The sequence below is a fragment of the Sutcliffiella horikoshii genome (genome assembly GCF_008180725.1).
Lineage (GTDB): Bacteria > Bacillota > Bacilli > Bacillales > Bacillaceae_I > Sutcliffiella_A > Sutcliffiella_A horikoshii_B.
Genome location: NZ_VTEV01000005.1, coordinates 458,080 through 573,422, shown reverse-complemented (window position 1 = coordinate 573,422; position 115,343 = coordinate 458,080). Strand labels below are relative to the sequence as shown.

The following is a 115,343-nucleotide window of genomic DNA, read 5'->3' as shown; positions in this document are numbered from 1 at the left end:
AAACAAGACTTGCGTTACGGAGAGAACCCGCATCAACAAGCAGCATTCTACCAAGCACCGTTAGCGTCCGAATTTGCAATTGCATCAGCAGAGCAACTACACGGAAAAGAATTATCCTACAACAATATCAATGATGCAGATGCGGCATTGCAGATTGTAAAAGAATTCAAAGACCCTGCAGTAGTTGCAGTCAAGCATATGAACCCTTGCGGCGTGGGCACTGGCGCAACAACGGTGGAAGCATACCGCCGTGCATATGAAGCAGATCCTGTTTCCATTTTCGGTGGCATCATCGCCTTCAATACAGAAGTAGACAAAGAAACGGCAGAACTTTTACATGAATTGTTCTTAGAGATTGTCATTGCACCGTCCTTTAGTGAGGATGCGTTGGCAGTATTGAAGCAGAAAAAGAATATCAGATTGTTATTGGTTGATATGAACGGGGCAGGCGTGATGCAATCTCGCATGGTATCCGTTCGCGGAGGATTGTTGGTGCAAGATGAGGATCAGTTTGGCTTGGAAGACGCGACGGTTACTATTCCAACGAAACGCGAGCCGACGGAGCAAGAGTGGGCAGACCTGAAACTTGCATGGAAAGTGGTGAAGCATGTGAAATCCAATGCCATCGTGCTTGCAAAAGAAGGGCAGACTGTCGGTGTTGGTGCAGGACAGATGAACCGTGTAGGTGCAGCGAAAATTGCCATTGAGCAAGCTGGCGAAAAAGCGGTAGGCTCCGCGCTGGGATCAGACGCCTTCTTCCCAATGAACGACACCGTCGAAGCAGCAGCAAAAGCCGGCGTCACTGCCATCATCCAACCCGGCGGCTCCATCAAAGACGAAGACTCCATCAAAAAAGCCGATGAATACGGTATTGCGATGGTGTTTACGGGAATGAGACATTTTAAACATTGAGGAAAAAATGTTTTTTGGTAAAAGCAAGACTTTGATTTTTTAAGAACGGTAGCTGTTGATTGGAACACAGGGCGAAGACTCCTGAGGGAGATAGCGGTAGGTGGAGACCTCCGAGGGTTGTGAGGAGGCTCCAGCAGCGCCCCTAGGAAAGCGAAGCCCAGTGCGGAAATCAACAGCGGTGTAAGATGGACACTTTACTCAACACGTCAGGAGGAAAACCCATGAAAGTACTCGTAATCGGAAAAGGCGGCCGCGAACACGCCATCGCCTGGAAATTCGCACAAAGCCCATCCGTAACAGAAGTATTTATAGCACCAGGAAACATCGGCATGGAAACAGTCGGAAATCTTGTTCCGATCCAAGAATCAGACACGGTCTCCTTAATCAATTTTGCAAAAGAAAACCAAATCGACCTTACCATGGTGGGCCCGGAAGTACCTTTACTAAACGGAATTGTGGACGCATTCCAAGCTGCGGGACTTCAAGTATTCGGACCAACCAAGGCAGCGGCTCTCATTGAGGGAAGCAAAGGTTTTGCCAAGGACCTTATGAAAAAATACGGCATCCCGACAGCTGGCTATGAAACGTTCACAGATTACGAAGAAGCAAGAACGTACATCGAAGGCAAGGGCGCACCGATTGTTCTGAAAGCTGACGGACTGGCAGCTGGAAAAGGTGTGGTTGTAGCTATGACGGATGAAGAGGCGTTCGAAGCGGTGCACGAGATGATGGCGGAGTCAAAATTCGGTGCAGCATCCTCTAAGCTTGTCATTGAAGAATTCCTTGAAGGAGAAGAGTTCTCTTTTATGGCATTTGTCAACGGTGAGAAGGTGTATCCGATGGTGATTGCCCAAGATCATAAACGTGCGTTTGACGGGGACAAGGGACCAAACACAGGTGGCATGGGAGCGTACTCGCCAGTGCCTCAAATCCCAAATTCCGTTGTGGAAGAGGCGTTGGAAACGGTACTGCTTCCAACTGCAAAAGCGATGGTAAACGAAGGGCGCCCATTCGTAGGCATTTTATATGCAGGCTTAATTTTAACCAAGCAAGGTCCGAAGGTGATTGAATTTAATGCACGCTTTGGTGATCCAGAAACGCAAGTCGTGTTGCCAAGACTTGAATCAGATTTGGCGGAAGTGTTGACAGGGGTTCTACACGGAGACGATGAGTTGGAGCTTAAATGGTCGAATGAATCTGTTGTTGGAGTAGTAATGGCATCCAAAGGCTATCCAGAAGCATATGAAAATGGTGCAGTGATTGAAGGTGCGGATCAAGTTGGTGAAGGTTTGGTTTTTCATGCCGGAACAGAAGGTCGAGATGGAAAACTTGTAACAAACGGCGGCCGCGTGTTGTTAGTCGCTGCACAAAGCGACAGCTTAGAGCAAGCGCAGAAAAAAGTGTACGAAGAGTTGCGCAAAATAACATGCGATAATCTTTTCTATCGCAAGGACATCGCCCACAAAGCTATTGCGCCCGGCGTTTCTTCTTAACAAACACGTACAAAACAGCAACAATCCCACCAATAATAGTGGCTAACACAAACGACATATCCGTTAAATACTCAAGCATTATTCATACCTCCTTATATTGTTCGACGTGAGTGACGAAAACCCTTTGGGGGTCTGACCCCCAAAGGTGTTTTTTTTATCCTCTCCCCCTCAAGAAGGGTTGTAAGAGTCGGCTCCACCGTCGCCGTTTGCTTTGGCTTCGAAGTCTTCGAAGTCGAAGTTGTAGTGGTTGTTTTCGCTGTTGTGGTCGTTGCGGTATTCTTGGAAGCGTTCGAAGCCTGCTGTTAGCGGGCAGTAGCGCAGGATGCCTTCAGCGATTTTCATGCCTGCAAGGAGTGCGACAAGTTTGTAGGAGTCTCGGTTGGGACGTCGAACCATTTTGCTTGTAATCCACGCCAGTGTAGCAAACCCTGCAGTGATGCGAATCATTGCATTGATGATGCTGATATTTGGTCTTACTTTCATCATAATCCCTCCAACGTATAAATTTTCTTGAGTTAAAGCGCTAAATTGCATTAATTTTCACATAATTATCAAGAACGGTGATGCAAGCAAAACTGTGTTGTGGTAACATGGTAAAAAGAGGTTATATCAAAATAATATTCACTAAATGAACCATACAGATGTGACAAAGACAAAGATACAATCTCACAAAGAGTGGGTGATAAATCATGCATGAACAAGCATATAGATGGAAAAACAAAAAAATACGAGAACAGGTTGCCGTGATTGATGGGAAACAGGCACCAACCTTGGTTCTGACGAATGCAACATACTTAAATGTGCAATTAAAAACGTGGATGACGGCAAATATCTGGGTCCATGAAGATCGAATTGTCTATGTAGGGGACCAGCTACCTACAAATACTGAAAACACGGAAATGGTTAATTGTGAATCGTACTACCTAGTACCGGGTTACATTGAACCGCATGTTCATCCGTTTCAACTTTATAATCCCCTGTCGTTTGCTCAATATGCATCTAAATTAGGAACAACCACCTTCGTTAATGACAACTTGATGCTTACTTTACAGATGTCAAAAAAGAAAGCGTTTTCTTTTATAGGAGAATTGAACAAAACTGCTGCGACGATGTATTGGTGGTGCCGATTTGATGCGCAGACGGAGATAAAAAATGAGGACGAAATTTTCTCGACTCCAAATATGAAAAGTTGGCTAGATCACCCTCTTGTTATGCAGGGAGGGGAATTGACAGCTTGGCCGAAATTAATGGCGGGGGACGATTTAATTTTACATTGGGTCCAAGAAGCGAATGCACGCAAAAAGCCAGTGGAAGGGCATTTTCCTGGTGCTTCGGAAAAGACACTGACCAAAATGCAGCTGCTTGGCATTCACAGTGACCATGAGGCGATGAATGGAGCGGATGTAATTAAACGAATTTCACAGGGGTATCATGCTTCCTTGCGCTATTCGTCAATCAGACCCGACCTACCATTAATTTTAGAAGAGCTTGAAGCTTCAGGTGTTCATTACTATGATCAAACCTTCTTCAATACAGACGGCTCCACACCGAGCTTTTATGAAAGCGGTGTCATAGACCGGACCATCGCCATTGCCCTAGACAAAGGAGTGCCGGCAATAGAGGCATACCGGATGGCTTCCTATAATGCAGCAAAACATTTTGCAATGGATAAGTTGCACGGTAGCATTGCCCCTGGCCGGATAGCAAACATCAACTTCCTGAAGGCAAAAGAAGAACCGACTCCCGTTTCCGTCCTTTCCAAAGGCCAGTGGGTCACTAGGGACAATGAACAGGTCAAGGGAGCTTTTCCTGCCCAGAATTGGTCTGAACTTGGCTTAGAGCCAATGAAACTCGAGTGGAATTTAAGTATGGATGATCTGCAATTTTCTATGGCGCTTGGGATGGAAATGGTCAACGAAGTAATCATTAAGCCATATACTATCTCTGTGGATGTGTCAGGTGACAGCCTGTCGACTTCTCATGATCAGTCGTATCTTATGCTAATTGATCGTAAAGGAAAATGGCGCGTGAACACAATTCTAAAAGGGTTCGGGACACATGTTCAAGGGTTTGCGAGTTCCTATTCCAATACAGGAGATATCGTTCTGATAGGGAAAGACAAGAGCGCCATGGTAAAAGCCTTCCAACATATGAAAGACTTGGGAGGGGGAATGGTGCTGGTGGAAGATGGAGAAGTCATTTGCGACATCCCATTACCGCTTGCAGGTGGATTATCAGATTGTAGCATGGAAGACTTGATGAAGCAGGAAACAGAACTGCGAAATCAGTTGTTTGAAAGAGGCTACAGTTTCAATGATCCTATCTATACATTATTATTTTTATCATCTACACATCTTCCCTATATTAGAATAACACCTAGAGGAATATACGATGTGATGAATAAAACGGTACTCTTTCCGTCAATAATGCGTTAAAATATAAAAGTATGTAAAAATACTAAAGGTTGTGTTTATGTTAGGATGAGTAGGAATAAGATGTTGCTATTGGCAAGCCTTATGCTAATGTTGACAGGCTGTCAAACCAACAATGAAAAAAACGTTGAAACTAGTCAAGAGCAAAGTGAAGAGACCACGAAAGTAGCGATAGAAGAAGAAGAGCAGGTGGGAACAGAGGTTTCTGAACTGACGGAGCAAGCGCCGTTAAGTGGAGAAATGGTGGCGGAGAAAATTGATGCCCGTCCGGTTGCGGTAATGGTGAACAATGATATAAAAGCTAGGCCGCAGTCTGGTTTGCATAAAGCAGATGTTGTTTATGAAGTGCTGGCAGAAGGCGACATAACCAGGCTTCTTGCTATTTTCCACAGTGAAATGCCTGAAACAGTCGGGCCTGTCAGAAGTTCAAGAGCCTATTTTGTAGACCTGGCAAAAGCCTATGACGCCTTGTATGTATTTCATGGTTGGAGTCCTGGTGCCAAAGAAAAGATACAAGCAGGAGAAGTAGATGGAATAAACGGTCTGACCTATGACGGAACACTTTTCAAACGAGCGAGTTTCCGCAAGGCGCCGCATAATTCATACATCAGTTCTGCAAATATCCAAAAAGGCGCAAAGCAGCTAAATTATGAGACACAAGCGGAGGTCGCACCTTTCACATTTTTGAAAAAAGGGCAAATCAATCCTCATGAAGCCACCTCTTTAGAGCACGTAAAAATTGAATACTCATCCAGGCAGGCAACACATGTTGAATATAAATATGATGCTGAGAAAAAAGCATACGTCCGTTATAGCGGCGGCGTGAAACACACGGACCTTGATACAAAGGAAGCGATTGTTGCACATAATGTGTTCCTTGTAGAAGCGACTCATCTTGTGGTCGATAAACAAGGCAGGAGGGAAATTGATATTACCTCAGGCGGCAACGGGGTGCTCATTCAAAATGGAGAGCGCTTCGATGTAGAATGGAAATCGGTGGACGGGAAGATTCTTCCCTACAAAAACGGTGAACAGGTCCCACTTGTCCCTGGTAAAACGTGGATTCAGATTATTCCAGATTTCAATAAGGTCATATACTAGTCTTAATAAGCAAAGGAGAAATCAAACATGCAAATCAATAAACTACGCGGAAAAGAACTGGATCAACTTTTTGAATCTATTCTTTCTTTAAAAGACATGGAAGAGTGCTATCGATTTTTCGATGACCTCTGTACCATCAATGAAATCCAATCTTTAGCACAGCGCCTAGAGGTGGCAAGAATGCTGAGAGAAGGTTTCACGTATCATAAAATCGAAACAGAAACTGGTGCAAGTACTGCGACCATCTCCCGTGTGAAGCGTTGCCTGAATTACGGTAACGATGCTTACGAGATGGCCCTGGAGCGTATTGCAGAAGAAAAGAAGACAAAAGAAGTGTAAAAAGTTTTAAGGTGGCCCGCTGCGCTGGAGTGCAGCGGGCTATTTTTTATAGGGGGCAACATTCTATACGCCCGAACAGAGGGGGATCCCGCAAGAAAAGTCTAATAGAACGGTTCTATACGCCCGACCAGAGAGGGATCCCGCAAGAAAAGTCTAATAGAACGGTTCTATTCGCCCGAACAGAGAGGGATCCCGCAAGAAAAGTCTAATAGAACGGTTCTATTCGCCCGACCAGAGAGGGATCCCGCAAGAAAAGTCTAATAGAACGGTTCTATACGCCCGACCAGAGAGGGATCCCGCAAGAAAAGTCTAATAGAACGGTTCTATACGCCCGAACAGAGAGGGATCCCGCAAGAAAAGTCTAATAGAACGGTTCTATACGCCCGAACAGAGAGAGATCCCGCAAGAAAAGTCTAATAGAACGGTTCTATTCGCCCGAACAGAGGGGGATCCCGCAAGAAAAGTCTAATAGAACGGTTCTATACGCCCGAACACAAAGAAAACCAGCAAGAAAAGTCTAATAGAACGGTTCTATACATTCAAATCGTAAAGAAAAGCCTAAAAATGGTCATAGAGACTACACCCTCCACCGATCAAACAACAAATAACCGCCTCTTATTAAGAAGCGGTTCCATCCAAAAGCAAAGTCCCTTAACAAACCGTGCATCACCTAAAAAACGTATCCTGGTTTGGTTTTACTTGATCGACTGATTGAGAGAGCGAAGCAGAGTCAGCCGACCTCCTTCTTTTTTTCCCAAAATGGTCCACAAGAGCACCAAACAGCAAAAGAATAGCGAAGCCAATAACAAACCATAGCCACATTGGCATGTTGGACACCTCCTTATCACATCATATTTTGAAGCGACTTCGTTATGCATCCATCTATTAAAAAAACAACTATTTTCCTAAGTACGACTAAAGATGTTAGTTATGTAATTCCCCGCTACACGAAAGAAATAACAGCCCAGAGGAAAAAAACTTTTGGTCTACCGGAAAAGATCGTAACTTCCAGTCGACAATCTCCGTTTCTCTTTTTCGTATTAGCTGGGATTTTGCTATAATAGGGGAATGGAAAATTAGAATGGGGGACGTTTGCAGTGTTAATGGAAATACGTGAGTGGAAGCACGTTTTTAAATTGGATCCTAATAAAGAGATATCGGACGAAGATTTAGAGCTTGTGTGTGAATCCGGAACCGATGCAATTCTAGTCGGCGGTACGGACGGGGTCACACTCGACAATGTGCTGAGCCTGATGAGCAGGGTGCGAAGATATTCGTTGCCATGTGCATTGGAGGTTTCCACCATAGAATCGGTCACACCGGGATTTGATTTTTATTTTATCCCAAGTGTGCTGAACAGCAGAAAGACAGAATGGGTCACGGACCTTCACATAGAAGCGTTAAAAGAATACGGCGATATTATGAACTGGGAGGAGATCGTGGCAGAAGGATATTGCATTCTGAATGCTGATTGCAAGGCTGCCAAGCTGACAGAAGCAAACACAGATCTCGACCAAGAAGATGTCATCGCTTATGCAAGACTAGCAGAGAAAATGTTTAATCTGCCTATCTTTTACTTAGAATATAGTGGTACGTACGGGGACGTAGAAATGGTCCAGGCGGCAAAACAAACGTTAGAAAAAACGCAACTGTTCTACGGAGGCGGCATTTCATCAGCAGAACGCGCTAAAGAAATGGCAGCATACGCAGATACCGTCGTAGTAGGGAATGCAGTTTATGATAACTTAAAAGTAGCACTGAAGACAGTTGATGCTGTGAAAAATAAGTAGTAGCAAGATATCTCCGGCTGTGGAAATCAACAGCGGTGTATGCAAATATTCTAAAACTAATAGTAATTCACTACACATTTTAGTATGATAGAAAATAAGAACATATGTTTGTTGGGACGGTGAAAAAATATGCAATATTTAAGTCAGAGGCTTCTTGAGGGACTGAACCCCATGCAAAAAGAAGCCGTAAAAAAAACGGACGGACCCTTACTCATCATGGCCGGAGCGGGAAGTGGAAAAACCAAGGTGTTGACGCATCGAATCGCCTATTTGATGGCGGAAAAACAGGTGGCGCCTTGGAATATCCTCGCGATTACTTTTACCAATAAAGCTGCCCGCGAAATGAAAGATCGTGTGGAAAAGCTGCTCGGACCTGCTGCAGAAGACATCTGGATCTCGACATTCCACTCCATGTGCGTGCGAATCCTGCGCCGTGACATTGACCGAATCGGAATTAACCGCAATTTTACTATTCTTGATACGACTGATCAGTTGTCTGTCATCAAGAATATTTTAAAAGACCGCAATATCGATCCGAAAAAGTTTGAACCGAGAACCATCCTTGGTACCATCAGCTCTGCAAAAAATGAACTGATGAACCCGGAGCAATATGCAAAACAGCCACTTGGTCCTTATGAGCAACAAGTAGCGGAAATCTATACCGACTATCAAAAGAGGCTGAAAAAGAACCAAGCGCTTGATTTTGACGATCTAATCATGACAACCATCCATCTCTTTAAACGTGTACCGGAAGTGCTCGAATACTACCAACGAAAGTTTCAGTACATTCACGTGGATGAGTATCAGGATACGAACAGAGCGCAATATACATTGGTTAACCTTTTGGCGGACCGCTTGAAAAACCTTTGTGTGGTAGGTGATTCTGATCAGTCCATCTATCGCTGGCGTGGAGCGGATATCGCCAATATCCTTTCTTTTGAAAAAGATTATCCAAACGCGGAAGTCGTGCTCCTTGAGCAGAATTATCGTTCTACCAAACGTATCCTAGAAGCGGCAAACAGAGTGATCGAAAACAATATCGGCCGTAAAAAGAAGAACCTTTGGACGGAAAATGACGAAGGGCAAAAAATAATTCACTATCAGGCTGATTCTGAGAAATCTGAAGCACAGTTTGTAGTTGGCAAAATGCGTGAACTAATGCGACAAGACCCAACACGCACGCTTGGCGACTTCGCAATCCTGTACCGTACAAACGCCCAGTCCCGTGTGATGGAGGAAATGCTCCTCATGTCCAACATAAACTACACAATCGTTGGTGGGACAAAGTTCTACGACCGCAAAGAGATCAAGGATATCCTGGCATATCTACGCCTCATTGCCAATCCTGACGACGACATCAGCTTGCAACGAATTGTCAACGTGCCGAAACGTGGCATTGGAGCAACCACCGTTGATAAGATTGCCAATTACGCGGCACAGCATGATATCTCCATCTTCACGGCACTTGCAGAAGTAGACCTGATTGGCGTCAGTGGCCGTGCTACTTCGCAATTGAAAGAGTTCCGTGCGCTGATTGAAGGCTATGTTCAAATGCAAGAGTACATCTCTGTGACGGAACTAGTGGAAGAGGTTCTTGAAAAGTCAGGCTATCGTGAAATGCTGAAAGCTGACAAAACGATTGAATCCCAAAGCAGACTGGAAAACATCGATGAGTTCTTGTCTGTAACGAAGAATTTTGAAGAAAAATATGATGACAAGAGCTTGGTTGCTTTCCTTACAGACCTGGCGCTTGTTGCTGATATTGATAAATTGGACGAGGAAGATCCAGCTCAGCAGGAAGGCGTTATTTTAATGACACTTCATGCTGCAAAAGGACTAGAGTTCCCTATTGTATTTCTAATTGGAATGGAGGAAGGGGTATTCCCTCACAGCCGTTCGTTGTTTGAAGAAGCAGAGATGGAAGAGGAACGCCGTCTGGCTTACGTTGGAATCACGCGTGCTGAAAAGCAACTGTTCATCACAAACGCCCAGATGCGTACCCTGTTCGGCCGTACGAACATCAACCCGCCTTCCCGTTTTATAAAAGAAATTCCGGAAGAATTACTGGAAAGCGAAGAAAACAAAGAAGCAACATCCCGCCCAACGCCATTTGGTGGACGCGGGTCAAGTTTTGGAGGCGGCTCTGCTTCACCATTTGGAGGTAATTCTTCTGCTGGAAGAGCAAGGGCGGCAAGTCTTGCTTCACAAACCGCACGCCGTACCACTGCACCATCCCGCGGGCTGACTGCAACGGGTGGAGAAAGCTTGGACTGGATGGTAGGAGACAAAGCAGAACATAAAAAATGGGGAGTCGGCACCGTTGTCAGCGTTAAAGGTGATGGCGACAGCAAGGAACTCGACATCGCATTCCCAAGCCCAACAGGCATTAAACGCCTATTGGCTAAATTTGCCCCTGTGACGAAGGTTCAACAATAGATAAATGAAAACCGCCAATTAAGAAAGGACGACATTGCATGGAAAGAGAACAAGCTGAAAAACGGGTTCGCGAGCTGCATGATGTGCTGAACCAATATAACTATGAATATCATGTACTGGACAAACCATCCGTTTCAGATGCAGAATACGACTCTCTTTTACAAGAGCTATTAACGCTTGAAAAGGAGCATCCAGAACTGCAAACAGAAGACTCTCCGACTCAGCGTGTGGGAGGGAATATTCTTGAGATGTTCAACAAGGTCGAGCACCGTACCCCGATGCTCAGCCTTGGCAATGCGTTTAACGAAGACGACTTGCGTGATTTCGACCGCCGAGTGAAGCAGGCTGTCGGCGATGATGTGACTTATGTATGCGAGTTGAAAATTGACGGTCTGGCTGTTTCCCTGCGCTATGAGGATGGTTTGTTTGTTCTTGGTGCGACCCGTGGAGATGGGACAACTGGTGAGGACATCACCATGAATCTGAAAACGATCAAATCTATCCCCTTGCGCTTAAAAGAACCGGTGACGATGGAGGTTCGCGGGGAAGCATACATGCCGAAAAATTCTTTTGAAAAGCTAAATGCGGCAAAAATGGAGCGCGAAGAAGAGCCATTTGCCAACCCTCGTAATGCGGCAGCGGGTTCCCTTCGTCAGCTTGATCCGAAAATCGCTGCATCCCGTAACTTGTCCGTGTACGTGTACAGCCTTGCGGACGCGGGAGAAGCAGGTGTGGATTCCCACAGTGAGGGATTAGATTACCTGGATAAACTGGGATTTAAGACGAATACGGAGCGAAAAGTGTGCACGTCGATTGAAGAAGTTTTGGAATATGTCACAGCTTGGCACACAAAACGCCCGGATCTGTCGTATGATATAGACGGTATTGTAATTAAAGTGGACAACACCGAGCATCAGGAACAGCTTGGTTTTACCGCAAAAAGTCCAAGATGGGCCATTGCGTACAAATTCCCTGCAGAAGAAGTGACGACTAAGCTTCTTGATATCGAACTGAATATCGGCCGAACAGGTGTGGTGACGCCAACGGCTATCCTTGAACCTGTGCGTGTAGCAGGTACAACAGTTCAGCGCGCGTCCTTACATAATGAAGACCTCATCCGTGAAAAGGACATCAAGCTTGGTGATACCGTCATCGTCAAAAAAGCCGGTGATATCATCCCGGAAGTGGTGAACGTATTGGTCGAGCAGCGAACAGGCGAAGAACGCGATTTCACTATGCCTACTCACTGCCCGGAATGTGAGAGCGAGCTTGTACGCATTGAAGGGGAAGTGGCCTTGCGCTGTATCAACCCGAAGTGTCCGGCACAAATTCGTGAGGGATTGATACACTTTGTATCTCGAAATGCCATGAATATTGATGGTCTTGGCGAAAAGGTAATTGCTCAACTTTTCAATGAGAATCTGATTGAAGACGTTGCAGATCTTTATAAATTGACAAAAGAACAGCTTTTGGAGCTGGAGCGGATGGGTGAGAAGTCTGCCGATAATTTGATTTCTGCTATTGAAAAAACAAAGGACAACTCACTTGAACGTCTACTGTTTGGCCTTGGAATTCGCTTGGTTGGAGCGAAAGCCGCTAAAACATTGGCACAAGAATTTGATCATATGGACCGTCTTGCAAGCTTATCCAAAGAAGAGCTGACGGCGATTCATGAAATTGGCGACAAGATGGCAGACTCCATTGTGACTTATTTTGAACAGCCGGAAGTGACAGAACTTCTTTCAGAGTTAAAAGAACTTGGGGTCAACATGGCGTATAAAGGACCGAAGCCAGTAAGCGCGGAAGAAGTGGATTCTTATTTTGCAGGAAAAACGATCGTCCTGACAGGAAAGCTGGAAGAAATGTCCCGAAATGATGCGAAAGCAGCCATTGAACAGCTTGGCGGAAAAGTGACCGGAAGCGTCAGCAAAAATACGCATTTAGTTATTGCTGGAGAAGATGCCGGCTCTAAGCTTACAAAAGCACAGGAGCTTGGAATAGAAGTTTGGAATGAAGCACAAATGCTTAAGGAAATACAATCATAAGAGGTGTTGGAAGTGAAAAGGTTTTTGTCGTTGCTCCTTGTTGTTTCTCTTTTTGCCACCGGATGTGTGCCAGGCTTCGAGAAGCAAGAAGAAGTGGTACAAGATCCAGCGCAGCAGGAAAACACGGAACAAGCTATTGTTCCAAGATATAAAATATCAGATGACTTTTACCAAACCATTCTCCCTTATAAGCCCGGGGAAACTCGAGGCCAAATCGCCCCGCGCCTAAACAGCCGGGTCGATGTGGAGGAGTTGGAAACCGGATTGATGCGGATGTCGCAGGAGGTATTTCCTTCCGACAGCTATTTGTATCAGGAAGGGCAGTATATAAAGAGGGATATGATTAGTGCTTGGTTGAAAAGAAAAAATCCTGAAGATGAAGATAGCTTAGGATTGAATCCGGCGGCGGTTAATGGGCCGGACACTGAAAAGAATAATGAAAGCAGCCCAATTTATCTTGCTCATATTCAGGAACAAAACTATTTAATTCGTAAAGGTGAAGACCAGGTAGAGCTTGGGGGTGTATCCATAGGAATTGCGCTTAACTCTGTTCATTATTATAATCTCCTAGATAAAGATGGCGGTTATCCTCGTGAATACCCAATTCCTGATGATAAACTTGAAGCTGAAGGTAAAAAAATAGCGGAAGAAGTTATCAGAAGAGTACGCAGCCTGGAAGGACTTGAGAATGTTCCAATCATTATAGGATTGTATAAACAAAGCCCTGCGAATTCCGTTGTCCCAGGAAGTTTCATCGCAAAAGCGAATGTCGCATCCGGCGATAATTCCGTTGGTAAATGGGAAAAAATAAATGAGGAATATCACCTTTTCCCGAATAGCGATACGACCGAATTATATCGTGATGACGCTGTACGATTTGAGAATTTCAAGTTGGATATTGACGACTATTTTCCTAACCATACAGGTGTAATTGGAACAGGCTATTACCGTGATGGTGAACTCCAACAGCTTTCCATTGAAGTGAATATGGAGTTTAACGGGAAGGCTGAGTTGATTGGTTTCACTCAATATGTAACAGGACTAGTGGTGGAGCACTTCCCGAATTATATCAATCTACAAGTATCCATTTCTTCCATCAGTGGAGAGGAAGCGTTGATTGTAAGGGATGCAGGATCGGAAAAACCGTTTGTTCATATCTATTGATTTTGCCAGAACCTACTATTCTTTATAGGATAGTGGGTTTTTTGTGCTGTGAATGAAGAGACGATGATTGATTGTAACCATTTTTGTGGCTAGTGTGACTTTTTCAGAGGTTATTGTAACTATTTTTGTAGTTATTGTAACTTTTTCAGAGCTTATTATAACTTTTGCAAAAAAAGCGCTCAAAGAGTTAACCGGCCCACATCTAATGCACCATTTCAATGCCTCCAAATTTTTCTTCCGATAAGAATATAAACAATATTTGAAAGACTAGTAATGATAGGGTAGAATGAGAATTGTATGCAAGCGCTTTAGAATGCAAAGGAGGGCGAATGTAATGGTATTACCTTACAAACATGAACCATTTACTGATTTCACTAATGAGGAAAACAAACAAGCTTATCTTGAAGGCTTGAAACTAGTGGATTCTTATTTAGGACAAGATTACGACTTAGTTATTGGTGGAGAGCGTGTTACGACGGAAGATAAAATCGTATCCGTGAACCCTGCAAATAAAGAAGAGGTTATTGGTCGTGTGTCAAAGGCAGATCGTGACTTGGCTGAAAAAGCTATGCAAGTTGCAGACGAAACGTTCAAAACGTGGCGTAAAGTGAAGCCAGAAGTAAGAGCAGACATCTTGTTCCGTGCGGCAGCAATCATTCGCCGTCGTAAGCACGAATTCTCTGCACTTTTAACTAAAGAAGCAGGGAAACCTTGGAATGAAGCGGATGCGGATACAGCGGAAGCAATTGATTTCCTTGAGTACTATGCGCGTCAAATGCTGAAACTAAAAGACGGTATGCCTTTAGAGAGCCGCGTTGGCGAATACAACCGTTATAACTATATTCCACTTGGTGTAGGTGTAATCATCTCTCCTTGGAACTTCCCATTTGCAATCATGGCTGGTACTGCAGTAGCGGCAATTGTAACGGGTAACACAGTACTATTGAAGCCTGCGTCTACAACTCCGGTTGTTGCGGCTAAATTCGTAGAAGTAATGGAAGAGGCTGGCCTGCCTGCTGGCGTACTTAACTTCGTACCAGGTAGCGGCGCGGAAGTAGGGGACTACCTAGTAGACCACCCACGCACTCGCTTCATCTCGTTCACTGGATCTCGTGACGTGGGCTTGCGAATCTATGAGCGTGCTTCTAAAGTGAACCCTGGCCAAATCTGGCTGAAGCGTGTCATCGCTGAAATGGGTGGAAAAGATACGATTGTGGTAGATAGCGAGGGCGACCTTGAGTTAGCAGCGCAATCCATCGTAAAATCTGCATTCGGATTCTCCGGTCAAAAATGTTCTGCGTGCTCCCGTGCGGTAATCGTGGAAGATGTGTATGACCAAGTATTGAACCGTGCAGTAGAATTAACAAAAGAACTGACAGTTGGCGATCCAACAGAAAACCACTACATGGGACCTGTTATCGACCAAGCTGCATTTGATAAAGTAATGAAATATGTTGCTATCGGAAAAGAAGAAGGACGCATTCTTGCAGGTGGAGAAGGAGACAACTCCAAAGGATTCTTCGTTCAGCCGACAATCGTTGCAGACGTAGACCCAGAAGCTCGCCTGATGAAAGAGGAGATCTTCGGACCGGTTGTAGCATTTGCAAAAGCAAAAGACTACAATCATGCGCTTGAAATTGCGAACAACACAGAATACGGTTTGACTGGAGCGGTTATCACAAACAACCGCGACAAAATTGAACAAGCTCGTGAAGACTTCCACGTTGGTAACCTTTACTTCAACCGTGGATGCACAGGTGCAATCGTTGGATACCAACCATTCGGCGGATTCAACATGTCTGGAACGGACTCCAAAGCGGGCGGTCCTGACTACCTATTGCTTCACTTACAAGCAAAAACAACATCTGAAACTCTGTAATAGTTATAATAGAAGGAAGCTGATGCCAGATTGGGTATCAGCTTCTTTTTTTGGTGGTGGGGGATGGGGGTGTACCATAAAAACACTTTGGATGAACTTGGCTGGTTTTGGCATGAACTCGTATCATTTTGGCACGAACCATTTTGGCATCAACTCTCACTGTTTTGGCACGAACTTTGTCTAGCTCTCCTTAAGCTCCACTAAAAATTTGCTAAAACCATCTGAATATCCAAACTTTATTGCTACTTTTTTACATATTTTCCACACGAACCTTTCATACTAACAAATGTGTTCAAAAATAGTATGAAAAGGAGATATAAAATGAAGAAATTCCTTAGTATTTTAACGGTGTTGCTGTTTGTTTTAGGTGGAATGAGCAACTTGGCTGCTGCAAATGCGAATACAGGCAGCAAGCAAGATGCACAAGTCCGTATTCTACATGCATCCCCTGACGCTCCGGCTGTGGACGTATATGTGGATGGAAATGTTGCGGTTGAGGGTGCGAAGTTTAAAGACGCTACTGATTACTTAATGCTTCCAGCAGGCCCACACAAAGTGGAGATCTATCCTGCGGGGAAAAAAGACCAACCAGTAATTGCTCAGCAGCTTGAAGTAGAAGGTGGCAAGGCATACACGGTAGCGGCTGTTAACAAGCTTGCGAACCTTGAAATGATTGCCGTAGAGGATACTAGAAAGGCACCTAAAGGAAAGGCGTTTACACGTGTCGGTCACCTTTCTCCTGATGCTCCACAAGTGGATGTAGGAGTAATTGATGGGGATACTGTATTCAGTGAACTTTCTTTTAAAGACATTTCCGTGTATCAGGAACTTGAGCCTGGAACGTACGATTTGGAAATCAGAACACCTGATAAAAAACAAGTTTTAGACCTTTCTGGAACAAAGCTTGAAAAAGATACAGTGTACAGTGTTTTTGCAGTAAATACAGCTGACAAACTAGAAGTGATCGTGTTGGTGGATAGCGAGAAATAAATAAAAGAGAACCCGTCCAAGTGTACGGGTTCTCTTTTGTATACATTAATCTTTTTTATTCTGTTCTGTTTCCATAGTTTCTTCCATTTCCGTAAAGCCTTCACGTACTTTTTTACGTGGGAAGTTTGTAAGATAACTTACAACAATGACGGCAATTGTACTTAGGATGAACCCTGGAATAATTTCATATAAGAAAGCTGTTAGCGGTTCGCCGTTAATGGTGAATGGACCATAGATCCATAATAGTACCGTGATGGTACCCACTAGCATACCTGCAAGTGCACCCCAACGGTTCATACGTTTCCAGTAAAGACTTAGTATTACCACTGGACCAAATGCTGCACCAAATCCTGCCCATGCGTTACCAACCAGGTTAAGGATGGTGTCGTTTGGTGTTAAGGATAGTGCAATCGCTACTAGTGCAACGATAAGAACGGAGATACGACCGATTAGGACAAGTTCTTTATCCTTTGCTTCACGGCGTAAGAACGTTTTATAAAAGTCTTCTGTCAGCGCACTAGATGTTACAAGTAGCTGAGAAGAAATGGTACTCATGATCGCAGCTAAAATTGCTGCAAGTAAGAATCCACTGATTAGTGGGTGGAACAAGAATTGGGAGAACACAATAAAGATTGTTTCTGAATCGGCCAATTCCATTCCTGTACGGTTCACATAGGCAATACCTACAAGTCCTGTAGCCATCGCACCAATGATGGAAACGATCATCCAGCTCATTCCGATACGACGAGCAGCTTTAAAGTCACGGATGGACTTAATCGCCATAAATCGAACAATGATGTGAGGTTGACCAAAATAACCTAGTCCCCAAGCAAGTAAAGAAATGATACCCAGGACGGTTGTTCCTTTAAAGAAATCAAGGTAAGTTGGGTCGATGGAACGTACTTCATCAAGTGTTACTCCAACACCGCCTAAATCAGTAAATGCTACGATTGGCACTAGTACTAAGGCAAGAAGCATGATGACACCTTGTACAAAGTCAGTTAAACTAACTGCCAAGAATCCTCCGAACAATGTATAAGCTACTACCACACCAGCCGTTACAAACAAACCAGTTTTGTAGTCTAATCCAAATGCACTTTCAAATAGTGTACCACCTGAAACTAAACCAGAGGATGTGTAGAGAGTGAAGAAAATGATGATTACGATCGCTGATACGAAGCGTAATATCCGAGTTCCATCATAAAAACGGTTCTCAAAGAAATCTGGGATTGTAATGGAGTCATTCGCAGTTTCTGTATAAACCCTTAAACGAGGTGCAACGACCAAATAGTTTACATATGCTCCAATTGTAAGACCGATGGCAATCCACATACTGGATACACCGGTAGCATACATGGCACCCGGTAGACCCATTAGCATCCAACCACTCATATCAGATGCCCCGGCAGATAATGCTGTTACTCCAGGTCCTAATTGACGACCACCAAGCATATAGCCTGAAATATCGTCTGTAGATGTTTTATAGGCATATAAACCTATTCCTAGCATGGCGATAAAATAAAGTGCTAGGGAAATAAATACTCCTGTTTCCACAATATCAACTCCTGAATTATCTTTAATTTAGTTAGTACATCAGCAATTCCGGCGCCCCAAATTGCTCTCATAACGGTTACGAGTATTTAAGCTAACAAAGTATTTCCCTTAATTCAAGCGATTGAAACCTTTTTTAATAGGAAGAAAATCACTGTACCCCTTGATATAATGGGCATACCTCCCAATCGAAAAGAAATTAAAGTAAAACTATTCAGAATTATCAATCATGTAATATCTTTGTAATAAGGCTGATATTTTTTAGACCATTTTTCTCTGGTACATGAAGATATTTTATCCAATAAACCTGTGTTATATTTCACATTGACGATCATGGTGGAATAGATAAAAAGATATATCAAGTAAACCGAGGGAGATATCAAGAAATCACAAGATATATCGAGAATTGTTAATACATATCGAGAAAACCGAGGGACATATCAAGAAAAAACCAAATAAATCAAGAATTCGACAAGTTTCGGCAGGTTCCTTTAGTGCTCTAACGCATTGAGGGTCAGACCCCTCTTTACTCCACTAAAGAAAAATCACACCAATATCCCGTGAGAATTGCTTGTGGGGGTTAAAGTTTAGTATGATAGGGGTATTGTGCAAGTTCGATTTTTTGCGGAGGTGAAAGAGGATGTCACGTATTTCGGAGGATCAGGTGAAGCATGTGGCGCATTTGGCCCGTCTTGCGATCAGCGAGGATGAGGCAGTTATGTTCACAAGTCAATTAGATGCAATTATTTCATTCGCGGAGAAGCTGAATGAATTAGATACAGAAAATGTTCAACCAACTTCTCATGTTCTACATATGAAGAATGTCATGAGGGAAGATGTAGCGAAAGAAGGCCTGCCGGTTGATGAGGTATTGAAAAATGCCCCGGACCACAAAAATGGCCAGATTCGCGTACCTAGCATTATTGAATAGGAAAGAGTAAGGAGGGAACCCCATGTCATTGTTTGATAAAAAGCTATCGGAATTACATAGCCTTTTACATAAAAAAGAAATCAGCGTATCTGACCTCGTTGATACATCGTACAAACGCATCAACGAAGTCGACGATAAGGTACAAGCATTCCTGACACTGGATGAAGAGAATGCCCGTAAATATGCAAAAGTCCTCGACCAAGCGTTAGGACTAGAAAAAGAACATGGCCTATTATTTGGCCTTCCGATTGGAGTTAAGGACAATATCGTCACAAAAGGCATTCGCACGACAGCTGCAAGTAAAATACTTGGTGACTTCAACCCAATCTACAATGCAACAGTTGTAGAAAAATTAAACCAAGCGGAAACCGTCACCATCGGTAAAATAAATATGGACGAGTTTGCCATGGGATCATCCAATGAAAACTCTGCCTTTGCTGCAACAAAAAACCCTTGGGACCTTGAGCGTGTTCCTGGTGGATCAAGCGGTGGATCTGCCGCAGCAGTAGCAGCAGGGGAAGTATTCTTCTCCCTGGGATCTGATACAGGAGGATCGATTCGTCAACCTGCAGCATTCTGTGGAGTTGTCGGCCTGAAGCCTACCTATGGACGCGTTTCCCGTTACGGTTTGATCGCATTTGCGTCATCCCTTGATCAAATCGGACCAATTACTCGCACAGTTGAAGACAATGCCTATCTTTTACAAGCGATATCTGGACTGGATCCTATGGATTCAACATCTGCAAACGCCGACGTTCCGGACTTCCTTTCCAGCTTGACAGGTGATATCAAAGGCTTGAAAATCGGTGTGCCGAAAGAGTATCTGGCAGAAGGCGTAAGTGAAAAGGTAAGCCAATCTGTTAAAGATGCCCTGAAAGTTTTAGAAGGGCTAGGTGCAACTTGGGAAGAAGTTTCCCTGCCACACTCTCAATATGCGTTGGCAACTTACTACCTATTGTCATCTTCGGAAGCATCCGCGAACCTTGCCCGTTTTGACGGCGTTCGCTATGGCTACCGCACAGACAATGCGAAGAACCTCATCGACATGTACAAGCAGACGCGCAGCGAAGGCTTCGGACCCGAAGTGAAGCGCCGTATCATGCTTGGAACATATGCTTTGAGCGCAGGACACTATGATGCTTACTATGTAAAAGCACAAAAGGTTCGTACGTTGATCAAGCAGGATTTTGAAGACGTTTTTGAAAAATATGATGTCATCATCGGACCTACTACGCCGACTCCAGCATTTAAAGTGGGCGAAAACACAAAAGATCCACTTACGATGTATGCAAATGATATTCTGACCATCCCAGTGAACCTTGCAGGCGTACCAGGAATCTCTGTACCGGCAGGCTTTGTGGACGGACTGCCAGTAGGCTTGCAAATCATAGGAAATCATTTTGACGAGAGCACCATTTACCGCGTTGCCCATGCTTTTGAGCAGGCAACCGACCATCATAAAAAGAAGCCACAGCTGTAAGGGGTGAAAAATAAACATGAATTTTGAAACGATTATTGGCCTTGAAGTGCACGTAGAATTAAAAACAAGATCTAAAATTTTCTCGGCAAGTCCAAACGAATTTGGTGCAGAGCCGAACTCCAACACAAGTGTCGTGGAACTTGGCTATCCAGGAACCTTGCCTGTACTAAACAAACAGGCGGTGGAATACGCGATGAAGGCTGCAATGGCCCTGAATTGTGAAGTCGCAACCGACACCAAATTCGACCGCAAAAACTACTTTTATCCGGACAACCCGAAGGCTTATCAGATCTCTCAACATGACAAACCGATCGGTGAAAACGGCTGGATTGATATTGAAGTGAACGGAGTGAAGAAGCGCATTGGTATCACGCGCCTTCACCTGGAAGAAGATGCAGGAAAATTGATGCACACAGGCGACGGCTATTCCCTTGTCGACTATAACCGCCAAGGAACACCGCTTGTGGAAATCGTATCGGAGCCTGATATCCGCACACCAGAGGAAGCTTATGCCTACCTGGAGAAATTAAAGTCCATCATCCAATACACAGGCGTTTCCGACTGTAAAATGGAAGAAGGATCGTTGCGCTGCGATGCGAACATTTCATTGCGACCAGTCGGCCAAAAGGAATTTGGTACAAAAGCGGAACTGAAAAACCTGAACTCCTTCAACTTTGTCCAAAAAGGATTGGAGCATGAAGTTGTTCGTCAAGAGCAAGTTCTTTTATCTGGCGGAGTAATCGAACAGGAAACGCGTCGCTATGACGAAGCGACGAAAAAGACGATTCTAATGCGTGTAAAAGAAGGATCCGATGACTACCGTTACTTCCCTGAGCCGGATCTTGTCGCACTTCACATTGATGATGACTGGAAAGAGCGCGTTCGCGCAGACATCCCAACCCTTCCGGACGAGCGCAAAAAGCGTTACGTCGAAGAGCTTGGACTACCTGCATACGACGCTCAAGTCCTAACCATCACAAAAGAAATGTCCGATTTCTTTGACGGAACCGTTGAAGCTGGTGCAGACGCGAAGCTTGCTTCCAACTGGCTGATGGGCGAAGTATCTGCTTACCTGAACGCTGAAAGCAAAGAGCTCGATGATACAGCACTGACTCCAGAAGGACTTGCAGGCATGATCAAGCTCCTTGAAAAGGGCACCATTTCATCGAAAATTGCCAAGAAAGTTTTCAAAGAACTAATAGAAAACGGCGGCGATGCAGAGAAAATCGTAAAAGAAAAAGGCCTTGTCCAAATCTCAGACGAAGGCACCCTTCGTAAAATGGTCGGGGAGACATTGGATGCAAATCCTAAATCCGTCCAGGACTACAAAGAAGGAACAGAACGTGCCATCGGCTTCCTTGTCGGCCAGATCATGAAAGCCTCCAAGGGCCAGGCAAACCCTCAAATGGTGAATAAGATCTTGATTGAGGAAATTAAGAAGCGATAATGATGATAAGTAGAGCCCCAACATAGGAAGTTGGGGTTTTTTAATGTGAGGGGAGTAGGGGTGGTGTGGGTTGAGTATTGTGTCGTATTGTGTCGAATGGCATTTATCTGGCCTGAATTGGCTAATAAAATGAAAAAGTGGACAATAAAACTAAAATTTGGACAATAAATTTTAAAAGTGGACAATAAATTCAAATTCCGGACAATAAACTCGCCGAAGCTCCTTCACCCATTCCAACACGCCCTATAATTCCCCAAGTACCACTGCAAAATCAACTCCCAACACAAAAAAGAGCGCAAAAACTGCGCTCCACCAGAACCCTTCCCCTTAAAACTCCCGCACATCCCCCAAATATTCCTCTAGCGTAATCCCTTTCGCATAAATCTCCCCAGCAATATCCACGCCAACATACCTAAAGTGCCACGGTTCGAACGCATAACCCGTAATATTCGTTTTTCCTTTCGGATAGCGTAAAATGAAGCCGTAGTGGTGGGCGTTTTCCGCAAGCCACTTGCCCTCTGCTGTTCCCTCTAACTCTTCGACCAGCTCCAAACCAACACTCTTCGCCGTAATATCCATCGCTAGCCCAGTCTGATGCTCGCTTGTTCCGGGTAGCGCCACATAAAGGACCGCCTGCTCATATCCAAATGTGGCTACCTCATTTTTAAAAATAGCAGCTTGTGTTTCATAAGAACGGAAACCGGACCGCGCATAAAGTTCGATGCCTTCCCCCTTTGCGACATTGAACATGATTTCAAGCGACTCAGCCGCCTCTGCGCGCAGCTTGGAACGGTCGCTGTTTTCATCCCCAAAAGAAAACGGTACATTCGGCCTCATTAAATCCCCAGGACGATATCCTTCCGGCAGCGACCAGAATTTATTGACCATCACATTCATTGCGCCGGGGTTAGCCACAACAGGAATCGCTTCGGGTTCAGAAGCCTCATCAGGTTCGGACACCTCCTCAGGCTCCTCTTCCGTTGGAGGGGCTTCTTCCTCCGGTTCTTCCGGTGCGACAACCACGTCTCTACCGTCCTCTTCTTTTTCAAAAAATTCCTCCCATGCCTCATCTTCCACCACTGATACTACCGGCACAGTGGACTTGCCTGCATGAGGACTCCCTACCAATGGTTCCTTTTTATCTAATAAACTATCGAAACTGCTGCAACCCGCTAGCAAGCCCAACCCCATCGTACAAATAATTCCTTTTTTTAGCATAAGTAATAGTTTTCCCCTTTTATATGGTTTATGATGAAATAGGTAAAAGTTTGTAAAATTCCTACTATTAGTTTACACCTATCATCGCCCTAGAAAAAGGTAGAAAAATAGAAATGTTTTTGAAACCTTTAGGAGAAATGACCCGTATATAATAGCGGAAGGAAAATTTGGAAGAAGGATTAGGGTTCCAATGGTGATTACCTTCAATACAACAGGAAAGGAAACGATGGCTTATGACGTTGTTTGGATTGGACATGATGACGCTCTACTTTTGGTGCCTCATTATCTTTGGCGGCTTGACGCTGATCTACGTTTTATTGTCTGATGTGGTAGACGGGATATTTGATGTGTTACCTATTGATCCAGCTCTTATCTTTTCATTTTTTACCGTATTTGGAGCAACAGGCTATCTGGTTGAAAAATATTCGCCGCTATCTGGATTGTTGGTGTTGGCCATTGCCACCGTCCTCGCACTTCTACTAGTCATACTGCTTCACATCTTTGTTTTTGTACCAATCAAGTCCGCCGATTCCTCACTCGGTTATACAGACGATGACTTAAAAGGAAAGCTTGCACGAGTTATCATCTCGGTCCCGAAAGATGGATTTGGGGAAGTGGTACTAAGCATTGGAGGAAGCACCGTTTCACGTTCTGCACAGAGCTTTGAAAACGAGGAAATCCCTTATGATACGGAAGTCCTGATCATCGATGTCCAAACCGGAGTGGTTTCTGTCACTCCATACGAAAAGGTTTTAGAAAACTATAATAAATAGGGGGAAGAGAAAATGGGTGAAATGTTTATCATTATTGGTGCCGTCGTTGCGCTAATATTCGTACTTATTGTCGTGTTCATCGCGCGCTACAAAACAGTCGGTCCAGACGAAGCCTTAATCATCACAGGTAGCTACCTGGGCGGAAAAAATGTCCACACGGACGAAGCTGGAAATAAAATTAAGATTGTACGAGGTGGCGGTGCGTTCATCGTGCCGGTATTCCAACAATCTGAACCATTAAGTTTACTATCTATTAAACTAGACGTAAAAACGCCAGAAGTTTACACAGAGCAAGGTGTTCCTGTGATGGCGGACGGTACCGCGATCATCAAAATCGGCAACTCCATCGGCGACATCGCAACAGCTGCCGAGCAATTTTTAGGAAAAAGAAAAGAGGACCTGGAAAACGAAGCACGAGAAGTATTGGAAGGTCACCTTCGTTCTATCTTAGGTTCCATGACAGTTGAAGAAATCTACAAAAATCGTGAAAAATTTTCGCAAGAAGTACAACGTGTGGCTTCTCAGGATTTAGCGAAAATGGGATTGATCATTGTTTCCTTCACAATTCGTGATATCCGTGACAGCAACGGATACTTAGAATCTCTTGGTAAACCGCGTATCGCACAAGTAAAACGTGATGCAGATATTGCTACTGCAGAGGCAGACAAAGAAACACGTATCAAGCGTGCGGAAGCGGCAAAAGACGCGCAACGAGCGGAGCTTGAGCGTGCAACAGAAATCGCGGAAGCGGAAAAAACCAACCAAATGAAGGTTGCTGAATACCGCCGCGAGCAAGACATCGCAAAAGCCCGTGCCGATCAAGCGTACCACCTCGAGGAAGCGCGTGCGAAGCAAGAAGTAACCGAGCAACAGATGCAGATCAAAATCATCGAGCGTCAAAAACAAATCGAGCTTGAGGAAAAAGAAATCCTGCGTCGTGAGCGTCAATACGACTCCGAAGTGAAGAAAAAAGCCGATGCAGACCGTTACTCTGTGGAGCAGGCTGCAGCAGCTGATAAAGCAAAACAAATGGCAGAGGCAGATGCAAACAAATACCGCATTGAAGCAATGGCCAAAGCAGAAGCAGAAAAAGTCCGTATCGATGGTCTTGCGATTGCCGATGCCCAAAGAGCGCAAGGGGAATCCGAAGCAGAAGTTATCCGCCTGAAAGGTCTTGCCGAAGCAGAAGCGAAAGAAAAGATCGCAGAAGCATTCGAACAGTTCGGTCAAGCGGCTATCCTCGATATGATCATCAAAATGCTTCCTGAATATGCGAAGCAAGTTGCAGCTCCACTCGGCAACATTGATAAAATTACAGTTGTGGACACTGGCGGAAGCGGTGAAAACAGCGGTGCCAACAAAGTGACTGGCTACGCAACCAACCTGATGTCCACTCTTCAAGAATCATTGAAGGCGTCATCTGGAATTGATGTAAAAGAACTGATTGAAAACTTCTCAGGCAAAGCGAACGTGCGTCACAGCATCGATAGCCTGACGAACGAAATTGCTACTTCTAAAAAGAGCGAAGAGAAGAAGACTGAAGAATAATTAAGAGCCTGGTGCCCCCACCTGCAGCTGCTACTTTGGAGAAGTGGCGGTGCGGGCGGGGGTTTTGTTTTGCGGACGATGGAAGCAGCATTTCTCAAAATTTTCATTTTAATTGCATATCCACACCGGAATAGGCTAATATGTTATCAGTAGTGGGTTACAGGTTCACTACTTAGTGGTATTGGTAAATATAACTAACTTATATAACAACATACAGAGATAGACAACACATAGATATAAAAGAGGGCTTAGTTAAATATACGTATAGGATGATGGGTAAATGAAAAGAGCTAGGGTAATATACAATCCAACATCTGGTCGTGAGCTGTTCAAAAAGCATCTGCCAGAAGTGTTGGTTAGATTAGAGAAAGCTGGCTATGAAACATCCTGCCATGCGACAACTGGACATGGAGATGCGACAGAGGCTGCCAGGCTGGCTGTGGAACGCAAGTATGACCTTGTGGTGGCAGCTGGCGGAGACGGAACAATCAACGAAGTCGTCAACGGGTTGGCAGAACAGGAATACCGCCCACAGCTTGGTATTATTCCTGTGGGAACGACGAACGATTTCGCCAGAGCACTTGACCTGCCGCGTGATGACATTTTAGGATGTGTCGATGTCATTGCAGAAGGCGTTCCAATGCCAGTGGACATTGGGAAAGCAAATGATCAGTACTTCATGAATATTGCCGGTGGCGGAAAAATGACCGAGCTGTCCTATGAAGTGCCAATCAAAATGAAAACATTGCTTGGCCAGCTTGCCTACTACCTAAAAGGAATTGAAATGCTTCCATCTATTCGCCCTACAAACGTAACGATCGAATACGACGGAAAAATCTTTGAAGGCGAAATTATGTTGTTCTTAGTCTCCCTATCCAATTCGGTAGGCGGTTTCGAAAAGCTTGCGCCAGATTCCTGCATGAACGACGGCATGTTCGATATGATCATTCTTAAAAAAGCAAACATTGCAGACTTCATCCGTATTGCTTCCATGGCACTGCGCGGAGATCATGTGAAAGATGATTTAGTCATCTACACAAAAGCGAACAGGGTAAAAGTAAACACGCAAGAGAAGATGCAGCTAAATTTAGACGGCGAGTACGGTGGCCTGCTTCCAGGCGAATTCGTCAACCTGTACCGTCACCTTGAAGTACTAGTAACCGAAAAGCGCAAGAAAATCGAAATGGCAAAATGCGAATAGAAATAAGCAGCGGTGAGTGAAGCCGCTGCTTATTTTTTTTGGATTCCTCACAATAGGAATCTCGAATCATTTTTACTTTATTGCAACACCTTGAAGGAAAAATATGTTAATGTTGAGTAAAATGGGAGAGCCAGGAGGGGTAGGAAGATGTATAAAACAATTTCTTGGATAGTGGGCTGTGCGCGTAGACAATTTGGGGTTAGCTTGAAGAGGCTAGCCGTTTTGTGTTGCCTAACTATAGTATTAACTGGCTGTAACATGTTCGCTCAAACAGAACCAGACCCTGAATTCACCATTTCCTCGACTTCCGTTGGCATGGGTGGGAATGAGTATGAAACAGTTCAATATGTCCGCTACTCCATGATATTTACATATAATGATAGTTTGAAAGTAGTAAAAGATACAGTAGAACCATTACTTGCAGGGTGGTTAGAGGAGCGAATGCTCGACCATGAAATCGAGATGGCAGAGGAAATAGGCGACGGGCAATTTAAGCTGGAAGGGAAAGTGACGTTTGACCCTGAAGAGTTAACAAAAGTGGAATTGGCAAATCTTGAAAAACAAGAAGAGACCATCCAAGGGGTTCTTTTTGAAACCACCTCAGGCGATTCCTATCAAGCGGTCATCATCGATTCCGAAACCAAGCTTAAAAAAATTGGAGAATGAAGTAGCTGACTAGGACCAACTTCCCAAAAATAAAAAAATCTAAAAAAACAGTCAATAACTTTGTTGACAATTCATATAAGTATGGTAGGATTAATTTTAACAAAAACACAACTTAAAAGACGCTTATCTAGAGCGGCTGAGGGACTGGCCCGTTGAAGCCCGGCAACCTGCGAACAGCAAGGTGCCAATTCCAGCAAAATGGATACCCATTTTGGAAGATAAGGTGCACTTACATACATGCGCCTTTTCCATAATGGGAGAGGCGTTTTTTATTTGACGAAACGGAGGCGAACCAACTGGCAAACTCGGAATGGGAAGACGTAGTTACCCACTTGGAAAGAATGCTGCAATCAATCAAGTTTGGATCTATCACCCTAGTTGTACAGGATGGAAAAGTTATTCAGATAGAAAAAAATGAGAAGGTTCGCCTTCAGAAAAAATAATTTTCAACTAAAAATGAATTCAGCAGTTGATTGGAGTACAGGGCGCAGACTCCATCGGGAGGCAGCGCTTAGGGGAGACCCCCCGCAGGCTTGCCTAGGAGGCTCCACAAGGGCCCCGAGGAAAGCGAAGCCCTGTACGGAAAATCAACAGCGTGTTTAATAAAAATTAATCATAAACACTCGCTGACCAGACAAACTGGAGGCGGTCTTTTTACACGATGCTTGGCTTGGCACAACCAGCCAGCACATGTAAAAGGGCTGCCTTTTTTCATTGGAAAAGAAAGGAGCAATAACAGCATGAACCAGAAAATAACTTATGAAAACTGGAAGGAGATCTCGTCTACCTTCGCGGTTGATGATGATTCCAAGGGGGCCAACGCTGTATTGGAATGGGCGTTTGGAACTTATGAATCCGATGAAATCATTTATGCCTCAAGCTTTGGAGCAGAGGCAGTGGTTTTAATCGATCTTATTCAAAAGGTAAAGCCCGATGCGCACATTGTTTTTTTAGATACCGATCTGCATTTTCCAGAAACCTATCAGGTCATTGAGAAGGTAGAAAGTAGATATCCAACTTTGCTCATTGAAAAGAAGAAACCAGCACTCACCTTGAATCAACAAGCCGCAGCACATGGCACCGCCCTTTGGAAAAGGGATCCCGGCCGGTGTTGCCAAATTCGCAAGGTCGAACCATTAAGAGAGGCGCTCACGCCAAAAAAGGCATGGATATCCGGGCTCAGAAGGGAACAGTCACTAACACGGGCAAGCACAAATTTCCTCAATCGGGATGATAAATTCCAAAATATAAAAATCTGTCCGCTCATTCATTGGACATGGGAGGACGTGTGGGACTATATCCGGACTCGGGAACTTCCCTATAACGAGCTTCATGATCAAGGGTATCCGAGCATCGGCTGCTTTCCCTGTACACAGGCAGTCGCAACAGACGGTGATTCCCGAGCTGGCCGTTGGGCGGGGAGCGGGAAGACGGAGTGCGGCCTGCATACAAACTAAGGGTGGCTGTGAGATGAAGGAGGAAAAAGCATGTTAGTGACAATAGCCGTGATCGTTGGTCTATTTTTCGCCATGAACATTGGGGCGAGCGGTGCGGCGGCATCCATGGGAATTGCGTATGGATCAGGAGTGGTGAAAAGGAATGTGGCCTTAGTGCTATGCGGAATTGCGGTGTTCTTTGGGGCGTGGCTTGGCGGCGGAGAGGTCGTTAGGACGATGGGAAGTGGGATTGTCCCACAGAGTACCTTTACGGTTGCCATTGCACTGATTGTGATTGCATCAGCGGCCCTGTCTTTATTTTTAGCAAATGTATTCGGCATCCCGCTTTCCACTAGTGAAGTGACGGTCGGCTCGGTCGTTGGCGCGGGGATTGTCTATCAATCTGTGTTTGTCGGGAAGCTCGCTTGGATTGTTTCATTCTGGCTGCTGACCCCTGTTCTGGCGTTTTTATTAGCAATTGGGGCGACCTGGGTGCTGAAAAATAGAATGATAGATCGTTGGGTAAAGTCGCCACGGGCCGTTCCGATATTATCCGTTCTCGTTGTGGTGATGGGAGTGTTCGAGGCATTCTCAGCAGGGATGAACAATGTCGCAAATGCCGTGGGACCACTAGTCGGAGCCGGTATCATGAGCACTGGACAGGGAATCCTCTGGGGAGGACTATTTGTGGCTTTGGGAGCGATATTGCTTGGTCAACGCGTCATGGAAACGAACGGCAAAAAGATTACAAAGCTGCGATTGGAGGAAGGGTGCGTGATTTCCGGGACAGGGGCAGGGATTGTGACAGTCGCTTCTGTGTTTGGGATACCTGTCCCCCTGACTCAAATTACGACGTCATCGATTATTGGGATTGGCTTTGTGAAGCAGGGACGATCTGTTTTAAAAAAGGACATTGTCGTGCAGCTGCTCGTTGTGTGGGTCGTTTCGCCGGTGTTATCGATGGTGCTTTCCTACACGCTGATTCAGCTGTTGATTGAGCAGAATGTGTATCCCGTGATTGCGATGCTCGGCGTGCTGGTTTCGGTGTTTGGAGTGAAGTTTTTGATGCAGCGAACGGGTGGATCTGGAACTGGAGTTGGAGCGGCGGTTTCGGGAGGGAGTAAGGAGTGATGGATGATTTTGAAATAGTAGTTTGGGATTTTGGTTGCGGAGCGTGGCCTGGCTTGGCGAAATGGGGTCACAAAGGGCAAATGTCCGAAGTTTTTGCGAAAGTGACCAAAGATTTGCCAAAGTTGACCGAAGTTTTGCTTAAAGTGACCGAAGATTTTGTCAAATTGTCCGAACCAATTTTCCAAATGACCGAACACCTGTCAAAAGTGGCCGAACCACTCAAAAATTTGACCGAACAGCAGCCCAAATAGCGGTAAATTTGTCCGAACATGCCCGAAGTTTGACCGAACGATTTCAAATCACTAAAAAATCACAGATTTCTAATCAAAAAACCCAAAAAAAGCGAGGGAAACATTCAATGACCTTACCAAAACCACACGGCGGCACGCTTGTGCAAGCCTACCAACTAAATTATGACACTACCAACCTAACAAAAGAAATTCAAATCGACGCCATCGCACTAAGCGATCTAGAACTCATCGGAGTTGGCCTCTTCAGTCCGCTCACAGGATTCCTCACCAAATCCGATTACGAATCTGTCGTCGAAAACCTTCGATTGGCAAACGGCACGGTCTGGTCGGTACCGGTCACGCTGCCGGTCACAAAAGAAGTGGCAAGCACCTTACAACAAGGAGAAACCTACAAGCTGACCCACCAACAAACCACATATGGAGTCATTACCGTTTCCGAATGGTATGAGCCGGACCTCCAAAAAGAGGCCCGCGAAGTTTACAAAACGGAAGAACTCGCACACCCCGGGGTCAAACGCCTATTCGAAAGGGGCGACATTTACGTCGCGGGGGAAATTAAGCTCACAAAAAAACCAAACAAAGGTGTAGCCCAAGACGTCTGGCTCGAACCGAAAGAAACTCGTGAACTTTTCGAGCAAAAAGGCTGGAAGACAGTCGTCGGCTTTCAAACTAGAAACCCTGTCCACCGCGCTCATGAATACATTCAAAAAGCAGCACTGGAAACGGTTGACGGACTTTTCCTTAATCCACTCGTAGGCGAAACAAAATCAGATGACATTCCGGCTGACGTCAGGCTTAAAAGCTACCGTGTGCTCCTAGAAAACTACTATCCAACAGACCGTGTCCAGCTGGCAGTTTACCCAGCTGCCATGCGCTATGCCGGACCGCGCGAAGCAATCTTCCACGCCATCGCAAGAAAGAACTTTGGTTGCACCCATTTCATTGTCGGTCGGGATCACGCGGGAGTTGGCGATTATTATGGGACCTATGATGCTCAGCATATTTTTCATCAATTTACAGAAGAGGAGCTTGGCATCAAGCCATTATTTTTCGAGCATAGCTTTTATTGCAATAAATGCGAGGGCATGGCCTCAGATAAAACATGCCCTCATCCACCAAAAGACAAAGTCATATTGTCTGGCACGAAGGTGAGGGAGCTACTGAGAGCAGGGGAGCTTCCACCGTCCACCTTTAGTCGAAAAGAGGTCATCGAGGTTTTGATCGATGGGCTAAAACAAGAGAAAACAGCGGCCGTATAAGGGAGGAAAAGGAAAATGAGTTCTAAAGCCACCAACATCACCTGGCACGAACAGACCATCACAAAAGAGGAGCGCCGTGCTCAGAACGGGCATGGCAGTTGTGTCCTCTGGTTCACCGGCCTATCGGGATCTGGTAAATCGACCATCGCAAATGCAGTATCCACAGAATTATATCGCCAAAGCATTAACGAGTATGTATTGGACGGAGACAATGTCCGTCATGGACTTAACAAGGATTTAGGATTCTCAGATGTGGACCGCAACGAAAACATTCGTCGTATTGGGGAAGTGGCAAAGCTTTTCGTGGACAGCGGCAAAATTGTGACGACCGCATTCATCTCTCCCTTCCAAGCCGATCGGGATCAGGTGAGAAAACTGTTTGAAAAGGGAGAGTTCATTGAAGTATTTGTGGACTGCCCGTTGGAGGAGTGTGAAAAAAGAGATCCGAAACAACTTTACGCGAAGGCGAGACGCGGGGAAATCAAGGATTTTACCGGCATTGATTCACCATACGAAAAGCCGCCACAAGCAGAAATCACTATCGCATCGGGCACACAGACCGTGGAGGAAGCCGTCAGCACGATACTTCAATACTTAAGAAACCAAAAAATTATTTAAAAGGGGGTTCCACTTATGGCATATGTCAAACACTGGGCCGATAACGAAAAGATCAACAAGACGGAAAAGGCAAAACTGGAGAAGGATGGTCTTCAAATATTGGATGACATCCCGCATTACGCGAAAAATGGATTTGACTCCATTCCTAAAGAGCAATGGGATCTGTTTAAATGGGCAGGGCTTTATCTCCAACGGCCAAAAGAGGACGGCTACTTTATGATGAGGGTCAATGTACCGTCCGGCATCCTAACCAAGCCGCAAGTAGAAGCATTGGCAGGCATCGCGCGGGATTATGGCCGTGGCGTTTTTGATATCACCACAAGGCAGGCAATCCAATTTCACTGGTTGGAGATTGAGCAAATCCCTGACATTTTTAACCGTCTCGAAGCTGTGGGACTGTCTAGTGCGGGAGCATGCGGGGATATCACCCGTACCATTGTCGGAAACCCAATTGCGGGCCTGGATCCTGACGAACTTTTTGACACAACGGCGATTGTAAAAGAGGTCTATGATTTCTTTCAGAAGAATGAGGACTTCTCTAACTTGCCACGAAAATACAAGATGTCCATCAGTGCCAATAAGAAAAATGCCTCTAACGCTGAAATTAACTGTGTTTCTTTTACGCCGGCGACCAAAACGATAGATGGCGTCACCAAAAGTGGCTTCCACCTGAAAGTCGGCGGCGGACTTTCCTCCAGACCGTTCCTAGCAGAAACCATCGATGTGTTTGTAGAACCGGAAAGAACGCTTGAAGTGGCAATTGCGGTAACCACCATCTTCCGTGATTTCGGGTACCGGGAAAAGCGCCATCTCGCACGCCTCAAATTTTTGATAGCTGACTGGGGGGCAGAAAAATTCAAGGAGAAGCTGTTAGAGTACACGGGTCCGCTACCTTCCAAAGGAGAAGAGCCAAAAGAGGAATGGAATGCTGGTTACTTTTATGGGATTCATGATCAAAAGCAGAAGGGCTTAAAATTTCTTGGATTCAACGTACCGGTTGGACGATTGGATTCCGAGGAAGTTTTCGAACTTGCGAGAATTTCAGGAAAGTACGGGAACGGGGAGATCAGAACCTGTAACTCTCAGAATCTTATCATTCCAAACATCCCTGCGGAAAACGTGGAGGCACTGTTAAAAGAGCCGATATTTGAACGCATCTCCATCAACCCGAACTCCTTTCTGGGGCATGCGGTTTCCTGCACCGGTATTGAGTATTGCAATCTGGCCTTGGTGGAAACCAAGGAACGTATGCGTTTGATTGCCGAAGAACTTGATCAGCGCATCAGCTTGGATGTTCCAATTCGCACACATATGGTCGGCTGCCCGAACTCCTGCGGTCAGCGTCAGATTGCCGATATTGGCCTGCAAGGAATGAAAATGCGCAATGAGAAAAAAGAGATGGTCGAAGCGTATGAGATTTATGTGGGTGGAACCTTGAACAAAGGCGGCAAGTTCAATGAAAAGCTGAAGGGGAAAGTGGCGGCAGAGGAATTGACGGATGTCCTGGAGGAGCTATTAATCTACTTCCGCGACCAGAAAACAAAAGGAGAATCTTTCTTTGATTTTGTTGGACGCGTGGGAGTTTCCACCTTGCAAGGCGTACTAGATACTATTTTAGGAAAAGAAACCGATGGCGTATCTGTATAGATTTGACGTAACCATAGAGGCCAAGGAAATTGTATCCGTCATATATGCTGAGAATGATGAAGCAGCTTTTGAACACCTGGATGTGGAGCTTGAGAAATTTTATTTAAAAGAGCCTGATGTGAAAGAAGTTATTTTACGAGAGAAAAAGCGCCTTGGCAAGAAGAACGGCTATATTTTAGATCCAGAGGAGAAAGGGTGGTAGCGCATGACTGGAAAGGTATATTTAGTGGGAGCGGGTCCCGGGGATCCCGATTTGATTACAGTGAAGGGGTTGCGCCTACTCGAACAGGCAGATGTCATCCTTTATGACCGCCTTGTGAATCCGGAACTATTAAACTACGCAAAAAAGGATGCGCAGCTTGTCTACTGCGGGAAGCTGCCTCATTACCATACGATGAAGCAGGAAACGATCAATCATTTTCTTGTAAAATATGCGAAAAAAGGCTTGCAGGTCGTTCGTTTGAAAGGAGGCGACCCGTTTGTATTCGGACGTGGCGGCGAGGAAGCGGAAGAATGCTTCAAACAGGATGTTCCTTTTGAAGTCGTACCGGGGATTACCGCTGGCATCGGAGCGGCCGCTTATGCAGGAATTCCAGTCACCCACCGGACCTTGAGCAAAAGTTTTGCCTTTGTCACGGGACACCAGGCAGGCGACAAGGAAGCGGAGCATCAATGGGCAAATCTCGCGCATGCGGTGGATACGATCTGTGTTTACATGGGAGTTTCTCAGCTGCCGAATATACTTAAGCGCCTGCAGGAAAATGGGAAGTCAGCGAAAACCCCGATCGCCCTTGTGCACTGGGGTACTTTAAATGAACAAAAGACAGTCGTTGGTACGCTTTCCAACATCGAGCGGAAAGTGAAGGATGCGAACATATCCAATCCAAGCATGATTGTGATTGGGGAAGTGGTGAAACTTCATGAAAAACTGCACTGGTTTGAAGAAGAGGTCGTGCCGCATCTGCCTGTCGTGCACGGATAGAAGGGAGCGGGTTTGGTGACTAGAGCCATTTTGTATGTAGGGCATGGGACGAGGTCGAGAAAAGGCGCGGAAGAAGCGAAAGAATTTTTGCAGCGGGTCATTGCAAGAGTGGATACACCCATCCAGGAAATCAGTTTTCTCGAACTGACGGAGCCTTACATCCCGGAAGGATTCGAGCGCTGTGTGGCAAAAGGGGCCACCGAAATCACCGTCGTCCCCATCTTTCTTTTAACAGCAGGGCATATAAAAGAAGACATTCCGGAAGCGCTGGAGCCGCTGCGTATGAAATATCCGAATGTGAGCGTGGAGGTTGCTCCAGCCTTTGGGGTGCAGGAGCGGATTGTGGATGCGATCAGTGAATTGGTAAGGTCGGCGGTTGGGAAGGTGGATGCGGGGGATTCTGTTTTGCTGGTGGGCAGGGGTAGTAGTGATCCCGCTATTCATGAGGCTTTTGCGGAAATAAAAACGGGGCTCGCGGAGAGGCTGGGTGTTTTCAGAGTGAGTGTTTGTTATTTGGCGGCTACCACGCCATTGTTTGCCGAGGGTATAGAATCAATTAGTTCTGACGCTACTGGCCGGGTGTTGGTAGTGCCGTATCTTTTGTTCGCGGGCTTGTTGTTAAGTGAAGTGGAACGGGAAGTTCGAAAAAGGCAACATGCCGGTCAGGATATTTTGTTAATCGAGCCGTTGAGCCGCCACGAGGTAATACAGGATATTGTCGTGGAGCGAGCTAATGTGTCAGAAAAGGAGGGGGCGAGAGTTGCAACCGTTAATCATTGATTTGAAAGGGAAGAAAGTTGTAATCGCAGGCGGTGGCAGGATTGCGGCTCGGAAAGCAAAAGTGCTGGATGCGGAACAGGCGGATATCACGTTTATTGCGCCAGAGTTTTCGGAGGAAGTGCGGGAGTTGTCCGCGTTGAGAGGGTATCGGTTGATTGAGCGGGGAGCGGAGGTTGGTGATTTTGCGCAGGTGTTTTTAGCAATCTTGGCTACGAACAACAGAGAGGTGAACGCGGCATTGGTTCGTGGGTTGCATGAGTCACAGCTCGCTTGCGTGGTAGACGAGTCGGGTGAAGGGAACGTCACATTCCCAGCAACCGTCAGGCGTGGAAACCTCCAGATCGCCGTCACCTCCAATGGCTCCAGTCCTAAACTGACCCGTAAGTTGAAAAAAGAGTTAGAGGAGCAGTTTGATTTTAGCTGGATTTCTTATACGGAATTTTTGTCCGAATATCGGGAGGTGGTAAAGCGGCTGCCGTTGTCTTTTGAGGAAAAAGGGGAGCTGCTTTGGGGGATTTTGGAGGATAGGTATAGGTTGGATGTAGAGGCTAGGGGGGAGAAGCTAGAGGAGTTGTTGCGGTTAAAGGAAAGGTTGATATCATAGTAGTTGGTGAAAAGGCGTGCGTACTTGTCGGATTGTACGGGTGTTTTTTTGTGTGGAAGAAGTTTAAAAATCAAAATATAATCTAATACTAGTAAAATAATAGATTGACAATTTTTCCAACAAACCGATATAATCTTCTCAATATCAAACGTCGAAGAGGACTAGTAAAGTGATTTCGTCTATCCAAGAGAGGGTGCCGAGTGGTGAGAGGCAGTCATAGATGAGCATTTGAACCTGCCTCAGAGTTCTGCATCAGAAACGGTGCAGCGGTTCAAAACCGTTACCATGAAAGAGAGTGAAGCTTTGCTTTGAATGAGGGTGGTACCGCCAGAAATGGTCCCTTATTTATCGCGGGGCTTTTTTTATTTTGCTGATTATTGGGTTTGGCATCAACTCGGGGTGTTTTGGCACGAACTTGCCTCGTTTTGGCACGAACTTGGGTCATTTCCGCACGAACTTACCAAAAAAGGAGCAAACCAACATGTCTAATAAAAATTTCGTAGAAAAAATCACCAACATGGACGAAGATTTCGCCCAGTGGTACACAGACGTCGTCACCAAAGCAGAACTCGTCGACTATTCCAGTGTCCGCGGCAGCATGATTATCCGCCCATACGGCTATGCACTATGGGAAAACATTAAAGACGCACTCGACAAACGGATCAAAGAAACCGGTCATGAGAATGTTTATATGCCACTTTTCATTCCGGAGAGTCTTCTCCAAAAAGAAAAGGATCACATCGAAGGCTTCGCACCGGAAGTGGCCTGGGTTACCCACGGTGGCGATGAAAAACTACAAGAACGCTTAGTGGTCCGTCCAACATCTGAAGTACTTTTCGGTGAGCACTATAAAAACATCATTCATTCCTACCGCGACCTGCCAAAGCTTTATAACCAGTGGGCAAACGTGGTGCGTTGGGAAAAAACAACCAGACCTTTCCTGAGAACGCTCGAGTTCCTGTGGCAAGAAGGGCACACCTGTCACGAAACAGACGAACAAGCACATGAAGAAACAGTGAAAATGCTTAATGTCTACGCGGAAATCTGTGAGAACATCCTGGCCATTCCTGTCATTAAAGGGCAGAAGACGGAAAAGGAAAAATTCGCTGGAGCCAAATACACCTACACGATCGAAAGCTTGATGCATGACGGGAAAGCATTACAGTCGGCGACCTCTCATCATCTCGGGGACGGCTTTGCCAAAGCTTTCGGCATTCAATTCCTCAACCGTGAAGGAAAGCAGGAATATGTGCAGCAAACTTCTTGGGGATTCACCACCCGCATCATCGGAGCCATGATAATGGTCCACGGCGATGACCGCGGTCTTGTCGTTCCTCCAAGAATTGCTCCAACGCAGGTGATGATTGTTCCGATTGCTCAGCACAAAGAGGGCGTGCTGGATTTTGCCTATGATTTAAAAGAAAAGCTGTCAAAAACTATTCGCGTCGGAATTGACGCCAGTGACAAAAAGCCTGGCTGGAAATTCAATGAGTATGAAATGAAGGGGATTCCACTAAGACTCGAAGCGGGTCCACGTGACATTGAACAGCAACAAGTAGTCCTTGTCCGTCGTGACACTGGGGAGAAATTGATCACACCTATCGACGGACTGGAATCAAAAATCCAAGAAGTCCTCGAAGACATCCAGAGTAACCTTTTAGAAAAAGCACGTTCCCACCGTGAGTCCAAAACGAGTGTGGCGACGACTTTCCAAGCCTTCAAAGAGCAAATCGAACACAAAGGCGGCTTCATCAAGGCTATGTGGTGTGGCGATCAAGCGTGTGAAGATAAGATAAAAGAGGAGACGAGCGCCACTTCCCGCTGTATGCCTTTCGAACAGGAACAAGTTGCCGAATCTTGTGTATGTTGCGGAAATGAAGCCAAACATATGGTATATTGGGCTAAGGCATACTAGATCGATTATTAAGGGGAGAAAGCCATGCAACTGGAAAAATTCATCGACCGTAGAAAAACGCATTCTGTCAAATGGTTTATCGAAGATCAAGACATTATTCCACTTTGTATTGCAGATATGGATTTTCAGGTCTCAGAAGAGATTGTCAACGCCATCAGCCAAAAAGCCACACACGGCATCTATGGATACAGTACATTTTGCGCGCGGTATTATGACGCAGTGGAATATTGGTGGAACACGCAGTATGATTGGGAGCTGAAGCAGGAGTGGATCTCGTTCAGTCCCGGCATTATCCCCGGGATGAACCTTTTGCTAAAGGCGTTAACGAAACCGGGTGATGCGGTAATCGTGCAGGATCCCGTCTATTACCCTTTCTTTTCTACCATACAAACACAAGGCTGTACCATCTTGCATAATTCCCTCCTCTATTCTGAGGACGGCTATAAAATGGATTTTGAGGACTTTGAAGAGAAAGCGGCTCAGCCTGGAACAAAGGTGTTTATCCTCTGCAGCCCGCACAACCCGGTCGGCAGAGTGTGGACTAGTGAAGAGTTGCGCAGGATTGGAGAGATTTGTGAAAAGCATGGAGTGATGGTCATCTCAGATGAAATGCATGGCGACCTTACTTATCCTGGGCACAAGCATATTCCGTTTGCTAAGGTGCATCCGGACCATCTGGATTTTTCCATCACTTGTGCGGCGCCAAGCAAAACGTTCAATATTGCCGGAATGCAAAGCTCTATTTTCATCATTCCAAACAAAGAGATTAGAGAGCGGTATGAAACATTGTTAACCGGGTTTGGATTAATGCGTCCAAATGCGTTTGCGGTAGAAGGAACCATCGCTGCCTACTATAAAGGGCTGCCGTGGCTTCAAGAGGTTAAGGAGTACTTAAACGCAAACTTAGAGTTTGTTTGCACCTACTTAAAAGAGCATATTCCTGCCATAAAAGTAGTGAAACCAGAGGCAACTCATTTGATTTGGTTGGACTGCAGGGAACTTGGAATTCCTGCAGAAGAACTGCATGCTTTCTTTTTAGAAAAAGCGGGTGTCCGTTTAGACGAAGGAATGAAATTTGGCGCAGGCGGACAAGGGTTCGAACGCATTAATATTGCCTGCCCGCTTGAGGTGCTGAAAGAAGCGTTACTAAGAATGAAAGCTGCAATAAGAGAAATGGAGACCTGCTGACACAAATTTGTGTGCAGGTTTTTTCTTGTGGTTTGAAAGTACTTTGAGGGGGATGTGGAGATGAAGACCTCTTAGATAGGGAATATGAACGAGAGAGGTCTTCATGGAGGTTATGAAGACGTGAGTGGCCGGGAATATGAGTGAGAGAGGTCTTCATAGAGGTTATGAAGACGTGAGTGGCTGGAAATCTGAGCGAGAGAGGTCTTCATAGAGGTTATGAAGACGTAAGTGGCCGGGAATATGAGTGAGAGAGGTCTTCATGGAGGTTATGAAGACCTGAGTGGCCGGGAATATGAGTGAGAGAGGTCTTCATGGAGGTTATGAAGACGTGAGTGGCTGGAAATCTGAGCGAGAGGAGGTCTTCATAGAGGTTATGAAGACGTGAGTGGCGAAAAATCTGAGCGGGAGAAGTCCTCATCACCAATATGAAGTCCTCTCTTTTAAGAAATCTAAGCAAAGTTCACTAATAATTTCATCTATATCAAATATTTTGTATATTAAAAGGAAAACGGGAGACCACACTATGAATCTACTGGAACACAACATATAAAACCGCATCCGCGGACCTCCAAGCCTTACTTGGCACCAGCTACTAAATTTTAAAAAATGGAAGGTAACTATATGAAAACTGATCAACTTTTTCAACACTATTTAAAAGAGGCGGAAACCGATTTTTCCGGATGGGATTTTTCCCACATAACAGAAACGGGCCGACTTGCATCAGGCATGCTTTCCTGGTCATACGGCAGCATGGCAAAAACCTTGATGGCAGACGCCACTTCCATGCTCGATATGGGAACAGGTGGGGGAGAGTTACTTTCCAAACTGCAGCCACTTCCACAGACCGTCTGCGCAACGGAAGGGTACAAACCGAACTTTCCTATTGCAAAAGAAAGGCTGGAACCACTAGGTGTAAAGGTGGTCGAAGTGGAACCGGACAACTTACTGCATTTTCCAGACAAGCACTTTGACCTGATCATCAATAAGCACGAGGAGTACGACCCTAGTGAGGTTAAAAGAGTTTTGCAAGACGGAGGGACTTTTTTGACTCAGCAGGTGGGCTGGTCTGACTGCCAAGATATCAATAGACTTCTTGGAGCACCGGTTAACGAGGAGTATGCTTATTGGAATCTTGAATTTGCACACCAGCATTTGGAGGAACACGGTTTCGAGGTTATCCTCAGTAAAAAGGAATACCCGGTGCAGCGTTTTTACGATATCGGTGCGCTTATCTACTATTTAAAGGCTATTCCGTGGCAGGTGGTAGATTTCAGTGTGGAAGATTACGTGGATTCCTTGTATGAGCTTCATTTGAAAATAATCCGGGAAGGGTATTTGGATATTATGCAGGATCGGTTTTTATTGAAGGCGATGGGTAAGTAAACTGAGTAACAAAAGGGGGGCAATCCAAATGAAACTGAAAAATGTAGAACTAGAAACAATCTTAGCAAACAAGGTAAAGGAATTAGACTTTTCAGGTGTTGTACATGTGGAAAATCGCGCTGGAATCATCCATACCAGTGCCCATGGCTTCTCCAACCGGGCAGAGTCTATTCCTAACACGACCAATTCGAGATTCGGAATTGCCTCAGGCTGCAAACTCTTCACGGCGATTGGTATATGTCAGTTGGTGGAGAAAGGGGCTATATCGTTTCATTCAAAAATAAGCAATTTGTTGGATTATTCTTTTCCTCATTTCGATGAAGAAGTTACAGTCCACCAGTTGCTGACACACTCATCCGGAATTCCTGACTACTTTGACGAGGATGAAATGGAAGACTTTGAAGAGCTTTGGGTGAAGAATCCAATGTATCACATGAGACAACTAGAAGATTTTCTCCCGTTGTTCCAGAATCAACAGATGAAATTCACCCCGGGCGAAAAATTCTATTACAATAATGCCGGCTATATATTATTGGGGTTAATCATTGAAAAGGTAACAGGAATTCCTTTTATTAATTATGTGGAGGAGCACATCTTCAAACCGGCCCAAATGGAGGAATCAGGGTACTTTTCTTTAGATTCTTTACCTGCCAAGACGGCTCTTGGTTATATTGACAAAGAAGATGGTACTTGGAAAACTAACAGCTACTCCATCCCGATAAAAGGCGGTGCTGACGGTGGCGCCTATGTTACGGCAGGCGACTTTGCAAAACTTTGGCAGTCCCTACTGAATGGAAAACTAGTTACCAAAGAAATGCTCGATAAAATGATGACGCCATGGATTCAAACGGATAATGATAACGATCACTATGGGTATGGAATTTGGATTGAGAAAGCCGAAGACAAAATCGTAAAGTATCATGTAATGGGTTATGACCCGGGCGTAAGTTTTGCGTCTGCCTACTATCCGGCTTCAGAAACAATCGTAGTGATTCCTTCCAATAAGGAACATGGCCCCCACAAGCTGATGTATTTGCTTGAGGACCGTATTTAAATAAGGAGAGAGGCATACCTGTTTGAAGGTATGTCTTTTTTCTATCAGGGACCGGTGTCAGGGTTCTCACCTGTTTGTGTCGATGCGTGTCGAATGGCCTTTATCCAGTCCAATGTGGCTAATAAAATGAAGAAGTCGCTAATAAATTTAAAGTATTGACTAATAAATCTCCAAATTGGCTAATTAATTTCGTCAGACAGTAAGATTGAATCCTAATAGTTTTCGCCCTACCAAGGAAAGAAACCACCAAAACTGTCCCCTGTAAAATCAAAATCCCCCACCCTTCACAAACTCTTAACCAAAACAAAACCCACCCAATGTATCTTTTTACGTTTCAGTTTCCTTTAATAGGGTAAAGAGTAATATTTTAACCACCAAAAAGAGGAGGAACGACCTACATGACAAAAGCACTTTTCTTAAACTGTTCACTCAAATCTTCTCGCGAAGAATCTAATACGGAAGCATTAATGAAAGAGGTCATCACCCATTTCAACAACGAAAACGTAGAGTCCGAAATTGTGAGGATAGCAGATTACAATATTAAGTTTGGGGTAAGCGAGGACGAAGGATATGGCGATGAATGGCCGGAAGTATTCAACAAGGTGATGCGTGCGGACATCGTTATCATTGGGACACCACTGTGGCTTGGTGAGAAGAGCAGTGTCGCGACAATGGTAATGGAGCGGCTTTATGGAGGAAGTGGACTAACGAACGACAAAGGTCAATATATTTACTATAACAAGGTGGGAGGTGTGGTCATAACAGGGAATGAGGATGGTGCGAAGCATGCGGCTGCATCTATTTTATACGGCTTGACGCATATGGGCTTTACTATTCCGCCGAATGTGGATACATACTGGGTTGGCGAAGCGGGACCGGGAGAGTCGTATATCGAAGCGGAGGGACATAAGAACGATTTCACAATGGAGCATGCCAAAATTATGGCATATAACCTGATACATTTTTCAAAGATGCTCCAAAACCAGCCAATCCCTGCAGAGGGAAATGTAGTTGAACAAAGCTAGAATCCAATAAAAGGGGCGGTATCCATGGAAACACAAACGATAAAATCATTATCCCAACGATTTATGAATGTGCGTGACCTCACCATGAAGCTTGTTCAACCATTAGAAACAGAAGATTTCATTATTCAATCACACCCAGATGTCAGCCCACCAAAATGGCATCTGGCCCATACAACCTGGTTCTTTGAGCGTTTTGTCCTCAAAGAGTATTTCGAGAACTATCGAGAATTCCATCCAACATATGATTTTCTTTTCAATTCCTATTACGAGACTGTTGGGCCATTTCAGCCAAGGCATCAACGCGGCGTCCTTTCAAGACCAAGCATCCAAGATATTTTCCAATACCGCAGTTATATTGATAATTACATCGTGGACCTGCTCGAGCAACAGCAAGAGACTAAGTCTAAACCGGCTGACAAAATTCATAGCCTCATAGAAATTGGCATGCAGCATGAACAGCAGCACCAAGAGCTAGTCCTAATGGATGTAAAATACAACTTTTTCGTTAATCCTTTGCATCCAGTCTATAAAGAATCCCAATCTACTACATCATCTGAAAAAAGAGAACCTTCCTTCCACACCTATGACGGAGGTCTGGTTGAAATCGGACATAACGGTGATGGTTTTGCTTTTGACAATGAAAGCCCCAACCATAAAGTTTGGCTGGAGCCGTTTAAACTGGCTGATCAGCCTGTCACAACCGGTGAGTACCTGGAGTTTATTGAAGCAGGCGGGTATCAGAAGCCTTATTACTGGCTGTCAGATGGCTGGAATACGGTAAAAAAGAATGACTGGCAGGCTCCGCTTTACTGGAGTAAGGAAAACGAAGAGTGGTCCATTTTTACGCTCGCAGGCAAGAAGAAACTGGATCTCCATGAGCCAGTTGTCCATGTCAGTTTTTATGAGGCGGATGCCTTCAGCAGATGGAGAGGCAAGCGTCTTCCTACAGAAGCGGAATGGGAGCATGCTGCAAGAGATTTGGAGATAAAAGGAAACACGATGGACACCGGCAACTATCATCCTGCAGCATTCACTCAATCAGCTGGCTCCAGAATGTTTGGCGATGTGTGGGAATGGACGGCAAGCGCCTACTCGCCATACCCAGGCAGCAAGCCGCTAGAAGGGGCACTTGGCGAATACAATGCAAAATTCATGTGCAACCAGATGGTGCTGCGCGGCGGATCCTGTGCTACACCACAAGACCATATTCGAAACACCTACCGCAACTTCTTTCCAGCGGACAAACGCTGGCAGTTCAGCGGATTCCGATTGGCGGAGGATGCGCTATGAGGTTATTAGAAAATAATATCCAAAGCTATGATTTTTATATCGAAAAAGAAAACATGCGCGAGGAAATCGTAAAGGGGCTCTCCGCTCCGGTCAAAACCATTTCCTCTAAATACTTGTATGATCATCGGGGATCAGAGTTATTTGAGATGATAACGGAACTTGAGGAGTATTATCCGACTCGGACGGAAATGAAGATTTTCAACGAAAAAATACAAGAAATTACGATGGCTGTTGGTGATGTTCACACTTTGATTGAGTATGGCAGTGGAAGCAGCAACAAAATTAAGGCGCTGCTCCATAATTTCGCGAGTCTCAAAGAATATGTGCCCATCGATATCTCTCGAGATTTTCTTTTTCAATCAAGCCTAGAGCTTGCGATGCAATTCCCTCATATTACGATAAAGGCGGTTTGTGGGGACTATACGGGTCCTCTCACTTTGCCGTTAGAGGCGAAAGGCAAGAAGGTCATCTTTTTCCCGGGGTCTACCATCGGAAACTTTGAGCCGGTAGAGGTGCGAAATTTTCTGATGAAGTCCGCGAAGCTTCTGGATGAAGGAGACGGCTTCCTCATTGGTGTTGATATGAAAAAGGATTCCGAGATACTGGAAAAGGCCTATGATGATGGGAAAGGCATTACGGCTGCATTCAACCTTAATCTCCTGACAAGAATGAACAGGGAGCTTGGGGCCAATTTTAACGAAGAGCAATTTGAGCACCTTGCCTACTATAACAAGGAAAAAGGTCGCATTGAAATGCATCTTGAAAGTCAGTGCGATCAGAGAGTGAACATCGGAGACCATGAATTCTCCTTCCGGGAAGGGGAAACCATCCATACAGAAAACTCCTACAAATATTCCATTGATCAGTTTCAGACGCTGGCAATGGAATGCGGATTTGAGCCAAGCAAGGTGTGGACGGATGATGAAGAGAAGTTCAGTGTACATTATTTGAAAAAGTAAAAAATGTAAAAGGTATTCGCACATCTTCATCTTGTGTGGATGCCTTTTTTTAGGTCATACGCTAACTTTATGGTGGAGTATAGATTTGATGTGCTTGGCCAGAACAAGATATTCGCCTGTGCTTTTACTGATGGTTGCTGCGGGAGGAATCTGAGAGGGAAGAGTGAATTCTGAGAGCATTAATTAAGGATTGTTTTCCTATTTTTAAGGGGGGAATGGGGTGAAAAGTGTTTCGGCATGAACTCTAGGCGTTTCGGCACGAACTCGAGGTGTTTTGGCACGAACTCGAGGTGTTTCGGCACGAACTCAAAGTGTTTCCGCATCAACTCGAAGTGTTTTGCAAAATATTAGGTCCTATACCTCTTCAATGAACCGCGTATTTCAAGCTCTGCACCAAATTCGTGTTCCATAGGACCTCAATGAGACGCGAATCTCAAACTCTGCACCAAATCCAAGTCCCTTCCGTCATTGTCTGTCCATACATTTCTTATAAAATCCAAAAAGCGACAGTACCCATCCACACTGTCGCTTTTCTCGCAGAAAACCTATTCCCCAGCCACCAAAACCTCTACTCCAGCAGCTTTCAGCTCATCCACTTTCCCCTTATCAGTCTCCGAATCCGTAATCACCACATCCAAATTCCCAATAGGGAACATGCCGGCAAACATCTCCTGCCCGACCTTCGTATGTTCAAACATGGCAACCAGCTTTTTCGAATTGCCGTAAACCGTTTTATAGAAAATAGCAACTTCCGGCGTTGCGGTACTCATTCCTTTTACAGAAAGGGCCCCGGCCGTTGCAAAACATAAATCAACCGTAAACTGTCGCGCAAACTCATTGGCCAAAGCATCTGTAATATTGCCGGAACTCTTCACATTTCCGCCAATTAAAAATGTCGTGATGTTATCAGAACCACGCAAAGCATAGGCGATTTCAAGTGAGTTGGTCAGCACCGTGAACGGAATATCCTTTGGTAAATATTTTAGCAACACATAGTGTATGGAGGCTCCTCCAATAAATACCGTCTGGTTCGCTTTAACGTAACCTGCAGCTAATTTTGCGATGGCATTTTGGTGAACCGTGCCGTCCCCAAAACGCTCGGCTGGAGGACGTGGCATAGTACGGACGGATGCTACTGGAATTGCACCACCGTGTGTGCGTTTCAATAACCCCTGTTCTTCCATAATGGAAAGGTCTCTGCGGATGGAATCAATGGACATATTGAATTGATCAGCCAAATCCTTAGCAAGCACTCTGCCATCTTGTTCCAATACTTTCAATATTTCTCCCCGTCTTTCATCTGTAAACAAAATCATCACCCCAATGTTTAGTTTCAACTTCTTTCCTATTATTTCATGTTTATTCCTGTTTAGTCAACAATTAATTTCCTGTTTTTGCATTTTTATTCTGTCTTTATAATTGTAAAAGGATAAAACATGCAAAGAGTCGAAAAGTGTAGAAGGAAGATTTTGAAAGAAAAGGGGATAGAGATGTACAGAATTCCGGAAAGCATACAAAAGGTTTTAGACCTTTATATAGATAAGTGCAATAAAGAGTTACCAGGATTGTTAGATGGATTGTACGTTCATGGATCCATTGCGATAGATGCTTACCTAGAAGGCCAAAGTGACATTGATTTTGTTGCGGTGACCAGCCGGAAGCTGACAAATGACGATGCAGCTATTTTAAAAGAGATTCATCGGAAACTTGCAAAAACATGCAAAAAACCGCAGTTGGATGGCATTTACGTGCAATCGTCGAATCAAGATGAAGAAAGCTATTTTTACAACGAAGGAACGTTTGAAAAAGCCAAGCACGATAACCCGGTTACCTGGTGGCTCCTCAAAAACAATGGAGTAACGATCTTTGGACCCAAAGTCAAAGACCTACCCATTCACGTAACAACAGAAGATCTCACAGATTATGTACGAAAAAACATGAACGACTACTGGGCCACAAGAGTAATGAACATGGAAAAGATAAAAAAACAGTTAATGACTTACCCAGTTCAACACATTGAAACCGAAATGGAATGGACAGTTCTGGGACTGCTGCGGCAATATTACACATTAAGCGAGCATAGTGTCATCTCCAAGTTAGCTGCAGGGGAATACGGACTGCGGAAACTTGAACCGAAATGGCATGACCTTATACAAGAGGCAATGAATATAAGGAAAGGGAGTACGGAAAGAATTTTTGCTTCAAACGAAGAACGAGTAAACACTACCATTCATTTTGCAAAAGAGCTAATTAGCTCTTGTAATGAAAATAATCCTACTAAAAGTGAGGTTATCCTAGAAGGCTATCAAACTGGACATTTAGAAGAACTAATAAAATATGAGCTTACTGAAAGTCAATTAACATTCACTTCACATCCCAAAGATGCGTTATTAGCTTGTGAAACGGATAGGGGGAGGCACCCTATAGTTATTTTAGAGAAAGGGAAGCCAGCAGGTTTTTTCGTTCTTTATCAAGGGGAGGAGCTTCCAAGCTATACGGACAATCCTAATGCCATTCTATTACGGGCTTACTCGGTTGCTGTTCCGTTTCAAGGAAAGGGTATTGCAGGTAAATCACTGGAGTTGCTGCCTAATTATGTGAAAAGAAATTTCCCTCACGTGGATGAGGTGGTTTTGGCAGTAAACGTACGAAATGAAACGGCACAACGGGTGTACCTGAGAGCGGGATTCAAAGACAGTGGAAGAAGAGTTATGGGACGAATGGGAGAGCAGTATTTGTATCGAATAAGAGTAAGAGAAGAGATAAGGCAATGAAGCATGCACTTGTAGTTGGTGGAACAGGGATGCTTTCCGAGGTTTGCCTGTGGTTATGCTCTCAAAACTATCACGTTTCTGTCATTGGAAGAAATACGGTGAAAATGAGCCGCCTTATAGAGCAAGTAGATAAGGGTAAAATAACCTCTGTGCTTGTCGACTATAACAAAGTGAATCTATTAGACATTCACCTAAAACAGACAATTCATGAAAATGGTCCCATTACACTTGTGGTTGCATGGGTTCATACCGGTGGAGAACAAGGGTTAGCCAAAATTATAGAAACTGTTGAACAGCCAAGTGAACCATGGGAGTTGTACCACGTTCTCGGAAGTAGGGCAAAGCTGTCACAGGTGAAAAGGGAGCTCTGCATTCCAAAAAATTGCCATTACCTTCAAGTCCAACTGGGCTTCAAGCTAGAAGAGGAACGAGGAAGATGGTTGAACAACCATGAAATTGCTGAAGGAGTTATTAAAGCCATTCAACGTAAGGCTCCAACCTCTCTAGTTGGAGTGTTGGAACCAGCGGAATTTCGACCATAAAGGAGAGTGCATATGGCCTACCAACAAGCATTAACCCAATACATTCAAGCAACCAATACCCACAATTTCGATAATGTAAAAAGATTGCTCCACGACGATGCAGTCTATTGGTTCACCAATAAAAACTGTACGACCATAGAAGAAATCCGTGCTTTTTTCGAAAACGCATGGGACTCTATCAAAGAGGAAGTTTACTCGGCAAAGGATGTGCAGTGGATTGCGGTGGATGAGCGCACTGCTACTTGCCTCTATACCTTTCATTACGAAGGGTACTTGAATGGGGAGTTCATTTCGGGCAGCGGACGTGCGACCAATGTTTTTGTCAAAGAAAAGGAAGAATGGAAGTTGATACATGAGCATTTGAGCCGATAAATAAGAAAACTACAATTCATTTAGGAGGGACACAACCATGTTCATACATAAAATTGACGAGGAACTATCTCTGAAACTAGCAGAGGAAAAAGATGCGGAGCGACTATTTAAGCTAACTGATAACTCCAGGGAGTATTTACGCGAGTGGTTGCCATGGCTGGACTTCACAAAGAAGGTAGAGGACTCCAAGAATTTTATAAAAGGGACCAGACAGGGCTATGCGGAAAATAAATCGATGACCACAATGATTCTTTATAAAGGGGAGATTGTTGGTGCAGCAAGTTACAACACGCTCGATTGGACTAACAAAGTGGCGTATATCGGGTACTGGCTGGATAAGGATTATCAAGGTAATGGCATCATGACAAGGGTGGCAGAAGCTCTAACGGACTATGCCATCATGGAGCTTGGAATGAAGCGTGTTGATATTCGTGCTGCGGTGGAAAATGTGAAGAGCAGGTCTATTCCTGAAAGGCTTGGTTTCACGTTGGAAGGGAAGATCCGTCAAGCGGAATGGTTGTATGACCATCATGTCGATCATGCGGTATACGGGATGCTAGCAGAAGAGTGGAAAAAAAGAAAAGCTGAAGGAATGTAAGCTGAAGCAGGAATTTTTGAGAATAAAGAATTAATGGGGGATAAAAATTATGTCTTATCATATATGGGAAGGGGCCGCGGTACGTTTGCGACCGATTCAGCCTTCTGATTGGGAGAAATTCCACCAGGATGGAATGGATTCTGAGATTGCCAGATTAAATGATGCCATTTATGGACCAAGATCTGAAGAGGGCAGCAAAAGATGGACAGAAAGGGAGTCGGAAAAGGGGTGGGATGGCCATAACTTCAGGCTTGCCATTGAGAACCTAAATGGAGAACTCGTTGGCAGCTTTAGCACAAACAGTTGCGACCCGCAAAACGGCACGTTCAGCTACGGCGTCAGTATTTTCCGTGAACACTGGAAGAGGGGGTATGCGAGTGATGCCATTAGGCTTGTTCTTCGCTACTTTTTTGGCGAACTAAGGTATCAGAAGGTCAATGCCCACGTGTATGCTTTTAACGAGGGCTCCATAAAGCTGCATGAACGTCTTGGATTCGTGGAGGAGGGACGATTGCGGAATATGGTGTACACGGACGGGAAATACCATGATGTGTTGTTGTTCGGTCTGATTTACGAAGAATTTATGGGGGAGGAGCGGAAGGAATGAGTTCACTTTTTAAAAGGATTGATACCGTATTTTTAGAAGTTACGGACATGTCGAGGTCCATCAATTGGTACACTGAGGTACTCGGCTTTTCTGTTAGATGGCAGGACGAAGAAAACGGATATGCTGCAATAGAGATAGGGGAGACACCTCTGACGCTTGTGCGGGCGGTGAAAGTGACACCAGCCTCCCATTGTTTATTGAACTTCTATTCTTCTGATATTAATGAAGCACATCAGAATCTGAGGGAGAACGGTGTTTTGGTAGAGGATGTTATCGATTACGGGACAGTTCTGTCGTTTGAATTTAAGGACCCAGACGGGCATATTTTAGGGGTATGTTATTTTGAGGAAAGTACGGTAGCGACAAAAGATAAATAAGTAGCTGTTACCTTAGTTATTGAGAATGAGGTATAAGCGAGGCCATGAAAACATTAAGATGGATATATCATTTTTACAATGGATATGTGGACCTTAACGTTGGATATATCATTTTTACAATGGATATCCGCATGTTCACGTTCCAATTAGTTGGTGCGATTCCAAAAAAAAAGACTCAGTCACTTAAAAACCAAACCTAGTTACCCAAAACCACTTTCCAAAGACCCTATTACACATAAAAATAGAAGCCTTTCCACATACCCGAAAGGCTTCTTGTTCATTTTACTCTCTTAATCAGAAACTCAACTCTCTCCTCATATCCCTCATCAAGCGATGACAGTTTGGGAATCGCTATTCCGTCCAGGAACTGCTTTCCTCTGTGAAAAATGTAGTAATCCTTGGTTTCTATCATTTTCGAATGGTCGTTAAAGTGGAATTTTGCGTTACCCGCAAGGAAGAAATCATCCCCGTCCTGATAGTGCACCACCATCTCATCCTCATAAATGGGCTTCCTTAACAAAATGACCCCAGCAACAAAAGTGACGACCTTAATAAAAAGGAACGCAACCACCAACGGAACCAGAAATGCCATAACGGCTGACATAGCAAATATTCCAGTTGGCACCTCTCCGTACATTTTAAGCAAATCAAAAAAGGAATAAATGCTGAAAAGCAAAGCCCCTATATAAAAGAGGATTCTCCCGTAGCGCCAAGGTTTAAAGTGATCAACCAGCGCGGATAAAGCGTGTCTTGTGACTTCGTATTTGAATTCTATGTGGCGCATGGTAGGTTCCTCCGTTTTCTACTTAACTATTATCCTACCACTGAAAAGATAGAAGGAAACATTTTAAGATAGTTTTTACTGTTGAAAAGGACAAAATTATAGCTGACCCTGTCCGGATCAGCCATGTCCAACCACCTTATTCTCAAACTGTCCCCAATTCGTCACCTTCTCTAATACTATTGAAAGCAGTACGCCCATGATTAGCCCATTGGCCAAGAACGGTTGTAAGAGCACCGGTAACGGACCGAACACAGCCGGAGAAGTATTCATCAAGCACACTCCCATCAACACCGGTGCGGCCAAACGGAAAATGGTATCTGAATTAAAAACAGCGCCTCGCAAACTGCCATAAGCGGTCCCGAACAATTGAAGGTATGCTACAAACAGCACCGCATTCCCGACCGTCATTGGCATCGTTACCAGGAAAGATGTCAACGGTGGCACCAGTCCAATGGCGGCAAGCATGAGACCGCCTATGAAAAACGGCTTTCGATCTAATATTCTCGTACTCTGCAAAAATCCGATCGTCGACGTGAACGGCGTGTATGGGACAAGCCCGAACAGGGACGCAATCACAGAGAATAATCCGGTAAAAAAGAAAGAATTCCTGAATTTTCCAGGTTTTGGGGTCTCTCCATACAGTTCTGCCGCGGCCTGGACGGAGGCAATTGTGTTACTCATATTCAACACCCCGGCGAAAAATGCGACCGCAATAATACCGTATTCAAGGTTAGGGGCACCAAGCGGAAACAGATCAAACGCAAAGGCCGCAGCTGGCGCCTCCTGACCACCACCCGGGAACAGCAGCACATACAAAATCCATCCAACAACAATCCCAATGAGAATCGCGAAATTCCCGATTACCCTTGGTGCCTTAATTTTCAACATACTTACGAAAATAACAAGAACAACTGAAAGGATGCTGACTGGCACATTCATCACGCCATCCTCTGTCACACCAAGCATCCCTTGGAAAAATACCATCATTAATTGAAAGGTTAGTAGGAAAAGGTACACCGTCATGACCATCGGCGTAAAAATCTTAGGCAGTACAGATGTCCAGCCAAAGACTGCAAGCAGCATCGTAAAGCTACCCGCAAGCAAAAGTCCTGTCGCAACACCCCCGCCGATTTCCGTGAAACTCATGCCTAACGAAGAAGCAGTGAGTCCAAGATTCAGCATCACGCCCCACAATAAGCCTGAATGTCCTTCCAGCAGCGGGTAGCGGTGGCCCATCCATCCTTGGAAGATGCATGCCAGGCCAGTAAATAGTAGGGAGGCACTCAGCATCATCCGGCTCACTTCTGGTGACACATCAAAAGCGGCCCCGACCGAGAGCGGAACCACAACCGTATTGGCGAAAATGAAAAAGAGCCATTGTATGGAAGAAAACATCGTAAACGATGAGATTAATTTATTCATAGAAGTTCCTTTCTTAGTTGCATTTGTTGTTCAGCGTGCACATAAATATGTTGATTCACATGGACCCTAGTTCCTTCAGATGTTAATTTTGCATCTATAAGTAAAGCAATTATTACTATTAAGTTAAGTATTATAAGAATCAGAATTGCTCGCATTCTATTCTCCTGCCTCTCTCCAAATATATGGTATCATATGTAAAACCATATGAATGATATTTGTTTTGTTGTGAAATCATATGAAAAACATATAGGAGATGAAATGTGGATGGATATTCGGCAATTGCGCTATTTTACCGTCATTGCGGAAGAGAAAAATATTTCACAAGCTGCTCGGAAATTACATATGTCCCAGCCTCCATTGAGTCAACAGTTAAAGTTGATGGAAGAGGAAGTGGGAGTAGGATTAGTTCACCGTGAAGGAAAGAAGCTTCGGCTGACAGAAGCGGGAGAAAAGCTCTATCATCATGCCGTACAGATTACCAAACTGATGGAAGAAGGCATGGAGGAAGTGAAGGAAGTAGGGGTGGGGTTAAAAGGCTCTTTGAAAATAGGGGTGAACACTCTTTCAGAAATGTCGCTATCCAAATTGTTATTCGCATTTAAAGATAAGTATCCTATGGTAACCTATGAAATTCATCAAAATGAGTCAGGACATCTATTGGAGCTCCTACGTGAGCGAGCTATAGACTTGGCAGTCATACGTTTTCCCGTTCACTCAGATGAATTTGCACACTTTATGCTGAAGAAGGAACCATTCTATTTTGTCAGCCGGGAAGCTTGGAATGGATCATTGACATTAGAAAAGATTGCAAGCCAATCGCTGGTTCTGCCAAGCACCAAAGGGCAAGGGTTGTATGATTATACCCTTCAGTATTTTGCACAAAGAGGCTATGAACCAAATATTGTGTGTGCAAGTTCGGATTTAACTCTGCTCTCTCGTCTCGTCCAACAAGGTTTCGGAGCAACATTGGTTCCAGAAAGTGCGATGCATATTTTTTCTGAAGCAAAAGTTCATTCGTATTTGGTAGAGGATGAGGATCTGTCCTCCCAATATGGAGTTGCATGGATGAAAAAATACTATTTATCGAAGGTAGCAACCAGATTTCTGGAGATGTATAAGGAAATCACTCGAAACCCTCTGGGAAGTTGATGTATAATAGAACCAGTTACATCTTTTAATTTCTGAAAGAGAGTGAATATATATGGGTCGTAAATGGAACAACATTAAGGAAAAAAAGGCGGCAAAGGATCAGAATACGAGTAGAGTCTATTCTAAATTTGCCCTTGAAATTTATGTAGCAGCAAAACAAGGGGAGCCAGATCCAGAATCCAATATGGCGTTGAAATTCGTGCTTGAGCGTGCGAAAACATACAACGTACCACGTAACATCATTGACCGTGCGATCGACAAAGCAAAAGGCGGCGGGGAAGAGAGCTATAACGAGCTTCGTTACGAAGGATTCGGACCAAACGGATCTATGGTAATTGTAGATACCCTAACAAACAACGTAAACCGTACAGCATCCGAAGTGCGAGCAGCATTTGGGAAAAATGGCGGAAACATGGGTGTAAGTGGATCTGTTGCATACATGTTCGACGCAACAGCAGTCTTTGCATTCGAAGGAAAAACGTCCGACGAAGTGCTTGAAGTGTTGATGGAAGCAGACCTTGACGTACGAGACATCATGGAAGAAGAGGAAACAGTGATTGTCTATGCAGAGCCGGATCAATTCCATGCTGTCCAAACAGCGTTGAAGGGTGCGGGAGTAGAAGAATTCTCTGTGGCTGAACTGACAATGCTTGCGCAAAATGAAGTGGAGCTTCCAGGAGATGCGCAAGAGCAGTTCGAAAAACTGATCGATGCGTTGGAAGACTGCGACGACGTGCAACGTGTGTACCATAATGTAGATTTAGGTGAATAAGTTGAGTTTGTGGACAGGCTTCTATCTTTAGGGATGGGGGTCTGTTTTTGTAATATAGCAATCTCAAAAGTTAATCTTGATTTTTTGGGTGGAGCCGTTGGGGCGCAAGAGGTTAGTTTTTTCTCGAACAAACGATTGTTTAAAAATTGCTATGCTAGTATAAATTGGTCATTCTCTTGCTCGGAGGTGGTATTTTTGTGATATTGGGCAGCACTGAATGCTTGAATGGGAAATAGTCGAAAAACGAGAGGAATTAGTCAAAACAGTGGTCAAATTAGTCAAAAAACCTCCTCAACTAATTAAAAAAACAGTTCAATTTATTAAGAATCCATGTATTACCATCTCATAATCAAAATCACATTGAAAAATGAAACTAAAACTCTATTAAATTCGTAAATTACCTAATTACCCAACTTAAAGGAGCCCAAACTAATGACAAATACCAATAACTTGGCAACGCCCACCACACCAACCACCATCCAAGGAACCAAAATCAAACTAAAACAGCTCACTATCTCAGATTTGCCGCTACTCCATCACCTAATGTACGGCGACCCCAACCCTGAATACAAAAAGTGGGATGCACCATACTTCCCACTCGAAATGATCGACGAGGAAACATACATCTCCAAAATGACTCAACAACTAAACGAAGGCAGAGATTCCATTTACCTGATTCAAACCAATACAGAAGAGCCCCAAACCATCGGCAGCGTTACCTACTACTGGGAGCACGAACCGTCCAACTGGCTTGAAATGGGTATCATCATTTACCTGCCCGAGTATTGGAACGGCGGGTACGGAACCGAGTCCATCCAACTATGGACAGACCACCTTTTCCAAACAAAACCGCAAATCCCAAGAGTCGGTTACACAACCTGGTCCGGCAACCATCGCATGGTCAAAGTCGGTGCCAAACTGAATTTTACACAAGAAGCCTGCATCCGTAACGTCCGAACCTACCAAGGAAAACTGTACGATTCCATCCGCATGGGAATGTTGCGCGAGGAATGGGAGCAATTCAAACACAAGTCCATATCCCAAAACACCTTAAACGGAGGAAATTAACCAACCATGCAATCATATATCGAACTCACAACAGAAACCGAACACCACCTTGTCCAACTGCTAACAACAGAAACCTGGCCATATCATGGAACTGAAAATCCAACAGTGGAAGCCATCCAAACTTCCATTCAACAAGGCAACTATACAAACGAAGGCACCAAAACCTTCCTCATCCAAGACAAAAACGATACCGTCATAGGCATGTTCCGACTTTTCGACCTGGAGGACCCAACCTGCCTGTTCGACTTAAGACTTAAACAACAAGCCAGAGGTCAAAACCGCGGCGCCCATGCTGTAAAATGGCTTACTGAATTTGCATTCACCAAATACCCGCACCTGATCAGAATTGAAGGCCACACCCGGCACGACAACCTGGCGATGCGCAAAACCTTCCATAACAGCGGGTACGTCAAAGAAGCCTACCACCGAAGTGCCTGGCCTCAGAATGATAAGTTATTTGATTCCGTGGGTTATGCCGTCACGCGCACGGATTGGGAGCAAAACATAACAACGTCGATCAAGGACCACGTCCCGTTCTAACAATTTTTTGGACAGACAATTAAATCAGAGTGTGACAAAATATCAATTGCCCTTTCCAAATCAGAAGTATCGAGAAACACATTCGTGTTCTCACCAAGATACATACTTTCCACCTTCAATTCGCACCAGAGCGCACCAAACAGGTCGTTGAGCTGTCCGGACTGTCCCGCAGGCAGCTTTACCACCTGGATAACCTGTCTTTCTTTAAAAGGAATACCGTAACCGCGCAAAACTCTACGCATGCTCTGAAGGTCCTTTGTTGTTTCTCCATTGCTGCTGCCAAGTACTATTTTTACAAGATGTGTTTCTGCATCCAGCTTCGTATGAAAATAGGCATTTACATTAACCTCTAGCTCTGCCAAACCATCCAAAATACAACTTAATGCCCAATCGTCCACCTGGAAAGAAAACTGAGTCCTAATCAGATAATCAAAAGACTCCATTACTTCCTGCATTTCCCTCATCGCCCACAACTCCCTCGACCTGAGTCACCATATAGTATGCAATACTTAGACAAAAGTCTATTACATCAATCTAGACAACGAGGCGGGTTCTCTTCCGAAAGAAAACGTAAGGCGTATCCAATATTGGAAACATCCAAATAAATCGTACTATCCTCTCCAAGATAAACAGCCCGAACCTGCATCTTGCACCAAAGCGTGCTGAAGACTGCGTTGATCTGCCCAGGCACACCAGAAATACTATCAAGCAGTTGAATCACCTGATTCTCCCTGTAACGAACACCAACCAGCTTCATTACCTTTCGAACAGCGTGAATGTCTCGTTCGCGCTCTTCAGAGGTACCTACAACCATGCGAACAAAATTGAATTTCTTTCCGGCAAGCGTTTGGAAATAACCGTTAATGTTCACACTTTCCTCTGCTAGTCCATTTAGAATACGGCTTAGATCCCAGTCACTCACGGTAAAGGTAAATTGTGTCCTAATATTGAAATTTAGACATGCACTTCCCATCCCAATTCACTCCCATAAAAGAATCTTTCCTATAGGATATGAGAATTGGCTTGGCATGCTTGGACTTTTCCCTAAGCAGCCTTTCTGTCTTTCCACCATTTAAACAGAGAGAAGACAAGGATAATGATAATAGTAGAAACAATGACAATGAACTTATTAGGCTGCGTTGTTTCCCCCGATACACTCTTGGCATAGGCCATTTGAGGTAAAACTAGTAATGAAACCCCTAATATAAAAAGACTGATCGCTTTTTTCATAGCATAAATCTCCCCTTTTTTATTATATCGAGTTCCTTGTCCACTCTTTTAGCAGATGTTGTAAAATTAATCTATAAGATATTTTTATGCTAATAGATTATATGAAAAAACAGAAGGAGGTATGTACTATGAAGTTTCAGATGAAGGAAGCAATGGAGATACTCGAACGTACACCCAAAACACTAGAGCATTTATTAGTGGGGATTTCACCAAACTGGTTGACCTGCAACGAGGGGGAAGGGACCTGGAATACTAAAGAAGTCATTGACCATTTGATTGAAGGGGAAAAAGTAAACTGGATTCCGCGTCTCCGATTTATTTTGCAAGAGGGCGAGAGCAAGCCGTTTCCGGAGTTTGATAGATTCGCACATTTACATGCAAATGCGGTTGGGACAGTAGAGCAGAAGCTGCAAGAATTTAAAGAGCTCCGGGAAGGAAACCTACAAACACTAACACAGCATATTGAGCCGACTAAACATATGGAGCTAAAAGGTATCCACCCAGCCCTCGGGGAAGTGAAAGTGCGAGAGTTGATTTCCACATGGGTAGTTCATGATCTTACTCATATTACCCAGATAACACGTGTTATCGCAAAAAGATATAAAGAGGATGTAGGCCCGTGGAAGGAATATTTGGGGATTATACGAAACTAACAAAAACGTAAAGCGCTGGATACCTTCGTTAAGGATCATTTGCCAGACAAGAAGATAGATAGTTGTGGAGGAACATAATATGGAAGCCTTATTGATCATTGGCGTAACAGTAGGAGCAATATTTATGCCTATTTTAGGGATTATCTTTTGCGTCAATTTAGTAACTATATTAAAAAAGATAAAAAACGACGAAAATATTAGAGTAAATACCTTTTGGCTAACCACTTCTTTCATTCTTATAGTTTGGAGTATTGCGTTGACAGGACTTGCATCGATAAATTAATACTACAATATTTTAATGCTACCAACGGGGGATCAAATTGAACTTATTTAACATCATCAAAAACAAACAGGAATATTGGCTTGTTGATCAAATTAAAAAAGAAGATGTACCCACTGACTTGTACATGCGGGAATTGACAAATATCTTAGAAGAAATGAAACGTCTAGAAATTGGTTATTTGTCGCTCCTAATGGCTGAAGAATATGAAAGCTGGCTGCTAGAGAAAAAGTTCAGCAAGATCTCTAGTATTGTAGAGTACACAAGGAAGCTGGAGGGTTTGACTGTAACAAGCGACCAGATAAAAGAGCACTCCCTTGCAGAAGATTTAATCGATGACCGTCAATATGCTGAGCTATATGAGCTTTGCCGATCTGGAAGTGCTAACAAGAATACAAAACAACCAATAGCCCAAGTGATGAGTTCGCTGGAGAGTGAACTGGGACTCCATTGGCGCAAGCATTGTTATTATTTTATGAAAGCTGGAGAAATTGCGGGAATCAGTATCCCACATATTGAAATGGGAACGGAAGATGAAGGGAGATTATTTTATTTCGGAGTAGTTCCTGAGCTAAGAGGCCAAGGGATTGGTGCACGAATTCATCGAGTTAGCATGGAGTTACTCAAGAAATTCCAAGCCACCTATTATGTCGGCAGCACCGATGTGAACAATATCAACATGATAAAAATTTTTGAGAAAAATGGTTGCGAGCTTCGTGATAAAAAAGGGATTTATAGGATTGACAGATGAGCTTATTTTAAAAGGAGTGTACTTATGAAATTATTACTAACATCTGCAGGGGTCAATAACAAAAGTATTCACGACGCGTTAGTTGACATGCTGGACAAGCCGATTGCCGAATCCACCGCCTTGTGCATTCCTACTGCTATGTACGGACACCCCTGGGTCGGACCTGGCGAAAAAGCCTGGGATTTCATTAGAGGTAGTTCTGATAATCCCATGATCAATCTGGGTTGGAAATCTGTTGGTGTGCTTGAGCTCACCGCTCTGCCAAGTATAAACCGAGACCGCTGGGTGCCGCTGGTCCGGGAGACCGACGTCCTGCTGGTATCGGGCGGCGATGCTCTCTACCTGTACCACTGGATGAAGCAATCCGGGCTGGCAGATCTCTTGCCGGAGCTGAAAGCAGTTTATGTGGGAATGAGCGCAGGGAGCATGGTGATGGCACCGAACATTGGGGAGTTCTTCGTTGGCTGGGCCCCACCAAACGGTGAAGATAAAACGCTGGGGCTCGTTGATTTTGCAATGTTCCCGCATCTGGACCACGAGATGTTGCCGGGAAACACCATGGCTGCTGCAGAGAAATGGGCCGCAGAAATGCAAGGACAAGCGTATGCCATAGATGACATGACCGCTATCAAAGTGATAGACGGAGCAGTAGAAGTTGTTTCCGAAGGGCATTGGAAGCGGTTTTAGCCCTAAAACGAATGGATTATAATCCTACAAAATGGTGCACAAAATATCGGATGACTAGATTCATCTCCTGTTATTCTATTGATGAAAGGGGGCATATAAGTGGATTTGCTTAAGGACATGAATACTGCCATGAAATATATCGAGGAAAACCTTACTAATGAAATTGATTTTAAGGTCGTGGCAAGGAAAGCTCATTGTTCGGAATATCATTTTAAAAGAATGTTTTCTTTTCTTGCAGGTATAACCCTATCAGAATATATACGCCGCAGACGACTTAGTTTGGCGGCATTGGAGCTTCATAATAGCAAAATGAAAGTGATCGATGTTGCGATAAAGTATGGATACAATTCTCCAGATTCTTTTACGAGAGCTTTTTTCAATTTACACGGCATAACACCATCAGAAGCAAGAGAAAATGGTCAGCAACTAAAAGCTTATCCAAGTATGACCTTTCAATTATCAATAAGAGGAGGAAATGAAATGAATTTCCGAATAGAACAAAAAGTAGCATTTAACATTGTTGGGATCATGAAACGGGTTCCCATCGTTTTTCAAGGAGAAAATCCGGATATAGTAGAGATGTGGAAATCCCTGGATGCAGATAAGATAGCTCATTTACAAAAACTCTCCAATGTTGAACCCATGGGCATGATTCAAGCATCTACTAACTTCTCGGAAGGGCGGATGGAAGAGAAGGGTCAGCTAGATCAGTATATTGGAGTCGCAACAACTCAAGAGAATCCTGAAAATTTTTCAAAACTTCAAGTCCCTGCTTTGACTTGGGCCATATTTGAATCAACAGGACCGTTTCCTCACACCCTCCAAGAAACTTGGGGAAGAATTTATTCTGAGTGGTTGCCATCTTCGAACTATCAAGTAACAGAAGGGCCAGAAATATTGTCGATTAAAAATAAAGATTTATCAGCACCATCAGTGAAATGTGAAATATGGATTCCGGTTATAAAAAAGTAAATAAATGACGTAACTAAAATAAGCGCAGGGGGATTCTTCCTGCGTTTTCCTGTGGATTCCTACCCTCAAGCAAATTAGAGGTAAAAAGAACATTTTTTTGTTAAGGTTATTTTGAAAAGATCTTAAGGAGGTAAGATAAGGATGTCTACATTGCTCGAAGAAATTAAAGCTTATAAAGAGGTATTTAAACAAAAGGCTCCCGAGGAAAAACAGCGTTTAATGGCGCAGGCAACAAAAGAACTAGAGGAGTCCGGGGTGGCACAAGGGCTGAAAGAGGGAGAGAGAGTACCGGATTTTACCCTTCCTGATGCAACTGGCAAAATGGTGTCCATTAAGGAAGAGCTTGAAAAAGGACCGGTAATCCTTACATTCTATCGCGGCGGCTGGTGCCCTTACTGCAATCTTGAATTAAAAGCCTATCAGCGAGAATTAGACTCTATCAAAAGCGCTGGTGCAAGTTTAATCGCCATCAGTCCGCAGACTCCGGATGCTACACTGTCAACAAAGGAAAAAAATGAACTAGAATTTCTGGTTCTAAGTGATGAAGGCAACCAAGTTGCAGAACAATTCAATTTAGTATTTAAAATGCCGGATTATTTAGTAGAAATATATAAAGGCTCAGGCCTAATGGTTCCGGACCATAATGGAAATGATGATTGGGAACTGCCAAAACCAGCTACATTTGTGATTGAACAGTCAGGTAACATTGTATTTGCAGATGTCGATTCTGACTATACAAAACGTGTAGAGCCTATCAAAGTGATTGATGTTTTAAAGAGTATGTAACAAGAAATATTATACAAAAATGGCTTGGGATTCTAATCTCAGGCCCTTTTTTATGGAGAAGATGTATGTTGAGTGTTCATAATAAAAGAATTTTTACAAATACATAATATTGAGTTAACAATCATACTAAAAGGCTCCCTTATACTAGTATAGTAATTATTTTATAAGGAGTTGGAAAAATGAAAAGGTCTGTAAATCTATCACTAGTTTTTGCCCTCATATTCTCGTTATTTGTTCCTGTTTTTGAAAAGGAAGAAAACGTGTATGCTGCCACTACTAATAGTGTAGTTTTGAACGAAATTGCTTGGATGGGAACAACATATAATTACACGGATGAGTGGCTAGAGCTACATAACAACACAAATGAGCCGATTGACTTAACGGGTTGGTCATTAAACGCTCAAGACGGGTCTCCATCTATTAACTTAGAAGGACAAATACCTGCCAACGGATTCTATTTGTTAGAAAAGACAGATGATAATTCCGTAGCAGGGATAGCAGGAGATTTGATTTACAGCGGTTCACTTGGAAATAGTGCTGAAATTCTGGAGTTGCGCGATGCTAATGGTGTTTTAGTAGATTCTGTCGATGCTTGGTATGGTGGGGATAACACTTCCAAGGCGACGATGGAAAGAGTTGACACCACTGGTTTAGGAACGGTTGCTGAGAGTTGGGGAACAGCTACAGAGTTGTATGATGGTGGATACGGTACCCCTTCTAACAGCTCAACTTCTGGAAGTGGCGGCTCTACCGGTGGCTCAACAGGCGATAATTTTTGCGGCGATACTACGGAGCAATTAAACAATGTATCAAGTGAACTATTTGCCATTAATGTTTACTTCAATAAATGTGCATTGACTGATTATGCTACAACAGGAAATTCAGCTAACTATAACGTAAATCTTGAAGATCGTTTGATTGAAAGGTTAAACCAAGCGACGACAAGTATTGATTTTGCTACGTATGAAATCAATTTACCGCGAGTGGTGGATACGTTAATCAATAAAGCAGCACAAGGGGTAGATGTACGGGTGCTTGCGGATGCGAAAGATGCTACAGACCCTCATTATGCGGAACGTTTTACTACTATGAGATTATATATAGAGGAAATGGTTAGAGGAAAAGATAATGTCGTTGGGACAAATGACGATATTCACGTTTTCTCTGACTCTGCCATGTTAGCAGTAGAAGATACAACTTTAAGAGAGAAACACGGATTACCTCCTGTTCCAAACGATTTCGCCTATGGCACGTACACCATTGGAAGCACCAATCAAACTGGTTACTTATTTGTTGACGCTGAACAAAAGACAGATGGGACTTATTACTCCCCTGGTGTCCAAATGCACAATAAATTTGCGGTGGTAGATGATACGTGGGTATTTACAGGTAGTTGGAATTTCACTGTCACTGGGTTATATGGTTCAGAAGAGAACATGGCGAACGGTGTGTTAGGTGGAAATCAGCAACATGTGGTAGAGCTTCATGCCCCTGAAATTGCAAACGCCTATGAAACAGAGTTTAACGAAATGTGGGGAAGTGGTTCGTTGACTCCTGATCCGATGGTTTCTAATTTTGGAACAGGAAAGACAGATAATACACAACACTTGTTTAATGTCGGCGGGAAAACGGTAGAAGTTTATTTCTCTACTGGAGATGATGCGCTAGGCCGCATGAGAGAATTAGTCAAAAATGAAGCAGACATCAACACCTATTTCACTATCTTCGCTTGGAGTGACCAAGGACTTGTAGATGAACTGAAAAATAAATACGAGGGTTCATACAACGATTTAGAAGGAACGTTAACTGGATTCGATGTGAAAGGATTATTCGACTCTAGCTTCTGGAATCAGTGGTGGAGTGCTAGTGTAGATATGACAGGCCGTACTGCTAGTCAAACAAGTGTGGATAATCCGAACACTCGTTGGGCTAATCCGGCACCAGTATATCAAGGCAACGAAGACCGTAAACTTCACAGCAAAACGATGCTAATCGATGCGGATACAACAAGTGATCCAACGGTAGTAGTAGGTTCCACCAACTGGAGCAACAACGGAAATGATGTTAATGATGAAAACATGCTAATCATCCACGATAAAGAAATAGTTAATCAATTTGTTCAGGAATTTAATGCACGTTACCTGAATGCAGGTGGAAGTATAAACTAATAAATATTTTTCTAGAGCACGACCATGTAACAATGGTTGTGCTTTTTTAATGCTGGCAACTTTAACTGACAACTTTAACTGACAACGTGAAACTTTTAAACAATACTCCCGTATAATTACTAAAAGATGCCCGGCAACATACAGGAGGTTTTATGATGGGAAAATTCTTAAGGTATTTTATCTGGACTGTAGCAATAGGAATTATCATCTTTAGCGGTTCAAAGTATGAGTTGCAACTAATTGAAAAAGGTCAAATGACCTATAATTTATGGCCTGCGGTGATATTTTCAACGGTTTTCCCAGTCTTAATCGGAATACTTCTTCGTTTGCCAAAGTTAATAACAGAAATAAAGCGGGACAAAGGATGGTCCGTGAATTGGATGAAGTTATTGGCAGTTGGACTCCCTACCCTATACGTTGCTTTGGTGCCACTACTTTCTTTCACTATTTTGGGTAAGTACCTTCCATTTGCGTTGGAAATCTTCCATTTAGATCTTTCCAACATAGCTGGTTTGATATTTGGATATGTGTTGTTGGATAGTTTGAAGGAGGATGAATAAACTTTTTATATTTATGAAGACCTCACAGGCAGGAATAATGGAGTAGCGAGGTCTTCATCGGTGTTATGAAGACCTTACTAGCAGGAGAAATGGAGTAGCCAGGTCTTCATCGGTGTTATGAAGACCTTACTAGCAGGAAAAATGGAGTAGCGAGGTCTTCATCGGTGTTATGAAGACCTCACAAGCAGGAAAAACGGAGTAGCGAGGTCTTCATCGGTGTTATGAAGACCTCATAAGCAGGAAAAATGGAGTAGCGAGGTCTTCATAGGTGTTATGAAGACCTCACAAGCAGGAGAAATGGAGTAGCGAGGTCTTCATCGGTGTTATGAAGACCTCATAAACAGGAGAAATGAAGTAGCGAGGTCTTCATCCGGATTATAAAACATTTTTAACTTAAAAAGGCAATCTCAATTCATAAAAAGTATAGTTTCAAAGTTTGTGGGAAGGTGTTTGCTGAATATAGTCGAAATAATAGTGTATACAGTTAAAGCAAGCAATGGAGGTATATGACAGTGGTTAAATGGTGGATGAACTCTTCAAAATAATTATTTTGAGGAGGAAAAAAGAATGGATATAAAATTTAGTAGAGATAAAGCGATAAAGTTAGAACAACTAGAGAAGTTATACAACGATGTAGAATGGTATGCTTACACTAAGGACTTAGATGTTCTTCAACAAGCAATCTATAACTCTTTAGAAGTTATTACTGCTTGGAATGGTGACGAGTTAGTAGCGTTGATTCGGATAGTTGGGGACGGGTTAACCATCATCTATATTCAAGACATTCTGGTGTTGAATGCATATCAAAATCAAGGGATTGCTACTCAACTAATGCAACAGGTTCTAGAAAAATACAAACATGTGCGGCAAAAAGTCCTGTTAACAGAGGAAGCTTATGATGTAAGGCATTTCTACGAGAAAAACGGGTTCGAGTCTTGTGATAAAGGGACGTTAGTGGCGTTTGCAACGTTTCATTAAATATTCATAAAACCTAGCGCTATTCAAGAAACAGGGATAGCGCTAGATTTTTTAGTGTTAGGAGAGTGGTTACTTGAATGATCTTTACCAGCAAATGAAAAAGGGCAAAATACAGCAACAGGAGGCTTATTCAGCCATTCAAGAATTAAACATTTTAAATGACCTACATATTTATAATCCAGTACTATGTGGAACGCTTCCCATCGGAATTGATGTAAAAGATTCAGATTTAGACATCATTATGGAAGTAAGGAAATTGGATATTTTCGCAAACGAATTACATACTCTTTACGCTGATAAAGAAAATTTCACCTTAAAAAGGACTACAATTCGAGGGAGAGACGTCGTGAAGGCGAACTTTATGTTTAGAAATTTCGAATTTGAATTGTTCGGGCAAGCTCAGCCTGTCCATAATCAGTTTGCGTACCTGCATATGAAAATTGAATACGAATTGTTGCAAAGAGATCCAAGTCTAAGAGAAAAAGTGATTAGGTTAAAAAAGCAGGGATATAAAACGGAACCGGCATTTTGTAAGCTCTTGGGTATCAGCGGAGATCCATATGAAGGCCTTATCTCGTACGGTGTGGAAGAAGGAATAGTGCAGGTATAGGGATGTTGGTGTTTTTAGAAGAGAGCTGCCAAACTTAATGGAAAAGGTGAAAAAATGTTAGAAAAAATTAAAACAGTACCGGAAAAAAAGTCATTTTTCATAGGATTAACCTTAGTGCTGATCACTCCATTATTATTTCTATTATCAGATTTATTTCCTGGAATCCCTAATTGGATAATGATTTCTACAGGAGCTTTCATCAACTTTTTTTCTCTTGCATTTATTTTGAATGCAGCAGATAAACGGCATACACGGTTGGGAAATAGGTAATGAGGTGTAAATAAGTAGGGGGAAGACAAATGATAATAAGGAAGCTGCTTACCTTTTTCTTAGCTTGTATTTTTGTACCTGTCCCAATAAGGGCTTTAGTTGCTTTTGTCATCCATTTATTTAGTAAAGAGCCTTGGGACAATATGAGCCAGCTTTTCCTCATTTTTTCTACGATTGGAGCTTTTATCATCTGGGGAATCGATGAATTACTTCGGAAGGTTGCGGATTGGGAATCGATACAAAGCGGCATGTAATGAAAAAGAGGAATGAGCCTACCAAAAGAAAAACAGGCAGTAAGGGGGAGAAAATGATGAAACATAATGTATCGGCAGAACTCTTTAGGATTGATTGTGGAGACATATACCTTCAAGAGTTTTCCATAGAAGATGCTGATAAAATATATATAATATCTAATCAACCAGAGATTTCTAATTTCTTGCCAGATTGGAAATCGACGAGAGATCAAAGGGTAGACTGGGTTACAAATTACGAAATGCCAGCAAACAAAGCATTCCTAGAGGCAGCTAAAGAAAACAATATAGACAATCACTTTTTAAAACTAGGAGTATTTATTAGTGCAACAGATGAATTTATTGGCTGGTGCTGTACGGGAATAAAAGAGGAAATCCCTGCTCCGAATAGAGAAATCATGTATGCCATCTCAGCCGACCATCAAGGGAATGGATACGCAACTAAGGCGTCATTAGGGCTAATAAACTACTTATTTTCAAACACGAATATAGAGATTCTTAACGCAGTGGCATTAATCAATAACCTATCATCCAATAAAGTTATTGAGAAATGCGGGTTTACACTTCAGGGGAAACATAAGATTGGAGATGAGTTATATAATAACTATGTTTTGAGAAAATCAGAGTGGAGATCGTAATCCATCATCATAAACAAAAACGCGTGGAAGATTAGCTATCCAAGCGTTTTTTTATAACCAATCAAGTAAGGTAACATATTAACGAATTATCTGTTTCTAAACCAATCAATTACAGCTCCAATAAAAGTGCCTAGAGCAATTCCTAGAGCTAAATTATCAAGTACAGCTCCAAGTGCAGCCCCTATTGCAATACCAGCACCTAGGAAAACACCCTTCCCTCTACCTTGTTTATCCAAAAAATCACTCCCTTACTTTCCTGTATTATATATAGATTACTTGAATATGTAAGGAGATACCAAGTGAAGCAATAACTAGTTATTGTCTATCTTTTTTTGGTGTCTAATTAAAATACCAGCTTGGATAACAAAGAAAACTGCACCTAAGAGGTAAAATACAAGAGTGAACCATTTCATATTTTCATTTTGTCCAAGTACGTAACCCGTGGTTGCAAAGAAGAGCCCAACTAAAAACAATAAATACTTTTTCATATATCTCACCTCTGATAAACAGTATTTAATAATATTGTAACATCTAAGCGAGTGAATCGTATAACTTATAAAGGGGTGGTCGGTGTGTGGAGAAAGTACCTAAATCCGATAAAAATTAGGAATGCGGCTGTATGGATGTTGTTTGTCGGAGCGTTTTCCAATTTTTTTGGCCAAATTTTTAACATTAAATGGTTGATATATTCAACTATTATTATTGTAATCTTATTCACTATCGTTTCACTCATTTTCTGGAGATGTCCGAATTGTAAGAAGCGGCTTCCGTTCAGGTATGATAGTGAAATCGAGCTATCTTACGCGTATGTATGTCCAAGGTGCGAAAAGCGCTTTTTTGATGACGGGACGATGGAGGAGAAATGATGAGAAACGTGTATGTCATATCCGGGCCTTGCGGTGTTGGAAAATCAACCGTTACTAAAGGACTTGCACGTAAATTGAAGAAGTCAGTACTGATTGAGGGGGACCTGATTAGTGCGATGTTTATAGGAGAGCCGCAGCCGCCCTGGGAAGAAAAGCTCTCTATCGTCTGGCAAAACTTAAGCAGTCTGACCAAGAACTTCTTGCTAAAGGGTTATAATGTTGTCATTGATTATGTGGTGGAGGATGAGTTGGAATGGTTTTGCAAAGAACTGGGCCAGACAGGACTGAATTTTACGCTTCATTATTATGTTCTGCGTGCTGACCCGGAGGTTCTTGTAGAGAGGATAACCAAACGCGGAGACACCGAACTGATATCTCGTTCTTTGGAACTTCTTCAACATCTGGAAAATAAAAAGGAAAACGCTCCTCATCTTTACGACAGTACCAATAAGAATCCCAAAGCGATCATAAATGAAATCCTTGACAGACCCCTTTCAAATTATTACCATAAAAGAAAGAGATGAACGGAAGGGGAATCGAAAGCCTAACAATGTGGAATAACCTTTAATGAAAATTGAGTAACTGGATAGAGTCAGCAGTTCCGACGAAGGGATTAGTCTGTCCGTCCATCATTTCATTAAGGGATACACATGTTGTGGAGTCGATACCCCACTTAAAACAGGTGTCTTTGGTGCACCTGTTTTTCTATTGGAAAAACATCTCTTTTATCGGACCATACTCGTTTATACCCTAACAATTGGAGGGTTATTTTATGAATAGAATTGCAGTTGTAACAGGCGCAAGCCGTTTAAAAGGAATCGGAGCAGCTGTTTGTAGGGAGTTGGCAAAAGCGGGACATCCCGTATTTTTTACGTATTGGTCGCCTTATGATGAAGAAATGCCATGGGGCTCTGTGGCAAGTGAACCCCAAGTTTTAAAAGAAGAGCTGGAGGGATTCGGTGTTCCGGTGGGCTTGATGGAGCTTGACCTTACAAGCATGGAAGCGGCTGATTTGTTGTTCCGAAAAGTAAGAGAGCAACTGGGGCAGCCAAGCATACTCATCAATAATGCGGCTTATTCAACCAAGGATGATTACAGCACGATAACACCTGAGGATCTGGATAAGCATTATTTCGTAAACATTCGGGCTACCACTCTACTAAGCAGCAGATTTGCTCAGCAGTTCACCATTGGGAGGGCTGGGCGGATTGTCAACCTCACATCCGGTCAATTTCAAAGGCCAATGCCAGGTGAGCTATCGTATGCAACGACCAAAGGCGCGATTGATGCGATGACCATTACGTTAGCGGCAGAGGTTGGGAAACTTGGAATCACCGTCAATGCCATCAATCCAGGCCCGACAGATACTGGGTGGATGACAGAGGAAATTAAGTCAGGTCTCTCAGAAATGTTCCCTTCAGGCCGTGTAGGGTTGCCGATTGACGTGGCACGGACTATTAAGTTTCTTGTCAGTGAAGAAGCAGAATGGGTGACAGGACAGATTATTCATTCAGAAGGCGGGTTTAGGAGGTAAAGTTATGGGAGAGACGAGTGTACGATTAGAGTTGGTTGAGACTTCGGATCGCTTGGAGTACTTGCCGTATTTGGTAATGGCGGATGAGAGTGAGAGCGTGGTGAAAGAGTATATTGCGGAAGGGCAAATGTTCGCGATTGTTGGTGACAGTGGTTCGGTAATAGGGGTAGCCTTGTTTGTGGAAGAGTCGAAGGGTGTAATTGAGCTGAAAAATATTGCGTTGGATCCCCAGTTTCGCAGGCTTGGACTAGGTAAGCAGGTTATTAATCAAGCTTTTGAGATTTTCAGAGAACAGGGTTTACGCAAAATGATGGTCGGCACCGCCAACTCCAGCATTGCTAATCTTGCATTTTATCAGAAAGCAGGATTTAGGATGGTGGAAATAAGGAAGGATTTCTTTTCGAAATATCCTGAACCAATTTTTGAGGATGGGATTCAGGCGGTGGATATGGTGATGTTTGAGCGGGTGTTGGATGAGAGTTGTAGTTGTAGTTAAGTATATTCTATATGCCTAAAGCATTAGGTGGATGTGTGGAAAGGATAAATAGAGGGCGTCTATATGCCCGAAGCAGTGCTGAAAAAGGTGGAAAGGTCAAATAGAGCACGTCTATATGCCCGAAGCGGTGTTGAAAAAGGTTGAAAGGTGATATAGAGAGCGTCTATATGCCCGAATCAGTTTTGAAAAAGGTGGAAAGGTCAAATAGAGAGCGTCTATATGCCCGAAGCGGTGTTGAAAAAGGTGGAAAGGTGAAATAGAATGCGTCTATATGCCCGAAGCAGTGCTGAAAAAGGTGGAAAGGTCAAATAGAGAGCGTCTATATGCCCGAAGCGGTGTTGAAAAAGGTGGAAAGGTCAAATAGACCATACTAATACACCTTATACAACATTTTAAATGAATAACAGTCAATGAAATTGGCACGTAAAATGCTCCAGACCATCTGGAGCGTTTTTTGTGAGTGAAAATGAAAAATTGTAAACAATAACCAAATTTATTTTAACATAATTTTCTAAAACCATTGAGTATTCCTACCTATTTTGAAATAATTGGAGAAAGAATACTGTAGTAGCAAAAAGGAGGTAGCCCGATGTCCTGGAAGAGCTTTTTCATCATCACCATTATTATCTACATCGTTTTGTCCTTACCTGGTATTTTCAGCATTGGCTATGTTATCGATTGGGTACCGGAAGCAACGGCTTTTCAAAAGGTAAAGGGCTACGTGGTAGAAGGTTTGACTACGAATTTTCTTTTTAAGCTGCTTATCGCTGTCATAGTGGGGTTGGTCGCAAGCTTGTATAGAAACAGAAATAGCTTAGTTAAATCATAGTTTATATGAATCTATTCAGCCAAACAGTCCGTCTAATGCCTGGAGGTGATAGTGTTGAAAAAAGCTTTATTAATAACTTTCCTTTCTTTGATCTTAACGGGTTGTGCTTCAACAGAAGACTCCGTCACCACAGAAACCACCGAAGAAGCATCCTGGGCATATGAATTTGTAAAAGTAAATAGTTATTCCTATATGATAACAAAAGAAGAAGTAGATAAAAGTGTCAAGGGGGACCTGATAGGAGAAGTCCAACGAAATATTGTTGATTTGGATACAGCTGAAGATTTAGAAGAACGTCATCTTGATAGCAATTCCCTTCCTCCTGGAACAGCCCTCTACAATCCCACCGAGAACAACAACATTATCCTATATGAGTTAAATGGTAGATACTATATCGCAGAGAGAAGAGAATGAATGCAAAGAATGTTATTTAATTGAGTTTGTTTGGGAGGAGAGGGGGTATGAACATTAAGAAATTCATTCTGATGCTAGTAAATGGTAATAGAGAACCATCCCCCTATAAATACCAAAGCAACGAACACCATGGGGAACTTTTTCCTATTCCATTTCGTATTATTACTAAAGGGATAAACTCATACATAGCATGGAGGTGTAAGACTTGTTTACCTATCAATCTTTCGAAATAGATGGCTCGTTTGCGCTGTTGAGACCAATTTTATACATGTTATTAGCGGTATCCATTTTATTGTTTATCCTCATAGTAGTACCAAAATTTAAAGCCATGATTCTATCAACTTTGATGGTAATAATACTTTCCTTATTGAATATTCTAGTTGCTGCCCAGGTTATGGTCTTTAGTGCCATAGCGGCTGATGAACTAAATTTTGCTGGGGATTCTGTTGGTATGATTTTGTTTATGTCCATACTTGCGATCAGCGCATTAAATATGTTGCTTTTCCTTAAGAGAAATAGAAGCAAGCAGGAGTTGTGTTAGATGGGATTGTTTTTTGAAAAAGTAAAACGGACAAAAAGTTCGAAGGGGATAGTGGTAATTAGAATAATAGTAGCTATAGCAATGATTGCATTATTTTTCCTAGGATATAGGGATGATTTTAATAGCACGTATCTAGGATATGTCATTCTTCTGGCTGGATTAATGAATATCATGAATGGTGTGGAATCGCACCTTCACAGAGAAGAAAAGAAAGTCTATATGATGGATTACTTACTAGGGATTTTGTTTTTATTTATGGCAATTACACAGTTGGAGATGATTTAATGTAGGGCAATGGGTCTATACCTAAAACCCATAATACATTAACGTTTGTATTTGTATCTATTGTCCTTTCTGGCTGCAGTGCACAAAGCAGCAACTCTTACGTTTACTGGACAGAAAAAACAGACAACCAGATTCAACGTTTGGATGAAGCAAAAATAAACTATGAAATTAGGCATGGAGATATCTGGATTAGGGAAAAGGATACTAGATAAGTAGTGGCGTGTTGTAGCTGAGGAGAGCTATAATGCAGTAAGAGTCAAAAATGTATCTTCTAACATTCACTGGATTTTAGAATGGTAGGTGTAAAAAATGAATGAATCTGTTCCGCATTCCGAAACGGAAAAAATCAATAGTAATGCAGTGTTATCTCTAATCTTAGGAATTATTTCTATTATAAGTTGTGTCATAAGCTTTTTGAGTATGCTATTTGCAGTCCCGGGGTTTGTCCTTGGAGTGATAAGTCTTAATGAGATTTCCAAAACGGATCAATCAGGACGAGGATATGCCAAGGCGGGCATAGTATGCAGCCTCATTGGAATAATTCTGCCGCTTATCATTATCCTCATTAGTTTGTTATTTTTTGAATCGACAGACTTCATCATGGAAGTTATCTAAGGTTAAAAGGACAGCCCTCGTTTGGTAAGGGGGCTGTCCTTTATACTTTTTAATATAGTAATTTTTAAACCAACGTTTGATTAAGAAAATATCTATGCTATGGGGCTGTAGGGAGAAAACAATTTTTAAGAAATTAACTTTTCAAAAAGGTGTAGTGAAATAATTCACAAGCCTGCCACCATTCATTGCGAATCGACAAATTTCCTGGGAACCCTTTTTTCTAAAATAGATCTTTTTAAACAAACGTTTGTTAAATAAAATATGAACCCCTTGAGTAGCAAGAGGTTCAGCGTAAAAATCGAAATTAACTTTTGAAAAAAGTATTGTAGGAAATTTTCATTTTTCTAATAAAAGAAATAGCACATCTATTTGTCGAATTCTATGGTGCTTGAAAACCGTAAATCGCTATAAAGAGTAATAATGCCCACCCGCAAACACTAAATGAATTTGCCGCAATCAGCCAACCCTTTGGCCACCCTTTTACTCTAAATAGAGTGACAAGTAATCCTACAACACCAAAAGCAATGGGAATGAAGAGCGTTACTCTGTTGAACAGCTCAACCATTGTTGAACCCCAAGAAGTCAGAAAGGCAACCAAAGGAATGGCTGACAAAAGAAAGAAAAGTGATCCAAATATAATGGCACGTTTTTGCATAAACTCCCCCCTCATTCAATTAATTTATGCTGCTGCCAAAACAAAAACACCAATTTTTTACAGAGGATGGTGGGTCGCGGTGCCTGTCCCCTAAGCCCGCAAAATTTTCGCCATCGCTTTTCCTTTAGCTAACTCATCAATCAGCTTATCCAAATAGCGAATTTCTCTCATGGTTGGCTCTTCAATATCCTCTACTCGGATACCGCAAACGACTCCTTTAATGAGGCTACGTGCTGTGTTCATTTCGGGAGCTTCGGCAAAAAAGGTTTCAAAGTCTGTTTTATTTTCGATCAGTGCTTCTAATTCCTCTTGGCTGTAGCCAGTTAACCAACCAATGATCTCATCCACTTCTGCTTTCGTACGTCCTTTTTTCTCTGCTTTTGTAACGTAATGTGGGTAGACACTTGCAAAACTGGTCGTATAGATGCGGTGCTTTTTCATGATAAACCCTCCCATAGAAATTCTTTCCTTTATTGTATCATGGAAAATTTAGAATGATGTACAAACCATTGTCAGTATATATAATTTGTGATGCATAAAGAAGGGTGGGGGATGTTTTGTTTTTTCATATGAAGGAATTACAATATGAAGCCAAGCCTAGTAAGCCTGATCCCATATTTGCGACAAGGCTGCAGGAAATACTGGGTGGGCAGTTCGGGGAGATTTCGGTTGCTATACAATATTTATTTCAAGGGTGGGGAACAAGGAGACATGGTAAGTACCGAGATTTATTGATGGATACGGGGACGGAGGAGCTCGCCCATGTTGAGATGCTTGCAACCATGATTGCAAGACTGCTTGACAATGCACCGGTGAAAGCTCAAGAAGAAGCGGCACAGAATCCTGTAATGGCAGCAATTATGGGAGGGATGAACCCGCAATACGCCATTGTTTCCGGTCTTTCAGCAATGCCAGTCAACAGCGTTGGTGTACCATGGAACGCAGGCTACGTGATTGCGAGTGGTAATCTGCTCGCCGATTTCAGGGCAAATTTAAACGCCGAAACACAGGGGCGTTTGCAGGCAGTCAGATTATATGAACAAACGACGGACCCGGGAGTTAGAGACATGCTGTCATTCCTGATTGCCAGGGATAGAATGCATCAAAATCAATGGTTGGCAGCAATTTATGAACTAGAAGCGCAAGAAGGGGTAATCGTACCAAGCACATTCCCTACGTCAAAAGAAAAATCGGAAGTCTCTCATACGTTTATTGCATTATCAGAGGGAGAAGAGAGTAGCAAAGGCAATTGGGCGAGTGGCCCTGCACCAGACGGATTAGCTAATTTTGAATACTTAAGCATGTCAGGTGCGTGGGGTGGAAAACCAATGCTAAATCCTGCTCCTCCAGCCTTGCATAATACTCCGCCATCTGTAAAATAAAGAAAGGACGTTTCGATTGTGATCGAAACGTCCCTTTCTTATTTACCCTTTAGAAATCTCCACAATTCCTTCTTCCTTCAAATCAACCTCACCATGCTTGTTAAGCTTTACTTTTTCATCATCCTTCAAGTTAGTAAACACAATTGGTGTTATCAACGAAGGAGCATTCTTCCCAATGAAATCCATATCAAACTTAAGGAGTTCCTGCCCCTTCGTTACTGTGTCACCCTGTGCAACGAGTGCTTCAAACCCTTCACCTTTAAGATTTACGGTATCAATTCCTACGTGGATTAGAATTTCGTGTCCTTCGTTCGATTCAATTCCAATCGCATGCTTGGTCGGGAACAGGTTTACAATTCTTCCGTCAACAGGAGAGACGACAAGTCCTTCTGCAGGTTCAATTGCAAAGCCGTCACCCATCATTTTTCCGGAAAAGACCTGATCTGGCACATCATCGAGCGGCTTGATTTCCCCTTTGATAGGAGCGATAAATCCGCCTTCCGTTGACTTGGTTTGCATCGCATCTGGATTGATCTCTTCAATTTGCTGCTCTACTTCCTTATTTGTATCTGTTCTAGCAGGGCGAGGTGTCTTCCCGTCCATAATATCCTTGATTTGTGATTTTAACGTATCCGATTTAGGTCCGAAAATAGCTTGGATATTGTTGCCGACTTCTAGAACGCCAGAGGCACCAAGTTTTTTCAAACGAGCTTTGTCCACCATGGAAATTTCATTCACCGACACGCGAAGCCTCGTGATACAAGCATCCAAATGAGAAATATTTTGCTTGCCACCCATCGCCTCTAATACATCATGAGGGAGGTCGCCGGCAGTTGTCGGAGAGGCTCCATCTTCATCCTCGTCCACTTCCTCACGACCAGGAGTTGCAAGATTGAATTTTGTTATAGCAAAGCGGAAACCGAAATAGTAAATGACGGAAAATACAAGACCAACAGGAATAACAAGCCACCATGCGGTTCTGTTAGGCACAATTCCAAAAAGCAGGTAGTCGATGACCCCACCTGAGAACGTCATCCCAATTTTCACATCTAAAATATGCATCACCATGAACGAAAGACCCGCAAACACGGTGTGAATCGCGAATAAAACAGGTGCAACAAACAGGAATGAGAACTCAATAGGTTCTGTAATACCCGTTAAAAAAGAGGTAAGAGCAGCAGACGCCATGATTCCGCCAACCACTTTTTTCTTTTCAGGACGCGCTGTGTGGTAAATCGCGAGCGCAGCAGCAGGAAGACCGAACATCATAAACGGGAATTTACCTGTCATAAACGTTCCGGCAGTAGGGTCGACCCCGTCACGCAGCTGGGCAAAGAACATTGCCTGATCCCCGCGGACAATATCTCCAGCCTGAGTAGTGTAGGAACCAAACTCAAACCAAAACGGGGAGTAGAAAATATGATGCAGACCGAACGGAATTAGGGCCCGTTCAATGACACCAAAAATAAAGGCGGACACCGTTAGGTTTGTGTTAATCATACTTTCAGACAGTGTGTTTAACCCACCTTGAATCGGAGGCCAAACAAAGGACATGACAATACCTAACACAACTGCAGAGGCAGCCGTAACAATTGGGACGAATCGCTTCCCGGCGAAGAAACCGAGGTAAGACGGCAACTCGATATTGTAATACTTGTTGTACATGAATGCCGCAAGGATACCGACAATTACCCCGCCGAACACCCCACTCTGAAGCGTATTAATTCCAAGTACATTCGCATATGCCGGGTTATCAAGCATTCCTTCATCTACGCCAAGCACCACACCCATCGTGGCATTCATGATGAGGTAACCAATAATCGCGGCAAGTGCAGCAACCCCCTCACCACCAGCAAGTCCAACTGCCACCCCAACGGCAAAGAGCACAGGGAGGTTACTGAATACAATCCCTCCGGCAGCATCCATAACGCTCGCCACTAACTGGATCCAATCCGTACCAAGGAACGGCATCAGTTCCAGCAAATTCTCTTCTTTCAATGCTGCGCCAAGCGCAAGCAAAATCCCAGCCGCCGGTAGGAGTGCAACCGGAAGCATTAACGCTTTCCCGACCTTCTGTAACACACCAAATAACTTTTTCAAGGATAATACCTCCAATATATGTAGATTTCAAAGTGTTTTTAATTTCCCCTAAACAGGGAGTTTTAAACAGCGGATTGAGGGGACAGGCACGGGGGACGCATTTGTGCTGTTGTGCCTGTGCCTGAAGACTAAAAACTTGTTTGGCACGAACTTAGGTGGTTTTGGCACGAACTGGACGACGACCCACTTCCTTTGGTCAAATATCTCTCCCCTTAACTTATCTGACCAAGCATCTGCTGATACTAATGTAGAAATTATTACCATATCTCTAATCGTGTGGTACTATAAAATTAAAGACGGAATATTCCTTCATTTAAAATTAGGGAGATGGAAAAATGAAATTATTTCAAAGTCAGTATGATTGGATTAAACGGACAAGGGAAACATTATTTCAGTATTGTGAAGTCATGGCATATGCCGATTATGTAAAAGAAATGGAGAATTTCGGAGGGGACTCCATTCGAAATCTTCACGTACATATTGCCACCTGCTATCATTTTTGGCTCGGGACACATGGTCTTGGAAAAACAATTGAAAAAACAGAACCAAAAAACATCAAAACCGTTCAAGATATGAGAGAGCTTTTCCGGAAAACGGATGAGATGGTTGAGGAGTTTTTGCTGAAATATCAAGGAAACTGGGAACATACCATCCCATACACTTTTAAAAGCGGTGAAACATCCGACTTCAGCACTCTCTGGCTTTTTACGCACACTACCACCCACGAATTCCACCACAAAGGACAGATTGTTAAAATTGGTCGCCAACTGGGATATACTCCGCCGGATACGGATCTCATCGCGCCGGAGGTAAAAACATGTCAATCTTAACAAAAAATCAATTACAAATCGTGGAACAGTCTGAGATTGATGCGCTAGAAGATAGATTGCTGAGAATTAGAGACCAAAACGATAATGCAATGGGCGTGGAGCTGCAGCGGTTTGGAAATGCCGTGGCGTTCTCAGTTAAAAGTATTCCCGGTCCATCATTCAATACGGTGAAGGGAATTACCGGAGAGAATATAAATGATATGGATGAAATAGTAGAATTTTATTCTAGTAGAGGCATTCCAGCTAGGTTTGAAGTGACACCAGGAAATGCCTCTATCGACCTTTTCCGGAAGCTTAGTACCATGGGCTTTTTTCAGAGTGGCTTTCACACGGCTCTCTATCGTCCTTTATCTATGGAAGAAATACCAGACAAGAGGCAAGATAATGCTATTCATGTTGAGGAAATCAGTCTCGTGAACTTTAATATTTTTGGTGAGTTATATACGAAAGGTTTCGGGATGCCCGCTGCATTCAAGGACTATGTGACCGCCAATAACAAGGTGCTTGCAGAGAGCGACAATTGGAATTTTTATTTGGCGCGTGTAGGTAATGAGCCAGCCGGAATCGCTGTCTTGTTTATAAATAATGATGTTGCAACATTGGCTGCATCGGCAACCGTACCTGAATTTAGAAATAAAGGGGTTCAAACAGCACTCATTCAAAAGCGCATGCAACAGGCAGCTAATGAAGGTTGCCGATATTTAGTTGGGCAAGCGGCTTTTGGTAGTGTGAGCCAAAAGAATATGGAACGAGCAGGGTTGAAGATTGCTTATACGAATGCGGTTTGGGAGAAAGTTTAACGATAAAAAGGGGTAAACAAATGGATTCATTTATGTGGGTAATCCCCGTTATCATTACAGTTTGTTATTTCAAAATAATGGGAATGGGTGTCCGGAAGTTAAATAAAGATAAACACAAAATGGAAAAAAGAGCTTTATTGATTTTTACGTTCATAATTCTAACATCGACAATTGTATTCTTTGTGCCAATAGGTTACGGTATTCATAAAAATTTTGCATTGGGGGGTCTTATCGTAGCAGGGTTTTTAGGTATTTTCTTAGCTTGGATAGGAGTAATTAAGTATATTAATCAAGGCCTTTATGAAAAATCAGCGGGAGTATTGGAGAAATTCTTAAAATTAATAATTTGAATAGTGAGGATGCCTACAAATACTCAAGGTTGGACACTAATAGAGGAAAAATGGAAGATTACAAGAGAGGTTAATAAAGTAATTAAGTAGTAACAAGTGAAATTAACTTGGGATGAAAGAGTGTTTAAAACCCTTTGCGGCTCGTGAAATTGAGCGGAGAAGTCTTAATAAGGGTCATAAAGACCTTTGTAGCGTGAAAAGTAGTGAAGAATAGTCTTTACAGTCTTGCTAAAGAACTCCTTACGGGAAAAACTAGTGATTAGAGGTCTTTACTCCGTAAGTAACTGCTTTAGAAATTACACAGCTTGCCCCTCTAAGCAAAAGTGGATCATGGTGCCCCACCACCCACCATACATAATTTTTGTGTTCTAAGTCATCCTATTTTTATGACAAACTTATCAAGTGCAAAAATCTTGAATTAAAGATTCTTTTCCTTTAGCATGTTAGCTAAGTTTAATTAGAAAGGATGATTATTTTGACATATAAGAATTTATTTTCACAAACAGAAATTAAGGGGAATACATTTCATAATAGATTTATTGTTGCACCGATGACACGAATTAGTGCAGAACAAGATGGTCGTGCGAATGAAACCATGAGTAAATATTATGAACGATTCGCAAAAGGTGGATTTAGTGCAATTATCTCAGAAGGGATTTATCTGGACGAGAGTTATAGTCAGGGCTATGACGATCAACCTGGACTTGTAAGAGAAGAACATGTACAAGAGTGGAAAAAAATAGTGGACGTTGTTCACAGCCATAGTTCATTGATAATTGCTCAACTTATGCACGCCGGTGGTCAAAGTCAGGGGAATGCTTACACAAATGAAACGATAGCACCTTCTGACATTCCTCCTAAGGGTGAGCAATTAGGTTTCTATGGTGGAACAGGTCCATTCCAAACACCGAGAGCAATGTCCGAACATGACATCGAACAAGTAAAATATGCATTTGTTCAAAGTGCCGTGCGAGCGAAAGAAGCTGGATTCGACGGAGTGGAGATCCATGGAGCGAATGGGTATTTATTGGATCAATTTTTGACAGATTATATGAATCATCGAGAGGACCAATATGGTGGTTTAAAAGAAAATCGCCTTCGAATTGTATTAGAAATCATTGAAGATATTCGAGAAGCAGTAGGCTCTGATTTTATGGTTGGAATTCGTATCTCTCAAATCAAGGTAGCTGACCCAAATCACAAATGGGCTGAAGGAGAAAACGAGGCAGAATACATTTTCTCTCAATTAGGAGAGAGCTCTTTAGACTATATTCATGTTACCGATGGAGATGCGACAGCACCTGCATTCGGGCAGGGTACTAGAACGTTGGCTCAGGCTGCCAAAGAGTTTGGAAAACTTCCTGTCATTGCTAATGGAAGATTAGGTGATCCTGAAAAAGCGGAAAAAATAATTGGAGAGCATCAAGCTGATTTAGTTTCCTTAGGGACAAGCGCCTTAGCTAATCCAGATCTACCTAATAGAGTGAAAAAAGAAAAAGGTCTAAACGAGTTCGAATTCGAAAAAATTCTACTACCTCAAGCAAAAGTAAAAGATTTAGAACTTCAAATGGAAATCGTACAATAATATAGCAAAAAATAAACAAAAGGCCGAAGCAATAAAATTTGCTTCAGGCCTTTTTTACGTATATTGGTTATTAGCATTCAGAAATTACATAGTGCGTAAATATCCTGCTAGATCTTCCGCCGATAAACTGTGGGCTCCCTGAAGTGTAAGGCAAAATAGATATAGAAAAATTAGTATGTGTTAATGATAAAGTTAAATGAAGTCAGAAGAATGAAACAAATATTGCTTTTATTCGTATCTTAGTTATAGAAAAAATGTTGAATTCTAAAAGGCCATCAAATTAGCTTATTGGGGGATGAGTTTAAATGGAGTTCTTGCTAATCTTTGGGATTCATTTCTTTATCATGGGTTCGGCAGTCATGCTGTTAAGTGTGATTGTTAGTTTTGTAGCAAAAAAAATACCTTTTTTTGTAACTGTCCTAGGGTGTATGTTATTAGGGGTCTTGTATGCAAATGCGATCGGCTTTTCCCAGATGTTATGGTTTGCAGCCTTGTTTAACGGTGTGTTTTCAGCTATAGCCGTGGGATTAGTGAAATTTGGAGAGTATGCAGGGAAGAGGGCGGAGAAGATTGATGGGTGAAACCTTTGAATCCCAAACAATAAAAGGAGGAATGCAAAAATGAAAAAGCAATTTTGGGTACCACTCTCAGTAGCTTGTGGGTCTATGATTTTACTGTATTTGTTGGGGTTTTTAGCTGATATAGATTTTCTTATTTTCAAACTATCTCCTACATATACAGAGATAGCACTACTACCTATAGGTGTTGGACTGATCCTCGGGGTTATTAGTGAGCGGATTATTAAGCAAAGAATTAAAAGGAATATCTTAAAATAAATGCTGCGACGGATTACTCGATTTCGTAATGCTAGGCGATAAAGACCTCTTCTACATAAAAAGCTATACAGACAGGTCATGAATAGTGCGATAAAGACTTCTAGGACTTGATTAATCGAGGAGAACGGTCATTAGAAGTGGTATAAAGACTTCTCGGACGGGCAAATACGGTAAGAAAGGTCTTTATAACGCCTATAAAGACCTCTGCCCCCGGAAAAAATGAACCTAGAGGTCTTTACTCTAGCAACAAACTGCACGAACTCTCACTCCCTACGACAATCCAAGCAAATATGGGCGGCCGTGCCTGTCCCACAACCCATCCCCACAACCCGCCCTTCTCAACTATACTTCAACTTCTTCCTTCCGCCCTTCTTCCATTTCCTCTGCATTATCAATGTAATAATCCCAATCAACGCTACAAAAAGAATACTAATAAAGAAGCCATTCCGGACGGTCTTTTCCGCGAGGGTTCCGCTTATTGCTAATAAAAGCAGCAGCAGCCCCAGCACAGATAGTAACTTTCCATTCTTTTCTAATTTAAAGGAAGAGAGCAAGATAAAAATCCAGTTATACAGCAATAGTAACCCTGCGGCTGTGGTAATGTATTCGAACACCTTTCCCAGCAATACGAAGGCGCAAACGACTGAAGCCGCTAGTCCCACCACTCCAAGTAACAGGGAGGGAAGCGGTAATTCGCGAAACTGTATTTTTTTCTGGAATAGCTTTGGTGCATCTCCATCCTTTGCTAATGTAACTAAAAGTGTAGTTACCCCAAAAAGTGCTGCGGTCATGGTGGAGAAGCCAGCGATTATAATGGCCCCGTTGAAAACGTGCGGAAAAAAGTCGAGGTCGAAATTGGTTAGGGCAGTCACAAAGGGACTTTCTTTTTCGTTGAATTTTTCAAAAGCAGCAAGGCTAACGGCAAGGCTGAGTGAGCCTACATAGAGAATCATCAATAAAAACATCATGATGGTTCCAGCCTTTAACGTATCTTCTTTCTTTTTCAGCTGCATGGCCATTAACCCGATTACTTCAATTCCGCCGTAAGCATAGAAGGCATATATAAGGGAAGACCATACCCCTTTCACTCCCATCGGCATCCATTCCTTGAGGGTGTTGGGTAAGTTGCCTGGACTTGCCCCAACGCCACCGCCATCACCCTTGATCCAGCCAAAATAAATACCCAAAGCAATGACAATGAACATGACAATTGCCGCAACTTTGATAATGGCAAAAAGGTCTTCCATTTTATCAAACCCTTTTGTCCCAAGCATGACGATGAGAAAGGACAATATGGCATACCCAGCTGAAAAAATCCAAAGCGGAATATCTGGAAACCAGAATTGGGACAATAGACCAAGGGCAGTCAGCTGACTACCCATGATCAGTATGTTGGAGCACCAATAATTCCAGCCACAACTGAAACTAGCCCATTTCCCAAATGCCTGCCCTGCGTAATAACAAAATGAACCCTCCTGTGGATCTTGGATGGTCATTTTGGCTAATCTGCTGTACACGATATAGGTTCCGGCGGCGCCAATTAAAAAAGAAAGAATGATAGAGGCACCGGCAAGCTTGATTCCAAGAGAAGATCCCAGGAAAAAGCCGATGCCAATGGTGCATCCAATTCCTATTAATGACAGTTGCCACCAGGCTAGATCGCCTGTTGTTTGTTTGGGACTGCAAGAGGACTTTGACATGGGACTCTCCTTTTAACCAGCTACCAAAGCGTGCTTTTCTTTGGTTTTACATTTTGGATGAAAATAAAAACAAGTACGCCGATAATAACTGCCATAGCACTGGATATATAAAGACTTGTGAGAAGGTGGTTCTTCATGATCACAGACATAATTGGCGGACCTGCAGCTACCCCGATGAATCGAGAGGAACTATAGAGGGAGGAGATTGTCCCCTTTTCTTCCTTTTCAACATTTTCAGTAATTATTGCATCAAGGGTGGGCAGCATCGCTCCAATGCTAATGCCAATAAAGCTGGATATAGTCAGCAATAAGAATATTTTTTCATTCAAATAGCCTACAAAAACGATGGATATGGCGATAACGCCAAGTGTGATCATTAGAATTTTTCTCATCAATTCAATATTTCCCTTGATTACTTTTCCGGTTATATAGGAGGAGGCGCACAGGGTGAACAAAGGGACCGCTAAATATAATCCCTTTTTTACACCGTGCAGGTCATGCGTTTTTTCAAGAATGTCGGATAAATAAAATAATAGGGCAAAGAGAATCAGCATCGCGTAGACGCCTATCAAGAAGGTGGTATAAAGCCATTTCCCTTCTTTTTGGAAAATTTTCTTTGTGTTTTGAATAAAAATATTTAGAGCCAGTGGCTTGTCTTTTTTCGTAGGTACTTTGATGAAAACAAGAACCATTAGAATAGAAATTAAACTAAAAAAAGATATCGAAAAGAAAGGAAGGTACCAAAGGACAGCTGCCAGAAGCGAACCTAATATAGGACTAAGAACCTTCCCAAATGTATTGGATGTTTCAATGATTCCCAAACAAGAACTGGTTTTTTCATCGTCATCCTGATACAAGTCCCCAACAAGCGGCAAAATGATCGGTGTTGCCCCAGCTGCACCAACACCCTGTATAATTCGTCCGATGATTATCCATGTGAAGGGATCATCTATTTTCCAGGAAGCAAACCCAGAAATTAACCCTCCGATTAGTGCCAGCAGTAGGCTTGGCAAAATGATCATTTTCCTGCCGAACCGGTCAGATAGATAGCCAGCAATAGGTATTAAGAAAATTGATGCAACAGAATATGAAGTGATGATCATACTGGATTGAAAGGAGGAGATGTCCAATTTTTTTTCGAGCAATGGCAAAACAGGAATAAGCATGGAATTGCCCAGTGTCATAATAAGAGGGATGGAAGCCATGCTTATTATGCACCAAGCACTGACTTGTCCGATTTTCTTGTTTGTCACCTCTACCCCTCCGTCGTCATGTCTACGATTAATAAGTTCAATTGCTTAAAGCTTAAAAGAAAACCCGTCAATAGAATCAATTCTTCCACGCCACCAAGTGTGGCTTTTGAAAGGAGATTGCGCATTCGCAGAAATATACACAGCATCTTTCAAATGAATAAACGTAGCAATCATATCCTGCTTTTTCTTTTCCTCTTCCTCTTGCCGCTCACTGATATAGGCTTCTTTAAGATCAGTGAATTTTTTATGTAGAACGCGCGACAGGGTACTATTTTCTACACCATCTGCAGATTGAATGATTCCTTCGTAATAAGTATGGGGGCCAACAAGCGTTCCCGCTACAACTGCCCCATTAATGTTCAACGTGATTCCTATCTCCACACCATCTTTGTCTGTAATATCCAGCAGCATTTGCATCACAGCATCATCGGTAGATACGTTTTCCTCTTTTTTCGCCAAGTTAACCCCTCACTTTTTGTTTCTTTATCCGTTTTGTCACGCACACATAGTTAGTATAGGTAAAGAAGGAGAGGTTATTCTGGAAGTTTGTGCAAGTGGAGGTGAAAAAGGGAGGGGAAGATTATGTATCATGCAATAAATGCGATCTATACGCCCGAAGTGCCTGGTGAAACAGGTGAAAGGTCAAATAGAAGGGCTCTATACGCCCGAAGTGCCTGGTGAAACAGGTGAAGGGTCAAATAGAAGGGCTCTATACGCCCGAAGTGCCTGGTGAAACAGATGAAAGGTCAAATAGAAAGGCTCTATACGCCCGAAGTGCACGGTGAAACAGATGAAAGGTCAAATAGAAGGGCTCTATACGCCCGAAGTGCCTGGTGAAACAGGTGAAAGGTCAAATAGAAGGGCTCTACATGCCCGAAGTGCCACGCAAAACAAATTAAAGGTCGAATAGAAGTCCTCCCCCAACCGCTCGTCATACCACCTGTTCCTATAAAAACAGCAACCTAAATGCCTCCACACCAAAATAAACCCCAAAACCAATCATCGACAAGGAAGATATAATCGAAATCACCACAAGGAAATTAGTATGCAAAAGATTCCTAGCAATACTGGAGATCGTAGCCATAAACACATCCCATAATAAAATTCCGAAAATGATGGCCCCACTGTAAACAGCTATCTGATTAACGGAAAATGAGGAAGCGGTTTTTGCTAAAACCGAGCCATAAATACCAAGCCAAAATAGAATGGTAAGCGGGTTGGAAATGGAAAGAAGGAAACCGGAAGTCCACGATCGAAGCAGTGTAGTCTTGCCTCTTGGTCCATCCACAAAGCTTGATTTTCCACTCTTCCACAAACTTTCTACCCCTGTATAAGTAAGCACGAAAAAGCCAAAAAGCCAGAGAAAGGCTTTCATCATTGGCTGTTCTATGAAATGAATCATTCCCATATAAACGAGCAACATATAGCAAATGTCAGCGACGAGTGCGCCAACCCCAAAAATCCAAGCGTGTCCAAATCCTAGACGCAATCCTTTATCCAACTGTGCAGCATTGACCGGTCCAATCGGTGCTGCCAGTGACACACCTAAGAATATGTAAGTTAAAATGGAATTCATCTTTTAGCCCTCCCCATCATCTCCTTACATTTCTATTCACCGGGGAAGGGTTGTACCACATTTTTCATCTAAAAAAGGGCCCATCAAGGAGCCCGCGTTAATCGTTCCTTATAGCATTCACAGCTGCTTGTGTCTCTTTCAATCGTCTCAACATATCTTTGGCATGCTGCTCTTCAGAAGTGGGAGAAGGATGTTTGGGAGCATCCTTTAAAGCTTGCTCCACTCGTTCAATTGCCTGATGTGAATACCCGATATTATCCGAGTTACTTTCCAATTGTGAAGCATAAACAGCCTTATCTGCTTCTTCTAGAGTTCTTTTTAAGCTTTCTTCTTTATGTTGGTCCATGTCATTTCTCCTTACAAATAAAATTGTACAGTTATTCTATGTCATTAACCCGAAAAATAAAATCGTTCTCCTTGCCAATTAAAAATCCTTTTACTAGGTAACAATAAAAACATTATTTTGTGATGGGGGTATTTGTATGTCTTTATTTTCTAAAAGTCCGTTACGGCCGCATGCAAGTAGTGAGTATGACGTGTTGCATAAGGTGATCTTGTGCAAACCAGAGTTTATGACCATTCGGGAAGTCATTAATGAAACGCAGAAAAAATTTAAAAATGAAGGCATTCATATTGAAATTGCGATGGCACAGCATAAGAAATTCGTTGAAACATTGGAGGACCATGGAGTGGAAGTGATCCTCTTGCCTGCAATGAAAATGTTCCCGGAGCAAGTATTCACAAGAGATATTGGTTTCACCCTTGGTAACATCTTATTTGTTGCAGAAATGGCCAATAAAATTAGACAAGGGGAAGAAGATGTCCTAAAAAGCATGTTGGAACAACAAGAAATTTCTTATTTGAATTTAAAGGGCGACATGATTGAAGGCGGAGATGTCATCATCAATGGCGAAACAGTGTATGTGGGTTTGAGCAACCGAACCAACGAGGATGCAATTGAACATCTTCAAAGCATCCTGCCACATTATGAAGTAGTAAAGGTGCCTTTCAAAGAAAAATACTTACACCTGGATTGTGTGTTCAACATCATTTCACCAAATGAAGCCCTTTACTATCCAGAAGCTTTTACACAGAAAGAGATAGACATTCTCTCGGCCCAGTTTGAATTAATCGAAGTAACAGAAGACGAACAGTTCACCCTTGGAACAAACGTACTCAGCATTGGCAATAAGAAAATTTTCAGCCTGCCAGTTAATCCAAATGTAAACGAAGAGCTCAGAAAACGCGGATTTGAAGTGATTGAAGTTGATATTATTGAAATCATTAAATCAGGGGGATCCTTTCGTTGTTGCACGTTGCCCATACTTCGTGGGTAGAGGGGGAGCTGGTGTTGCAGGGACAGGCACCTTGGCCCACTTTTAATAGTAGCTCTCTTCGACACCTTTAGCCCAAAAAGGAAAATGTATTTTTGGTATCATACGTGATAGTTATCCTCCTATCCACTATAATGAAAGGAGGAGGTGATAAGATGGAAAAGCAAATTCTTGAGCTGCTTATCGGTCTGGATACAGAAGTTAAAGGTATGAGAGGGGATGTAAATGATTTAAAATCAGAAACAACCAGCATAAGGTCAGAGATGACAGGCATGAAAACCGAAATGGGAAGCATGAAAACCGAAATGGGAAGCATGAAAACCGAAATGGGAAGCATGAAAACTGAAATGGATAACATGAAGACGGAAATGCACGAACGTTTCAATACTGTTGAAGCAAAACTCGACGGTATTGGCGGGCAGTTTGAATTAACTAATGAACTTAGAATGAACGATTTTGATTTCATTGACAATAAGGTAAACAGACTTGAAAAAGAGATCTTCATCATGAAAAGTAAAAGTAACAGGTAGGGTGGCTCCTGCAAAACTCCTATATTTTCCTCTAAGTGTTTTCTTCCACCTTGAATACCTCAGGAAAAAAACTTACTCAAATGGAAAAGACGCTTCCCTCTCAGTAGGGAAGCGTCTTTTCCATTGTCCTATTCATTCTTAAACGCTGTCAATTTACTTTCTGCGGATTTTCGCTCACGTCTTGGTGGCACTTGCTCGAAATATCCCATATGCAAGAATCCAACAATTTTTTCACCAGGCTGTACATCTAAAATCGAATGAACCTTTGGGTCATAGATATGAGGATTAGTTTTCCAGACAACGCCAAGTTTTTTCTCCCAGGCAAGCAGCTGGAAGTTCTGAATAAGCGAGCTGACCGCCCCGAAGTTCTCCTCCCATTGCTTTTGTCTCGGGTCTTCTTCCATCACGATGATTAGGAAGGCAGCGGGTTGACTGAAGTAATTCCTTCTGTTTTCCTGCATCTCTGGTGGGAAGGTCTTCACCAGCTTCTCTACAAATCCCTGCTTTTCACTTGAGGACACAAAAATAAACCTCCAAGGCTCTCGTAGTCCATGGTTAGGTGCCCAGACTGCATCGTCCAGTAATTCTAGTACGGTTTCCTGTGTTACTTCTTTGTCTGTGTATCCAGCTTTTATAGAACGTCGCTCGCGAATGGTTTGAGCTAAAGTTGATTTGTTCGTTTCCATGACATCGTCCCCTTTATTATTCTTGAAGTTAGTATATATGAGTGTGATTATCATTCTCAATTATATTATAGTCCATATTTTCTATTAATTCTATAACTATGTCGTGGGGATAAAAGGTGTGTAGTCAAAAAATAAGGTTCGTTGTTTCTAAGTAATAAGGAAATAATTAACACTTTACCAAATAAACGGGTCGCGGTGCCTGTCCCTCTAACCCATCCACCCCTGTAATATTCTTTTAATTCTCCTGTAACAGATAATTCAAACCAGGTTTACTTTTACCCTTTAGTCTGGTAACGAATCCAACTAAGAAGGAGGAAACAGCATTGAAGAATGGCAGAAGGGAATTTGAAGCATACGATTCGTCTAAGAGAACTTTTTTGAAGTATTTTTTAGCAGGTTCAGCAGTGGTGGCACTGGAAACGACAGGGATTAGCAAATTGACTTCCTTCGTCTCCAATAAGGCTCTAGCAGCAGAAGGTGTAACGCCGTATAAAGGACTTCAAACTGTCGGGGAAGGATTTCCTCAATCCGTTGCTTCAGGTGACCCAACATCTAGTGGGATGATGTTGTGGACAAGAGTGGATCCTTCCATAGAGGATGGGCTTTCAACAGAAGAAATTACTAGCAATATCATCTACTATTTAGAAAATACAACTGCCACCAATGATGAGTCTCTGGCAGAGGCAATTGAACAAGGGAAATTTGTCATGTTTGAGGTAAGTACCACAAAGGATTTTTCTAATGTAGCGCTCAATGGTTTCTCTCCTATCTGGAAGGATCACGACAATGTGGTTCGTATCGATCTGGATGGGCAACTAAAACCAAATCAAACATACTACTACCGCTTTATTACAAAAAAAGGATATGTAAGTAAGACAGGAGCATGTAGGACACTTCCTGTAGATAATAGTCAGGTTGCCTCTGCAAAAATTGGCTATGTTTCTTGCCAAGATTACACGAATGGATATTTTAATGCACTTGGTTATATGGCAGAAGAGGAAATGTTGTTCTTTTTGCATCTAGGAGATTACATCTATGAATCTGTTGGTGATGCGGCCTACCAAGGTAATTTGAAAGATAGACAAATTAAGCTTCCGAGTGGACAGGCGAAAGCTTTTACTAAAGAGGACTATCGCAAGCTTTATCAGACGTATCGTGGAGATAAAGACTTACAAAAATTGCATGAGCGTCACGGCATGGTGGCTACTTGGGATGATCATGAGTTTGCCAATGACACATATTATCCAGCGGTAGCACCGGACGATAACCCCGAGTCCGACCCGGCGAGAAGACTTATTGCCAATCAAGTCTGGTTTGAATACATGCCTGCGCGTGTTCCTTATGACGGAACGAAGTCTTTTGAAGAGTCTATTAAAATATATCGGACCGTTACAATTGGTAACCTTGCAACGATTCTCTTAACAGATGAGCGTCTTTATCGAGATGCACACCCATGTGGCCAAGGGACATTAGATCGCTACATTTCGGGTGGGTGTGAAGGCATTAACAATTCTGACCGATCGATGCTCGGAAACTCCCAGCGCGAATGGTTCTTAAATGAATTAAAAAATGCCGGCGGAACATGGAAAATTTGGGGAAATGAAGTGCAAATTACCCAACTGAAATTATTAAATCGTTACATGAATTTAGATGCATGGGATGGGTTTGCTTATGAAAGAGATGTTATTGCACAAACAGTCATGAACAATAAAATTAATAACTTTATAGCTCTCACAGGGGACTTTCATACTTATGAAGCCTCTTACCTTCAATATAAATATGACAAAACGAGCGAGAAATACGGTGTAGAGTTAATGGTAGGTTCTGTTACGTCAAGTAATTTAAGAGAAACGCTCCGTAATGCATTAAACCAAGCACCGGATACGTCGGGACCAATTCCAATTGAAGCTGCCTCAGAACTTATCGATATCGTAAAAGGCCGATTAAGCGGTGCAGCAACAATTACAGCTGAACTACTATTTAAAGAAATTCAACAAATAGTCAAAGCCGAGAATCCTTGGATTGAGCTGTTTGACAGTACAACACATGGGTATGCATTGCTAGAATTGACTAACACGAAAGCTACTTGGACTGCTTATTCTGTTGATAACATTGAAACACCGAACGCTTCCAAATCCCTGTTATGGCAATGTGAAGTACCAAACGGCGAAGTGAAAATCAATGTGACACAAGGACAAGGACTAATTAACCAATCTTAAGGAGGACGATATCATGTTACAAAATATAGGTATCCCTGGTCTAATTATTATACTAGTCATTACCTTGCTTATTTTCGGACCGACCAAGCTTCCTGAGATCGGGCGTTCATTTGGCGTCACCCTTCGTGAATTTAAAAAGGGGACAAAGGATTTAATGAAAGATGACAACGAATCAGTAGACGCAGACAAAAAGGTAGAAGAGAAGGCATTGTAAATAAATGAGTGGGCTATCTCTTTCAGTAGATAGCCCTCTTTTTTTAAAACAGACAAAGGAGGATGTTTGGTGGAACAGACTTTTTTTCTCACACATATGGCAGAATTAAGAAAAAGGCTGCTTATGATCCTTTTTATATACGTTTCTATCTTTCTGGTTAGCTTTTTCCAAGTGGGTAAAGTTTACAAATGGATCATGAAGGGGGCGGAAGTAGAATTAACGGTGCTCGGTCCATCTGAAATAATTTGGGTTTATTTTATGCTTGCCAGTATCTGCGCATTAGCGGCGGTCATTCCATTTGCGGCATATCAGTTATGGGTTTTCATTAAACCAGCTCTTAAACCTGACGAACGAAAGTCAACCGCCCTCTTTATACCTGTATTATTTCTCTTGTTTGTGGCAGGCTTATCTTTTGGCTATTTTGTTGTGTTCCCAAAGGTCTTCAGTTTCATAGTGGCTCTATCAGAAGGTATGTTCCAAACCATGTTCACAGCGGAAAAATACTTTCGATTTTTGTTCCAGATTACCATTCCCTTAGGACTCATATTTGAAATGCCGGCCATTGTCTGGTTTTTAACAAAGCTCGGCATCTTGACGCCAATGATGATGACAAAATATCGTAAATACGTGTACCTGGCAATGGTAATTCTCTCCGCCATGATAACACCGCCAGACTTACTATCCCAAGTGTTTGTTCTTATTCCTTTAGTACTTCTATACGAATCTAGTATTTTGTTATGTGGTTGGGTGTTTGAATCGAAGGGACAGGTACATCGATCCGAAAAAACAATCAGTTAGTATGTTGTGGGGTGAAAAATAAGAGGGGCGATTCGTTTACTTCTTGGACAAGGAAGCAAAGAATCGTCTTTTTTTATGAAGAATGAAACAAATTTCCGTTCCGTTCGTAATGATATATAGCAGAAGAAAGGGGACCAATCTATGTCAAAAACCATCTACATAATCAGGCATTGCGAAGCCAAAGGGCAACCACCAGAATCACCCCTTACAGAAAAGGGATTTAAGCAAGCGCAAGAGCTAGCAAGTTATTTCTCCAACACGCCAATAGACCGCATCATTTCTAGCCCCTTTTTACGCGCTATCCAAACTATTGAACCGCTTGGTAAAGAAAGAGACATAAAAATAGAAAAAGATGATCGTTTAGCAGAACGCATACTTAGTTCAGTCGATTTACCTGACTGGCTCGAAAAGTTGGAAGCAACCTATGAAGATTTAGACCTGAAACTCGAAGGCGGCGAATCAAGTAGAGAGGCAATGGACAGGATTGTTCAAGTGGTAGAAGAAGCTAATGAAACGGAAGCGGAAAACATCATAATTGTGACGCACGGTAATATCATGTCCCTGCTAATTAGAAATTACCAACCTAGCTTTGGATTTGCAGACTGGAAGAACCTTGGTAATCCTGCTGTGTATAGGCTGAGTTGGGTTGAGGGGACAGGCACGGTGGCCCGGAAATAGTGTGTAGGAAGGTTGTTGTAAATTGGATGTTATGATGTTGGGCTTTACTATTGCTTTCTTCTTTATTGGTGTTGTGGTACTCTCCTTTTTAAAAAGTAACCTACCAGGGATGAAAGAAAACGCACAGGTATGGTTTGTTATTGGGACGACTGTTTGGGGGATAGTGACTATTTTTCTTGTTATTTGGTGGTTTAATGTAAGGTTTTGAAGTATTTATGGAGGCAGTTCCCATTGACCATATAGTGATAGTCCTCTAAAATACTTCCACCTCCCAATTTATTCAATAAACACTCCCAATTAGTCAATAAAATGCCCGAAGTATACGATAAACCATTAAAAGTATTCAATAAATGAAATTGATGACAATCCATATATTGTAAGAATATTTAGCTCGAAAACTTATTATTTCCCAAAAAGAGATATCTTTTCAAGTCAACATCGTCAAAATTATTGAAAGGAGTATGGGGCGGTGTGGTGGCCGCCTTAACTACGCTCCAACACCTTCACAAGCATCTCATGAACCACTGAATGGTCCCGCGAATCATGCAGGCGATAATCTTCTCCGGGCAACGTGTACCACTCTGCGGCATCTACATAAGTGATTTCGAGCGAAAGAACTCCATCTTCATCACAAGTAGTTCGCAGTTCAAGTTCGCCGCTGATGACACCAACCTCGGTTGTCATGACTCCGTGTGATGCAGTAAAAATAGAAGATAGCTTTTCCATAGGTAGATCTCCTCTCTTAAATAGTGAGGCTGCAAAGTACTTACCTGCAGCCTCCATAGATTTTTTAGTAAGAACAGCTGTTAAGCATCGTTTGCAATGCTGATTTTTCTGATGACTGAAGACTCAAGTCCCAGCGGTATTTTGTATTAATCCACCATTTTGCATATGCGCAGCGAGCTCCGGTACGAGGTGGTTGCCATGTGGACGGATCCTGGTCCCCTTTGGAACGATTAACGCTTGCTGTTACGGCAATTAGCTGTGGTCCATTAAGATCATTTGCAAAAGCACGTCGCTGGTCGGTTGTCCAGCTATTAGCGCCTGAACGCCAAGCCTCGGCCAACGGAACAACGTGATCAATATCAATGTCAGATGGAGAGTACACAATAACGCCATCAAAATAACTATACCATTTTCCAGAGGAGACAGGACAGTTACCGCTGTAATAGTCGGCATCTCGTTGAAGGACGATTTGGCGAGTATCGCAGCCATTTCCTTGGCTGCTCCAATGCGGGAAATGATCCCGTGAGGAGCCTGACATGGAGCCTTCCGATTTAACAGTCAACGAGTTTAATTGCGTTTGAGCTTGAGACTTGGACGGTGTTCCAGGGGGAAGCGCCGAGACAGATTGCGGATCAAGCTGTAAAGCAGTGAACGACAGAATAAAGGCAAAAACAACCAACATGGACTTCTTCAGCATAGAAATGCCTCCTACTATAAAATTTTTTATATTAAATACTCGTGGATGGACGAGAATCTAATAGACTATGTATCTACCAGAAATAATAATAATATAAAAAAGTGTCCTGATAAGTTAAAATATTGTAAATGTTAAGAAAAGGTACTGTTCTCCTGCTCCTTTGGAACCATAAGGTGGGGACAAGCGATGAAGGGACAGGTCCGTTGACCCGGAATGTGGGGAAATGTGTAGGCTGTAACCATTTTGCTCTCAAATAGTAGAGTTGTAAATATCGCGAACAGATGGCACATCTTTTTACTAAACATCATTTCAAATCTGAATAGAAAAAAACCAGCCATATTAGACTGGTTCTATTCTTTCATTTTATCCCCGACAAATTGGACATCGGTTCCAACAATTATTTGTAGATTTGTTTGATTTACTTTTATGACCCCTTTGGCACCATGTTGCTTTAATGAATTTTCCTGCACTTTACTCATATCCCTGATTGTCAATCTGAGTCTGGTCGTACAGTAGTCAACAGCAGCAATATTTTCCCTACCACCTATATCATCAATAAATTTACGAGCCATTACAGAATATTTATCTTCACCTGTTCCTTTTTCTTCTATAATATCCTCTTCATCTTCCCGACCTGGTGTTTTTAAATTAAAGGTCCTAATAAGAAAATAGAAAACAAAGAAATATACTGCACCATATGCTAAACCGATGATTAAGAGTAAAAACGGCTGCTGTGCTATGCCCCAATTCAGGAAAAAGTCGATGGCACCGGCAGAGAATCCGAAACCATGCTTTATATCCAATAAGTAAACAATAACCATGGAACTTGCTGTTAATAATGCGTGTATGACGTATAAAAACGGAGCCAGGAACATGAAAGTAAACTCAATCGGCTCTGTAATACCAGTTAAAAATGATGTAAAGGCGATACCAATCAGCATTCCTGATACAGCTTTACGGCGGTGTTTTTTTGCTGTTGCAACCATCGCTAACGCTGCAGCAGGTAAACCGAACATCATGACAGGGAAGAAACCGGCCATAAAGATACCAGCTGTCGGGTCACCTGCAAAAAATCGATTTAAATCCCCAGTCGCACCATTATATTCTCCAAATACAAACCATACTAAACTATTGAGTACATGGTGCAATCCTATCGGAATGAGTAGGCGGTTCAAGAATCCGAAGATACCAACACCGACTGCTCCTGCATCTATGATCCATTGGCCGATGTTGTTAATAAATTCTTGAATCGGTGCCCAAATGACTCCAAATATTCCAGCTAAGATTACCATCACAGTAGCAGTAATGATAGGGACAAATCGTCTACCTGCGAAAAAACCAAGCCAATCAGGCATTTTTATATCATGGAACCTGTTGTAAAGCAATCCTGCTATAACCCCAGATATTATCCCGCCTAGTACGGCCATATCAATATCTTCATTGATTGCTTGGGTGCCACTTACTAATACCAAGTATCCTATAGCAGCAGCCAAGGCCGCAGATCCATTATTATCTTTGGCGAAACCAATCGCTATCCCAATAGCAAAAATAAGCGCAAGATTAGCAAATACTGCGTTCCCTGCGTTTGCAATAAATTCAATACCCAATAAGTCCTCTTGTCCAATTCTTAATAATATTGCTGCAGCAGGAAGCACAGCAATCGGCAACATTAGTGATTTCCCGATTCTTTGTAAAAAACCAATCATTTTTATCAATACTCCTTTATATTATGAAAGTGCTTGCAACGAAGTAATACTAGCACAACTTTCGTATAGTTGTCTATACCAATAAAATTGGAAATGTCTTATACTTACGAGGAAACACATTGAACAAAATAGTAATAAGTGGTATATACAACTATACATTATTCTGTTAGACTTAACATATAATAATCGTGAAAGGAGACTTCTATGAGTACTATCTTAAATAGTTATGCCCTGCTTTCTGTCAATCTAATAAAAGAGAATACAATTCAACAAAATGGATTTATCAAAGTTAAAGAAGGAAAAATTTTTGAAATCGGAGCCATGGATCAATACCAAAACACTGAAAATTTTCAAGAAATTCGTCTTTCCTCCGATCTGTTTGCTTCCCCAGGATTCATAGACATCCATATACACGGTTTAAACGGATCTGACACAATGGATGCTTCTGAAGAATCCTTGAAAACAATGTGTGCAACACTGCCCAAGGAAGGTACAACTAGCTTTTTAGCTACAACAATTACCCAAGAGCGATCTGATATTGAAGCAGCCTTACGCACAGTAAATAACTATTTAAAAAAAGATAAGAATCAATTAATAGGCAGCGAATTACTTGGAATACATTTGGAGGGTCCATTTATATCCCCAAAACGCGCTGGCGCTCAGCCATTGGAACATATTGTGAAGCCAGATATCCAACTTTTTGAAAGCTGGCAGACGGAGTCCGGAAACCATATTAAAGTGGTTACCATGGCACCAGAGCAGCCAAACGGTATAGAATTTGTCCATCATTTAACGGAAAATAAGATTATCACTTCCATTGGACACTCAGATGCTGTTTATCATGAGATGCTCGACGCTATGGAGGCAGGTGCAGAGCACGTTACGCATTTTTACAACGGTATGAGAGGTAGCCATCATCGCGAACCAGGTGTGGTGGGTGCAGGCCTTGCTCATGAGGAGCTTTTGATTGAAATGATAGCTGACGGTATTCACGTTCACCCTGCTGTCGTAAAAGCAACCTATCTGGCAAAGGGACCAGATAGAATTCTGTTAATAACGGATTCCATGAGAGCAAAGTGGCTTGAGGATGGAGAATATGAATTGGGTGGACAAAAAGTCGCAGTGGCAAACAATACTGCACTACTTGAAAATGGCACACTTGCGGGTAGTGTTCTAAAAATGAATGAAGGCTTGAGAAATATGAAAAAATTCTCAGGTTGTACATTAGAGGAAGCCGTTCGGATGGCTTCAACCAACCCTGCTAAAAGGCTCAATGTTTGGGAAAGAAAAGGAAGTATCGAAGTTGGGAAAGATGCTGATATCGTAATCATGAATCAAAATTTTGAAGTGAAGATGACCTTTTGCAATGGTCAATTAGTTTATAAAGGAGAGTAGGACCTAATGGATATTATCACCGCTATTACCTATGACGACCTAAGTCAAGTAGCTGCAGAAATCATTATTAAAAAAGTTAAAAAGAACCCAAACCTTGTAATAGGAATGGCAACAGGAAGCACACCAACAAAACTCTACGAATATTTGATAAAAGACTACAAGGAGAACGGTACCTCCTATGAAGGTATAACTACCTTTAATTTAGATGAATATGTTGGTTTAGATAAAAATGATGCGAACAGTTATTATGAATATATGAATAAAAACTTATTCAAACATATCAACATTAATAGAGAAAATACTCATATTCCGAACGGAAAAGCAGAAGATCTTGAAAAAGAGTGCAGAGATTATGAACGGAAACTCCATAGCAAAGGTCCTGTCGATATCCAGATTTTAGGTTTGGGGGAAAATGGGCATATAGGTTTCAATGAACCTGGAACCCGTTTTGACAGCAAAACTCATGTTGTGAAACTTACAGAATCGACTAGAAAAGCGAATGCGCGTTTTTTTGAAACAATGGATAATGTTCCACATCACGCTATCACAATGGGGATAGATTCCATTATGAATGCGAAAGAAATACTGCTATTAGTTTCTGGAAAGAACAAGGCAAAAGCTTATGACCAACTGATAAATGGCAGCGTATCAGACTCCTTTCCTGCATCTATCCTAAGAAAGCATCCATGTGTTAAAATTATTGCAGACAATACGGTTCGTCAAAACTCTAGTATCATTGCTTGAAAGAAAGGAGATAAACAGGGCAAATGATTGATAAAAGTTCTCCCATACCATTTTATTACCAGCTAGAATCTTTCATTAAGGACCAAATTAACTCAGGTACTTTAGTTCCTGGAGAAACTATACCTTCAGAGAGAGAATATGCCAAAGCTTATGGAATAAGCAGAATGACCGTCAGGCAAGCCATTAATTCACTGGTAACCGAGGGGCTTCTCTATCGTAAAAAGGGAAGCGGCACTTTTGTAGCAAATAAAAAAATTGAACAGCCACTTCAAGGGTTGACCTCTTTTACAGAGGATATGAAAAAACGGGGGATGAACCCCACAAGTGAATTGATTCATTTTGAAATAGTGCCAGCCTCCATTCATATAGCTGATGAACTTCATATTAAGGAACATGCACCTGTATATGAGATAAAAAGGATACGTTTGGCTGATGGTGAACCGATGGCACTTGAGACAAATTACCTCTCTGCCAATTTAGTAAAAGGTCTAACGGAAGAAGTAGCAAACACTTCCCTTTATGCTTATATCGAAGAAAAGCTGAACCTTGAAATTGCCCATGCAGATCAGATGATTGAATCCATACAAGCTTCCAGTGAAGATGCCAAACTTTTGAAAATTAATAAAGATCATCCAATGTTATACATTAAACGAAATACTTTTCTACAAGATGGGACTCCTCTGGAACTAGTAAAATCCCACTATAGGGGTGACAGATACAAATTCTACATCAAAATGAAGAGATTCGAATAGTTAAAGGAGAGATATCATGGATACAAGTTATTTATCAGCTGTTCAACAGCTCCTGACAAAAGTGGAGGAAAAAAACAGTATGGAAATGGAGCAGTCATCCTCTCTCCTTGCTGACTGCTTTGGAAATGAAGGTATTCTACATGTTTTTGGATGCGGCCACTCCCACATGATTGCCGAAGAAGTATTTTATAGGGCAGGTGGAATTGTCCCAATCAGACCATTATTGGTGGAAGATCTCATGCTGCATAAGGGAGCGCTCCGGTCCTCTGACTTAGAGAAAGACCCCTTGTTCGCAAAAACCTTTCTACCCTCCCAACCATTCCAACCCAATGACGTTTTATTGGTTGTCTCCACATCTGGAAGAAATCCTGTTCCGATAGATGTTGCACAGTATGGGAAAAAGATGGGAATGAAAGTTATGACAATATCGTCCCATGCCTACCACACCCTTCCATCTCGTCACTCTACGGATTTACATTTAGCGGCTGCAGCTGATATTGCACTTGATAATCTTATACCTGTAGGAGACGCCTTAATAACATTACATAATCATCATTCAACAAATAGTTTAGGCCCAGGGTCCACAATCATAAATGCAGCTATCCTGAATCAAATAATTGTAAATGCCGTTCAACTTCTTATTAAAAAAGGGATGAAGATTCCGATATTTAAAAGCGGGAATGTTGACGGTTCTGAGGAGCACAATAACGAATTGATAAATAAGTATGGCAAGAGAATTGAACTCTTTTAATAGTAGTATTGCCTGCCTCTTCAGGTGCATAGAAAAAGAGCCTGCTGTCATGCGAGGCCACTGAAAAAGTCTATTATTTTTTAAGTTGTTTAGACTCCGCTGTTGATTTCCGCAAATGGCTTCGCTTTCCTAGGGACTGACGAGAGCCTCCTCGGCTACGCCTGCGGGGTCTCCACCTAGCACTATCTCCCTCAGGAGTCTTCGCCTTTTGCTCCAATCAACAGCTATGAATTTAAAAAAATTTTCGTTATCAGTTTTTCAGTGGCCTTCTGTCATGTGCTCAGGCTCTTTTCCATATAACAATTCAGTAAACTCACCCCAGATCCCCAAGCGTTCTAATCCCGAAGATTTCTTTCTTTTCCGAATAAAAAAGCGAAGTTCCATCTTCTTCGCTTTCCATTATCTTGAGGTAAACATCTGCGTCCAGTAATGGCCGTAAGAGCCACCGAACGAAAAACCACTTAAAGTATACAAAAAACCATTTGAAATTGACGGCAATCCACATATTGTAAGTTGTGGGTGGGTCGCTGTATCCCTAAAACCAACTAGGAGGAGACCAATGCTCAAACGACGACATGGTGACCGCTCTGAATGGAAGCGGATTTTAAAACGGCAGTACACACAGAAATTTGTGGATATAGATGCCTTTAGAGGGTATATTACCTTACTTCAAATACATAAAGTTACCGAGCCTTTAACTGTTAAGTATGAAGAAAAGAGTATTTGTATTGTTGATGATGGATATATGTGGCTTCAGCACTTTCCAAGCGATGAACATTACTCCTTAACGACCATGTTTGATGTGAGTGGCGAAGTCGTTCAATGGTATATCGATATCACGAATGAGAATGGAATAGAAAACAACCTTCCTTACACGGATGACCTGTTTTTAGACATTATTGTTCTTTCATCAGGAGAGGTAATCCAAAAAGATGCAGATGAGCTGGAGGAAGCGCTGATTCAAGGTACGATCAATCAAGCCCAATACCAGCTGGCCTGGGCAGAAGCAAACAAAATTACTCAACAGATTGAAAACAATCACTTTCAATTAATGGGGCTTGCAAAATCCCACTTGAAGATTTTATTGGAGGATTAGATGGATATAGTTATCAGGCAAGAAAGGCAAGAAGATTATTTGATTACAGAACATGTAGTGAAACGTGCGTTTGAACATGCGGAATTTAGCGATCAAAAGGAACACTTCCTTGTACAGCGACTTAGAAGTTCAGATGCATTTATTCCCGAGCTCTCTTTGGTTGCAATAGATGAAAAGAAGGAGATAGTGGGCCATATTTTGTTGACTGGGATAAAAATAGTAAATCAGATGGAAGAGAATGTATCTCTTGCTCTAGCTCCTGTTTCAGTTACTCCAGAGTATCAAAATAAGGGAATTGGAAGTACCCTCATCCGTGAAGCTGTTCAAAGAGCAGGTGAACTTGGGTATAACTCCATCATTGTACTGGGACATCAAGATTACTATCCTAAATTCGGTTTCAAAAGTGCTAGTCTATGGGGAATTTCTGCACCTTTCCCCGTGCCATCAGACTCATTCATGGCACTTGAATTGAGAAAAGGTACTCTTCAACATGTACAAGGGACGGTTGTTTATCCGAAGGAATTCATGGAGTAGAAAAAGTTTTTATCTAACACATAAAAAGGGGTGTAAAATATGCTTACGAAAGAACAGCTAAAAGAAATTAAAGAACTCCAATCCGTTTGTGAAAAAGAAGGTGGGTACGAGCTGAAACTGAATGAAGATATGCTTGAGACCCGCGATGAAAACAGCAAAGAAGACTTCTTTCATTATGAAGATGGGCACCTTGTCGGTTTTCTTGGCTGTTACGGGTTTGGGAATAAAATAGAGATGACAGGTATGGTTCATCCTGATTATCGTAGAAAAGGGATTTTCACAAAAATGTTTACCGAAGCAATGACAGAGGTGAAAAAGCGAGAGATCTCTACTGTCTTGCTAAATGCGCCAAGCTCCTCTCGAAGTGCGAAGGAGTTTCTAAAAAGTATCCCTTGTTCATTCGAAGTGGCTGAGTATCAAATGAAATGGGAAACAGGCGAATTAATGGATGATCCAGCTGTAAACATTAGATCATCCACATCCAAAGAAGATTTTGATGCAGAAATTCAACTGGAAGTGGCCTGCTTTGGTTTTACAGAACAAGAGGCGCTGAGCTTTAATCAACGAATGAAAGAACTCAACAGCGAGGACATGTTCATCATTGAGACGGAAGATCAAACTGCCGGGAAAATCCGTGTATCCGAAACAAACGGGGAAGCGTGGATCTATGGGTTTGCTGTATTTCCAGAGCTGCAAGGCAAAGGAATCGGACGCAAAGCTCTATCTAAAGTAGTTAAAATGAAGACAAAAAAAGGGCTGCCTGTCTTTTTGGAAGTTGAAGCGAGGAATGCCCATGCGCTAAAACTCTATGAATCTTGTGGATTCAGGAGTTATCATTCGCAGGATTATTATAAGTATCAGGCGGAGTAGAGATAAAGACCTGTAGGACGGGGTTTTGAAATTGAAGAGATCTTGATAGCGGCTATAAAGACTTGTAAGACGGAGTTTTGGAAGTACCTTTTATATAGTTGCTACTACATGCAGAAGTCTTTATAATTTGCTAACCCTTAGGAGGAAAACCATGATAAAACGACTCGCCATCATTAGTCTTATAGCATCCATCCTAGGAATATACGCATACAGCAGCAAATTTTATTTACCGACCCTGCCAATAGAATCTGTAAGTAAAAAAGAAGTTGTGCAATCTATCCATGAAGCTTCAGACCCCATCGTGAAAATTGCAAATGAGGACGGGTATGATTGGTTTATTACACGAGCAGATCAAGGAGAATACAGGGAAACCCTTAAAGAAATGATAGGTGACCATGGATGGGAGTTTATTACCCAAGACGGCAGTGGGTACTTTTTTGAAAAAGGGGAGGAGAAGCTGATCGTTACCACAAAAATGTGGACAGGAAATTATGTGATGGTGAAGGTGCCTCAAGATTGGGAAGAGTGATGGAGGTTAAGGTAGGTGTAACTAATGGATAACCACGAAAAATTTGCTGATGTGCCAGCTGGGGAAACCATTAGCTATGAGCATTTTATTTATTATTTACAGCAAGGACGGGAAATCGAATTTACATATAAGGGTCAGCTATATTTTATTGATAATGCTTTAAAAGGAAGAGCATTATGGAGGAGTCACACTCAGTTATCCGAATATAGTACAGGAGGTAATCACGCTTTATTGGAATCTTTTAAAATAAACGGTGTCAGTTTGGCTGCCCTAATAAAAAGTAAGAAATTAATAATCTCCACAATTTTCTAAGGATTTTGGTAGGGGACCTTAAAAAAGCATGGTTTATAAATAGACCAACATGCTTGTCCCCTCAACCCAAATAGAAAGGAGGCCAAACAATGGGAAAACTACTGTTTTTCTTTATCATAGGGACAATTGGCATGACCTTACGTTTTTTCATTATGGGAGAGCTTGAATGGAATCAGGTATTTATTCTTCTTTTGTTTCCGATTGGAGCTTTGGTAGTTTGGTTTATTCATAGATGGATGGTACGCAGAGATGTGAACTACCTACCTTCAAATACGGATGAAACCTGGAATACGCACATGGGTGAACGGTATTCGACTAGCCCGAAACAACTTTATAAAGGAAAGGAGAAAGTTGCGGTGTACCGTCGTTTCTACCAACACCGTTGGCAGCATATAGTTAACGAAGTGGTGGAAGGGGACGGTAATTGGTATATGAATCTTTCCTTTAAACTGGTTGCAGGGGAGAAAGTCGAATTTGTGGAGGAGCGAAGCAGTTTATTCAAAAATAACACCGATTGGATAATCATGCGCGATGGAGTGTCGGTTGGAAAAGTGAAAACTGAATTCTCCATAAAGAATGCAGCAAAGCTTAAAGAAGCATTAACAGTAGAAATAGACGATAAAGTAATATACTATCAATCTTTTGGAATCGGGTCTGCAACAGATGTGCTCATTGATGGACATGTGGTTGCAAAAGGAAAACGGTCTGAAGTGTTACGGTCAAAATACCACTTTGAATTAGTCGATGATGGCTATGCAAAACACGAAGAGGTATTAGTAATGGGCTTTATATTATTTAATTATGTTCATAAACAGTAGGAGGGGGAATACAAATGTCCAGTACAATGCCAATCTTAAAAGACTTCCCATCAGAGTTCACTACAGACAGACTCTTAATCAGAATGCCTTTGCCAGGGGACGGTCTGGCGGTACATGACGCGATCATTCATTCTCTTCCTGAGCTGAAGCCGTGGATGATTTTCGCTCAACATGACCAGACAGTGGAGGATGTGGAAGCGAATATAAGGGAGAGTCATGCAGAGTTTATACAACGTAAGGATTTGAGGCTGTTAGTTTTCTTAAAAGAAACCGGTGAGTTCGTCGCATCATCGGGTTTGCATCGGATCAATTGGTCTATCCCCAAATTTGAAATTGGGTATTGGGTCGATTCCAGGCACAGTGGTAAGGGCTACATAACGGAAGCGGTGGAAGGGATCGGCCAGTTTGCATTTGAACAACTGGGTGCACAACGTGTGGAAATTCGCTGTGATTCTAAGAACGTGAAGAGCCGCTCGGTTGCAGAAAGAGCGGGATATATCTTAGAGGGGATTCTCAAAAGCAGTGAGCGAGATGTGAATGGGGGATTACGGGATACGTGTGTGTTTGCGAAGGTGAAACCTCAAGTCATTTAGGAGAGGCAAGCGAGTAAAGTGCTTGTCTTTTTTTATGGAGAAATGAATCACGCGTACATCCATCCTCCTTTTCAATAAAATTTTATTGAAAAACAATAAATATAATGGTAAATTCAAATTATCACGATGAAGCGAGGTGCTTTTGATGAAGCATAGTTCTACACTTTTTTTGAAAATAGCGGTATTTCTTATTGGGACGCCGGTTTTTATTTTAAGTATAATTGGTTTGGTATCGTTGGTAAAAAATCCGGCAAATCCTGAATACGCGTATATTCTGTACCCAATTGTAACGGGGATGTTTTTGACCACCATTCCATTTTATTTTGCTTTGTATCAGGCGCTGAAACTTTTGGGGTATATTGATAAAAACGAGGCGTTCTCGCAATTTTCGGTAGAAGCGTTGAAGAAAATCAAATTTTGTGCGATTACTATCAGTGGTGTATATGTTGTAATCATGCCGTTTATTTTTCTTTTAGCAGATAAAGATGATGCACCTGGCGCTATCATTATGGGCGCGGTCCCGATCTTTGCCTCTATTGTAATTGCCGTATTTGCTGCGGTCCTACAGAGGCTTTTGCAGGTAGCCATCGACATTAAATTAGAAAATGACTTAACTGTGTGAGGTGAAGACAATGGCTATAATCATAAACATCGATGTCATGTTGGCTAAAAGAAAAATGAGCGTCACTGAACTTTCTGAAAGAGTCGGAATCACCATGGCAAACCTCTCTATCCTCAAGAATGGCAAGGCCAAAGCCATTCGTTTCTCCACCCTCGAGGCCGTCTGCAAAGCTCTCGACTGCCAACCGGGAGACATATTGGAGTATAGACCCGAGGAGGAGTAGGTAAATTGGGGAGCATTCTGAGGATTATGACTATCCCGTTGGTTGTTGTGCACCTTTCTATCTTATACTTATGGATTTTCGACTGGGAGAAGTTAGTAACAGAAGTTGGTCTGATTAGTTGGATTGGGTCTATTATTATAGGGATTGTTGTTTTTATCCTCAATCGAAAATTAATGACATCTGATCAAAAGCTAAGCAAAAAGATAGTCGCTACAACAACTTTTATGACGATATTATTGGGAGTTTTTGCACTGATGATTGAGTTTATTACTAGCTCGATGCCTTAAAATTGAAATGTGGTTTATAAAGGGAGGTTTCTATTGCTTGAGGTGAGCGGTAGAAACCTCTTTTTTTCGTAAAATTGTAGAACGTTTACGTTTAAAGGTAGAAGCTCGTTTGGGAAATGTAGAAGGTAACTTGGGAAATGTAGAAGCTCGCCGGAAAAAGGTAGAAAGTGACGGCAGAAGGGTAGAAGTGTCAGTAAGCAACAAATTGGAGCATCCAGAAAAAGGGAAAAACATCCATACACTCAAAAACGCAGGGCGGATAAAGTTCCTTCCGTCCTGCATTTATTTTATGGGCTTATTCCTAAAACTAAAATTTTACCTTCTCTTGCTACTAGGAAAAATACAACTATTATCATGAGGATCGTGTTGGCAGGCAAATGTGTTTTTTTCTTCTGCTCTCGGCTGAATGGAATATCCTTTGATTTCTACTGGCTTCGAGCACCCGCTGGTGATATCTTGGCAGATGGTAATATCCACTTTGATTTCTTGTTGGAAGTTGTTGCATGAAGGACTTACTGAAAAATCTACGTCTGTTATTTCGCATTGGATGGATGTTCCCGTTGGCGCGTAGAGATATAGGGTTTCTATTATGGTAAATGGAATAGGGTTGGATATACAAACTTGGTTGGTGGAAGCATCTACTAGTTTAAGTGCGTACATTCCATGCTTTTGAATAACAATCTGATTTAGGGTGGAACAATCTTCATTAAGCATCATTTGTTTTTCTATACGGGTGTTGGTATTTGTTAATTCTGTCACTTTTATGCCTACATCTGGAGATACGGGAGTACCGTTTGCATCCACTATCATTGCTTCTAATTTAAGAGTGTTATTGTCTGATAAGATACTACACAAATCAATTCCACTAATGAGTCCATCTTCACCATCACTCCGGAATACATCAACTTCCCCTTCAAACCTTTTTTGTACCCAATCGTAAATTTTAAATGCGTTGACACAGTTTACTTGATGAGAAAAGAAAGAGGACAATATTTTTCAATCCTTTCTATGTTAAGTTGCAGTCAGCTATCAAAAATCCATGAATTAGTATACTCTGTTCGCCATAAAAAGGTGTACTAGGGGATTGGATTCTCACTTCAATTTTTTATAGGAACATTCTGTAAAAAACCTATATATACTGGTGAGAGTATTTAATAATGAGGTGATAATACTGTGCCATATATTAATCGGTTTTTAACGAATGCCAATGGGGCGATTACATTCGTAGGGAATACGTTTGGTCTCAGTAAACAAAATAATGCAAATGCTCCAGGGACTGCGCATTCTATTGGAACCTTTTCGAGTGCAAATGCCACTTCTGTTGATGGATCTTATCCTATTGGGACCACAGCAGATTGGAGGCAAAATGCCTCTAGTGCCGTATTACGTTTACCTGCGACAACGACAAGGGTTTTATATGCTGAGTTAATCTGGGGCGGACTTTATATATCAAATGATGAAAATGTCAGTTCTTTCATCAACAATGCCATCACTTTTCGGACACCTGTCGGTACTTATACGATTGCACCAGATCCTGCAACCAGCTCGACTTTGACTGCATCTCCCAACAACTTTTATGTTAGAAGCGCAAATGTAACCAATTTGGTGACAACAGCAGGGACATATACAGCATTGGCAGTGCCAGGGACGCAAGGGAACTTGGAGAATACCCTGAACTCAGCAGGTTGGACATTGGCAGTTGTGTATCAAGATCCTTTGCAGAAATCTCGTAATCTTTCATTTTTCGTGGGAGCAGAGCTGACAAGTGGGACTGGGAATACAACCGCTACGGTTTCGGGCTTTGGAACGCCTGTAACAGGGGCAGTTAATGGGAGATTGTTAGTAAGTTCCATTGAAGGAGACTCTGTGTTAACTGGTGATCAGCTGTTATTTGGCCCAACCACTGCTACTTTGCAGGCTGTATCAGGGCCGAATAATCCGATAAATAACTTTTTGCTTCTCAAATAAACAATGACGCAGGCACGATTGATACATCTGGTACGTTTGGGAACTTGAATCATCCTCTAGGAACGAATATTTCCGGTGCGCGCCAAGGGTGGGATATCACCAATATTGACGTTTCTGCAAGACTACAAAACAATCAAACAAGTGCAGTGGTTCGTGGAAGTACCAATGGGGACACGTATGTCGTCAACTCTGTAGGTGTTCAAATCGATATTAATGCTCCGGTGTTTACACTTAATAAAACATCGAACGTCACATCGGCAAGAACAGGCGACCTCATAACGTATACAGTTACGATACAAAATACAGGAACGGCCGCCGCAACTCTCGTTGTTGCCACAGATGCATTATCAAACGCAACATCATTTGTTCCTAATAGCTTATTTATTAATGGCGTGCAACAAACGAATGCATCCATTCAAAATGGTATATCCATTGGAACGGTTGGTATTAATCAAACGGTTACTTTAACCTATCAGGTGCGTGTGACAGGTCCATTGACCAATGTTAGCCAACTATCCAATCAAGCAAGCATTCAATACCAATTTCAGAGTACACCTGGAAACACAGTGACCGGTTCTGCCGCCTCCCCGGTTCGAAATGTAACAGCGATTAATACACCCCCAACCGTGCCTAACTATACCGTCACTAATCCAGAAGACACACCTGCAATCGGTCAAGTGGTCGGGACGGATATCGATGGCAATCCGCTTACTTATCAAATTGGGACACCACCAGCAAATGGAATTGTCTCGGTTAATCCTAATGGGCAGTTTGTGTATACCCCTAATTTGAATTTTAATGGAACAGACAGTTTCACTGTCATTGTGAGTGACGGACAAGGCGGGACAGCAACGTCGGTTGTAACGTTAATTATTACACCTTTAAACGACGGTCCGGTGACGCAAAATTACACGGTTCAGACGAATGAAGATACGCCTCTGCTTGGACAAATTTTTGCAACGGATGCAGATGAAGATTCTCTTACTTTTAGCCTGCAGGACGCACCGACAAATGGCGTAGTGGTCGTCAACGGGGACGGAACCTATACGTATACCCCTAATGAAAATTTTAATGGAACAGATCAATTTACAGTGTTAGTAAGTGACGGTCAAGGGGGTACAGCGATTTCGGTTGTGACAGTCACCGTGATTCCGGTCAATGATCCACCGGTTGTACCAGACTACACGTTCACCACACAAGAAGATACGTCAGTTGTGGGTGCGGTTGTAGGGTTTGATGCAGATCAAAATCCTTTAACCTACCAGCTTCAAAGTCCTCCTTCCAATGGGGTGGTCGTCGTTAATGTGGACGGGACATTTACCTACACTCCGAATGAAAACTATAATGGAACCGATGTATTTACGGTTTTAGTGAGCGATGGTCAAGGAGGCATTGCCGTTTCGTCGGTGACGATTACCGTATTGCCGGTCAATGATCCACCGATTACAGCAGACCTGACCTTTACTATCGATGAAGACACCATTTTATCCAATCAAGTGACAGCCACAGATCCGGATGGAGATCCATTGGCATTTACCCTTCAGAATGCCCCTTCAAATGGGGAAGTTGTTGTCAATCTAGACGGAACCTTCACCTACACGCCAAATCCTGATTTTAACGGGACAGATGTGTTCACTGTATTGGTGAGTGATGGGCAAGGTGGATTTGTCGTATCCACAGTGACGATAAACGTACAGCAAATCAACGATCCTCCGACAGTGCCGGATTATTCGTATACTACACAAGAAGATTCTTCTGTAGCTGGAACAATAGTTGGCAATGACGTGGATGGCATTCCGCTGACTTATACGCTACAAACCCAAGCGGCAAACGGAGTGGCATCTGTAAATGGGGATGGTACGTATACGTATACGCCAAATCCTGATTTTAACGGGACAGATGTCTTTACCGTATTGGTGAGTGATGGGCAAGGCGGGACGGCGGTTTCCACTGTCACAATCCTAGTATTAGAAGTGAATGACCCACCAGTGACGGGAGACTTGTCTTTTACCATTACAGAGGATACAGAGTTAACCGGTCAAGTAACGGCAACAGACCCTGATGGAGACCCATTAACCTTTAGTCTGCAGAACCCGCCAAACAATGGGGTGGCGGATGTGAACCTTGATGGAACCTTCACTTATACGCCAGACGTTAATTTTAACGGAACAGATGTCTTTACCGTTTTAGTAAGTGATGGGCAAGGCGGGACAGCGGTTTCGACGGTTTTCATTACCATTACGCCAGTGAATGACGGACCAGTTATTCCAAATTATACGTTTAGTACACAAGAGGATTCCCCGTTGGTTGCAAATGTCGTTGCGGTTGATGCGGATGGAGATCCTCTCACGTATACGCTGCAATTCCAGGCTTCAAATGGAGTGGCAGTTGTCAATCCAGATGGAACCTTTACGTATACACCGGATGTGAACTTTAACGGGACAGATGTGTTTACGATCCTAGTTAGCGATGGGCAAGGAGGTACAGCGGTATCGACGGTAACCATCGATGTATTGTCGGTAAATGATCCTCCTGTAACTTCCGACCTAACGTTTACAATCAATGAAGACATCATCTTATCGAATCAAATTGTTGCAGTGGACCCTGATGGAGATCCGCTGACCTTTAGTTTGCAAAATCCTCCGCTTAACGGTTCTGTAACCGTTAATAGTGATGGAACGTTTACGTATGTTCCTGATATAGATTTCAATGGAATGGATACTTTCACCGTCTTAGTAAGTGATGGGCAAGGTGGTACAGCAGTTTCTACTGTAATGATTACGATTGTGCCAGTGAATGACCCGCCGACAATTCCAGACTATACATTTACAACCCAAGAGGATTCAGCTGTAAGCGGGGCTGTAGTTGGCAGCGATGTGGATGGAAATCCGTTAACGTATTCGCTTCAAACACAAGCTGCCAATGGTGTAGCTTTTGTTAATGCAGATGGGACGTTCACGTATACCCCAAATTCAGATTTTAATGGAACAGATGTATTTTCGATAGTAGTCAGTGATGGGGAAGGTGGAACGGCTGTTTCAACGGTTACTATAAATGTATTGGCTGTAAATGACCCGCCTGTAACAGCGGATTTAACGTTTACCATCAATGAAGATACCGTACTAACCAATCAAATTCCTGCAAGTGACCAGGATGGGGATCCATTAACCTTCAGTCTATTAAATTCACCTACTAATGGGGTAGCAGTAGTTAACGGAGATGGCACCTTTACGTATACGCCAAATGTAAATTATAACGGAACAGATACTTTCAGTGTTTTAGTATCAGATGGCCAAGGTGGAACCGCTATTTCAACGGTCAGTATTACTATTTTACCGGTGAATGATCCGCCGGTTGTTCAAGACCAGAACATTGTGACGACGGTTGATATTTCCATCGCAAGTAATGTTCCAGTTTCGGATCCAGATGGAGATGCCCTCACATTTGAGGTGGATCAGGCTCCAGCAAATGGCACGGTTGTACTCAATGGGGATGGCACTTTCACTTATTCTCCTAATGCCGGTTTTATTGGGGATGATGTGTTTACGGTGCTTGTCACCGATACCCAAGGAGAGACAGGGTTATCCACAGTAAGTGTAACGGTATTGGCAAGCAATGGTAATACGATAGCGGACGATGCGCAGCTAACAACACCTGAAGACATTCCATTACAAGGGCAAGTCGTAGCAACGAGTATTCCTTCAAATCCACTGGTCTATACTTTACAAACGTTGCCCCAGTTCGGCTCGGTTTCACTAGATAGTGCGACAGGGGCTTTCACCTACACACCTGTACAAAATTTTAACGGAATTGATTCGTTCATCGTTTTTGTTACGGATAATGCAGGGGGAAATGCAACATCTTCCCAAGTAATCATCGTAACACCAGTGAATGATGCGCCAGCTGTGCCTAATTATCAAATTACGACGAATGAGGATACGCCGATTTCTTTACAGGTAATTGCAACAGATACGGACGGGGATCCATTGACTTTTTCGTTGCTTGTCGCTCCAACAAACGGGATGGCAATTGTTAATGGAGATGGAACCTACACGTATACCCCAGATCAAAATTTTAATGGAGCGGACGAATTTACCGTGCTAGTGGACGACGGACAGGGTGGCACGTCAACGTCTATTATTACCGTCACCGTACTTCCAGTGAATGATCCACCAGTTGGCCCGAACGAAATTTTCATCATTACAGACGAGGATACAGAGATTTCTAGTCAAGTTGTCGCAACTGACCCAGACGGGGATACGTTAACTTATTCGCTAGAGGATCCACCAGTAAATGGAACGGTGGTGGTGAACTCAGACGGTACTTTTACGTATACGCCGGATCCAAATTTTATTGGAAATGACTCGTTTACTGTGCGGATTAGTGATCCGCAAGGCTTGTTTATCATTACGAATGTGTTGGTGAACATAGTACCTGTTAATGACTCACCGACCGTCCCTAACTATGCGTATACGATTAATGAGGATACCACCTTAATGAGTATTGTTGTGGGAACAGATGTGGATGGGGACTCATTGACGTATGAGTTGACTGGTTCTCCAGCAAATGGAGTGGTGATCGTTAATACGGATGGCACGTTCACGTATACGCCAAATCTTCATTTCAACGGAGTAGATAACTTTTTTGTGACCGTGTCAGATTCTAACGGGGCAACGGCAATATCTGAAGTGGTAATAACAGTCATACCTGTTAATGATTCGCCAATCGCGCCAAATTTAATCACGGTTTCTACCGATGAAGATGTGGCTGTAGGTGGAGTGGTGAATGCCATTGATCCAGATGGAGATCCATTAACTTATACGATTGAAGACTTACCGGCAAATGGAACAGCAGTGATCGATGAGCAAGGATTATTTGTGTATACACCGAATCCTGACTTTACCGGAACAGATTCATTTACCGTGCGAGTAACAGATAGTAATGGAGCTTTCATTATTGTAAATGTGCAGGTTTTCGTCAATCCTGTCAATGATGCACCAGTTGTGCCAAATTATGAGTTTAGTATAAATGAAGATACAATTCTAGCTAATCGTGTCGTAGGAACCGATGTGGACGGCGATCCGCTAACCTATAGCTTGTTAACGTTACCAGCGAACGGGGTAGCGGTAGTGAACTCGGATGGAACATACACCTATACGCCAAATGAAAACTTTAATGGTTCGGATAGTTTCACTGTGCTTGTAAGTGATCCAAACGGAGGGCAGGCGATTTCCACCATCACCATCAACGTTTTGCCGGTGAACGACCCGCCAATTGCACCCAATGAGATTGACCTGGTCACAAATGAGGATACGACAATTAGCAGTTCAGTGAACGCAATCGATCCAGATGGAGACCCACTCACCTATGCACTTGAGGACGCTCCAGCGAATGGTACGGCTGTTGTGGATGCCCAAGGGTCATTTACGTATACACCAAATCTAAACTATACAGGACTTGATGCATTTACGATACGAGTAACGGATAGCGCAGGGAACTTTATTATCGTCAACATTAATGTCACCGTATTGCCTGTGAATGATCCGACAATCGTCCCAGACTATCAATATACCATTCCAGAAGATACTACACTCACTGGTTTAGTGGTTGCAACGGACGTTGATGGAGACCCATTGATCTATTCTCTTGCATACCAAGCGACAAATGGTGTTGCCACGGTGAATGATGATGGTAGCTTTACCTATACGCCAAACTTGAATTTTTCCGGTAGCGATAATTTTGGCGTAACAGTTAGTGACGGGCAAGGTGGAACGGCATTATCGGTCGTTACCATTACCGTGACACCTGTTGATGATCCACCAATCGCACCAAACGAAGTGTTTGTTTCCACACCGGAAGAAACGCCAGTTACCAATCAAATCGTTGCCATTGATCCGGAAGGGTTGCCTCTAACGTATACCATTGAGGACCAACCTCTAAATGGAAGTGTGACTATAACGAGCGATAATGGGATTTTCACTTATACGCCAAATGAAAATTTTACGGGAACAGACGCATTCACTGTCCGTATTACCGATTCGGGTGGGAATTTTGTTATTACCAATGTGTTAGTTACTGTTACACCAGTACCGCAGCCGCCGGAGGTTCCGAACTATTCGGTGACAACGCTGCAAAATCAACCATTCGTAGGAAGGGTAGTGGGAACAGATCCGAACGGAGAACCAATTACCTATAGTCTAGGGAATCCTCCAGCGAATGGAGTAGTAACGGTAAATACAGATGGAACATACACCTATACGCCAAACCCAGATTATACCGGTGGGGATGTATTCACCGTTATTTTAAAAGATACAAGTGGCTTAACAGCAACCTCCATTGTGAATGTGACGGTAGTTCCTGTTAATCGCGCGCCAATAACGAATGATTTTACTGTTGAAACTCCAGAAGATACGCCTATCAGTGGCCAAACTCCTGGATTTGATCCAGACGGAGATCCTATCACGTACTCCGTATCAGGTTCCCCTTTTAATGGGACGGTCACCGTGACACCTGATGGAATTTATACGTATACCCCAAATCCTGGATTTGTTGGGGTGGATTCGTTTGTCATAGAGCTTCGGGACAGTGGTGGAGGAGTGGCAAACTCTGTTGGGACTGTAACGGTCGTTGATACGAATAGTCCGCCAACAGTGGAGGATCAATCTATTTCGACGCAGCAAGGAGTGCCGGTAACAGGGCAATTAATTGGGAATGATCCAGAAGGCGATCCTATTACCTTCAGGATGAATCTTGCACCGCTTTATGGAAGTGTGATTGTGAACAGTGACGGAATATTTACGTATACACCTAACCTTTCATATGTAGGAGCGGATTCCTTCTCCGTTGTGGTAGAAGATACGCAAGGAGCGCAAGGGTTTGGGACTGTATTTGTCACCATTGAACCGACTATGGTGCAGCCTTTCACTGTCATTGGCACGGATGTTACGACGCTTGTTAATCAACCTGTTGAAGGTTTAATAGAGGTTTCCGGTGCGCAAGGAGTGGTCACTTATCAAATTGGCACGCCTCCTCAAAATGGAATTGCCGTAGTGAATCAACAAGGAATCTTTACGTATACGCCAAGTCTAAACTTTGTAGGGGATGACCTGTTCACTATTTTAGTGACAGATAGCAATGGTACACAAGGTCTGGCAACCGTCGGGGTAACCGTGTTGCCTACACCAAGTGCCATTCTGGCCCAAGATTACGAGATTTCTACCACCTTTAATACACCTGTGGATGGGCAGGTTGTAGCATTGAGTACAACTGGGCTTTCCCTAATCTATTCACTACAGACTGAACCGGCAAACGGAACAGTGACGGTGAATGCAGACGGGACCTATCGTTATGTTCCAGCCACCGGCTTTTTTGGAATAGATCAATTTACGATTCTTGTTACGGACGCTGACGGAAATACGGCCGTTTCAACGGTTGTTGTTACCGTGCAAGGACCAGTCAACCAGCAGCCAGTTGTGACGGACCAAAGCATTCAAACGGTAGAAGAACAATCAGTTTCAGGAACGGTCATTGCTACAGATCCGAGTGGTCAGCCGTTAACCTATACGTTATTAGGAAGTGGTGCAGCTAATGGTGTGGTTAACCTAAATACTGATGGGACCTTTACGTATACGCCAAACTCAGGGTTTGTCGGAAACGACGAATTTAGCGTGTTGGTAGAAAATCCACAAGGCTTAAATGCTACCACCACCATTACTGTTGTGGTCACGGCTATTCCTAATGAAGTGGTGACAGAAAATCTATCCTTAAGAACCGTGGCTGGGCTGGCCGTCTCTGGTCAAGTTACTGCAAGGGATCAGTTAAATAGACCACTAACTTATTCGTTAAACTCGCCGCCGCTGTATGGAACAGCAGAAGTTAATATAGACGGCACAGTGTTCTATACACCAAATGCCGGCTTTACAGGGCAAGACCAATTTACTGTACTAGTGCAAAATGACCAAGGAGATCAAGCGATTTCTCAAGTCACTGTCATCGTGGATAACCCACAAAGTACCATTACAGTCACAGATCTTACTATTCAAACGGTGCAAAATCAAAGCGCACAAGGTGTCGTGGTAGCAACGGATTCTCAAGGACGAATCCTCCGCTTTTCTCAAGCATCAACACCAGCGAACGGTACCGTAGAAGTAAACCCGGATGGAACATTCACTTATACTCCGAACCCTGAATTCTTTGGAACCGACTCATTCACTGTGTTGGTGCAAAATGATCTTGGCGTTTCGGCCATTGGAATTGTCACGGTGGTAGTGGATCAGCTTCAAAGTGAAATAACAGTAGAACCATTAACGGTTACCGGTCAACAAGACCAGCCAGTCAGTGGCACAGTCGTGGCAGTGGATGCACTTGGCCGCCCACTGACCTATACGTTAAATAGTGGCCCAAGTAATGGATCAATAATCTTCAATTCGGACGGCACATTCACGTATACGCCAAACGCCGGGTTTACTGGATTAGATAGTTTTATTGCAACCGTCAATAATGATATTGGGGACTTTGTCAATACCGTAGTGAGCATAATCATTCAGCAACAAGAGGGTGAGGTAACAGCAGAGAATCAAAATGTTACCGTTGGTGCCGGGGAGATTCTGCAAGGCGAAATCGTCGCAAGTGATGCCCAGGGCCGCCCATTAACCTATACGATAGCATCTTCCCCGACTTCAGGAACGGTGGTATTAACCGTCAATGGGGCTTACACGTACACGCCAAATGCTGGATTTACAGGTACCGATCAATTCATTGTCTTAGTAAGTAATGATGGTGGTCAACAAGCATTCGCAGTCGTCACTATCACTGTTCTGCCATCTGCTAATGTCATTACGGTGGAAGATGTAAGGCT

Annotated in this window: 126 protein-coding genes, 1 riboswitch and 1 other annotated feature (2 of these 128 only partly in view); of the genes, 99 read left to right on the top strand and 27 right to left on the bottom strand. The window is 42.8% G+C overall.

What is annotated here, in order from left to right; genetic code table 11:
• Both purH and purD read left to right on the top strand, forming a co-directional pair.
• On the top strand, positions 1-912 hold the 3' portion of the coding sequence (gene purH / locus FZC76_RS15180) for a bifunctional phosphoribosylaminoimidazolecarboxamide formyltransferase/IMP cyclohydrolase (protein WP_148988999.1). Its footprint begins 618 nt before the window's first position; 912 of the gene's 1,530 nt are visible here — the last part of the coding sequence; its start codon lies beyond the left edge, outside the window; its stop codon occupies positions 910-912.
• A 221-nt stretch (positions 913-1,133) separates the two neighbouring features.
• A complete protein-coding gene (gene purD / locus FZC76_RS15175) occupies positions 1,134-2,405 on the top strand; it encodes a phosphoribosylamine--glycine ligase (protein WP_148988998.1) in 1,272 nt (423 codons plus the stop codon).
• Here the strand turns inward: purD and FZC76_RS23705 are convergent.
• Entirely contained in the window at positions 2,380-2,463 is an 84-nt protein-coding gene (locus tag FZC76_RS23705) for an EYxxD motif small membrane protein (RefSeq protein ID WP_392396845.1), read from the bottom strand. The genes purD and FZC76_RS23705 overlap by 26 nt on opposite strands.
• A gap of 110 nt (positions 2,464-2,573) precedes the next feature.
• A complete protein-coding gene (locus FZC76_RS15170; protein ID WP_262372631.1) occupies positions 2,574-2,891 on the bottom strand; it encodes a YgaP family membrane protein in 318 nt (105 codons plus the stop codon).
• A 203-nt stretch (positions 2,892-3,094) separates the two neighbouring features.
• Between FZC76_RS15170 and FZC76_RS15165 the strand changes: the two genes are divergently transcribed.
• Genes FZC76_RS15165 through FZC76_RS15155 form a run of 3 tightly spaced genes read left to right on the top strand, consistent with a single transcriptional unit; the run spans position 3,095 to position 6,277 of the window.
• Positions 3,095-4,840: an adenine deaminase C-terminal domain-containing protein gene (locus FZC76_RS15165; protein ID WP_148988997.1), complete on the top strand. Its 1,746-nt coding sequence runs from the start codon at positions 3,095-3,097 to the stop codon at positions 4,838-4,840.
• A gap of 45 nt (positions 4,841-4,885) precedes the next feature.
• A complete protein-coding gene (locus tag FZC76_RS15160; RefSeq protein WP_262372630.1) occupies positions 4,886-5,938 on the top strand; it encodes a DUF3048 domain-containing protein in 1,053 nt (350 codons plus the stop codon).
• Positions 5,939-5,965: 27 nt separating this feature from the next.
• Positions 5,966-6,277, top strand: coding sequence for a YerC/YecD family TrpR-related protein (locus FZC76_RS15155; RefSeq protein WP_148988996.1), 312 nt, complete (start codon positions 5,966-5,968; stop codon positions 6,275-6,277).
• 666 nt (positions 6,278-6,943) lie between these two features.
• Here FZC76_RS15155 and FZC76_RS23135 read toward each other — a convergent pair.
• The gene (locus FZC76_RS23135; protein WP_187442091.1) at positions 6,944-7,105 is read right to left on the bottom strand and encodes a hypothetical protein; all 162 of its coding nucleotides are present in this window, start codon (positions 7,103-7,105) and stop codon (positions 6,944-6,946) included.
• 275 nt (positions 7,106-7,380) lie between these two features.
• On the opposite strand from FZC76_RS23135, the gene FZC76_RS15150 reads away from it, so the two are divergent.
• From FZC76_RS15150 to FZC76_RS15125, 7 genes are all read left to right on the top strand, one after another.
• On the top strand, positions 7,381-8,067 hold the full coding sequence (locus tag FZC76_RS15150; protein ID WP_148989057.1) for a heptaprenylglyceryl phosphate synthase: 687 nt from the start codon (positions 7,381-7,383) through the stop codon (positions 8,065-8,067).
• Between the two features lie 129 nt (positions 8,068-8,196).
• The gene (pcrA, locus tag FZC76_RS15145; RefSeq protein ID WP_148988995.1) at positions 8,197-10,503 is read left to right on the top strand and encodes a DNA helicase PcrA; all 2,307 of its coding nucleotides are present in this window, start codon (positions 8,197-8,199) and stop codon (positions 10,501-10,503) included.
• A 38-nt stretch (positions 10,504-10,541) separates the two neighbouring features.
• On the top strand, positions 10,542-12,548 hold the full coding sequence (ligA, locus tag FZC76_RS15140; protein WP_148988994.1) for an NAD-dependent DNA ligase LigA: 2,007 nt from the start codon (positions 10,542-10,544) through the stop codon (positions 12,546-12,548).
• Positions 12,549-12,560: 12 nt separating this feature from the next.
• A complete protein-coding gene (locus FZC76_RS15135; protein ID WP_148988993.1) occupies positions 12,561-13,712 on the top strand; it encodes a CamS family sex pheromone protein in 1,152 nt (383 codons plus the stop codon).
• Between the two features lie 334 nt (positions 13,713-14,046).
• Positions 14,047-15,591 (top strand): L-glutamate gamma-semialdehyde dehydrogenase, encoded by a 1,545-nt coding sequence (pruA, locus tag FZC76_RS15130; protein ID WP_148988992.1) that lies wholly within the window; start codon positions 14,047-14,049, stop codon positions 15,589-15,591.
• 22 nt (positions 15,592-15,613) lie between these two features.
• A complete protein-coding gene (locus tag FZC76_RS23130) occupies positions 15,614-15,775 on the top strand; it encodes a hypothetical protein (RefSeq protein ID WP_187442090.1) in 162 nt (53 codons plus the stop codon).
• 137 nt (positions 15,776-15,912) lie between these two features.
• Positions 15,913-16,581 (top strand): DUF4397 domain-containing protein, encoded by a 669-nt coding sequence (locus tag FZC76_RS15125; protein ID WP_148988991.1) that lies wholly within the window; start codon positions 15,913-15,915, stop codon positions 16,579-16,581.
• A gap of 45 nt (positions 16,582-16,626) precedes the next feature.
• Here FZC76_RS15125 and putP read toward each other — a convergent pair whose 3' ends face one another.
• Positions 16,627-18,135: a sodium/proline symporter PutP gene (gene putP / locus FZC76_RS15120; protein ID WP_148988990.1), complete on the bottom strand. Its 1,509-nt coding sequence runs from the start codon at positions 18,133-18,135 to the stop codon at positions 16,627-16,629.
• Positions 18,136-18,772: 637 nt separating this feature from the next.
• Between putP and gatC the strand changes: the two genes are divergently transcribed.
• The 3 genes from gatC to gatB are packed head-to-tail and all read left to right on the top strand — an operon-like array spanning position 18,773 to position 21,990.
• The gene (gatC, locus tag FZC76_RS15115) at positions 18,773-19,063 is read left to right on the top strand and encodes an Asp-tRNA(Asn)/Glu-tRNA(Gln) amidotransferase subunit GatC (protein WP_010191850.1); all 291 of its coding nucleotides are present in this window, start codon (positions 18,773-18,775) and stop codon (positions 19,061-19,063) included.
• A 22-nt stretch (positions 19,064-19,085) separates the two neighbouring features.
• A complete protein-coding gene (gene gatA, locus FZC76_RS15110) occupies positions 19,086-20,543 on the top strand; it encodes an Asp-tRNA(Asn)/Glu-tRNA(Gln) amidotransferase subunit GatA (protein WP_148988989.1) in 1,458 nt (485 codons plus the stop codon).
• Between the two features lie 16 nt (positions 20,544-20,559).
• The gene (gene gatB / locus FZC76_RS15105; protein ID WP_148988988.1) at positions 20,560-21,990 is read left to right on the top strand and encodes an Asp-tRNA(Asn)/Glu-tRNA(Gln) amidotransferase subunit GatB; all 1,431 of its coding nucleotides are present in this window, start codon (positions 20,560-20,562) and stop codon (positions 21,988-21,990) included.
• A 327-nt stretch (positions 21,991-22,317) separates the two neighbouring features.
• On the opposite strand, the gene FZC76_RS15100 is transcribed toward gatB, so the two are convergent.
• A complete protein-coding gene (locus tag FZC76_RS15100; protein ID WP_148988987.1) occupies positions 22,318-23,208 on the bottom strand; it encodes a M15 family metallopeptidase in 891 nt (296 codons plus the stop codon).
• A 233-nt stretch (positions 23,209-23,441) separates the two neighbouring features.
• Here FZC76_RS15100 and FZC76_RS15095 point away from each other — a divergent pair, with 233 nt between their 5' ends.
• The 22 genes from FZC76_RS15095 to egtD all read left to right on the top strand — a co-directional run bounded on the left by FZC76_RS15095 (position 23,442) and on the right by egtD (position 44,918).
• Positions 23,442-23,981: a hypothetical protein gene (locus FZC76_RS15095; RefSeq protein ID WP_060664048.1), complete on the top strand. Its 540-nt coding sequence runs from the start codon at positions 23,442-23,444 to the stop codon at positions 23,979-23,981.
• 12 nt (positions 23,982-23,993) lie between these two features.
• The gene (locus tag FZC76_RS15090) at positions 23,994-25,529 is read left to right on the top strand and encodes a flotillin family protein (RefSeq protein ID WP_148988986.1); all 1,536 of its coding nucleotides are present in this window, start codon (positions 23,994-23,996) and stop codon (positions 25,527-25,529) included.
• 280 nt (positions 25,530-25,809) lie between these two features.
• Positions 25,810-26,730 carry a diacylglycerol kinase gene (locus tag FZC76_RS15085; RefSeq protein ID WP_148988985.1) on the top strand — a complete coding sequence of 307 codons (921 nt, stop codon included), beginning with the start codon at positions 25,810-25,812 and terminating at the stop codon, positions 26,728-26,730.
• A gap of 147 nt (positions 26,731-26,877) precedes the next feature.
• Complete coding sequence (locus FZC76_RS15080) at positions 26,878-27,396, top strand: hypothetical protein (protein WP_148988984.1); 519 nt, start codon at positions 26,878-26,880, stop codon at positions 27,394-27,396.
• A 120-nt stretch (positions 27,397-27,516) separates the two neighbouring features.
• A riboswitch (SAM riboswitch) is annotated at positions 27,517-27,621 on the top strand.
• A gap of 71 nt (positions 27,622-27,692) precedes the next feature.
• Complete coding sequence (locus FZC76_RS15075; protein ID WP_148989056.1) at positions 27,693-27,839, top strand: YezD family protein; 147 nt, start codon at positions 27,693-27,695, stop codon at positions 27,837-27,839.
• 297 nt (positions 27,840-28,136) lie between these two features.
• Positions 28,137-28,853 carry a phosphoadenylyl-sulfate reductase gene (locus tag FZC76_RS15070; protein WP_148988983.1) on the top strand — a complete coding sequence of 239 codons (717 nt, stop codon included), beginning with the start codon at positions 28,137-28,139 and terminating at the stop codon, positions 28,851-28,853.
• Positions 28,854-28,883: 30 nt separating this feature from the next.
• The gene (locus FZC76_RS15065; RefSeq protein ID WP_148988982.1) at positions 28,884-29,963 is read left to right on the top strand and encodes an inorganic phosphate transporter; all 1,080 of its coding nucleotides are present in this window, start codon (positions 28,884-28,886) and stop codon (positions 29,961-29,963) included.
• Entirely contained in the window at positions 29,960-30,214 is a 255-nt protein-coding gene (locus tag FZC76_RS23125; RefSeq protein WP_187442089.1) for a hypothetical protein, read from the top strand. Before FZC76_RS15065 ends, FZC76_RS23125 begins: the two co-directional genes overlap by 4 nt.
• Before the next feature lie 107 nt (positions 30,215-30,321).
• Positions 30,322-31,473: a sulfate adenylyltransferase gene (gene sat / locus FZC76_RS15060; protein ID WP_148988981.1), complete on the top strand. Its 1,152-nt coding sequence runs from the start codon at positions 30,322-30,324 to the stop codon at positions 31,471-31,473.
• Between the two features lie 15 nt (positions 31,474-31,488).
• Positions 31,489-32,091 carry an adenylyl-sulfate kinase gene (cysC, locus tag FZC76_RS15055; RefSeq protein ID WP_148988980.1) on the top strand — a complete coding sequence of 201 codons (603 nt, stop codon included), beginning with the start codon at positions 31,489-31,491 and terminating at the stop codon, positions 32,089-32,091.
• A gap of 15 nt (positions 32,092-32,106) precedes the next feature.
• Complete coding sequence (locus FZC76_RS15050; protein WP_148988979.1) at positions 32,107-33,738, top strand: nitrite/sulfite reductase; 1,632 nt, start codon at positions 32,107-32,109, stop codon at positions 33,736-33,738.
• Complete coding sequence (locus FZC76_RS15045) at positions 33,722-33,940, top strand: DUF3906 family protein (RefSeq protein ID WP_148988978.1); 219 nt, start codon at positions 33,722-33,724, stop codon at positions 33,938-33,940. Before FZC76_RS15050 ends, FZC76_RS15045 begins: the two co-directional genes overlap by 17 nt.
• Before the next feature lie 3 nt (positions 33,941-33,943).
• Positions 33,944-34,720: a uroporphyrinogen-III C-methyltransferase gene (gene cobA, locus FZC76_RS15040; protein ID WP_148988977.1), complete on the top strand. Its 777-nt coding sequence runs from the start codon at positions 33,944-33,946 to the stop codon at positions 34,718-34,720.
• A gap of 15 nt (positions 34,721-34,735) precedes the next feature.
• Entirely contained in the window at positions 34,736-35,500 is a 765-nt protein-coding gene (locus tag FZC76_RS15035; RefSeq protein WP_316246614.1) for a sirohydrochlorin chelatase, read from the top strand.
• On the top strand, positions 35,481-36,104 hold the full coding sequence (locus FZC76_RS15030; protein WP_148988975.1) for a precorrin-2 dehydrogenase/sirohydrochlorin ferrochelatase family protein: 624 nt from the start codon (positions 35,481-35,483) through the stop codon (positions 36,102-36,104). Before FZC76_RS15035 ends, FZC76_RS15030 begins: the two co-directional genes overlap by 20 nt.
• A gap of 142 nt (positions 36,105-36,246) precedes the next feature.
• Positions 36,247-36,449, top strand: a binding site (T-box leader).
• A gap of 136 nt (positions 36,450-36,585) precedes the next feature.
• Positions 36,586-38,019, top strand: a complete 1,434-nt coding sequence (gene proS / locus FZC76_RS15025; RefSeq protein ID WP_148988974.1) for a proline--tRNA ligase — start codon at positions 36,586-36,588, stop codon at positions 38,017-38,019.
• A gap of 24 nt (positions 38,020-38,043) precedes the next feature.
• Positions 38,044-39,207 (top strand): MalY/PatB family protein, encoded by a 1,164-nt coding sequence (locus FZC76_RS15020; protein ID WP_148988973.1) that lies wholly within the window; start codon positions 38,044-38,046, stop codon positions 39,205-39,207.
• Between the two features lie 621 nt (positions 39,208-39,828).
• Positions 39,829-40,590: a class I SAM-dependent methyltransferase gene (locus FZC76_RS15015; protein WP_148988972.1), complete on the top strand. Its 762-nt coding sequence runs from the start codon at positions 39,829-39,831 to the stop codon at positions 40,588-40,590.
• A 28-nt stretch (positions 40,591-40,618) separates the two neighbouring features.
• Positions 40,619-41,644, top strand: a complete 1,026-nt coding sequence (locus tag FZC76_RS15010; protein WP_148988971.1) for a serine hydrolase domain-containing protein — start codon at positions 40,619-40,621, stop codon at positions 41,642-41,644.
• A gap of 398 nt (positions 41,645-42,042) precedes the next feature.
• Positions 42,043-42,669, top strand: a complete 627-nt coding sequence (locus FZC76_RS15005) for a flavodoxin family protein (RefSeq protein WP_148988970.1) — start codon at positions 42,043-42,045, stop codon at positions 42,667-42,669.
• A gap of 24 nt (positions 42,670-42,693) precedes the next feature.
• Entirely contained in the window at positions 42,694-43,959 is a 1,266-nt protein-coding gene (egtB, locus tag FZC76_RS15000; RefSeq protein WP_148988969.1) for an ergothioneine biosynthesis protein EgtB, read from the top strand.
• The gene (egtD, locus tag FZC76_RS14995) at positions 43,956-44,918 is read left to right on the top strand and encodes an L-histidine N(alpha)-methyltransferase (RefSeq protein ID WP_148988968.1); all 963 of its coding nucleotides are present in this window, start codon (positions 43,956-43,958) and stop codon (positions 44,916-44,918) included. The genes egtB and egtD overlap by 4 nt, the downstream gene beginning before the upstream one ends.
• 545 nt (positions 44,919-45,463) lie before the next feature.
• Here the strand turns inward: egtD and FZC76_RS14990 are convergent.
• Positions 45,464-46,228 carry a DeoR/GlpR family DNA-binding transcription regulator gene (locus tag FZC76_RS14990; RefSeq protein ID WP_187442094.1) on the bottom strand — a complete coding sequence of 255 codons (765 nt, stop codon included), beginning with the start codon at positions 46,226-46,228 and terminating at the stop codon, positions 45,464-45,466.
• A gap of 126 nt (positions 46,229-46,354) precedes the next feature.
• Here FZC76_RS14990 and FZC76_RS14985 point away from each other — a divergent pair, with 126 nt between their 5' ends.
• From FZC76_RS14985 to FZC76_RS23120, 7 genes are read left to right on the top strand one after another with little or no spacing between them, the layout of a single operon-like run.
• Positions 46,355-47,692: a GNAT family N-acetyltransferase gene (locus FZC76_RS14985; protein ID WP_148988966.1), complete on the top strand. Its 1,338-nt coding sequence runs from the start codon at positions 46,355-46,357 to the stop codon at positions 47,690-47,692.
• The gene (locus FZC76_RS14980; protein ID WP_148988965.1) at positions 47,689-48,234 is read left to right on the top strand and encodes a short-chain dehydrogenase; all 546 of its coding nucleotides are present in this window, start codon (positions 47,689-47,691) and stop codon (positions 48,232-48,234) included. The genes FZC76_RS14985 and FZC76_RS14980 overlap by 4 nt, the downstream gene beginning before the upstream one ends.
• A 12-nt stretch (positions 48,235-48,246) precedes the next feature.
• Positions 48,247-48,606, top strand: a complete 360-nt coding sequence (locus FZC76_RS14975; protein ID WP_148988964.1) for a YybH family protein — start codon at positions 48,247-48,249, stop codon at positions 48,604-48,606.
• Between the two features lie 37 nt (positions 48,607-48,643).
• The gene (locus FZC76_RS14970) at positions 48,644-49,204 is read left to right on the top strand and encodes a GNAT family N-acetyltransferase (RefSeq protein ID WP_148988963.1); all 561 of its coding nucleotides are present in this window, start codon (positions 48,644-48,646) and stop codon (positions 49,202-49,204) included.
• A 49-nt stretch (positions 49,205-49,253) separates the two neighbouring features.
• Positions 49,254-49,811, top strand: coding sequence for a GNAT family N-acetyltransferase (locus tag FZC76_RS14965; protein WP_148988962.1), 558 nt, complete (start codon positions 49,254-49,256; stop codon positions 49,809-49,811).
• A complete protein-coding gene (locus tag FZC76_RS14960) occupies positions 49,808-50,188 on the top strand; it encodes a VOC family protein (RefSeq protein WP_148988961.1) in 381 nt (126 codons plus the stop codon). The genes FZC76_RS14965 and FZC76_RS14960 overlap by 4 nt, the downstream gene beginning before the upstream one ends.
• Before the next feature lie 44 nt (positions 50,189-50,232).
• A complete protein-coding gene (locus FZC76_RS23120) occupies positions 50,233-50,388 on the top strand; it encodes a hypothetical protein (protein ID WP_187442088.1) in 156 nt (51 codons plus the stop codon).
• A gap of 77 nt (positions 50,389-50,465) precedes the next feature.
• On the opposite strand, the gene FZC76_RS14955 is transcribed toward FZC76_RS23120, so the two are convergent.
• The gene (locus tag FZC76_RS14955; protein ID WP_148988960.1) at positions 50,466-50,972 is read right to left on the bottom strand and encodes a hypothetical protein; all 507 of its coding nucleotides are present in this window, start codon (positions 50,970-50,972) and stop codon (positions 50,466-50,468) included.
• A gap of 117 nt (positions 50,973-51,089) precedes the next feature.
• Positions 51,090-52,337: a uracil/xanthine transporter gene (locus FZC76_RS14950; RefSeq protein ID WP_262372642.1), complete on the bottom strand. Its 1,248-nt coding sequence runs from the start codon at positions 52,335-52,337 to the stop codon at positions 51,090-51,092.
• Between FZC76_RS14950 and FZC76_RS23530 the strand changes: the two genes are divergently transcribed.
• The 5 genes from FZC76_RS23530 to FZC76_RS14930 all read left to right on the top strand — a co-directional run bounded on the left by FZC76_RS23530 (position 52,222) and on the right by FZC76_RS14930 (position 55,923).
• On the top strand, positions 52,222-52,464 hold the full coding sequence (locus FZC76_RS23530; RefSeq protein WP_262372645.1) for a hypothetical protein: 243 nt from the start codon (positions 52,222-52,224) through the stop codon (positions 52,462-52,464). The two genes, FZC76_RS14950 and FZC76_RS23530, sit on opposite strands and share 116 nt — an antisense overlap.
• A gap of 194 nt (positions 52,465-52,658) precedes the next feature.
• On the top strand, positions 52,659-53,543 hold the full coding sequence (locus tag FZC76_RS14945) for a LysR family transcriptional regulator (protein WP_148988958.1): 885 nt from the start codon (positions 52,659-52,661) through the stop codon (positions 53,541-53,543).
• 52 nt (positions 53,544-53,595) lie between these two features.
• Positions 53,596-54,315: a YebC/PmpR family DNA-binding transcriptional regulator gene (locus tag FZC76_RS14940; RefSeq protein ID WP_148988957.1), complete on the top strand. Its 720-nt coding sequence runs from the start codon at positions 53,596-53,598 to the stop codon at positions 54,313-54,315.
• Between the two features lie 432 nt (positions 54,316-54,747).
• Positions 54,748-55,383: a GNAT family N-acetyltransferase gene (locus FZC76_RS14935; protein WP_148988956.1), complete on the top strand. Its 636-nt coding sequence runs from the start codon at positions 54,748-54,750 to the stop codon at positions 55,381-55,383.
• Positions 55,384-55,389: 6 nt separating this feature from the next.
• Positions 55,390-55,923, top strand: coding sequence for a GNAT family N-acetyltransferase (locus tag FZC76_RS14930; RefSeq protein ID WP_148988955.1), 534 nt, complete (start codon positions 55,390-55,392; stop codon positions 55,921-55,923).
• Here FZC76_RS14930 and FZC76_RS14925 read toward each other — a convergent pair.
• The 3 genes from FZC76_RS14925 to FZC76_RS14915 all read right to left on the bottom strand — a co-directional run bounded on the left by FZC76_RS14925 (position 55,920) and on the right by FZC76_RS14915 (position 57,153).
• On the bottom strand, positions 55,920-56,387 hold the full coding sequence (locus tag FZC76_RS14925) for a hypothetical protein (protein WP_148988954.1): 468 nt from the start codon (positions 56,385-56,387) through the stop codon (positions 55,920-55,922). The two genes, FZC76_RS14930 and FZC76_RS14925, sit on opposite strands and share 4 nt — an antisense overlap.
• Before the next feature lie 65 nt (positions 56,388-56,452).
• Positions 56,453-56,896, bottom strand: coding sequence for a hypothetical protein (locus FZC76_RS14920; protein ID WP_148988953.1), 444 nt, complete (start codon positions 56,894-56,896; stop codon positions 56,453-56,455).
• A 71-nt stretch (positions 56,897-56,967) separates the two neighbouring features.
• Entirely contained in the window at positions 56,968-57,153 is a 186-nt protein-coding gene (locus FZC76_RS14915; RefSeq protein ID WP_148988952.1) for a hypothetical protein, read from the bottom strand.
• Between the two features lie 128 nt (positions 57,154-57,281).
• On the opposite strand from FZC76_RS14915, the gene FZC76_RS14910 reads away from it, so the two are divergent.
• From FZC76_RS14910 to FZC76_RS14865, 10 genes are all read left to right on the top strand, one after another.
• A complete protein-coding gene (locus FZC76_RS14910) occupies positions 57,282-57,806 on the top strand; it encodes a DinB family protein (protein WP_148988951.1) in 525 nt (174 codons plus the stop codon).
• Positions 57,807-57,885: 79 nt separating this feature from the next.
• The gene (locus tag FZC76_RS14905; protein ID WP_148988950.1) at positions 57,886-58,089 is read left to right on the top strand and encodes a hypothetical protein; all 204 of its coding nucleotides are present in this window, start codon (positions 57,886-57,888) and stop codon (positions 58,087-58,089) included.
• A 37-nt stretch (positions 58,090-58,126) separates the two neighbouring features.
• The gene (locus FZC76_RS14900) at positions 58,127-58,837 is read left to right on the top strand and encodes a GNAT family N-acetyltransferase (protein WP_148988949.1); all 711 of its coding nucleotides are present in this window, start codon (positions 58,127-58,129) and stop codon (positions 58,835-58,837) included.
• A 24-nt stretch (positions 58,838-58,861) separates the two neighbouring features.
• The gene (locus FZC76_RS14895; RefSeq protein WP_148988948.1) at positions 58,862-59,524 is read left to right on the top strand and encodes a Type 1 glutamine amidotransferase-like domain-containing protein; all 663 of its coding nucleotides are present in this window, start codon (positions 58,862-58,864) and stop codon (positions 59,522-59,524) included.
• A 99-nt stretch (positions 59,525-59,623) separates the two neighbouring features.
• Positions 59,624-60,496, top strand: coding sequence for an AraC family transcriptional regulator (locus FZC76_RS14890; protein ID WP_148988947.1), 873 nt, complete (start codon positions 59,624-59,626; stop codon positions 60,494-60,496).
• A 141-nt stretch (positions 60,497-60,637) separates the two neighbouring features.
• Positions 60,638-61,282, top strand: coding sequence for a peroxiredoxin-like family protein (locus FZC76_RS14885; RefSeq protein ID WP_148988946.1), 645 nt, complete (start codon positions 60,638-60,640; stop codon positions 61,280-61,282).
• A 179-nt stretch (positions 61,283-61,461) separates the two neighbouring features.
• Positions 61,462-63,450, top strand: a complete 1,989-nt coding sequence (locus FZC76_RS14880; RefSeq protein WP_148988945.1) for a phospholipase D-like domain-containing protein — start codon at positions 61,462-61,464, stop codon at positions 63,448-63,450.
• A 152-nt stretch (positions 63,451-63,602) separates the two neighbouring features.
• On the top strand, positions 63,603-64,010 hold the full coding sequence (locus FZC76_RS14875; RefSeq protein ID WP_262372625.1) for a hypothetical protein: 408 nt from the start codon (positions 63,603-63,605) through the stop codon (positions 64,008-64,010).
• A gap of 567 nt (positions 64,011-64,577) precedes the next feature.
• Positions 64,578-64,988 carry a GNAT family N-acetyltransferase gene (locus tag FZC76_RS14870; RefSeq protein WP_148988944.1) on the top strand — a complete coding sequence of 137 codons (411 nt, stop codon included), beginning with the start codon at positions 64,578-64,580 and terminating at the stop codon, positions 64,986-64,988.
• A gap of 94 nt (positions 64,989-65,082) precedes the next feature.
• Positions 65,083-65,598, top strand: a complete 516-nt coding sequence (locus FZC76_RS14865; protein WP_148989054.1) for a DUF4269 domain-containing protein — start codon at positions 65,083-65,085, stop codon at positions 65,596-65,598.
• A 14-nt stretch (positions 65,599-65,612) separates the two neighbouring features.
• On the opposite strand, the gene FZC76_RS14860 is transcribed toward FZC76_RS14865, so the two are convergent.
• Positions 65,613-65,798, bottom strand: coding sequence for a hypothetical protein (locus FZC76_RS14860; RefSeq protein WP_148988943.1), 186 nt, complete (start codon positions 65,796-65,798; stop codon positions 65,613-65,615).
• Between the two features lie 99 nt (positions 65,799-65,897).
• Here FZC76_RS14860 and FZC76_RS14855 point away from each other — a divergent pair, with 99 nt between their 5' ends.
• Both FZC76_RS14855 and FZC76_RS14850 read left to right on the top strand, forming a co-directional pair.
• A complete protein-coding gene (locus FZC76_RS14855; RefSeq protein ID WP_148988942.1) occupies positions 65,898-66,122 on the top strand; it encodes a hypothetical protein in 225 nt (74 codons plus the stop codon).
• Between the two features lie 56 nt (positions 66,123-66,178).
• Positions 66,179-66,757 (top strand): GNAT family N-acetyltransferase, encoded by a 579-nt coding sequence (locus tag FZC76_RS14850; RefSeq protein WP_148989053.1) that lies wholly within the window; start codon positions 66,179-66,181, stop codon positions 66,755-66,757.
• An 86-nt stretch (positions 66,758-66,843) separates the two neighbouring features.
• Here the strand turns inward: FZC76_RS14850 and FZC76_RS23115 are convergent, their stop codons facing one another.
• Positions 66,844-66,993, bottom strand: a complete 150-nt coding sequence (locus FZC76_RS23115) for a hypothetical protein (RefSeq protein WP_169289871.1) — start codon at positions 66,991-66,993, stop codon at positions 66,844-66,846.
• A gap of 75 nt (positions 66,994-67,068) precedes the next feature.
• Positions 67,069-67,245: a hypothetical protein gene (locus tag FZC76_RS23110; RefSeq protein WP_187442087.1), complete on the bottom strand. Its 177-nt coding sequence runs from the start codon at positions 67,243-67,245 to the stop codon at positions 67,069-67,071.
• Between the two features lie 374 nt (positions 67,246-67,619).
• On the opposite strand from FZC76_RS23110, the gene FZC76_RS14845 reads away from it, so the two are divergent.
• The 8 genes from FZC76_RS14845 to FZC76_RS14810 all read left to right on the top strand — a co-directional run bounded on the left by FZC76_RS14845 (position 67,620) and on the right by FZC76_RS14810 (position 72,337).
• On the top strand, positions 67,620-68,147 hold the full coding sequence (locus FZC76_RS14845) for an AAA family ATPase (RefSeq protein WP_148988941.1): 528 nt from the start codon (positions 67,620-67,622) through the stop codon (positions 68,145-68,147).
• A 248-nt stretch (positions 68,148-68,395) separates the two neighbouring features.
• Complete coding sequence (locus FZC76_RS14840) at positions 68,396-69,157, top strand: SDR family oxidoreductase (protein ID WP_148988940.1); 762 nt, start codon at positions 68,396-68,398, stop codon at positions 69,155-69,157.
• Between the two features lie 4 nt (positions 69,158-69,161).
• The gene (locus FZC76_RS14835) at positions 69,162-69,653 is read left to right on the top strand and encodes a GNAT family N-acetyltransferase (protein WP_148988939.1); all 492 of its coding nucleotides are present in this window, start codon (positions 69,162-69,164) and stop codon (positions 69,651-69,653) included.
• A 589-nt stretch (positions 69,654-70,242) separates the two neighbouring features.
• On the top strand, positions 70,243-70,482 hold the full coding sequence (locus tag FZC76_RS14830; RefSeq protein WP_148988938.1) for a hypothetical protein: 240 nt from the start codon (positions 70,243-70,245) through the stop codon (positions 70,480-70,482).
• Positions 70,483-70,536: 54 nt separating this feature from the next.
• Positions 70,537-70,896: a hypothetical protein gene (locus FZC76_RS14825; protein WP_148988937.1), complete on the top strand. Its 360-nt coding sequence runs from the start codon at positions 70,537-70,539 to the stop codon at positions 70,894-70,896.
• Between the two features lie 205 nt (positions 70,897-71,101).
• Positions 71,102-71,437, top strand: a complete 336-nt coding sequence (locus tag FZC76_RS14820; protein ID WP_148988936.1) for a hypothetical protein — start codon at positions 71,102-71,104, stop codon at positions 71,435-71,437.
• On the top strand, positions 71,438-71,722 hold the full coding sequence (locus FZC76_RS14815) for a hypothetical protein (RefSeq protein WP_148988935.1): 285 nt from the start codon (positions 71,438-71,440) through the stop codon (positions 71,720-71,722).
• A 309-nt stretch (positions 71,723-72,031) separates the two neighbouring features.
• A complete protein-coding gene (locus FZC76_RS14810) occupies positions 72,032-72,337 on the top strand; it encodes a DUF4190 domain-containing protein (protein WP_148988934.1) in 306 nt (101 codons plus the stop codon).
• Between the two features lie 379 nt (positions 72,338-72,716).
• Here FZC76_RS14810 and FZC76_RS14805 read toward each other — a convergent pair whose 3' ends face one another.
• Together FZC76_RS14805 and FZC76_RS14800 are read right to left on the bottom strand one after the other, a co-directional pair.
• Entirely contained in the window at positions 72,717-72,992 is a 276-nt protein-coding gene (locus tag FZC76_RS14805) for a hypothetical protein (RefSeq protein ID WP_148988933.1), read from the bottom strand.
• A gap of 90 nt (positions 72,993-73,082) precedes the next feature.
• Positions 73,083-73,433 carry a DUF2200 domain-containing protein gene (locus FZC76_RS14800; protein WP_148988932.1) on the bottom strand — a complete coding sequence of 117 codons (351 nt, stop codon included), beginning with the start codon at positions 73,431-73,433 and terminating at the stop codon, positions 73,083-73,085.
• A gap of 116 nt (positions 73,434-73,549) precedes the next feature.
• Here FZC76_RS14800 and FZC76_RS14795 point away from each other — a divergent pair, with 116 nt between their 5' ends.
• Positions 73,550-74,374: a manganese catalase family protein gene (locus FZC76_RS14795; RefSeq protein WP_148988931.1), complete on the top strand. Its 825-nt coding sequence runs from the start codon at positions 73,550-73,552 to the stop codon at positions 74,372-74,374.
• 42 nt (positions 74,375-74,416) lie between these two features.
• Here the strand turns inward: FZC76_RS14795 and ptsG are convergent, their stop codons facing one another.
• Positions 74,417-76,429 carry a glucose-specific PTS transporter subunit IIBC gene (gene ptsG / locus FZC76_RS14790; RefSeq protein ID WP_392396844.1) on the bottom strand — a complete coding sequence of 671 codons (2,013 nt, stop codon included), beginning with the start codon at positions 76,427-76,429 and terminating at the stop codon, positions 74,417-74,419.
• Positions 76,430-76,809: 380 nt separating this feature from the next.
• Between ptsG and FZC76_RS14785 the strand changes: the two genes are divergently transcribed.
• The 6 genes from FZC76_RS14785 (at position 76,810) to FZC76_RS14760 (ending at position 80,875) form a co-directional block, all read left to right on the top strand.
• On the top strand, positions 76,810-77,304 hold the full coding sequence (locus FZC76_RS14785) for a DinB family protein (protein ID WP_148988929.1): 495 nt from the start codon (positions 76,810-76,812) through the stop codon (positions 77,302-77,304).
• The gene (locus tag FZC76_RS14780; RefSeq protein ID WP_148988928.1) at positions 77,292-78,104 is read left to right on the top strand and encodes a GNAT family N-acetyltransferase; all 813 of its coding nucleotides are present in this window, start codon (positions 77,292-77,294) and stop codon (positions 78,102-78,104) included. Before FZC76_RS14785 ends, FZC76_RS14780 begins: the two co-directional genes overlap by 13 nt.
• 20 nt (positions 78,105-78,124) lie before the next feature.
• Complete coding sequence (locus FZC76_RS14775; protein WP_148988927.1) at positions 78,125-78,454, top strand: hypothetical protein; 330 nt, start codon at positions 78,125-78,127, stop codon at positions 78,452-78,454.
• Positions 78,455-78,929: 475 nt separating this feature from the next.
• Positions 78,930-80,039, top strand: coding sequence for an NADH:flavin oxidoreductase (locus FZC76_RS14770; protein ID WP_262372623.1), 1,110 nt, complete (start codon positions 78,930-78,932; stop codon positions 80,037-80,039).
• A gap of 305 nt (positions 80,040-80,344) precedes the next feature.
• A complete protein-coding gene (locus FZC76_RS14765) occupies positions 80,345-80,620 on the top strand; it encodes a hypothetical protein (protein WP_148988925.1) in 276 nt (91 codons plus the stop codon).
• A 39-nt stretch (positions 80,621-80,659) separates the two neighbouring features.
• A complete protein-coding gene (locus FZC76_RS14760; protein ID WP_148988924.1) occupies positions 80,660-80,875 on the top strand; it encodes an ATPase in 216 nt (71 codons plus the stop codon).
• 338 nt (positions 80,876-81,213) lie between these two features.
• Here the strand turns inward: FZC76_RS14760 and FZC76_RS14755 are convergent, their stop codons facing one another.
• The 5 genes from FZC76_RS14755 to FZC76_RS14735 form a co-directional block, all read right to left on the bottom strand.
• Positions 81,214-82,575 (bottom strand): amino acid permease, encoded by a 1,362-nt coding sequence (locus FZC76_RS14755; RefSeq protein ID WP_148988923.1) that lies wholly within the window; start codon positions 82,573-82,575, stop codon positions 81,214-81,216.
• Positions 82,576-82,595: 20 nt separating this feature from the next.
• Positions 82,596-83,780, bottom strand: a complete 1,185-nt coding sequence (locus FZC76_RS14750; RefSeq protein ID WP_148989052.1) for an MFS transporter — start codon at positions 83,778-83,780, stop codon at positions 82,596-82,598.
• Between the two features lie 93 nt (positions 83,781-83,873).
• A complete protein-coding gene (gene gvpU / locus FZC76_RS14745; RefSeq protein ID WP_148988922.1) occupies positions 83,874-84,287 on the bottom strand; it encodes a gas vesicle accessory protein GvpU in 414 nt (137 codons plus the stop codon).
• 487 nt (positions 84,288-84,774) lie between these two features.
• On the bottom strand, positions 84,775-85,404 hold the full coding sequence (locus tag FZC76_RS14740) for a LysE family transporter (RefSeq protein WP_148988921.1): 630 nt from the start codon (positions 85,402-85,404) through the stop codon (positions 84,775-84,777).
• A 97-nt stretch (positions 85,405-85,501) separates the two neighbouring features.
• Complete coding sequence (locus tag FZC76_RS14735; RefSeq protein WP_148988920.1) at positions 85,502-85,750, bottom strand: hypothetical protein; 249 nt, start codon at positions 85,748-85,750, stop codon at positions 85,502-85,504.
• 136 nt (positions 85,751-85,886) lie between these two features.
• On the opposite strand from FZC76_RS14735, the gene FZC76_RS14730 reads away from it, so the two are divergent.
• Both FZC76_RS14730 and FZC76_RS14725 read left to right on the top strand, forming a co-directional pair.
• On the top strand, positions 85,887-86,741 hold the full coding sequence (locus tag FZC76_RS14730; RefSeq protein WP_148988919.1) for a dimethylarginine dimethylaminohydrolase family protein: 855 nt from the start codon (positions 85,887-85,889) through the stop codon (positions 86,739-86,741).
• Between the two features lie 152 nt (positions 86,742-86,893).
• Positions 86,894-87,268: a hypothetical protein gene (locus FZC76_RS14725; RefSeq protein ID WP_148988918.1), complete on the top strand. Its 375-nt coding sequence runs from the start codon at positions 86,894-86,896 to the stop codon at positions 87,266-87,268.
• 128 nt (positions 87,269-87,396) lie between these two features.
• Here the strand turns inward: FZC76_RS14725 and FZC76_RS14720 are convergent, their stop codons facing one another.
• Positions 87,397-87,954 carry a nitroreductase family protein gene (locus FZC76_RS14720; protein ID WP_148988917.1) on the bottom strand — a complete coding sequence of 186 codons (558 nt, stop codon included), beginning with the start codon at positions 87,952-87,954 and terminating at the stop codon, positions 87,397-87,399.
• 323 nt (positions 87,955-88,277) lie between these two features.
• Between FZC76_RS14720 and FZC76_RS14715 the strand changes: the two genes are divergently transcribed.
• The 5 genes from FZC76_RS14715 (at position 88,278) to FZC76_RS14695 (ending at position 92,071) form a co-directional block, all read left to right on the top strand.
• Positions 88,278-90,173, top strand: a complete 1,896-nt coding sequence (locus FZC76_RS14715) for an alkaline phosphatase D family protein (RefSeq protein WP_148988916.1) — start codon at positions 88,278-88,280, stop codon at positions 90,171-90,173.
• Positions 90,174-90,186: 13 nt separating this feature from the next.
• Entirely contained in the window at positions 90,187-90,387 is a 201-nt protein-coding gene (gene tatA, locus FZC76_RS14710; protein ID WP_060664122.1) for a twin-arginine translocase TatA/TatE family subunit, read from the top strand.
• Positions 90,388-90,456: 69 nt separating this feature from the next.
• Positions 90,457-91,185: a twin-arginine translocase subunit TatC gene (tatC, locus tag FZC76_RS14705; protein WP_262372622.1), complete on the top strand. Its 729-nt coding sequence runs from the start codon at positions 90,457-90,459 to the stop codon at positions 91,183-91,185.
• Positions 91,186-91,326: 141 nt separating this feature from the next.
• Positions 91,327-91,863, top strand: a complete 537-nt coding sequence (locus FZC76_RS14700; protein WP_148988915.1) for a histidine phosphatase family protein — start codon at positions 91,327-91,329, stop codon at positions 91,861-91,863.
• A 22-nt stretch (positions 91,864-91,885) separates the two neighbouring features.
• Positions 91,886-92,071 carry a hypothetical protein gene (locus tag FZC76_RS14695; protein WP_148988914.1) on the top strand — a complete coding sequence of 62 codons (186 nt, stop codon included), beginning with the start codon at positions 91,886-91,888 and terminating at the stop codon, positions 92,069-92,071.
• A gap of 275 nt (positions 92,072-92,346) precedes the next feature.
• Here the strand turns inward: FZC76_RS14695 and FZC76_RS14690 are convergent, their stop codons facing one another.
• From FZC76_RS14690 to nagE, 3 genes are all read right to left on the bottom strand, one after another.
• Complete coding sequence (locus tag FZC76_RS14690; protein ID WP_148988913.1) at positions 92,347-92,589, bottom strand: hypothetical protein; 243 nt, start codon at positions 92,587-92,589, stop codon at positions 92,347-92,349.
• Positions 92,590-92,653: 64 nt separating this feature from the next.
• The gene (locus FZC76_RS14685) at positions 92,654-93,286 is read right to left on the bottom strand and encodes an HNH endonuclease family protein (RefSeq protein WP_148988912.1); all 633 of its coding nucleotides are present in this window, start codon (positions 93,284-93,286) and stop codon (positions 92,654-92,656) included.
• A gap of 350 nt (positions 93,287-93,636) precedes the next feature.
• The gene (gene nagE / locus FZC76_RS14680; RefSeq protein WP_148988911.1) at positions 93,637-94,992 is read right to left on the bottom strand and encodes an N-acetylglucosamine-specific PTS transporter subunit IIBC; all 1,356 of its coding nucleotides are present in this window, start codon (positions 94,990-94,992) and stop codon (positions 93,637-93,639) included.
• Positions 94,993-95,196: 204 nt separating this feature from the next.
• Here nagE and nagA point away from each other — a divergent pair, with 204 nt between their 5' ends.
• The 14 genes from nagA to FZC76_RS14610 all read left to right on the top strand — a co-directional run bounded on the left by nagA (position 95,197) and on the right by FZC76_RS14610 (position 104,518).
• Positions 95,197-96,387 carry an N-acetylglucosamine-6-phosphate deacetylase gene (gene nagA, locus FZC76_RS14675; RefSeq protein WP_148988910.1) on the top strand — a complete coding sequence of 397 codons (1,191 nt, stop codon included), beginning with the start codon at positions 95,197-95,199 and terminating at the stop codon, positions 96,385-96,387.
• A gap of 6 nt (positions 96,388-96,393) precedes the next feature.
• On the top strand, positions 96,394-97,131 hold the full coding sequence (gene nagB / locus FZC76_RS14670; RefSeq protein ID WP_148988909.1) for a glucosamine-6-phosphate deaminase: 738 nt from the start codon (positions 96,394-96,396) through the stop codon (positions 97,129-97,131).
• A 23-nt stretch (positions 97,132-97,154) separates the two neighbouring features.
• The gene (locus tag FZC76_RS14665) at positions 97,155-97,883 is read left to right on the top strand and encodes a GntR family transcriptional regulator (RefSeq protein WP_148988908.1); all 729 of its coding nucleotides are present in this window, start codon (positions 97,155-97,157) and stop codon (positions 97,881-97,883) included.
• Positions 97,884-97,899: 16 nt separating this feature from the next.
• Positions 97,900-98,634 (top strand): sugar isomerase domain-containing protein, encoded by a 735-nt coding sequence (locus tag FZC76_RS14660; RefSeq protein ID WP_148988907.1) that lies wholly within the window; start codon positions 97,900-97,902, stop codon positions 98,632-98,634.
• 559 nt (positions 98,635-99,193) lie between these two features.
• Positions 99,194-99,730: a DUF402 domain-containing protein gene (locus FZC76_RS14655; RefSeq protein WP_148988906.1), complete on the top strand. Its 537-nt coding sequence runs from the start codon at positions 99,194-99,196 to the stop codon at positions 99,728-99,730.
• Complete coding sequence (locus FZC76_RS14650) at positions 99,731-100,264, top strand: GNAT family N-acetyltransferase (protein ID WP_148988905.1); 534 nt, start codon at positions 99,731-99,733, stop codon at positions 100,262-100,264. It begins immediately after the preceding gene.
• Positions 100,265-100,303: 39 nt separating this feature from the next.
• Positions 100,304-101,134, top strand: coding sequence for a GNAT family N-acetyltransferase (locus FZC76_RS14645; RefSeq protein ID WP_148988904.1), 831 nt, complete (start codon positions 100,304-100,306; stop codon positions 101,132-101,134).
• Positions 101,135-101,285: 151 nt separating this feature from the next.
• The gene (locus FZC76_RS14640; RefSeq protein ID WP_148988903.1) at positions 101,286-101,663 is read left to right on the top strand and encodes a hypothetical protein; all 378 of its coding nucleotides are present in this window, start codon (positions 101,286-101,288) and stop codon (positions 101,661-101,663) included.
• Between the two features lie 24 nt (positions 101,664-101,687).
• On the top strand, positions 101,688-101,975 hold the full coding sequence (locus tag FZC76_RS14635; protein ID WP_148988902.1) for a hypothetical protein: 288 nt from the start codon (positions 101,688-101,690) through the stop codon (positions 101,973-101,975).
• A gap of 89 nt (positions 101,976-102,064) precedes the next feature.
• Positions 102,065-102,793 carry a tubby C-terminal domain-like protein gene (locus FZC76_RS14630; protein ID WP_148988901.1) on the top strand — a complete coding sequence of 243 codons (729 nt, stop codon included), beginning with the start codon at positions 102,065-102,067 and terminating at the stop codon, positions 102,791-102,793.
• A gap of 14 nt (positions 102,794-102,807) precedes the next feature.
• Positions 102,808-103,386 carry a GNAT family N-acetyltransferase gene (locus FZC76_RS14625; RefSeq protein WP_148988900.1) on the top strand — a complete coding sequence of 193 codons (579 nt, stop codon included), beginning with the start codon at positions 102,808-102,810 and terminating at the stop codon, positions 103,384-103,386.
• A gap of 145 nt (positions 103,387-103,531) precedes the next feature.
• Positions 103,532-104,008, top strand: a complete 477-nt coding sequence (locus tag FZC76_RS14620) for a DUF2975 domain-containing protein (RefSeq protein WP_148988899.1) — start codon at positions 103,532-103,534, stop codon at positions 104,006-104,008.
• 10 nt (positions 104,009-104,018) lie between these two features.
• A complete protein-coding gene (locus FZC76_RS14615) occupies positions 104,019-104,231 on the top strand; it encodes a helix-turn-helix domain-containing protein (protein WP_148988898.1) in 213 nt (70 codons plus the stop codon).
• Between the two features lie 5 nt (positions 104,232-104,236).
• The gene (locus FZC76_RS14610) at positions 104,237-104,518 is read left to right on the top strand and encodes a hypothetical protein (protein ID WP_262372621.1); all 282 of its coding nucleotides are present in this window, start codon (positions 104,237-104,239) and stop codon (positions 104,516-104,518) included.
• Between the two features lie 315 nt (positions 104,519-104,833).
• On the opposite strand, the gene FZC76_RS14605 is transcribed toward FZC76_RS14610, so the two are convergent.
• Positions 104,834-105,508, bottom strand: coding sequence for a BMQ_0737 family morphogenetic spore coat protein (locus FZC76_RS14605; protein WP_148988897.1), 675 nt, complete (start codon positions 105,506-105,508; stop codon positions 104,834-104,836).
• Positions 105,509-105,691: 183 nt separating this feature from the next.
• Here FZC76_RS14605 and FZC76_RS14600 point away from each other — a divergent pair, with 183 nt between their 5' ends.
• A complete protein-coding gene (locus FZC76_RS14600; RefSeq protein WP_148988896.1) occupies positions 105,692-106,486 on the top strand; it encodes a hypothetical protein in 795 nt (264 codons plus the stop codon).
• A 44-nt stretch (positions 106,487-106,530) separates the two neighbouring features.
• Positions 106,531-115,343 carry the 5' portion of a tandem-95 repeat protein gene (locus FZC76_RS14595; RefSeq protein ID WP_187442086.1) on the top strand. 547 nt of this gene lie beyond the right edge of the window, so the window shows 8,813 of its 9,360 coding nt (coding positions 1-8,813); it begins with the start codon at positions 106,531-106,533; its stop codon lies off the right edge, out of view.

Excerpts from the sequence above, each read along its gene's own strand:
- purD (WP_148988998.1), top strand. The coding sequence starts at position 1,134 with ATGAAAGTACTCGTAATCGGAAAAGGCGGCCGCGAACACGCCATCGCC.
- FZC76_RS23705 (WP_392396845.1), bottom strand. The coding sequence starts at position 2,463 with ATGTCGTTTGTGTTAGCCACTATTATTGGTGGGATTGTTGCTGTTTTG.
- FZC76_RS15170 (WP_262372631.1), bottom strand. The coding sequence starts at position 2,891 with ATGATGAAAGTAAGACCAAATATCAGCATCATCAATGCAATGATTCGC.
- FZC76_RS15165 (WP_148988997.1), top strand. The coding sequence starts at position 3,095 with ATGCATGAACAAGCATATAGATGGAAAAACAAAAAAATACGAGAACAG.
- FZC76_RS15160 (WP_262372630.1), top strand. The coding sequence starts at position 4,886 with ATGAGTAGGAATAAGATGTTGCTATTGGCAAGCCTTATGCTAATGTTG.
- FZC76_RS15155 (WP_148988996.1), top strand. The coding sequence starts at position 5,966 with ATGCAAATCAATAAACTACGCGGAAAAGAACTGGATCAACTTTTTGAA.
- FZC76_RS23135 (WP_187442091.1), bottom strand. The coding sequence starts at position 7,105 with ATGCCAATGTGGCTATGGTTTGTTATTGGCTTCGCTATTCTTTTGCTG.
- FZC76_RS15150 (WP_148989057.1), top strand. The coding sequence starts at position 7,381 with ATGGAAATACGTGAGTGGAAGCACGTTTTTAAATTGGATCCTAATAAA.
- pcrA (WP_148988995.1), top strand. The coding sequence starts at position 8,197 with ATGCAATATTTAAGTCAGAGGCTTCTTGAGGGACTGAACCCCATGCAA.
- ligA (WP_148988994.1), top strand. The coding sequence starts at position 10,542 with ATGGAAAGAGAACAAGCTGAAAAACGGGTTCGCGAGCTGCATGATGTG.
- pruA (WP_148988992.1), top strand. The coding sequence starts at position 14,047 with ATGGTATTACCTTACAAACATGAACCATTTACTGATTTCACTAATGAG.
- FZC76_RS23130 (WP_187442090.1), top strand. The coding sequence starts at position 15,614 with ATGCCAGATTGGGTATCAGCTTCTTTTTTTGGTGGTGGGGGATGGGGG.
- FZC76_RS15125 (WP_148988991.1), top strand. The coding sequence starts at position 15,913 with ATGAAGAAATTCCTTAGTATTTTAACGGTGTTGCTGTTTGTTTTAGGT.
- gatC (WP_010191850.1), top strand. The coding sequence starts at position 18,773 with ATGTCACGTATTTCGGAGGATCAGGTGAAGCATGTGGCGCATTTGGCC.
- gatA (WP_148988989.1), top strand. The coding sequence starts at position 19,086 with ATGTCATTGTTTGATAAAAAGCTATCGGAATTACATAGCCTTTTACAT.
- gatB (WP_148988988.1), top strand. The coding sequence starts at position 20,560 with ATGAATTTTGAAACGATTATTGGCCTTGAAGTGCACGTAGAATTAAAA.
- FZC76_RS15100 (WP_148988987.1), bottom strand. The coding sequence starts at position 23,208 with ATGCTAAAAAAAGGAATTATTTGTACGATGGGGTTGGGCTTGCTAGCG.
- FZC76_RS15095 (WP_060664048.1), top strand. The coding sequence starts at position 23,442 with ATGACGTTGTTTGGATTGGACATGATGACGCTCTACTTTTGGTGCCTC.
- FZC76_RS15090 (WP_148988986.1), top strand. The coding sequence starts at position 23,994 with ATGGGTGAAATGTTTATCATTATTGGTGCCGTCGTTGCGCTAATATTC.
- FZC76_RS15085 (WP_148988985.1), top strand. The coding sequence starts at position 25,810 with ATGAAAAGAGCTAGGGTAATATACAATCCAACATCTGGTCGTGAGCTG.
- FZC76_RS15080 (WP_148988984.1), top strand. The coding sequence starts at position 26,878 with ATGTATAAAACAATTTCTTGGATAGTGGGCTGTGCGCGTAGACAATTT.
- FZC76_RS15070 (WP_148988983.1), top strand. The coding sequence starts at position 28,137 with ATGAACCAGAAAATAACTTATGAAAACTGGAAGGAGATCTCGTCTACC.
- FZC76_RS15065 (WP_148988982.1), top strand. The coding sequence starts at position 28,884 with ATGTTAGTGACAATAGCCGTGATCGTTGGTCTATTTTTCGCCATGAAC.
- sat (WP_148988981.1), top strand. The coding sequence starts at position 30,322 with ATGACCTTACCAAAACCACACGGCGGCACGCTTGTGCAAGCCTACCAA.
- cysC (WP_148988980.1), top strand. The coding sequence starts at position 31,489 with ATGAGTTCTAAAGCCACCAACATCACCTGGCACGAACAGACCATCACA.
- FZC76_RS15050 (WP_148988979.1), top strand. The coding sequence starts at position 32,107 with ATGGCATATGTCAAACACTGGGCCGATAACGAAAAGATCAACAAGACG.
- FZC76_RS15045 (WP_148988978.1), top strand. The coding sequence starts at position 33,722 with ATGGCGTATCTGTATAGATTTGACGTAACCATAGAGGCCAAGGAAATT.
- cobA (WP_148988977.1), top strand. The coding sequence starts at position 33,944 with ATGACTGGAAAGGTATATTTAGTGGGAGCGGGTCCCGGGGATCCCGAT.
- proS (WP_148988974.1), top strand. The coding sequence starts at position 36,586 with ATGTCTAATAAAAATTTCGTAGAAAAAATCACCAACATGGACGAAGAT.
- FZC76_RS15020 (WP_148988973.1), top strand. The coding sequence starts at position 38,044 with ATGCAACTGGAAAAATTCATCGACCGTAGAAAAACGCATTCTGTCAAA.
- FZC76_RS15015 (WP_148988972.1), top strand. The coding sequence starts at position 39,829 with ATGAAAACTGATCAACTTTTTCAACACTATTTAAAAGAGGCGGAAACC.
- FZC76_RS15010 (WP_148988971.1), top strand. The coding sequence starts at position 40,619 with ATGAAACTGAAAAATGTAGAACTAGAAACAATCTTAGCAAACAAGGTA.
- FZC76_RS15005 (WP_148988970.1), top strand. The coding sequence starts at position 42,043 with ATGACAAAAGCACTTTTCTTAAACTGTTCACTCAAATCTTCTCGCGAA.
- egtB (WP_148988969.1), top strand. The coding sequence starts at position 42,694 with ATGGAAACACAAACGATAAAATCATTATCCCAACGATTTATGAATGTG.
- egtD (WP_148988968.1), top strand. The coding sequence starts at position 43,956 with ATGAGGTTATTAGAAAATAATATCCAAAGCTATGATTTTTATATCGAA.
- FZC76_RS14985 (WP_148988966.1), top strand. The coding sequence starts at position 46,355 with ATGCAAAGAGTCGAAAAGTGTAGAAGGAAGATTTTGAAAGAAAAGGGG.
- FZC76_RS14980 (WP_148988965.1), top strand. The coding sequence starts at position 47,689 with ATGAAGCATGCACTTGTAGTTGGTGGAACAGGGATGCTTTCCGAGGTT.
- FZC76_RS14975 (WP_148988964.1), top strand. The coding sequence starts at position 48,247 with ATGGCCTACCAACAAGCATTAACCCAATACATTCAAGCAACCAATACC.
- FZC76_RS14970 (WP_148988963.1), top strand. The coding sequence starts at position 48,644 with ATGTTCATACATAAAATTGACGAGGAACTATCTCTGAAACTAGCAGAG.
- FZC76_RS14965 (WP_148988962.1), top strand. The coding sequence starts at position 49,254 with ATGTCTTATCATATATGGGAAGGGGCCGCGGTACGTTTGCGACCGATT.
- FZC76_RS14960 (WP_148988961.1), top strand. The coding sequence starts at position 49,808 with ATGAGTTCACTTTTTAAAAGGATTGATACCGTATTTTTAGAAGTTACG.
- FZC76_RS23120 (WP_187442088.1), top strand. The coding sequence starts at position 50,233 with ATGAAAACATTAAGATGGATATATCATTTTTACAATGGATATGTGGAC.
- FZC76_RS14955 (WP_148988960.1), bottom strand. The coding sequence starts at position 50,972 with ATGCGCCACATAGAATTCAAATACGAAGTCACAAGACACGCTTTATCC.
- FZC76_RS23530 (WP_262372645.1), top strand. The coding sequence starts at position 52,222 with ATGCATGCCAGGCCAGTAAATAGTAGGGAGGCACTCAGCATCATCCGG.
- FZC76_RS14945 (WP_148988958.1), top strand. The coding sequence starts at position 52,659 with ATGGATATTCGGCAATTGCGCTATTTTACCGTCATTGCGGAAGAGAAA.
- FZC76_RS14940 (WP_148988957.1), top strand. The coding sequence starts at position 53,596 with ATGGGTCGTAAATGGAACAACATTAAGGAAAAAAAGGCGGCAAAGGAT.
- FZC76_RS14935 (WP_148988956.1), top strand. The coding sequence starts at position 54,748 with ATGACAAATACCAATAACTTGGCAACGCCCACCACACCAACCACCATC.
- FZC76_RS14930 (WP_148988955.1), top strand. The coding sequence starts at position 55,390 with ATGCAATCATATATCGAACTCACAACAGAAACCGAACACCACCTTGTC.
- FZC76_RS14925 (WP_148988954.1), bottom strand. The coding sequence starts at position 56,387 with ATGAGGGAAATGCAGGAAGTAATGGAGTCTTTTGATTATCTGATTAGG.
- FZC76_RS14920 (WP_148988953.1), bottom strand. The coding sequence starts at position 56,896 with ATGGGAAGTGCATGTCTAAATTTCAATATTAGGACACAATTTACCTTT.
- FZC76_RS14915 (WP_148988952.1), bottom strand. The coding sequence starts at position 57,153 with ATGAAAAAAGCGATCAGTCTTTTTATATTAGGGGTTTCATTACTAGTT.
- FZC76_RS14910 (WP_148988951.1), top strand. The coding sequence starts at position 57,282 with ATGAAGTTTCAGATGAAGGAAGCAATGGAGATACTCGAACGTACACCC.
- FZC76_RS14905 (WP_148988950.1), top strand. The coding sequence starts at position 57,886 with ATGGAAGCCTTATTGATCATTGGCGTAACAGTAGGAGCAATATTTATG.
- FZC76_RS14895 (WP_148988948.1), top strand. The coding sequence starts at position 58,862 with ATGAAATTATTACTAACATCTGCAGGGGTCAATAACAAAAGTATTCAC.
- FZC76_RS14885 (WP_148988946.1), top strand. The coding sequence starts at position 60,638 with ATGTCTACATTGCTCGAAGAAATTAAAGCTTATAAAGAGGTATTTAAA.
- FZC76_RS14880 (WP_148988945.1), top strand. The coding sequence starts at position 61,462 with ATGAAAAGGTCTGTAAATCTATCACTAGTTTTTGCCCTCATATTCTCG.
- FZC76_RS14875 (WP_262372625.1), top strand. The coding sequence starts at position 63,603 with ATGATGGGAAAATTCTTAAGGTATTTTATCTGGACTGTAGCAATAGGA.
- FZC76_RS14870 (WP_148988944.1), top strand. The coding sequence starts at position 64,578 with ATGGATATAAAATTTAGTAGAGATAAAGCGATAAAGTTAGAACAACTA.
- FZC76_RS14865 (WP_148989054.1), top strand. The coding sequence starts at position 65,083 with ATGAAAAAGGGCAAAATACAGCAACAGGAGGCTTATTCAGCCATTCAA.
- FZC76_RS14860 (WP_148988943.1), bottom strand. The coding sequence starts at position 65,798 with ATGAAAGCTCCTGTAGAAATCATTATCCAATTAGGGATTCCAGGAAAT.
- FZC76_RS14855 (WP_148988942.1), top strand. The coding sequence starts at position 65,898 with ATGATAATAAGGAAGCTGCTTACCTTTTTCTTAGCTTGTATTTTTGTA.
- FZC76_RS14850 (WP_148989053.1), top strand. The coding sequence starts at position 66,179 with ATGAAACATAATGTATCGGCAGAACTCTTTAGGATTGATTGTGGAGAC.
- FZC76_RS23110 (WP_187442087.1), bottom strand. The coding sequence starts at position 67,245 with ATGAAAAAGTATTTATTGTTTTTAGTTGGGCTCTTCTTTGCAACCACG.
- FZC76_RS14845 (WP_148988941.1), top strand. The coding sequence starts at position 67,620 with ATGATGAGAAACGTGTATGTCATATCCGGGCCTTGCGGTGTTGGAAAA.
- FZC76_RS14840 (WP_148988940.1), top strand. The coding sequence starts at position 68,396 with ATGAATAGAATTGCAGTTGTAACAGGCGCAAGCCGTTTAAAAGGAATC.
- FZC76_RS14835 (WP_148988939.1), top strand. The coding sequence starts at position 69,162 with ATGGGAGAGACGAGTGTACGATTAGAGTTGGTTGAGACTTCGGATCGC.
- FZC76_RS14830 (WP_148988938.1), top strand. The coding sequence starts at position 70,243 with ATGTCCTGGAAGAGCTTTTTCATCATCACCATTATTATCTACATCGTT.
- FZC76_RS14815 (WP_148988935.1), top strand. The coding sequence starts at position 71,438 with ATGGGATTGTTTTTTGAAAAAGTAAAACGGACAAAAAGTTCGAAGGGG.
- FZC76_RS14810 (WP_148988934.1), top strand. The coding sequence starts at position 72,032 with ATGAATGAATCTGTTCCGCATTCCGAAACGGAAAAAATCAATAGTAAT.
- FZC76_RS14805 (WP_148988933.1), bottom strand. The coding sequence starts at position 72,992 with ATGCAAAAACGTGCCATTATATTTGGATCACTTTTCTTTCTTTTGTCA.
- FZC76_RS14800 (WP_148988932.1), bottom strand. The coding sequence starts at position 73,433 with ATGAAAAAGCACCGCATCTATACGACCAGTTTTGCAAGTGTCTACCCA.
- ptsG (WP_392396844.1), bottom strand. The coding sequence starts at position 76,429 with ATGCTTCCGGTTGCACTCCTACCGGCGGCTGGGATTTTGCTTGCGCTT.
- FZC76_RS14785 (WP_148988929.1), top strand. The coding sequence starts at position 76,810 with ATGAAATTATTTCAAAGTCAGTATGATTGGATTAAACGGACAAGGGAA.
- FZC76_RS14780 (WP_148988928.1), top strand. The coding sequence starts at position 77,292 with ATGTCAATCTTAACAAAAAATCAATTACAAATCGTGGAACAGTCTGAG.
- FZC76_RS14775 (WP_148988927.1), top strand. The coding sequence starts at position 78,125 with ATGGATTCATTTATGTGGGTAATCCCCGTTATCATTACAGTTTGTTAT.
- FZC76_RS14765 (WP_148988925.1), top strand. The coding sequence starts at position 80,345 with ATGGAGTTCTTGCTAATCTTTGGGATTCATTTCTTTATCATGGGTTCG.
- FZC76_RS14760 (WP_148988924.1), top strand. The coding sequence starts at position 80,660 with ATGAAAAAGCAATTTTGGGTACCACTCTCAGTAGCTTGTGGGTCTATG.
- FZC76_RS14755 (WP_148988923.1), bottom strand. The coding sequence starts at position 82,575 with ATGTCAAAGTCCTCTTGCAGTCCCAAACAAACAACAGGCGATCTAGCC.
- FZC76_RS14750 (WP_148989052.1), bottom strand. The coding sequence starts at position 83,780 with ATGGCTTCCATCCCTCTTATTATGACACTGGGCAATTCCATGCTTATT.
- FZC76_RS14740 (WP_148988921.1), bottom strand. The coding sequence starts at position 85,404 with ATGAATTCCATTTTAACTTACATATTCTTAGGTGTGTCACTGGCAGCA.
- FZC76_RS14735 (WP_148988920.1), bottom strand. The coding sequence starts at position 85,750 with ATGGACCAACATAAAGAAGAAAGCTTAAAAAGAACTCTAGAAGAAGCA.
- FZC76_RS14730 (WP_148988919.1), top strand. The coding sequence starts at position 85,887 with ATGTCTTTATTTTCTAAAAGTCCGTTACGGCCGCATGCAAGTAGTGAG.
- FZC76_RS14725 (WP_148988918.1), top strand. The coding sequence starts at position 86,894 with ATGGAAAAGCAAATTCTTGAGCTGCTTATCGGTCTGGATACAGAAGTT.
- FZC76_RS14720 (WP_148988917.1), bottom strand. The coding sequence starts at position 87,954 with ATGGAAACGAACAAATCAACTTTAGCTCAAACCATTCGCGAGCGACGT.
- tatA (WP_060664122.1), top strand. The coding sequence starts at position 90,187 with ATGTTACAAAATATAGGTATCCCTGGTCTAATTATTATACTAGTCATT.
- FZC76_RS14700 (WP_148988915.1), top strand. The coding sequence starts at position 91,327 with ATGTCAAAAACCATCTACATAATCAGGCATTGCGAAGCCAAAGGGCAA.
- FZC76_RS14690 (WP_148988913.1), bottom strand. The coding sequence starts at position 92,589 with ATGGAAAAGCTATCTTCTATTTTTACTGCATCACACGGAGTCATGACA.
- FZC76_RS14685 (WP_148988912.1), bottom strand. The coding sequence starts at position 93,286 with ATGCTGAAGAAGTCCATGTTGGTTGTTTTTGCCTTTATTCTGTCGTTC.
- nagE (WP_148988911.1), bottom strand. The coding sequence starts at position 94,992 with ATGATTGGTTTTTTACAAAGAATCGGGAAATCACTAATGTTGCCGATT.
- nagA (WP_148988910.1), top strand. The coding sequence starts at position 95,197 with ATGAGTACTATCTTAAATAGTTATGCCCTGCTTTCTGTCAATCTAATA.
- nagB (WP_148988909.1), top strand. The coding sequence starts at position 96,394 with ATGGATATTATCACCGCTATTACCTATGACGACCTAAGTCAAGTAGCT.
- FZC76_RS14665 (WP_148988908.1), top strand. The coding sequence starts at position 97,155 with ATGATTGATAAAAGTTCTCCCATACCATTTTATTACCAGCTAGAATCT.
- FZC76_RS14660 (WP_148988907.1), top strand. The coding sequence starts at position 97,900 with ATGGATACAAGTTATTTATCAGCTGTTCAACAGCTCCTGACAAAAGTG.
- FZC76_RS14655 (WP_148988906.1), top strand. The coding sequence starts at position 99,194 with ATGCTCAAACGACGACATGGTGACCGCTCTGAATGGAAGCGGATTTTA.
- FZC76_RS14650 (WP_148988905.1), top strand. The coding sequence starts at position 99,731 with ATGGATATAGTTATCAGGCAAGAAAGGCAAGAAGATTATTTGATTACA.
- FZC76_RS14645 (WP_148988904.1), top strand. The coding sequence starts at position 100,304 with ATGCTTACGAAAGAACAGCTAAAAGAAATTAAAGAACTCCAATCCGTT.
- FZC76_RS14640 (WP_148988903.1), top strand. The coding sequence starts at position 101,286 with ATGATAAAACGACTCGCCATCATTAGTCTTATAGCATCCATCCTAGGA.
- FZC76_RS14635 (WP_148988902.1), top strand. The coding sequence starts at position 101,688 with ATGGATAACCACGAAAAATTTGCTGATGTGCCAGCTGGGGAAACCATT.
- FZC76_RS14630 (WP_148988901.1), top strand. The coding sequence starts at position 102,065 with ATGGGAAAACTACTGTTTTTCTTTATCATAGGGACAATTGGCATGACC.
- FZC76_RS14625 (WP_148988900.1), top strand. The coding sequence starts at position 102,808 with ATGTCCAGTACAATGCCAATCTTAAAAGACTTCCCATCAGAGTTCACT.
- FZC76_RS14620 (WP_148988899.1), top strand. The coding sequence starts at position 103,532 with ATGAAGCATAGTTCTACACTTTTTTTGAAAATAGCGGTATTTCTTATT.
- FZC76_RS14615 (WP_148988898.1), top strand. The coding sequence starts at position 104,019 with ATGGCTATAATCATAAACATCGATGTCATGTTGGCTAAAAGAAAAATG.